103 protein-coding genes, 3 tRNA genes and 2 pseudogenes (2 of these 108 running past the window's edge) are annotated in these 114,410 nt (G+C 63.5%); 44 read left to right on the plus strand and 64 right to left on the minus strand.

Going from position 1 to position 114,410, the window contains the following annotated elements; genetic code table 11:
• Positions 1-21: the final stretch of a PEP-CTERM sorting domain-containing protein gene (locus NHH73_20330; GenBank protein ID USX24943.1), read on the plus strand. Its footprint begins 321 nt before the window's first position; 21 of the gene's 342 nt are visible here — the last part of the coding sequence; its start codon lies beyond the left edge, outside the window; it ends in the stop codon at positions 19-21.
• Here the strand turns inward: NHH73_20330 and NHH73_20335 are convergent.
• From NHH73_20335 to NHH73_20365, 7 genes are all read right to left on the minus strand, one after another.
• Entirely contained in the window at positions 2-745 is a 744-nt protein-coding gene (locus NHH73_20335) for a LytTR family DNA-binding domain-containing protein (protein ID USX24944.1), read from the minus strand. The two genes, NHH73_20330 and NHH73_20335, sit on opposite strands and share 20 nt — an antisense overlap.
• A 16-nt stretch (positions 746-761) precedes the next feature.
• Positions 762-1,856, minus strand: coding sequence for a histidine kinase (locus NHH73_20340; GenBank protein ID USX24945.1), 1,095 nt, complete (start codon positions 1,854-1,856; stop codon positions 762-764).
• Between the two features lie 13 nt (positions 1,857-1,869).
• On the minus strand, positions 1,870-2,589 hold the full coding sequence (locus NHH73_20345) for a cell wall-active antibiotics response protein (GenBank protein USX24946.1): 720 nt from the start codon (positions 2,587-2,589) through the stop codon (positions 1,870-1,872).
• Positions 2,586-2,963 (minus strand): DUF5668 domain-containing protein, encoded by a 378-nt coding sequence (locus tag NHH73_20350; protein USX24947.1) that lies wholly within the window; start codon positions 2,961-2,963, stop codon positions 2,586-2,588. The genes NHH73_20345 and NHH73_20350 overlap by 4 nt, the downstream gene beginning before the upstream one ends.
• A 134-nt stretch (positions 2,964-3,097) precedes the next feature.
• Positions 3,098-3,259 (minus strand): hypothetical protein, encoded by a 162-nt coding sequence (locus NHH73_20355; GenBank protein USX24948.1) that lies wholly within the window; start codon positions 3,257-3,259, stop codon positions 3,098-3,100.
• Positions 3,260-3,428: 169 nt separating this feature from the next.
• A complete protein-coding gene (locus tag NHH73_20360; protein USX24949.1) occupies positions 3,429-4,310 on the minus strand; it encodes a LysR family transcriptional regulator in 882 nt (293 codons plus the stop codon).
• Between the two features lie 32 nt (positions 4,311-4,342).
• Positions 4,343-4,960 (minus strand): hemolysin III family protein, encoded by a 618-nt coding sequence (locus NHH73_20365; GenBank protein USX24950.1) that lies wholly within the window; start codon positions 4,958-4,960, stop codon positions 4,343-4,345.
• A 305-nt stretch (positions 4,961-5,265) separates the two neighbouring features.
• On the opposite strand from NHH73_20365, the gene NHH73_20370 reads away from it, so the two are divergent.
• Positions 5,266-7,413, plus strand: coding sequence for a TonB-dependent receptor (locus NHH73_20370; protein USX24951.1), 2,148 nt, complete (start codon positions 5,266-5,268; stop codon positions 7,411-7,413).
• A gap of 90 nt (positions 7,414-7,503) precedes the next feature.
• A complete protein-coding gene (locus tag NHH73_20375) occupies positions 7,504-8,625 on the plus strand; it encodes a patatin-like phospholipase family protein (protein USX24952.1) in 1,122 nt (373 codons plus the stop codon).
• Between the two features lie 31 nt (positions 8,626-8,656).
• Here NHH73_20375 and NHH73_20380 read toward each other — a convergent pair whose 3' ends face one another.
• A complete protein-coding gene (locus NHH73_20380) occupies positions 8,657-9,016 on the minus strand; it encodes a hypothetical protein (protein USX24953.1) in 360 nt (119 codons plus the stop codon).
• 138 nt (positions 9,017-9,154) lie between these two features.
• Between NHH73_20380 and NHH73_20385 the strand changes: the two genes are divergently transcribed.
• Positions 9,155-10,237, plus strand: coding sequence for a type II asparaginase (locus NHH73_20385; protein USX24954.1), 1,083 nt, complete (start codon positions 9,155-9,157; stop codon positions 10,235-10,237).
• Between the two features lie 6 nt (positions 10,238-10,243).
• Here NHH73_20385 and NHH73_20390 read toward each other — a convergent pair whose 3' ends face one another.
• Both NHH73_20390 and NHH73_20395 read right to left on the minus strand, forming a co-directional pair.
• A complete protein-coding gene (locus tag NHH73_20390; protein USX24955.1) occupies positions 10,244-10,867 on the minus strand; it encodes a flavin reductase family protein in 624 nt (207 codons plus the stop codon).
• A 115-nt stretch (positions 10,868-10,982) separates the two neighbouring features.
• The gene (locus NHH73_20395; protein ID USX24956.1) at positions 10,983-11,840 is read right to left on the minus strand and encodes a type 1 glutamine amidotransferase domain-containing protein; all 858 of its coding nucleotides are present in this window, start codon (positions 11,838-11,840) and stop codon (positions 10,983-10,985) included.
• Positions 11,841-11,943: 103 nt separating this feature from the next.
• Between NHH73_20395 and NHH73_20400 the strand changes: the two genes are divergently transcribed.
• A complete protein-coding gene (locus NHH73_20400; GenBank protein ID USX24957.1) occupies positions 11,944-12,837 on the plus strand; it encodes a LysR family transcriptional regulator in 894 nt (297 codons plus the stop codon).
• A 54-nt stretch (positions 12,838-12,891) separates the two neighbouring features.
• On the opposite strand, the gene NHH73_20405 is transcribed toward NHH73_20400, so the two are convergent.
• Entirely contained in the window at positions 12,892-13,479 is a 588-nt protein-coding gene (locus NHH73_20405; GenBank protein ID USX24958.1) for a PEP-CTERM sorting domain-containing protein, read from the minus strand.
• A 319-nt stretch (positions 13,480-13,798) separates the two neighbouring features.
• Here NHH73_20405 and NHH73_20410 point away from each other — a divergent pair, with 319 nt between their 5' ends.
• From NHH73_20410 to NHH73_20425, 4 genes and pseudogenes are all read left to right on the plus strand, one after another.
• Entirely contained in the window at positions 13,799-15,751 is a 1,953-nt protein-coding gene (locus tag NHH73_20410; GenBank protein USX24959.1) for a CocE/NonD family hydrolase, read from the plus strand.
• Positions 15,752-15,876: 125 nt separating this feature from the next.
• Positions 15,877-17,976 (plus strand): annotated as a pseudogene (locus NHH73_20415) (TonB-dependent siderophore receptor).
• 160 nt (positions 17,977-18,136) lie between these two features.
• On the plus strand, positions 18,137-18,367 hold the full coding sequence (locus NHH73_20420; GenBank protein USX24960.1) for a hypothetical protein: 231 nt from the start codon (positions 18,137-18,139) through the stop codon (positions 18,365-18,367).
• A 22-nt stretch (positions 18,368-18,389) separates the two neighbouring features.
• Positions 18,390-18,599: a hypothetical protein gene (locus NHH73_20425; protein USX24961.1), complete on the plus strand. Its 210-nt coding sequence runs from the start codon at positions 18,390-18,392 to the stop codon at positions 18,597-18,599.
• 42 nt (positions 18,600-18,641) lie between these two features.
• On the opposite strand, the gene NHH73_20430 is transcribed toward NHH73_20425, so the two are convergent.
• The 6 genes from NHH73_20430 to NHH73_20455 all read right to left on the minus strand — a co-directional run bounded on the left by NHH73_20430 (position 18,642) and on the right by NHH73_20455 (position 24,060).
• Positions 18,642-18,718, minus strand: a tRNA-Arg gene (locus tag NHH73_20430).
• Between the two features lie 71 nt (positions 18,719-18,789).
• Positions 18,790-18,866: transfer RNA gene (locus NHH73_20435), tRNA-Pro, on the minus strand.
• Positions 18,867-18,948: 82 nt separating this feature from the next.
• A complete protein-coding gene (gene glmM, locus NHH73_20440) occupies positions 18,949-20,301 on the minus strand; it encodes a phosphoglucosamine mutase (protein USX24962.1) in 1,353 nt (450 codons plus the stop codon).
• Positions 20,302-20,350: 49 nt separating this feature from the next.
• Positions 20,351-21,190: a dihydropteroate synthase gene (gene folP, locus NHH73_20445; protein ID USX24963.1), complete on the minus strand. Its 840-nt coding sequence runs from the start codon at positions 21,188-21,190 to the stop codon at positions 20,351-20,353.
• Positions 21,191-21,272: 82 nt separating this feature from the next.
• Positions 21,273-23,147: an ATP-dependent zinc metalloprotease FtsH gene (gene ftsH, locus NHH73_20450; protein ID USX24964.1), complete on the minus strand. Its 1,875-nt coding sequence runs from the start codon at positions 23,145-23,147 to the stop codon at positions 21,273-21,275.
• A gap of 220 nt (positions 23,148-23,367) precedes the next feature.
• On the minus strand, positions 23,368-24,060 hold the full coding sequence (locus tag NHH73_20455; protein USX24965.1) for an RlmE family RNA methyltransferase: 693 nt from the start codon (positions 24,058-24,060) through the stop codon (positions 23,368-23,370).
• 43 nt (positions 24,061-24,103) lie between these two features.
• Between NHH73_20455 and NHH73_20460 the strand changes: the two genes are divergently transcribed.
• A complete protein-coding gene (locus NHH73_20460; GenBank protein ID USX24966.1) occupies positions 24,104-24,574 on the plus strand; it encodes a YhbY family RNA-binding protein in 471 nt (156 codons plus the stop codon).
• 48 nt (positions 24,575-24,622) lie between these two features.
• Here NHH73_20460 and NHH73_20465 read toward each other — a convergent pair whose 3' ends face one another.
• The 6 genes from NHH73_20465 to NHH73_20490 form a co-directional block, all read right to left on the minus strand.
• On the minus strand, positions 24,623-25,105 hold the full coding sequence (locus tag NHH73_20465) for a DUF4149 domain-containing protein (protein ID USX24967.1): 483 nt from the start codon (positions 25,103-25,105) through the stop codon (positions 24,623-24,625).
• The gene (gene greA / locus NHH73_20470; GenBank protein USX24968.1) at positions 25,105-25,581 is read right to left on the minus strand and encodes a transcription elongation factor GreA; all 477 of its coding nucleotides are present in this window, start codon (positions 25,579-25,581) and stop codon (positions 25,105-25,107) included. Before greA ends, NHH73_20465 begins: the two co-directional genes overlap by 1 nt.
• Before the next feature lie 91 nt (positions 25,582-25,672).
• Entirely contained in the window at positions 25,673-28,903 is a 3,231-nt protein-coding gene (gene carB / locus NHH73_20475) for a carbamoyl-phosphate synthase large subunit (GenBank protein ID USX24969.1), read from the minus strand.
• 1 nt (position 28,904) lies between these two features.
• Positions 28,905-30,068 carry a glutamine-hydrolyzing carbamoyl-phosphate synthase small subunit gene (gene carA, locus NHH73_20480; protein ID USX24970.1) on the minus strand — a complete coding sequence of 388 codons (1,164 nt, stop codon included), beginning with the start codon at positions 30,066-30,068 and terminating at the stop codon, positions 28,905-28,907.
• A gap of 390 nt (positions 30,069-30,458) precedes the next feature.
• Positions 30,459-30,869: a heme-binding protein gene (locus NHH73_20485; protein ID USX24971.1), complete on the minus strand. Its 411-nt coding sequence runs from the start codon at positions 30,867-30,869 to the stop codon at positions 30,459-30,461.
• A gap of 58 nt (positions 30,870-30,927) precedes the next feature.
• Positions 30,928-31,848: a patatin-like phospholipase family protein gene (locus NHH73_20490; GenBank protein ID USX24972.1), complete on the minus strand. Its 921-nt coding sequence runs from the start codon at positions 31,846-31,848 to the stop codon at positions 30,928-30,930.
• A gap of 147 nt (positions 31,849-31,995) precedes the next feature.
• Here NHH73_20490 and NHH73_20495 point away from each other — a divergent pair, with 147 nt between their 5' ends.
• A complete protein-coding gene (locus tag NHH73_20495; GenBank protein ID USX24973.1) occupies positions 31,996-35,289 on the plus strand; it encodes a discoidin domain-containing protein in 3,294 nt (1,097 codons plus the stop codon).
• Positions 35,290-35,369: 80 nt separating this feature from the next.
• Here the strand turns inward: NHH73_20495 and NHH73_20500 are convergent, their stop codons facing one another.
• Entirely contained in the window at positions 35,370-36,152 is a 783-nt protein-coding gene (locus NHH73_20500; protein USX24974.1) for an alpha/beta hydrolase, read from the minus strand.
• A 78-nt stretch (positions 36,153-36,230) separates the two neighbouring features.
• On the opposite strand from NHH73_20500, the gene NHH73_20505 reads away from it, so the two are divergent.
• On the plus strand, positions 36,231-37,550 hold the full coding sequence (locus NHH73_20505) for an aminopeptidase P family protein (GenBank protein USX24975.1): 1,320 nt from the start codon (positions 36,231-36,233) through the stop codon (positions 37,548-37,550).
• 158 nt (positions 37,551-37,708) lie between these two features.
• Entirely contained in the window at positions 37,709-38,239 is a 531-nt protein-coding gene (locus NHH73_20510; GenBank protein ID USX24976.1) for a phasin family protein, read from the plus strand.
• Positions 38,240-38,332: 93 nt separating this feature from the next.
• On the opposite strand, the gene NHH73_20515 is transcribed toward NHH73_20510, so the two are convergent.
• The gene (locus NHH73_20515) at positions 38,333-38,995 is read right to left on the minus strand and encodes a glutathione S-transferase family protein (GenBank protein USX24977.1); all 663 of its coding nucleotides are present in this window, start codon (positions 38,993-38,995) and stop codon (positions 38,333-38,335) included.
• 168 nt (positions 38,996-39,163) lie between these two features.
• Here NHH73_20515 and NHH73_20520 point away from each other — a divergent pair, with 168 nt between their 5' ends.
• From NHH73_20520 to NHH73_20555, 8 genes are all read left to right on the plus strand, one after another.
• Positions 39,164-39,952 (plus strand): MipA/OmpV family protein, encoded by a 789-nt coding sequence (locus NHH73_20520; GenBank protein USX24978.1) that lies wholly within the window; start codon positions 39,164-39,166, stop codon positions 39,950-39,952.
• Between the two features lie 49 nt (positions 39,953-40,001).
• Positions 40,002-40,877, plus strand: coding sequence for a CPBP family intramembrane metalloprotease (locus NHH73_20525; protein USX24979.1), 876 nt, complete (start codon positions 40,002-40,004; stop codon positions 40,875-40,877).
• A gap of 91 nt (positions 40,878-40,968) precedes the next feature.
• Positions 40,969-41,310 (plus strand): YkvA family protein, encoded by a 342-nt coding sequence (locus NHH73_20530; GenBank protein USX24980.1) that lies wholly within the window; start codon positions 40,969-40,971, stop codon positions 41,308-41,310.
• 129 nt (positions 41,311-41,439) lie between these two features.
• Positions 41,440-41,736 carry a hypothetical protein gene (locus NHH73_20535; protein ID USX24981.1) on the plus strand — a complete coding sequence of 99 codons (297 nt, stop codon included), beginning with the start codon at positions 41,440-41,442 and terminating at the stop codon, positions 41,734-41,736.
• 153 nt (positions 41,737-41,889) lie between these two features.
• Positions 41,890-43,773 (plus strand): AI-2E family transporter, encoded by a 1,884-nt coding sequence (locus tag NHH73_20540; GenBank protein USX24982.1) that lies wholly within the window; start codon positions 41,890-41,892, stop codon positions 43,771-43,773.
• 20 nt (positions 43,774-43,793) lie between these two features.
• Positions 43,794-44,195, plus strand: coding sequence for a VOC family protein (locus tag NHH73_20545; protein USX24983.1), 402 nt, complete (start codon positions 43,794-43,796; stop codon positions 44,193-44,195).
• A 44-nt stretch (positions 44,196-44,239) separates the two neighbouring features.
• Positions 44,240-44,593 carry a hypothetical protein gene (locus tag NHH73_20550; protein USX24984.1) on the plus strand — a complete coding sequence of 118 codons (354 nt, stop codon included), beginning with the start codon at positions 44,240-44,242 and terminating at the stop codon, positions 44,591-44,593.
• Positions 44,594-44,795: 202 nt separating this feature from the next.
• Positions 44,796-45,395: a hypothetical protein gene (locus tag NHH73_20555; GenBank protein USX24985.1), complete on the plus strand. Its 600-nt coding sequence runs from the start codon at positions 44,796-44,798 to the stop codon at positions 45,393-45,395.
• A 116-nt stretch (positions 45,396-45,511) separates the two neighbouring features.
• On the opposite strand, the gene phoR is transcribed toward NHH73_20555, so the two are convergent.
• The 7 genes from phoR to pstS form a co-directional block, all read right to left on the minus strand.
• Complete coding sequence (phoR, locus tag NHH73_20560) at positions 45,512-46,825, minus strand: phosphate regulon sensor histidine kinase PhoR (protein ID USX24986.1); 1,314 nt, start codon at positions 46,823-46,825, stop codon at positions 45,512-45,514.
• Positions 46,826-46,836: 11 nt separating this feature from the next.
• Positions 46,837-47,526, minus strand: coding sequence for a response regulator (locus NHH73_20565; protein ID USX24987.1), 690 nt, complete (start codon positions 47,524-47,526; stop codon positions 46,837-46,839).
• 9 nt (positions 47,527-47,535) lie between these two features.
• Positions 47,536-48,252 carry a phosphate signaling complex protein PhoU gene (gene phoU / locus NHH73_20570; GenBank protein USX24988.1) on the minus strand — a complete coding sequence of 239 codons (717 nt, stop codon included), beginning with the start codon at positions 48,250-48,252 and terminating at the stop codon, positions 47,536-47,538.
• Between the two features lie 36 nt (positions 48,253-48,288).
• Positions 48,289-49,092, minus strand: coding sequence for a phosphate ABC transporter ATP-binding protein PstB (pstB, locus tag NHH73_20575; GenBank protein ID USX24989.1), 804 nt, complete (start codon positions 49,090-49,092; stop codon positions 48,289-48,291).
• Positions 49,093-49,123: 31 nt separating this feature from the next.
• Positions 49,124-50,014 carry a phosphate ABC transporter permease PstA gene (pstA, locus tag NHH73_20580; GenBank protein USX24990.1) on the minus strand — a complete coding sequence of 297 codons (891 nt, stop codon included), beginning with the start codon at positions 50,012-50,014 and terminating at the stop codon, positions 49,124-49,126.
• Entirely contained in the window at positions 50,011-51,018 is a 1,008-nt protein-coding gene (gene pstC, locus NHH73_20585; GenBank protein ID USX24991.1) for a phosphate ABC transporter permease subunit PstC, read from the minus strand. The genes pstA and pstC overlap by 4 nt, the downstream gene beginning before the upstream one ends.
• 151 nt (positions 51,019-51,169) lie before the next feature.
• Positions 51,170-52,216 carry a phosphate ABC transporter substrate-binding protein PstS gene (pstS, locus tag NHH73_20590; protein USX24992.1) on the minus strand — a complete coding sequence of 349 codons (1,047 nt, stop codon included), beginning with the start codon at positions 52,214-52,216 and terminating at the stop codon, positions 51,170-51,172.
• A gap of 316 nt (positions 52,217-52,532) precedes the next feature.
• Between pstS and ppk1 the strand changes: the two genes are divergently transcribed.
• Both ppk1 and sixA read left to right on the plus strand, forming a co-directional pair.
• Complete coding sequence (gene ppk1 / locus NHH73_20595) at positions 52,533-54,632, plus strand: polyphosphate kinase 1 (GenBank protein ID USX24993.1); 2,100 nt, start codon at positions 52,533-52,535, stop codon at positions 54,630-54,632.
• Between the two features lie 67 nt (positions 54,633-54,699).
• Positions 54,700-55,167 (plus strand): phosphohistidine phosphatase SixA, encoded by a 468-nt coding sequence (gene sixA, locus NHH73_20600; protein ID USX24994.1) that lies wholly within the window; start codon positions 54,700-54,702, stop codon positions 55,165-55,167.
• Between the two features lie 264 nt (positions 55,168-55,431).
• Here sixA and NHH73_20605 read toward each other — a convergent pair whose 3' ends face one another.
• The 3 genes from NHH73_20605 to NHH73_20615 all read right to left on the minus strand — a co-directional run bounded on the left by NHH73_20605 (position 55,432) and on the right by NHH73_20615 (position 59,507).
• Positions 55,432-56,544, minus strand: coding sequence for a polyamine ABC transporter substrate-binding protein (locus tag NHH73_20605; GenBank protein ID USX24995.1), 1,113 nt, complete (start codon positions 56,542-56,544; stop codon positions 55,432-55,434).
• Positions 56,545-56,637: 93 nt separating this feature from the next.
• A complete protein-coding gene (gene fliD, locus NHH73_20610) occupies positions 56,638-58,023 on the minus strand; it encodes a flagellar filament capping protein FliD (GenBank protein ID USX24996.1) in 1,386 nt (461 codons plus the stop codon).
• A 110-nt stretch (positions 58,024-58,133) separates the two neighbouring features.
• A complete protein-coding gene (locus tag NHH73_20615) occupies positions 58,134-59,507 on the minus strand; it encodes a CoA transferase (GenBank protein USX29666.1) in 1,374 nt (457 codons plus the stop codon).
• A 132-nt stretch (positions 59,508-59,639) separates the two neighbouring features.
• Between NHH73_20615 and NHH73_20620 the strand changes: the two genes are divergently transcribed.
• The gene (locus NHH73_20620; GenBank protein ID USX24997.1) at positions 59,640-60,842 is read left to right on the plus strand and encodes a citrate synthase; all 1,203 of its coding nucleotides are present in this window, start codon (positions 59,640-59,642) and stop codon (positions 60,840-60,842) included.
• Here the strand turns inward: NHH73_20620 and NHH73_20625 are convergent.
• From NHH73_20625 to alr, 3 genes are all read right to left on the minus strand, one after another.
• Complete coding sequence (locus NHH73_20625) at positions 60,839-61,159, minus strand: PilZ domain-containing protein (protein USX24998.1); 321 nt, start codon at positions 61,157-61,159, stop codon at positions 60,839-60,841. The two genes, NHH73_20620 and NHH73_20625, sit on opposite strands and share 4 nt — an antisense overlap.
• Before the next feature lie 73 nt (positions 61,160-61,232).
• Positions 61,233-62,609: a DNA repair protein RadA gene (gene radA / locus NHH73_20630; protein USX24999.1), complete on the minus strand. Its 1,377-nt coding sequence runs from the start codon at positions 62,607-62,609 to the stop codon at positions 61,233-61,235.
• A 4-nt stretch (positions 62,610-62,613) separates the two neighbouring features.
• Positions 62,614-63,717: an alanine racemase gene (gene alr / locus NHH73_20635; protein USX25000.1), complete on the minus strand. Its 1,104-nt coding sequence runs from the start codon at positions 63,715-63,717 to the stop codon at positions 62,614-62,616.
• Between the two features lie 143 nt (positions 63,718-63,860).
• Between alr and lplT the strand changes: the two genes are divergently transcribed.
• Positions 63,861-65,123 (plus strand): lysophospholipid transporter LplT, encoded by a 1,263-nt coding sequence (gene lplT / locus NHH73_20640; protein USX25001.1) that lies wholly within the window; start codon positions 63,861-63,863, stop codon positions 65,121-65,123.
• Positions 65,124-65,132: 9 nt separating this feature from the next.
• On the opposite strand, the gene NHH73_20645 is transcribed toward lplT, so the two are convergent.
• From NHH73_20645 to tsaB, 4 genes are read right to left on the minus strand one after another with little or no spacing between them, the layout of a single operon-like run.
• On the minus strand, positions 65,133-66,113 hold the full coding sequence (locus NHH73_20645; GenBank protein USX25002.1) for a DUF1853 family protein: 981 nt from the start codon (positions 66,111-66,113) through the stop codon (positions 65,133-65,135).
• Complete coding sequence (locus tag NHH73_20650; protein USX25003.1) at positions 66,106-67,110, minus strand: uracil-DNA glycosylase; 1,005 nt, start codon at positions 67,108-67,110, stop codon at positions 66,106-66,108. Before NHH73_20650 ends, NHH73_20645 begins: the two co-directional genes overlap by 8 nt.
• Positions 67,107-67,577 carry a ribosomal protein S18-alanine N-acetyltransferase gene (gene rimI, locus NHH73_20655; protein USX25004.1) on the minus strand — a complete coding sequence of 157 codons (471 nt, stop codon included), beginning with the start codon at positions 67,575-67,577 and terminating at the stop codon, positions 67,107-67,109. Before rimI ends, NHH73_20650 begins: the two co-directional genes overlap by 4 nt.
• Positions 67,574-68,287, minus strand: coding sequence for a tRNA (adenosine(37)-N6)-threonylcarbamoyltransferase complex dimerization subunit type 1 TsaB (gene tsaB, locus NHH73_20660; protein ID USX25005.1), 714 nt, complete (start codon positions 68,285-68,287; stop codon positions 67,574-67,576). Before tsaB ends, rimI begins: the two co-directional genes overlap by 4 nt.
• A 96-nt stretch (positions 68,288-68,383) precedes the next feature.
• Between tsaB and NHH73_20665 the strand changes: the two genes are divergently transcribed.
• The gene (locus NHH73_20665; protein ID USX25006.1) at positions 68,384-68,812 is read left to right on the plus strand and encodes a thioredoxin family protein; all 429 of its coding nucleotides are present in this window, start codon (positions 68,384-68,386) and stop codon (positions 68,810-68,812) included.
• A 136-nt stretch (positions 68,813-68,948) separates the two neighbouring features.
• Here NHH73_20665 and NHH73_20670 read toward each other — a convergent pair whose 3' ends face one another.
• The 16 genes from NHH73_20670 to NHH73_20745 form a co-directional block, all read right to left on the minus strand.
• A complete protein-coding gene (locus tag NHH73_20670; protein USX25007.1) occupies positions 68,949-69,875 on the minus strand; it encodes a hypothetical protein in 927 nt (308 codons plus the stop codon).
• A 24-nt stretch (positions 69,876-69,899) separates the two neighbouring features.
• Positions 69,900-69,989, minus strand: a tRNA-OTHER gene (locus tag NHH73_20675).
• A gap of 137 nt (positions 69,990-70,126) precedes the next feature.
• Positions 70,127-71,191, minus strand: a complete 1,065-nt coding sequence (locus NHH73_20680; GenBank protein ID USX25008.1) for an alpha/beta hydrolase — start codon at positions 71,189-71,191, stop codon at positions 70,127-70,129.
• Positions 71,191-71,553, minus strand: a complete 363-nt coding sequence (locus NHH73_20685; protein ID USX25009.1) for a DUF6404 family protein — start codon at positions 71,551-71,553, stop codon at positions 71,191-71,193. The genes NHH73_20680 and NHH73_20685 overlap by 1 nt, the downstream gene beginning before the upstream one ends.
• 90 nt (positions 71,554-71,643) lie before the next feature.
• Positions 71,644-72,369: a ribonuclease activity regulator RraA gene (locus NHH73_20690; protein USX25010.1), complete on the minus strand. Its 726-nt coding sequence runs from the start codon at positions 72,367-72,369 to the stop codon at positions 71,644-71,646.
• The gene (locus NHH73_20695) at positions 72,366-73,136 is read right to left on the minus strand and encodes a polysaccharide lyase family 7 protein (protein ID USX25011.1); all 771 of its coding nucleotides are present in this window, start codon (positions 73,134-73,136) and stop codon (positions 72,366-72,368) included. The genes NHH73_20690 and NHH73_20695 overlap by 4 nt, the downstream gene beginning before the upstream one ends.
• Complete coding sequence (locus NHH73_20700) at positions 73,133-73,891, minus strand: GDSL-type esterase/lipase family protein (protein ID USX25012.1); 759 nt, start codon at positions 73,889-73,891, stop codon at positions 73,133-73,135. The genes NHH73_20695 and NHH73_20700 overlap by 4 nt, the downstream gene beginning before the upstream one ends.
• Before the next feature lie 13 nt (positions 73,892-73,904).
• Entirely contained in the window at positions 73,905-75,176 is a 1,272-nt protein-coding gene (locus NHH73_20705) for an MFS transporter (GenBank protein USX25013.1), read from the minus strand.
• Positions 75,177-75,211: 35 nt separating this feature from the next.
• Positions 75,212-76,156, minus strand: coding sequence for a sugar kinase (locus NHH73_20710; GenBank protein USX25014.1), 945 nt, complete (start codon positions 76,154-76,156; stop codon positions 75,212-75,214).
• Between the two features lie 12 nt (positions 76,157-76,168).
• Complete coding sequence (locus NHH73_20715; GenBank protein USX25015.1) at positions 76,169-78,163, minus strand: DUF4962 domain-containing protein; 1,995 nt, start codon at positions 78,161-78,163, stop codon at positions 76,169-76,171.
• Positions 78,164-78,181: 18 nt separating this feature from the next.
• On the minus strand, positions 78,182-78,937 hold the full coding sequence (locus NHH73_20720; GenBank protein USX25016.1) for an SDR family oxidoreductase: 756 nt from the start codon (positions 78,935-78,937) through the stop codon (positions 78,182-78,184).
• A gap of 36 nt (positions 78,938-78,973) precedes the next feature.
• Entirely contained in the window at positions 78,974-80,011 is a 1,038-nt protein-coding gene (locus NHH73_20725) for a LacI family transcriptional regulator (protein USX25017.1), read from the minus strand.
• Between the two features lie 25 nt (positions 80,012-80,036).
• Positions 80,037-82,475: a TonB-dependent receptor gene (locus NHH73_20730; protein USX25018.1), complete on the minus strand. Its 2,439-nt coding sequence runs from the start codon at positions 82,473-82,475 to the stop codon at positions 80,037-80,039.
• Between the two features lie 316 nt (positions 82,476-82,791).
• Positions 82,792-83,796: a prolyl oligopeptidase family serine peptidase gene (locus NHH73_20735; GenBank protein USX25019.1), complete on the minus strand. Its 1,005-nt coding sequence runs from the start codon at positions 83,794-83,796 to the stop codon at positions 82,792-82,794.
• Positions 83,797-83,805: 9 nt separating this feature from the next.
• Positions 83,806-86,079, minus strand: a complete 2,274-nt coding sequence (locus NHH73_20740) for a molybdopterin-dependent oxidoreductase (protein USX25020.1) — start codon at positions 86,077-86,079, stop codon at positions 83,806-83,808.
• Positions 86,080-86,094: 15 nt separating this feature from the next.
• Positions 86,095-89,223, minus strand: coding sequence for an EAL domain-containing protein (locus tag NHH73_20745; protein ID USX25021.1), 3,129 nt, complete (start codon positions 89,221-89,223; stop codon positions 86,095-86,097).
• Positions 89,224-89,429: 206 nt separating this feature from the next.
• Here NHH73_20745 and NHH73_20750 point away from each other — a divergent pair, with 206 nt between their 5' ends.
• A complete protein-coding gene (locus NHH73_20750; protein USX25022.1) occupies positions 89,430-89,939 on the plus strand; it encodes a DUF1993 domain-containing protein in 510 nt (169 codons plus the stop codon).
• Between the two features lie 75 nt (positions 89,940-90,014).
• Here NHH73_20750 and NHH73_20755 read toward each other — a convergent pair whose 3' ends face one another.
• Together NHH73_20755 and NHH73_20760 are read right to left on the minus strand one after the other, a co-directional pair.
• Positions 90,015-90,215: a DUF1289 domain-containing protein gene (locus NHH73_20755; protein USX25023.1), complete on the minus strand. Its 201-nt coding sequence runs from the start codon at positions 90,213-90,215 to the stop codon at positions 90,015-90,017.
• Positions 90,212-90,772 carry a DUF1415 domain-containing protein gene (locus tag NHH73_20760; protein ID USX25024.1) on the minus strand — a complete coding sequence of 187 codons (561 nt, stop codon included), beginning with the start codon at positions 90,770-90,772 and terminating at the stop codon, positions 90,212-90,214. Before NHH73_20760 ends, NHH73_20755 begins: the two co-directional genes overlap by 4 nt.
• Positions 90,773-90,999: 227 nt before the next feature.
• On the opposite strand from NHH73_20760, the gene NHH73_20765 reads away from it, so the two are divergent.
• The 9 genes from NHH73_20765 to NHH73_20805 all read left to right on the plus strand — a co-directional run bounded on the left by NHH73_20765 (position 91,000) and on the right by NHH73_20805 (position 101,442).
• Positions 91,000-92,406 (plus strand): transglycosylase SLT domain-containing protein, encoded by a 1,407-nt coding sequence (locus NHH73_20765; protein USX25025.1) that lies wholly within the window; start codon positions 91,000-91,002, stop codon positions 92,404-92,406.
• A gap of 254 nt (positions 92,407-92,660) precedes the next feature.
• A complete protein-coding gene (gene fabI, locus NHH73_20770; protein ID USX25026.1) occupies positions 92,661-93,452 on the plus strand; it encodes an enoyl-ACP reductase FabI in 792 nt (263 codons plus the stop codon).
• Positions 93,453-93,691: 239 nt separating this feature from the next.
• A complete protein-coding gene (locus NHH73_20775) occupies positions 93,692-95,338 on the plus strand; it encodes a methyl-accepting chemotaxis protein (GenBank protein USX25027.1) in 1,647 nt (548 codons plus the stop codon).
• Positions 95,339-95,750: 412 nt separating this feature from the next.
• Positions 95,751-97,151 (plus strand): DEAD/DEAH box helicase, encoded by a 1,401-nt coding sequence (locus tag NHH73_20780; protein ID USX25028.1) that lies wholly within the window; start codon positions 95,751-95,753, stop codon positions 97,149-97,151.
• 172 nt (positions 97,152-97,323) lie between these two features.
• On the plus strand, positions 97,324-98,937 hold the full coding sequence (locus NHH73_20785; protein USX25029.1) for a retropepsin-like domain-containing protein: 1,614 nt from the start codon (positions 97,324-97,326) through the stop codon (positions 98,935-98,937).
• A 70-nt stretch (positions 98,938-99,007) separates the two neighbouring features.
• Positions 99,008-99,565 (plus strand): sigma-70 family RNA polymerase sigma factor, encoded by a 558-nt coding sequence (locus NHH73_20790; GenBank protein ID USX25030.1) that lies wholly within the window; start codon positions 99,008-99,010, stop codon positions 99,563-99,565.
• A gap of 13 nt (positions 99,566-99,578) precedes the next feature.
• Positions 99,579-99,908: a hypothetical protein gene (locus tag NHH73_20795; GenBank protein USX25031.1), complete on the plus strand. Its 330-nt coding sequence runs from the start codon at positions 99,579-99,581 to the stop codon at positions 99,906-99,908.
• 2 nt (positions 99,909-99,910) lie between these two features.
• Positions 99,911-101,143 carry an MFS transporter gene (locus NHH73_20800; GenBank protein ID USX25032.1) on the plus strand — a complete coding sequence of 411 codons (1,233 nt, stop codon included), beginning with the start codon at positions 99,911-99,913 and terminating at the stop codon, positions 101,141-101,143.
• A gap of 107 nt (positions 101,144-101,250) precedes the next feature.
• Entirely contained in the window at positions 101,251-101,442 is a 192-nt protein-coding gene (locus tag NHH73_20805; protein USX25033.1) for a hypothetical protein, read from the plus strand.
• 60 nt (positions 101,443-101,502) lie between these two features.
• On the opposite strand, the gene NHH73_20810 is transcribed toward NHH73_20805, so the two are convergent.
• The gene (locus NHH73_20810; GenBank protein USX25034.1) at positions 101,503-101,751 is read right to left on the minus strand and encodes a DUF3297 family protein; all 249 of its coding nucleotides are present in this window, start codon (positions 101,749-101,751) and stop codon (positions 101,503-101,505) included.
• Positions 101,752-101,763: 12 nt separating this feature from the next.
• The gene (locus NHH73_20815) at positions 101,764-102,969 is read right to left on the minus strand and encodes a cation:proton antiporter (GenBank protein USX25035.1); all 1,206 of its coding nucleotides are present in this window, start codon (positions 102,967-102,969) and stop codon (positions 101,764-101,766) included.
• Between the two features lie 270 nt (positions 102,970-103,239).
• On the opposite strand from NHH73_20815, the gene NHH73_20820 reads away from it, so the two are divergent.
• The 5 genes and pseudogenes from NHH73_20820 to NHH73_20840 all read left to right on the plus strand — a co-directional run bounded on the left by NHH73_20820 (position 103,240) and on the right by NHH73_20840 (position 108,825).
• Positions 103,240-103,716, plus strand: a complete 477-nt coding sequence (locus tag NHH73_20820; GenBank protein ID USX25036.1) for a MarR family transcriptional regulator — start codon at positions 103,240-103,242, stop codon at positions 103,714-103,716.
• 9 nt (positions 103,717-103,725) lie between these two features.
• Positions 103,726-105,093, plus strand: coding sequence for an MFS transporter (locus tag NHH73_20825; protein USX25037.1), 1,368 nt, complete (start codon positions 103,726-103,728; stop codon positions 105,091-105,093).
• Positions 105,094-105,112: 19 nt separating this feature from the next.
• Positions 105,113-106,075: a LysR substrate-binding domain-containing protein gene (locus NHH73_20830; GenBank protein USX25038.1), complete on the plus strand. Its 963-nt coding sequence runs from the start codon at positions 105,113-105,115 to the stop codon at positions 106,073-106,075.
• 152 nt (positions 106,076-106,227) lie between these two features.
• Positions 106,228-107,523: a Glu/Leu/Phe/Val dehydrogenase gene (locus NHH73_20835; protein ID USX25039.1), complete on the plus strand. Its 1,296-nt coding sequence runs from the start codon at positions 106,228-106,230 to the stop codon at positions 107,521-107,523.
• A 90-nt stretch (positions 107,524-107,613) separates the two neighbouring features.
• A pseudogene (locus NHH73_20840) lies at positions 107,614-108,825 on the plus strand (malic enzyme).
• Between the two features lie 198 nt (positions 108,826-109,023).
• Here NHH73_20840 and NHH73_20845 read toward each other — a convergent pair.
• Together NHH73_20845 and NHH73_20850 are read right to left on the minus strand one after the other, a co-directional pair.
• Entirely contained in the window at positions 109,024-110,325 is a 1,302-nt protein-coding gene (locus NHH73_20845; GenBank protein ID USX25040.1) for an amidohydrolase family protein, read from the minus strand.
• A gap of 59 nt (positions 110,326-110,384) precedes the next feature.
• Positions 110,385-111,584 (minus strand): SUMF1/EgtB/PvdO family nonheme iron enzyme, encoded by a 1,200-nt coding sequence (locus NHH73_20850; GenBank protein ID USX25041.1) that lies wholly within the window; start codon positions 111,582-111,584, stop codon positions 110,385-110,387.
• Positions 111,585-111,618: 34 nt separating this feature from the next.
• On the opposite strand from NHH73_20850, the gene NHH73_20855 reads away from it, so the two are divergent.
• The 3 genes from NHH73_20855 to NHH73_20865 all read left to right on the plus strand — a co-directional run.
• Complete coding sequence (locus NHH73_20855) at positions 111,619-112,623, plus strand: TIGR04348 family glycosyltransferase (GenBank protein ID USX25042.1); 1,005 nt, start codon at positions 111,619-111,621, stop codon at positions 112,621-112,623.
• Positions 112,624-112,627: 4 nt separating this feature from the next.
• A complete protein-coding gene (gene selD, locus NHH73_20860) occupies positions 112,628-113,674 on the plus strand; it encodes a selenide, water dikinase SelD (protein USX25043.1) in 1,047 nt (348 codons plus the stop codon).
• A 229-nt stretch (positions 113,675-113,903) separates the two neighbouring features.
• A protein-coding gene (locus NHH73_20865) for a hydrolase (GenBank protein ID USX25044.1) crosses the window boundary here: on the plus strand, positions 113,904-114,410 show its 5' portion. The gene runs 147 nt beyond the window's last position; only the first 507 of its 654 coding nucleotides appear in the window; its start codon is at positions 113,904-113,906; its stop codon lies off the right edge, out of view.

The raw sequence follows: 114,410 nt of genomic DNA on the forward strand, positions 1-114,410 counted from the left end.
CCTACCGAACCGCATCCCTGATTTTCTGATAACCGCTGCGGCTGACCGGAAGCTTGCCGCCGTCGCGCAGGATCGCCACGTGGCTGTCCTTGGTGGCTTGTTCGATCCGCTCCACGCAGGCGATGTTGACGATGTACGAGCGGTGGATGCGCAGGAATTGTTCGCCGTCGAGTTGCCCCTCCAGTTCCGTCAGGCGCTGGTTCTTCAGGTAGCATTTGCCCTCCGCCCTGATCTGGACATAATCGTCCTGCGCTTCGATATAGTCGATCTTGTCGCTGCTGATGACATGCACCTTTGCGCCGTCGCGTATCAGCACGCGGCCCAGCGGCTTGTTGCGCCCTGCCGCCTCGCGCACCATGTTCTCCATCGCGGCATCCGCCGGGCCGCCTACCTTGCCCAGATTGGCGCGCGCATGCGCCAGCGCCTGGTCGAAACGCTGCTGGCTGAAGGGTTTGAGCAGATAGTCGAGCGCGTGGAATTCGAACGCCCTGATCGCATACTGGTCGAAGGCGGTGGCGAAGATGTAGCGCGTCTTCGCGCCCGCCAGCTCGGCCACTTCGAAGCCGTCCAGCTTGGGCATCTGGATATCGAGGATCACCACGTCCGGCGACAGCTCGGTGATCGCCTTGACGGCTTCGAAGCCGTTGGCGCATTCGGCCACGATCTTGGCGTCCGCGTGCTCCGACAGGTACTCGCGCACCACCGCGCGCGCCAGCATTTCGTCGTCGACGATTACGATACGCATGCTCTGATCTCCACCATCACACTTCACCCCCGGTCGTTTGCGCCGGCATCGCGATCTCCACGCCGAAGCCGTTCTCGTTGTAGCCCCAATGGATGCTGGCTTCATGCTTGTATGCGCCCGCCAGGCGCTGGCGCACGTTGGTCAGGCCGATGCCGTTGCCATTGCCTTTGCCCGTTGTGGATGCCGCCGGCGGCGACTCCGCGTCGACCGGATTGTCGACGCGGATATACAGCATCGATCCGGCGCGCCGCGCACCCACCCGGACGGTGCCGCCTTCCGGCATATTGCAGATGCCGTGCTTGACGGCGTTTTCCACCAGCGGCTGGATGATCATCGGCGGCACCAGGCATGCCAGCGCCGCGTCCTCCAGCGACTCCTCGACCAACAGCCGCTGGCCGAAGCGCACCTGCTCGATCCCCAGGAAGTGCCGTATCAGCACCATCTCTTCGCCCAGCGTGACTTTTTTGTGCGCCTCCATGCCCAGGCTTTGACGGAAGAAACTCGCCAGTTCCAGCGTCATGCGGCGCGCCGCCTTGGGGTCCTGCGAGGTCAGCGCGCTGATCGAATTGAGGCTGTTGAACAGGAAGTGCGGATCGATCTGCGTGCGCAGCATGCGCAACTCCGCCTCCTGCGCCATCAGCAGCGATTCGAGCTCGCGCTGCTCGGCGTGTTTGGCGCGCACGAATTCGATCACCATGTAATGCAGTGCCGCCGCGAAACCGTACAACAGGATGCCCAGTCCGACGATCAGCGCCGACAGCTGCCGGGTGATGACGATGCCGGCCCAGTCGGCGCCCAGCAACATGGTCACACCGTTCCAGACATGCCCCAGCAGCAGCCACAGTATGCCGCAGACCAGCGCTGCCGCCATCAGCACCAGCGCGATCGACAGCGGCCGGCGGCTGCCCAGCGGATAGGCGCGGCACATGTAGTAGGCCGAGTAGCCGGCCGCGAACGCGTACACCAGGTTGATCGGAATGGCGAACAGCATGGCGTTGGCCATCGGCGTGTCGCCCAGGAGCGCGATCACGGCGCCCAGCGCGACGCCGATGAACAGCCACACCACCATGTAGATGGCCGCGCCGCGTGGGCCGGGGGAGTTCTCCTGCATGCTCGGCTAGTTCTTAATTGCGTACTTCCAGCCCACCCATGATGGCGTAGCCGCGCACGTACAGCACTTTTCCCGGCGCGGCCGGAGGCACGGTCTTTTCCTCGAAGCCGCCCATGATCGGTGTGCCCTGCAACACCACCGTCCAGTCGACCGGCACCTTGATGATGACGCCGCCGAACAGCGAAAAGACGTTGAGCACCGCCTCGCCGTTGATCGAGCTTTGACGCAGATCGAGATCGCAGCCGCCCATCAGCGCGGTGATTTCGCCGCCGCGAAAATCGGCGGTGACGATGCGGCGCTTGAAGGCCCCCATGAAGGAGGTGATGTCGACGCCCATCTGATCGAACTCGCTGTCCGGGTCCGGCTTCGCCCCGCCGCCGGCCTGCTTGAAGACCGAGCGGCCGGTGCCCGACTTGAACACCACCGCGCAACCGAACACGATCAACAGGATGGGCCACAGCGAATGCCAGCTGATATACAAAATGCCGGAGCGGCTCAGGAAGATCAGCACGCCGGCCGCGATCAAGCCGCCGCCGGTCAACTTGCCGGAGGAGGTCCGGGTTTGCAGCAGTTTCAGGATGCCGAAGAAGATCAACGCCGTCGGCAGCAAGTGGCGCCGGAAATCGAGGTCGATCCAACCCAGGTTATCGACCAGGAACAGCAAGCCGACGACGATGACCGCGATGCCGATTGCCATCTGCGATTTTGGATCGGTTTTGGCGAAGGCGCTCATTTTTGCTCCTTTGCCGCGGCGAAGATGTTATCCAGCAGTGGGCGCAGCAACAGGCCGATGCCGAAGGCGACGATCAGCGCGGGCCATGTGTCGCCGAAGCCCCAGCCCCAGATGCGGTTGAAGGAAACGTACCACCAGCCGGCGAAGAAGATGTTCGCCAGGCCGCTCAATAAATACTGCGGCGTGGTGGGCGGAATGATTTGTATGATGCCGGTCATGACCACCAGCCATGGCCAGTAGCGCCACAGGCGCACAATGTCGACGTCGAAGTCGATGTAGCCGGCGCGCTCCAGCAGGAAGGCGCAGCCGACGGCGATCATCAGCAGCCCCCAGACCAGCTGTTTGCGCCATTGATATGCTATTTCTGCGTTCATATGAGTTCCCCTGTTCGGTATGGACATAACAATACCGGGGAACGGAAGGCGGGGGAACCGCTATTCGGCGAATAGCGGAAAAGAGCCGGTGAATGACGAAACGGGTGGCGAAACGCGGCAGCGCTCGCCTTGGTTCAGGAACGCCCGCCGTTGCCGAGCTTGGGCTCGAACATCAACATGCCCCACCCCAGCTGGCGGCGGATTTCCTCGGGCTTCGGCGGCGGCTTGACGTCGCGCGTGCGGCGCTCGAGGTAGGCCCGGACCAGATGCTTGGATGGATGCGTAGTGTGCGACATGATGTTCTCCCAGTCAGCAACCCTGTTGTTGGTGCCGGTACTTGAGGCTACCGGCTTACCTGCTGCTGAGCTTTCATCTGACGATGCGCTCCAAGCACGCAAGGCCAGTGTACGTCGCGACGCTATCAAAATCTGTACGCCGCCACACACTCGCGATATCGAGACCACCTCACAGCTTACGCTGCAGGAACTCCAGGAAACAGCTGATGCGCTGCGCCAGCTGGGTGTTGCGGTAATACACCGCGTGGATCTGCTGCCGGTAGCCGGTGTAGCTGTCTTCCAGCACCTTGACCAGGCGGCCGGCGTCGAGATCGGCGCGCGTCATGAAGTCGGCCAGGCAGACGATGCCCTGCCCGGCCAGCGCCAGCTGGCGCAAGGTCTCGCCGCTGGAGGCCGAGATCGACGGCGTGATCTGCAGGCTGTTGCCGGTGGCGTGGCGCAACGGCCAGCTGTTGCCCTGCTCGTACTGCGCGAAGCCGGCCAGCGAATGGCCCGCCAGGTCCTCCGGCTTTTGCGGCGTGCCATGCCGCGCCAGGTATTCGGGACTGGCCAGCACGTACAGCGGACTGGAACTGAGGGCGCGCGCGTGCAAGGTCGAATCGGTCAGCGCGCCGATGCGGATGGCGACGTCGGTGCGGTGCTCGATCAGGTCCGCGATCTGGTCGTTGCTGCTCAATTCGAGCTTGATGTCCGGGTACAGCGCGCGGAATTCGGCCAGGTGCGGCACCACGCAATGGAGCATGAACGGCGACGCCGCGTCCACGCACAAACGGCCGGCCGGCTTCTGGCGGCGGATGCGGATGGTCTCCTCGGCCTCCTCCATCGCGCCCAGGATCGCCCGCGCGCGTTCGAGGAACAGGTGGCCCTCCTCGGTCAGCTCCATGCGGCGCGTGGTGCGCGTCAGCAGCGAGGTGGCCAGCTTGTCCTCGAGCCGCGACAGCGCGCGGCTTACGCCGGACGTGGTCTGGCCCAGGTGGACCGACGCCGCGCTGAGCGTGCCGCTGTCGATCACGGTGATGAAGGTTTTCAGATCGTCGGAATTGATATCCACGTTTTCAGCTCAAAAAAATCGTTACGCGACGGTTATGCCACATACAGCAGCACCGCGCCGAAATGGCATGCGCTGCCGCCCAGTACAAACAAATGCCAGACGCCGTGACCGTAGCGCCATTTGTGGTCGGTGACGAAGAAGGCGATGCCCACCGTGTAGACCACGCCGCCGGCGGCCAGCCACATGAAGCCGTTCCAGCCCAGCGCGTCGATCAGCGGACTGGCGCCGATCACGCCGACCCAGCCCATGGCGACATAGATCACCAGGGACAGCACGCGCGCGCCCTTGGCGTACCAGATCTCCTGCAGGATGCCGACAATGGCCAGGCCCCAGACCACGCCGAACAACGACCAGCCCCACGGCCCGCGCAGGCTGACCAAGGTGAACGGCGTGTAGCTGCCGGCGATGAGCAGGTAGATGGCGCAATGGTCCATCCGCCGCAGCACGTCCTTGGCGCGGCCGCGCGTGCTGTGATACAGGGTCGAGGTCAGATACAGTCCGAGCAAAGTGGCCGCGTAGACGCTGAAGCTGACCACTTTCCAGATGTCGCCGCTGCGCGCCGCCAGCACGATCAGCAGCGTGCCGCCTATAGCGGCCAGCACCGCGCCGATAACGTGCGTGATACTGTTGAAGCGCTCTCCGTAATACATATGTGCTTTCAATGCAGATGTGGCCACGGCAGGGAGCGCTGCGGCCAGCTGCATTGTATAGCGCATCGTCACCGGCCGTGATCGCGCGCCTGACACGTTCACCGGCATTCGACCAAGTACCCGCGAGGCGATACCTTCGGTCCAACCTGCTTCGACCATACTTTATTTGCAATTAGCAAAAACTCAATCGTAGCATATTAGGAATTAATACGAAGCAATGTTACAAATTCATGGACGTCGGATTGACCCGCATGCGACATTTGTCGCATAATAACCCCACTCGTCACACAAGGGGCAAACCAGACATGCCGTTACACCGAATCGCCAGCAGCTTGCTGCTGATCACCGCCGCCGGCGCCAGCGCCGTCAATAGTCCCGAGCCGCTGCAAGTGCAGGTCACGGGCGCCCGCGCCGACCAGCGCCAGCGCGAAACCACCACCGCCATCGTCATCCAGCATGAGGAACTGGTGCGCCAGGGCGACCAGTCCCTGTCCGACGCGCTCAAGCGGCTGCCCGGCATCAGCATCTCCGGCACACCAGGCCAGGGCGGCGCGATCAGCATGCGCGGCCTGGGCAACGGCTACACACAGATCATGCTCAACGGAGAGCCGGTGGCGGCCGGATTCTCGCTCGATTCCATCGCGCCGGAGATGATCGAGCGGATAGAGATCATGCGCAGCGCAACGGCCGAATTCAGCAACCAGGCGGTGGCCGGCGCCATCAACGTCATTCTGAAAAAGGCGGTCAAGCGCGGCCAGCGTTCGCTCAGCGCCAGCGTCGCCCGCCAGGGCGGCGAGACCACGCCAACGCTGACGGCGCAGCTCTCCGACCAGGACAAAGGCTATTCATACAGCCTGGCGGCGACGATGCAGCGCAAGCACACGGACAAGCCTTTTACCGATTTTGAAGACCAGCGTGACCTGAATGGCGCCCTGCTCGTGCTGCGGCGCACGCCGCAAACCGATTCCGGCCGCACGGACTCGCTGACCTTGACGCCACGCCTGAACTGGACGCTGGCAAGTGGCGACACGGTGAGCTGGCAAAGCTTCGCCAATCTGCGCCGGGTCGACAATCGCAACCGCGCCGACGAGACGGCGCTGGTCGGCGGCAACAGCGAGTATCCGCGCAACTTCGCCGACTTCGTGGCGGACTTCGTCATGCTGCGCAGCGATGTCAATTGGACCCACCTGATGTCCAACGGCGCCAAACTGGAGACGAAACTGGGTGTGAACAGCAACCGTCGCAGCGGCACCTTCGACTTCTACGGCATGGATAACCAGGGCAATCCCAAGGCGCGGCACTTCGTCGATTCCGGGCCGTCGGAAACCAGCGTGACAGCCAGCGGCACGTATCGCCATCCGGTCGGCGAGCGCCACGCGCTGGCACTGGGCTGGGATGTCAGCCGCGCCGTGCGCGACGAGGACCGCAACGAAAGGACCTTCGATGCCGGCGGCGCGCAGACCGGCGCCAACAACGCCGACTACCGCGCCAACGTCAACCGCCTGGCCTTCTTCATACAGGACGAATGGGAGGCGACCAGGAACTACTCGCTGTATCTGGGCTTGCGCCACGAGCGGCTGGAGACCGCCAGCCGCGCCGACGCGGCCAACGCGCCCGATGCGCTGGACTCGCGCTCGGCGGTCTGGAGTCCGTCGCTGCAAACCCGTTACGCGCTGCCGAACAAGGACGTGCTGCGCCTGGCCGTCAGCCGCACCTACAAGGCGCCGCCGCTGGCCAAGCTGGTGCCGCGCCGCTACACCAACGACAACAACAATAATCCCACCAACCCCGATGAACAGGGTAATCCGAATCTGCGCCCGGAACTGGCGTGGGGGCTGGACGCGGCCTACGAACACTATCTGGGCGACGGTGCGCTGGTCAGCGTCAGCACTTATCTGCGGCGGATACGCGACGTCACGATCACGCGCCTGTTCGAGCAGGATGGCGAATGGGTCGAGGCGCCGTTCAACAACGGCAATGCCAGCGTGCGTGGCGTGGAGCTGGAGGCCAAGCTGCCGCTGCGCCGCCTTGTACGGGGCGCGCCGGCGATCGACCTGCGCGCCAACCTGGCGCGCAACTGGTCGCGCGTCGACAATGTGCCGGGACCCGACAACCGGCTGGAGACGCAGACGCCGCTCACCGCCAACCTCGGCGCGGATTATCGCCCGGATGGCTCGGCGCTGACCTTCGGCGGCAATCTGAATTACCAGGCCGGCGGCGCGGTGCGGCAGGCGCGTCAGGTCCGGCTGGGCAGCAGCGCCAAGCGGGAGCTGGATCTTTACGCGCTATGGAAAATCGACGCGAAGACGCAGTTGCGTATCGCCGGCAGCAACCTGCTGCGACAAACCGCGACCGAGTGGCACGATTACGCCGACGCCGAAGGCATGCGGCACCGGGTGACGGTCACGCCCAGCAGCGCCACGCTGCGCGTGATGCTGGAATATCAACTGTAGGATCAAGTGTGGCAAGGGCGGTGATTCAAATGTGGGACAAGCGTCGGTCCGGCGCTTGATTGAAGGCTGTGCTGTGGTAAGGTTTCATCCATGACGCACGCACAAATCGAACCTGTACAAAAAGTCTATAAACCGTATAAACGATGCATGGTGATGGGGGGTGGCGGCTTCCGGTTTGGCATCTACATCGGCATGTACGCGGCGCTGCGGCAAGCCGGCAAGGCGCCGGACATCCTGCTGGCCAGTTGCGGTGGCGCCATCGCCGCGACCATCATCCACAACCTGCCCGACCCGGGCGGGCAGCGCGCGTGGCTGGCCTCGCGCGCTATGTACGAGTTCTGGTGCGGCCTGAAATCGACCCGCCACGCGGCGCTGATCGGCACCCTGGCGCGCGCCGCCAAACGCAGGCTGTCGCCGGCGAGCGTGCCCGTCATCCCCGACCTGTTCGGCGACTACCTGTTCGACATTCCGCCGCAGCTGCCCTTCCCGGCCGCCAGCGGCGCGCCGGAAGTCGATGTCGCCATCATCGGCGGCAAGCTGCTGTTCGATCCTTCGGAAGTGGGCCAGCCGCGCGGCGAGCGCAAGCTGTTCGCGGAAACCGTGTTTTGCGGCGAGCGTGCCGCGACCGCGCTGCGCGGCATGTCCTCGCCCCTGGCCGACGCGCGATGGGGGCGGCACGCGGTGTCCGCCGATCTGCTGATCGACGGCGGCGTACCGATCGCCGAGGCGGCGCGCATCTCGATCGCCGACATGATCTACTTCCGCTGCCGCCAGTATGGCGGCGACGAATACATCGGCGGCGTGCTGGATCTGTTCCCGGTCGAAATCGCGCGACGGCTCGGCGACGAGGTGATCATGGAGTTCAAGGAGGCGTTCGACCAGGTGTTCTCGATACCGGCCTGGCGCGCGGTGCTGGGATTGAACGGCAACGCGCGCCTGCGGTATGCCAACACGTATCTGGCGGACCTGCGCATCGACTCGTCGGATGTGTCGCGGGTGCTGGCCAAGCAGCAGTTGCAGCAAAAGCTGCACTGGCGCCGCAACCGCATCGAGCTGGCGATGCCGTCGACGTACGACACTTTTGTGCAGCACATGAACGACCAGTGGCAGTATGGCTATGACCGGGCGACGGAGGCGCTGGCGCATCCGGCCGGACAGCATCCGCCGGTGCGCCGCGCAACCAGGTACAGCAAGCGGTTGCGCGAGGTGTAAGCTGTTGGGCGGCCCAACGGGGACGCGGCCGCTAGCGGCACAGTTCGCGCCACGACTCCTCGAACTCGGCCGGGGCGACATCCTGCGCCAGCAAGGTCAGTCCGCGGGCGACCGAGATGTAGCGCTGGAACCCGATGTAGGCGCCGAAGGCATCCTTGGCGTTGACTTCGCCGCAGGGCGCGCCGCCCTTGCCGATGAACTGGTTGCGAAATTGCGCCGAACCAGGGTCGCGGATCTTTTCCTTCACATATTTCTCGCCCAAACTGGTCTGTGTCAGAACCTCTTCCTGCTGCTTCTGCGCCTGGCTTTTGCCGCAGGCGGTCACACAAGCCAGCAGCGCCAAGGCCACCGACAGCACCGCACCCCGGCGAAGGGTGTTTGCTAAAGTCATAATGTTTTCTCTTTTGTAATTCCCTCAATCACCTCTAATATAGCAGGTCTGTCAACCGTAACGCCGCAACACCTTGCATTGTTGACAGACTGTGTATTTGTTACTATCCCAAGCTTTACAGTTTGATCAGGAGATCGCATGTTACATAACCATAATATTACTAACCGTGTTTACCAAGTTTTACTGGCCTGTACTTTGTTGCTTGGTAGCTATGCGGAGGCAGCGGACAAACTGGCCAATGTGACCATACTCGCCACCGGCGGCACCATCGCCGGCAGCGGCGCCAGCAGCACCACCACGGTCGGCTACACCGCCGCCACCGTCGGCGTCGATACCCTGATCAAGGCGGTGCCGGAACTGTCCAAGGTCGCCCAGGTCAAGGGCGAGCAGGTGTTCCAGATCGCCAGCGAAAACATGACCAACGAACATTGGCTGACCCTGGCCAAGCGCGTCAACGTGCTGCTGGCGCAGTCGGACGTGGACGGCATCGTCATCACCCACGGCACCGATACCCTGGAAGAAACCGCTTACTTCCTCGACCTGGTCGTGAAAAGTAAGAAGCCGGTCGTGCTGGTCGGCGCCATGCGCCCGGGCACCGCGCTGTCGGCCGACGGCCCGATCAACCTGTACAACGCCGTATTGCTGGCCGCCAGTCCCGACGCTGCCGGCAAAGGCGTGCTGGTGGCCATGGCCGACCAGATCCACAGCGCGCGCGACGTGAGCAAGACCAACACCTCGACCCCGGACAGCTTCAAGACCACCGAACTGGGCCTGCTGGGCTACATCCAGGGCAACAAGCCTTACTTCTATCGCGCCTCGACCCGCAAGCACACCGCTGACACCGAGTTCGACATCAGCAAACTGGACAAACTGCCGCAAGTGGACATCGTCTACGGCTACGCCAACGTCGGCCCGGTCGCGCTGAACGCGCTGGTCGCCGCCGGCGCCAAGGGCATCATCCACGCCGGCGTCGGCGACGGCAGCCTGGCCGCCTCGGTCAAGACGGCGCTGATCGCCGCCCGCAAACAGGGCGTGATGATCGTGCGTGGCAGCCGCGTCGGCCAGGGCATCCTGGCGCGCAACGGCGAGGCCAACGACGACGAGCTGGACTTCGTTGCCGCCGACACGCTCAATCCGCAAAAAGCGCGCATCCTGCTGATGCTGGCATTGACCAAAACCAATGACAGCAAGGCCGTGCAAAAGATGTTCTACACGTATTAATGTGCCTTACGGATAGTCTGGCCGCCGCATGCGGAACAGGCTGTCCGGTCCTATCTCGAAGTAATCGGCCGGGCCGCCGCCGCGCAAGATCGTGCGCGAGCCCGCCGTGTCATAGATGCCGTCGCGCAGCAGTTCGTTGGCGATGTGCACGCCCACCACCTCCCCCATGATCAGCCAGCCATTGGTCGGCTCGCCCGACGCGCTTTGCAGGCGGATGATCTGCGTGCATTGGCATTCGAACGCGACCGGACTTTCCGCCACGCGCGGCACCCCGACGATGCGCGACGGCGCCGGCGTCAGTCCCGCCAGCACGAACTCGTCCACTTCCGGCGGCGCCGGCGCGCAGCTGGCGTTCATCGCCTCGGCCAGCGGGCGCGTCGCCAGATTCCACACGAACTCGCCGGTCTGCTCGATATTGCGCAGCGTGTCCTTGCGTCCCTGGCTGGAAAAGCCGATCAGCGGCGGCGTGTAATTGAAGGCGTTGAAAAAACTGTAGGGCGCCAGGTTGAGGTTGCCCTGTTCGCCGCGCGAGGAAATCCAGCCGATCGGACGCGGTCCGACGATGGCATTGAAGGGGTCGTGCGGCAGGCCGTGGCCCTGTGATGGCTGATAAAAGTAGCGGTCGGTCATATGGTTCCGGTGAGTGCGGCGCGCCACGGCGCCATGGCCGGATTTTCGCACAGGGAGGTGAATTGTGCTCTCAAGCGGACTCGTCCGGCCTACGGATGACGCGGCCGCGCTTGCGTCAACGCTTCAGGCGCGCCAGCAGCTGGTCCGCCACGGCCGACGCCGAGGCTGGATTCTGGCCGGTGATCAGCTCCCGGTCCACCACCACTTTGCTTTGCCAGTTCGCGGCGCTACTGTAGACGCCGCCCGCGCGCTGCAAGGCCGTCTGCGGCAGGAATTTCATTGTGCCACCGTTCAACATGCCCTTGGCCGCCGCTTCCTCGCTATTGCTAATGACGGTCATCTGGTAGCCGGCATAAATCCATGCCGGCGCCGCCCCCACGGAGGCGGCCGGCGAGATCAGCTTGCGGGTGAACTGCTCGGGCCGCTCCAACGCCGACAACAAGGCGATCGGGCCATGGCACACCAGCGCGGTCGGCTTGGCGCGCGCGTGGAAGTCGCGCAGCAAGCGTCCCAGCGCGGCGCTGTGCGGCAAATCCTGCATCGGCGCGTGGCCGCCGGGAACATAGAGCGCGTCATAGCGGGCGTAACCGCCCTGCTCCACCCGTGCCAGGCTGACCACCGGCGATTGCTCCGCCGACGTGATGCGCAACTTTTCCAGCAACGCCAGATGCTGTTGCATGCTGGCCTCGTCATTGTCGAAGTACATCTTATCGACCGAATGGCGGTCCAGCGACGGCGCCTTGCCCAGTGGCGTGGCGAAGGTGATCGTGTGGCCGGCGTCCAGCAGCTTCTTGACTGGTTGCATCAGTTCGTTGGCGTAGAAGCCGGTGTCGAAGGTCCGGTTGTCACGCAGTTCCAGCTGCGACGCGTCCGACAGGACGACCAGTACGTTGGCGGCGTCGGCGCCCAAGGCCGAGAAACCCAATGCGACGGTGGCGGCGGTGGCGAAGGCGTTGCGGATGGCATTTGTCATGAAAGTACTCCTGTGAGGTGTTTTGCTATGGCGTTACTTTATTGATGACTGTAAAGTGTGTAAATAACCGAAAACTCAAATCATTTGTTCTTGAAAGGTGGGAATGGCGCGGCAATTCGATCATATGGGGGATGTGGAAGCGTTCGTGACCATCGTCGACAAGGGGACCATCAGCGCCGCGGCGGTGGCGCTGGGTACGACGCCCTCCGTGCTCAGCCGCGCCGTCGCCCGGCTCGAAGCACGGCTGGGCGTGCAACTCATGCGCCGCACGACGCGCCGCCTGAGCGTGACCGAGGCCGGCACCTTGTATCTGGAGCAGGCGCGCAGCGCGTTCGGACTGATCGCCGATGCCGAGCGCGCCATTCAGGGCCAGGGCGGCGAGCTGTCGGGCACGATACGCATCAGCGCGCCGACGACTTACGGCCACTATCGCCTGCCTCAATTGCTGCGGCCATTCATGGAGTTGCATCCGAAGGTCATGATCGAACTAAGCATTTCCAACCGCAATGTGGATCTGGTCGAAGAAGGCTACGACATGGCGATACGGCTGGGGGAATTGGCCGACAGCGGCCTGGCCGCCAAGCGCCTCGGCGAGGCCGGCATCTGCCTGGTCGCATCGCCAGACTATCTGCGGCGGGCGGGCACGCCGACGGGACTGGACGATCTGGCGCGCCACGCGTGCCTGCCGTTCACCATACCGAGCACGGGCCGGCTGTCGCCGTGGCTGCTGAGGGTGGACGGAAAGGATGTCGATTGGACGGCGCCCGCGCGCATGCGCGTGGCCGATGATGTGTTGGGGGTGGTGACCTTGGCGCAGCAAGGCTTGGGCATTTGCCAGACTTACCGCTTTGTCGCCGACGAACGGCTGCGGGCCGGCCAACTGGTCGAAGTGCTGCCGGCTTTAGGCGGCCGCAGCAAACCGTTTTCGCTGATTTATCCGCCGCATCGGCGCATGTCGGCCGCTTGCAGGGCGTTGATCGATAGCTTGCAGCCATAAAAAAACGCGTCCGAGTTCGTAGGCTCGGACGCGTCGTGCAACACCTACCCTAGGTTAAGCTTTTTTGGCTTGCTTGCGGCGTGCGACAAAGCCCAGCAGGCCCAGGCCGGCGGCCATCATGCCGTAGGTTGCTGGTTCCGGCACCGCCGACACGGCGATGGTCAGGTCGGAGCCGTAAGCGCCGCCGCCGGTGCCGGCAACCAGGCCGTCAACTTGAATGAAATAGCTGCCTGCCGACAGGCCGGTCGCGGTCAGTTCCCAACGGTCGGTCGGATGCGCGCCATTACCGGTGAAGTTGCTGCCGACGTAGGTGTCCAGCACGGCGCTGGTCATCGGATCATATTTCACCAGGTTGAACGAGGTGATCTGCAGATCCTTGACGGTCTTCGACGACAGGTAGCTCGACGTCAGCGAGGTCGACGAGTCGAAATTGGAGTTCAGGGCAAACATGAATTTGTCGGTGAACGTGTTGGTACGGTCAGCGCTGCCGTAGGTGTTGCCGAAATGCGCGTTGAAGCCGCCGGCGCCATCGTTTTCCAGGTTGATGCTGACGGTTTGTCCCACGTTCGCAGCAAAAGCGGCCGAGCCGAACAGGCTGGCGCCTGCGATCATCGATGCCAACAAGATATTTTTGATTTTCATTTTTATTTCCGCAATAGTGAATATTTGAGCAATTAGAGTTACCGAACACCCTTATTCGGTGATGCGGAGAATATAGTTTTGTCTCAGCATCAACTGTGCGGTAACCAACACAAGTGTCGAAAAGTACAGATTATTGCTTTTATGGCATCAGAGACGGTTGTTAACAAATTCTGTGGATAAGGCTGTTAACAAGCCTCACCCCCGTCCGGCAAGTTGATGTTTTTAAAGAGAAATGTGCCGGTGCGCAAATTTGTCGCAGCCAAAGTTATCCACTGGCATTACACTAATGCATCTTTGCCTTTCAGATTACAAGGAATCCATGACATCGCGCCTCACCGCCCTCGCCTTTGCCCTCAACGCGCTCGTGCTGGGAGCACTTTGCGTCTCCACTCCGGCAGCCGCGATCGACGCGCCGGCTAAATACAATCTGCGCGAGCACTACACCAAGTACGAATACCGCATTCCGATGCGCGACGGCGTGCGCCTGTTCACCGCCGTCTACGTGCCCAAGGATGCCAGCAAGCGCTATCCCTTCCTGATGGAACGTACGCCCTACAGCGCCGGCGTGGAGATCGACGACGAGCTGCACTACGGTGTCGATTTTTATCCGGACCATGTCGGGCCGTCGCCCGAATTCGAACAAAGCGGTTATATCTTCGTCCAGCAGGATGTGCGCGGCCGTTACATGTCTGAGGGCAAGTGGCAGGAGATGACGCCGCACGTCAACCCCAAGCGCGCCAAAGGCGAAGGCAACGAAAGCCAGGACATGCACGACACCGTCGAATGGCTGTTGAAAAACGTGCCCAACAACAACGGCAAGGTTGGCATCCTGGGCATCTCGTATCCGGGCTTTTACACTTCGGCCAGCATCATCGATTCGCATCCGGCCATCAAGGCGGCCTCGCCGCAGGCGCCGGTGACCAATCTGTACATGAACGACGATTCGTACCACGGCGGCGCCTTCATGCTGTCGGCAAACTTCGATTTCTACTCGGCCTTCGTGGACGTGCCGAACCCGACGCCGCTGCCGAAAAGCTGGACCCGCTTCGACTACGGCACCGCCGACGCCTACGAATTCTTCCTCTCGCACCTGACGCTGTCGAACATCACCAACACGATGACGGCAAACCAGCGCACGCTGCTGATGCCCACCATCGAACACGCGACCTACGACGAATTCTGGAAAACGCGCGACATCGCGCCGCACCTGAAAAACATCAAGGCGGCGGTGCTGACGGTGGGCGGCTGGTACGACGCCGAAGACCTGCAAGGCCCGCTGACCACCTACAGCACGATCAAGCGCAACAATCCCGGCATCTACAGCGGGCTGGTGATGGGTCCGTGGTCGCATGGCGGCTGGAGCCGCTACGACGGCAAGAGCCTGGGCCATGTCCAGTTCGACTCGAAGACCGGCGACTACTTCCGCAGCAAGATTGAATTCCCGTTCTTCGAGCAGCATCTCAAAGGCGTGCCGAACAAGGATGTGTCGGAGGTGTATGCGTTTGAAACAGGCAGCAATGTCTGGCGCAACTACGCTGCCTGGCCGCCGAAGCAGGCCCAGGCCCGCACCCTGTATCTGGGACCGAACGGCACGCTCGACTGGAAGCAGCCGGCCGCCGGCGCCGCCCAGGCCTTCGACGAATATGTGGCCGATCCGCGCAAGCCGGTGCCGTACACCGCGTATCCCGCGACCGGCGTGCCGAAGGAATACATGGTGGGCGACCAACGCTTCGCCTCGACCCGGCCGGACGTGCTGACCTACCGCAGCGAGGTGCTGGAAGAGGACGTGACCCTGAGCGGCCCGGTCAAGCCGCGGCTGTTCGTCTCCACCACCGGCACCGACGCCGACTGGGTCGTCAAACTGATCGACGTCTACCCGTCGAGCTATCCCAACGCCGGACAGAGCGACGAGCACCGCACCGACGTGCCCAAGCCGACCTTGACCATGGCCGGCTACCAGCAACTGGTGCGCGGAGATCCGCTGCGCGGCAAGTTCCGCAACGGCTTCGAGAACCCGCAACCCTTCACGCCGGGCAAGGTGGAGGCGGTTAACTACACGATGAGCGACGTCAACCACACCTTCCGGCGCGGACACCGCATCATGGTGCAGATCCAGAGCTCGTGGTTCCCGTTGGTGGACTTGAATCCCCAGACTTTTGTCGACATTCCGAAAGCCAAGCCCGAGGATTTCCAAAAGGCGACCCAGCGGATTTATCGGGCACCGTCGATGTACTCTGGCATTGAAGTGCAGCTCATGCCAGCGGCGCGCTGATTCAACGCGGATTCTTGCGTTACTAGCATCTTAGGAGGATAATCAAGATGATAATTATTCCTATTTAGCCAGCGAAGTGTCATGCGACCCAAGTAGCCAGCCAACAACTACTTCGAGGGACTCACATGACACTGACCAAGACCCCGCTGGCCCTGATGCTGGCCAGCCTTTCCTTTTCAAACGCCGCGCTAGCGCAGACCGGCGCGGCGCCCGAGCAGGCCATGCCGGTCGTCACCGTCAGCGGCGAAGCCGACGGCTACCGTCCCACCACCTCCACCACCGGCACCAAGATCGACGCCCCGCTGCGCGACATTCCCCAAACCATCAACGTCGTGCCGCAGGAACTGCTGCGCGATCAAGGCGCGCGCTCGATGCAGGATGTGCTTAAGGCGGTGCCGGGGATCGGCCTGTCGCACGGCGACGGCCAGCGCGATCAGGTCACCATTCGCGGGTTTAGCGCCATCAGTGATCAGTTTGTCGACGGCATGCGCGACGATGCGCTGTATTTCCGCGATTTATCCAATGTCGAACAGATCGAGGTCATCAAAGGGCCTGCTTCGGTGCTGTATGGCCGCGGCTCGTCCGGCGGCATGATCAACCGCATCACCAAAAAGCCGGGCATCGACCGCAGCGAAGTCAGCCTTCAAGTGGGCCGCTGGGGCCAAAAACGCGGCGAGTTCGATCTGGCGCGCAACCTGACCGACAACGGCGTCGCTTTCCGCGTGACAGGCGCGGCGGAGGATTCGGACAGCTATCGCGACCAGCAATTCCTCAAGCGCCAAGCGCTGGCGCCGTCGGTGCAGTTCAAGCTGGGCGCGGACACGCTGTTGCTGCTGCAGGCGGAGTATCTGAAAGACAAGCGCGTGACCGACTTCGGCATCCCTTCATATCAGGGACGCGCGGTCGATGTACCGGCGGGCACCTATTACGGCGCGGCCAACGCCGAAGACTTCGACTACAGCGAATCGGAAGTGAAAGCTTACGGTTTCACTCTGGACCACCGCTTCAATCCCCAACTGTCGATCCGCAACGCCTTCCGCCACTACGATTACTCGCTCGACCGCAACAATACGCTGGTGGGTTCGGTCAACGAGACGGCGCGTACCGCTTCCCTCACCCGTGGCAATGTCGCCCGCGATGAGGACGGCTACTCGAACCAGACTGAATTGACGCAACTGGCGGAACTGGGAAGCATGCAGCATCAGATACTGTACGGTGTCGAGTTCGGCAAACAGAACAAGAATCAGCTGGTGCGTTCGCAAGCCAACGTGGCGACCGTGTCGTTGTTTAACCCGGTCAATCCGGTGGTGCCATTCACCGCCGGCGGCGCGCCGACGTCGAATAACCTGGGCATCTTCAAAATCGCCAGCGCTTATTTGCAAGACATGGTGACCTTGGCGCCGCAATGGAAAGCGCTGGCAGGTATTCGCTACGACCGGTTTGAGCAGGAGAATGTCGAAAGGCGTGTGGGTGTTCCGAACGTCAGCCGCACCGACCGTAATTGGAGTCCGCGCGCGGGCCTGGTTTATCAGCCGAACGCGGTGCAATCGTATTACGCGTCGTTCAGCCGTTCGTTCCAGCCTTCGGGTGAAGGCTTCGCATTAACCACGGCGAATGCACAAATCGCGCCGGAGATTACTAAGAATAGAGAAATCGGCGCCAAATATGACTTGTTCAATGGCCGCGCCTCGGCGGGCGTATCCATATTCCAGTTGACGCGCACGAATATTAAAACCGCCGACCCACTGACGCTTCAGTTATTACCTCTGGGCTAGCAGCGGACCAAAGGCATAGAGCTGACGTTCAATGGTGATTTGGGTAATGGCTGGAAGACATGGGCGGGCTATTCCTACTTGGATGCAGCGATGATTGCCTCCATCGCGCGGGATGACGGCCAAGCCGTCCAAGGAAAACGTCCGACATTAACTCCCAAGCACGCCACTAATTTATGGGTGAGCAAAGCGCTTGGTGGTAGTTTCGGCGTTGGCGGTGGCGTCAATTATGTCGGCGACCGTTTCGCCAATCCGGGCAATACGGTAACGCTGCCTAGCTACGTTACTGCGGACGCGATGGCCTATTATCGTCACGCGGGTATCGATCTGACCTTGAACTTGACAAATCTTTTTGACCGCGCTTACATCGTAGCGGGTCACGGCAGCAGCAAGAATCTAAACCTGCCCGGCTCCCCCCGCTCGGTGCAGCTGACCGCCCGCTACCGCTTCTAATGGATCATGTGCCAGAAATCGGTGCGATCGCGCTAATTTTTGGCACACCCCCTCCAACTTCTGAGTTATTGCCCGGCGGCTGAACCTTCTCTCCAGGACGCTGTCTAAAGAATAGGTCGGGCTTGGTAGCGAAAAAAAGAACTGAGGGAGCAGCAATCCAATGGAAACGCGGACTTCGTCGCTTGAACTAATGGTTGAGAAAACTTTGGAACGGGTCACAGTTCTTGAAGTAGATTTGGCCGTAATCAAATCAAATTACGCGACAAGAGAGGACGTCGCAAAAGTAAAAGAAGACATAGCAAGATTAGAGGTCACTTTGCTCAAATGGTTCATCGGCACGGCAGTCACTATTGCAGGCTTAGCCTTTGCTGCAGCAAGATTTTTTAATTAGTTTTTGATCGAAGGATCCAGCTATGGAAAACCGAATAGCGAACCTCGAATCGATTAGCCAGAAGACCTTGGAACGCATGTCTGCGCTGGAGGTTGATTTAGCGGTGGTGAAGTCAAACTATGCAACGAAAGAGGATCTTGCAAAGATGGAAGGCACGCTGCTGAAATGGTTTATCGGAACAGCGGTTGCCATTTCAGGCATCGCATTCGCGGCAGCGAGATTCATTCACTGAACTGCGACGACCGGCTCTGAAATAACGAGATAGGGAATGTTTTGGCCTGCCCAGCAGGAATCGAACCTGCGACCCTCAGCTTAGAAGGCTGATGCTCTATCCAACTGAGCTATGGGCAGAGATAACGCGACGAGAACTCATCGCGGAAATGAAAAACGGGTTGTCAGAGACAACCCGTTTTAAAAGTTCTTGGTCGGAGTACAAGGATTCGAACCTTGGACCCCCTGGTCCCAAACCAGGTGCGCTACCGGGCTGCGCTACACTCCGAAGACAGTATTCTAACGCTTGGCGCCCTCGCCGTCAATGTGAGGGCCGGATTAATCTTTCATTGCTGAACCCAGTTGGCACCCTATGCCGCCAACTGCGTTTCCACTTTGTCGGCGATGCGCTGGGCCATCGAATCCGCGTCCTTGGCGTGACGTGCTTCGACCATCACGCGGATCAAAGGTTCCGTGCCCGAGGCGCGGATCAGCACGCGGCCGCTGCCTTCCAGTTCGCGCTCGACCTTTTCCTTTTCGGCCACCATGGCGGCGTTCTTGGTCCAGTCGAAACCCGGGGCAACGCGCACATTGACCAGCGTTTGCGGGAACAGCACCAGCTCCGCCGTGCACTCTTCCAGCGATTTGCCGGCGCGTTTGAGCGCGGAGAGCACTTGCAGCGCCGAGATGATGCCGTCGCCGGTAGTGTGCTTGTCCAGGCACAGCAGGTGGCCCGACCCTTCGCCGCCCAGCAGCCAGCCCTTCTCTTGCATCACTTCCAGCACGTAGCGGTCGCCGACCTTGGCGCGGGCGAAACCGACGCCCTTCTCTTTCAAGGCCACCTCGACCGCCATATTGGTCATCAGGGTGCCGACGGCGCCGGCCACCGGGCCGGTGGCCATCCGGTCCATGACCATCAGGTACAGCAACTCGTCGCCGTTGTAGAGGCGGCCATTGGCGTCGCACATGATCAGGCGGTCGGCGTCGCCGTCCAGCGCGATGCCGAGGTCGGCGCCATGGGCGCGCACCGCCGCCGCCATCGCTTCCGGCGCGGTGGCGCCGTGGGCAAGGTTGATGTTGAAGCCGTCCGGCTTGTTGCCGATGGCAATTACTTCCGCACCGAGCTCGTGGAACACATGCGGGGCGATGTTATAGGCGGCGCCGTGCGCGCAGTCGACCACCAGCTTCATGCCGCGCAGGTCCAGCTCGTTCGGGAAGGTGCTCTTGCAGAATTCGATGTAGCGGCCCTGGGCGTCGTCCAGGCGCTTGGCGCGGCCCAGTTTTTCCGATGGTACGCAGACCATCGGCAGGTCCAAGGCGGCTTCAATGTCGAGTTCGACCGAATCGGGCAGTTTGGTGCCCTGGTCGGAGAAGAATTTGATGCCGTTGTCCTGGAACGGGTTGTGCGACGCCGAGATCACCACGCCCGCCGACAGGCGCAGCGCGCGCGTCAGGTAGGCGATCGCCGGGGTCGGCATCGGACCGGCCAGCATGACGTCGACGCCGGCCGCCGCGAAGCCGGCCTCCAGCGCCGCTTCCAGCATGTAGCCAGAGATGCGCGTGTCCTTCCCGATCAGGACGGTCGGTCGCTTGCCGCCGGTGCGCGGAGCGCCCGCCAGGACCTTGCCGGCCGCGTAGCCGAGACGCATAACGAAGTCGGGCGTGATCGGCGATTCGCCGACCAGACCGCGGATACCATCGGTGCCAAAATATTTACGTGCCATGTCGTATGCTCTTTATCGTCGTGTTGTTATTATTTCATTATTGCTTATTTCAATGTGCCGCTTGCCATACCTTGAGGGCGTCGACCGTTTCGGCGACGTCGTGCACGCGGACGATCACCGCCCCGTGCGCCACCGCCGCCAGCGCGCCGCCGACGCTGCCGGCCATGCGCTGCTCGACCGGTTTGCCCGTCACCGCGCCGACCATCGATTTGCGCGACAAGCCCGCCAGCAACGGCATATCCAGTTCCGCAATCAACCGCCTTGTGGCCCTGAGTAAGGCGTAATTATGCTCCACCGTCTTCCCAAAGCCAAAGCCGGGATCGATGCACAATCGACGCGGATCAATTCCCGATGCGATCATGGCATCGATCCGTTCCCGCAAGAAAGCGATGACTTCGGCAACCACGTCGGTGTACGACGGCGCCAGCTGCATATGTTGCGGATCGGATTGCATGTGCATGATACACAGCGCGCAGTCGCTGTCGCGCACCGCCTCCAGCGCGCCCGGCGCGCGGAAGCCGTTGATGTCGTTGATCATGTCGACGCCGGCGATGATGGCTTCGCGCATCACCTGCGGCTTGTAGGTGTCGACCGAAATCGCCGGCCCCTGGTCGCGCAGCGCGTACAGCACCGGCATCACGCGGCGCAGCTCGTCTTCCAGCGGCAGCGGCGGCGCGCCAGGGCGGCTCGATTCGCCGCCGACGTCGATGATGTCGACACCGTCGATTATCATTTGCTCGGCGTGCGAGATGGCGAACTCCAGCGACTGGTAGTGGCCGCCGTCGGAAAACGAATCGGGGGTGACGTTAAGGATGCCCATCACGCGGGCGCGCGCGGCGTCGCCTTGCAAGGGGTAATTGAATCGGCCGAACTGTAATGTGGATCGCATGAAGAAAACGGGTGGGGGAATGAAAAAGGGCGAGGATTTCTCCTCACCCTTGTCTCTGCCAGCGGACCGTGCGGTCCACTGCTTAGGCTGGTGCCGTCACGCTGGGCGTCACGCCGGTGCCGCCGTCGCTAGGCGGCTGTTTGCGGATCGTCACACCAGGCTTCGGCGCGCGCGGCTCCAGGCCGGCCATGATGTCGTTGATCTGGTCCGCGTCGATGGTTTCCCATTCCAGCAGCGCCTTGGTCATGACCTCGACCTTGTCGCGGTTCGCTTCGAGCAGCGAGCGGGCCAGCTTGTACTGCTGGTCCAGGATGTTGCGGATCTCGGCGTCGACCATTTGCTGGGTCGCCTCGGAAATCGTCTTCGACGCGCCGCCGAAGAAGCCATCGTTCTGGCTGTCCTCGTAGACCATCACGCCCATCGCGTCGGACATGCCGAAGCGGGTCACCATCGAGCGGGCCACCTTGGTGGCGCGCGAGAAGTCGTTCGAAGCGCCGGTCGACATCTGGCCGACGAAGATTTCCTCGGCGATGCGGCCGCCGAACAGGATCGAAATCTCTTCGAGCATCTTGTCCTTGTAGCCCGAAATATTATCGTGCTCAGGCAGCTGCCAGGTCAGGCCCAACGCCCAGCCACGCGGCATGATCGTCACTTTGTGGACCGGATCGGCCTTCGGCAATAGCTTGGCGACAACCGCGTGGCCCGACTCGTGGTACGCGGTGTTGCGGCGCTCTTCCTCGCGGATGACCATCGACTTGCGCTCCGGACCCATGAAGATCTTGTCCTTGGCATCTTCGAAGTCGATCATGTCGACCAGGCGCTTGCTGCGGCGTGCCGCAAACAGTGCCGCTTCGTTGACCAGGTTGGCCAGGTCGGCGCCCGAGAAACCAGGGGTGCCACGGGCCAGGATGTCGGCCTTGACGTCGGTGCCGATCGGCACTTTGCGCATGTGCACGTTCAGGATCTGCTCGCGGCCGCGGATGTCCGGCAGGCCGACCGAGACTTGACGGTCGAAACGGCCCGGACGCAGCAGCGCTTTATCCAGCACGTCGGCGCGGTTGGTCGCGGCGACCACGATCACGCCGGACGACGCTTCAAAGCCGTCCATCTCGACCAGCAACTGGTTCAAGGTCTGTTCGCGTTCGTCGTTACCGCCGCCCATGCCGGCGCCACGGTGACGGCCGACCGCGTCGATCTCGTCGATGAAGATGATGCAAGGCGAATGCTTTTTGGCGTTCTCGAACATGTCGCGAACACGGCTGGCGCCGACGCCGACGAACATCTCGACGAAGTCCGAACCGGAGATCGAGAAGAACGGCACCTTGGCTTCGCCGGCGATGGCGCGCGCCAGCAGGGTTTTACCCGTGCCCGGTGGACCGACCATCAGCACGCCGCGTGGAATGCGGCCGCCCAGTTTCTGGAACTTGCTCGGATCCTTCAGGAAGTCGACGATCTCGTTGACTTCTTCCTTCGCTTCGTCGCAACCGGCGACGTCGGCGAAGGTGACCGTGTTGTTCGTCTCGTCCATCATGCGCGCCTTCGACTTGCCGAAGGAGAACGCGCCGCCCTTGCCGCCGCCCTGCATCTGCCGCATGAAGAAGATCCATACGCCGATCAACAACAGCATCGGGAACCACGACACGAACACTTGCTGCAGGAACGATGGCTCCTCGGGTGGTTTCACGTCGAAACGGATGCCGTTGTCGCGCAGGTCGCCGACCAGGCCGCGATCGAGGATCGTGGCGGTGGTGCGGACCTTGGTGTCATCGGTGCGGGTCGCGGTGATGTTGCCACCCTCGATCACGACATCCTTGATGCGCTTGGCTTTCACGTCATCCAGCAAATCGGAGTAAGCGATGGGTTTGGCGCCGCCTGCAACGCCATGGCTATCGAACTGCTTGTACAGCATGAGCAGGAGCAGTACGACGACTACCCAGATGGCTGATTTGGAAAACATGTTATTCACGAAAACTCCTTGGATGCGGGGCGCATCTTTTAACCTAGGGCTAGAAACCCGATTTTACTCGTAATAAGCAGGCGGTGCCAGAAGCCCACCCGTGCGCGGGGGTGTAAACCCAGCAGAAAGGCACATTATTTGATCAAATTCTGCTGCGGATCAAGACAAAAGTACGCTTCCTTGCTGGATGTGCGGCCCGTACGGTAAAAAACAAGAGCGATCAAGGACGGAATTGATCGGATTCGAGCGGTTGCGCCGACGCCATGCCGTCGGTGGGGTTTTTCAAACCACGGCCGAGCAGGAAAATCTCGGACGATTTGTCGCGGCTGGCTTTCGGTTTTTTCTGCACCACGGTTTTAAACTCTTGGCGAAACTTCAACACGATATCGTTAAAACCCATGTCCTTAAAACATTTGACCAGCAAGGAGCCACTAGGTTTCAAATGCGCCTGCGAGAATTCTATTGCCAGATCGATCAGATGTTCCATGCGCGCGGCGTCGGCGCTGGCGATGCCGGACAGGTTGGGCGCCATATCCGATAACACAACGTCAACTTTGCGACCCTTTACGAGATCTTCCAGTTGTTGCAACACCTCCGGCTCGCGGAAATCGCCCTGGATGAAATGGAAGTCGGCGATCGGCTCCATCGGCAGCATGTCGAGGCCGATCAGGGTGCCGTTGATGCCGCCGCCATCCTTGCCGGCCAGCTTGCGGCGCACGTATTGGCCCCAGCTGCCGGGAGTGCAGCCGAGGTCGACGATGACCTGGTCGGGCTTGATCAGGTGCTCGTCCTCGTCGATCTCCTTGAGCTTGAAAGCGGCGCGGGCGCGGTAGCCCTCTTTTTGCGCTAATTTCACGTAAGGGTCGTTAATGTGGTCGTGCAACCAGTTTTTGTTTAATTTCTTCTTCTTCATTCGCGTAGAATACTGCCTTTAAGGGAACCACTAAAAATATATTATGCAAAAACTTACACCCGTTGAGCGCAGCGCCCTGCGCGCCGAAGCTCACGCGCTGAAGCCCATCGTTCTGATCGGCGAAGCGGGATTGACCGCCAACGTCCTCAAGGAAATCGCCTTGGGCCTCGATTCGCACGGCCTGATCAAGGTTCGCGTGTTCGGCGACGACCGCGAAGCCCGCGCCGCCATGTACGACACCATCTGCGAGCAACTCGACGCCGCGCCGGTGCAACACATCGGCAAGCTGCTGGTCCTGTACCGCCCGAAAGTGGAAACCACGAAGGAACGCTCGACGTCCGGCAAGGGCCTGCGCGAAGTGACCATCGTCAAGCCCAGCCCGAGCGGCACCAAACGTCCGTCCGTGACCAAGGTGCTGTTGAAAGGGAATGAACGCGTGACCCAAGGCGGCAACATCAAGCGCGCCAAGCCACAGCAGAAATCCTCGAAGAAGAGCGCTCTGGGTTCGAAATAAACCCGGGCATCGTCCTTTCCCCGGCGGGGAAAGGACGAAAATCAGTAACTACTGCTTGATCACCAGCCACGCGGCCAGCAAACTCTGCACCAAAAACAGACCGCTGGAAATGCCGTGCAGGATGCCGAACTCGTTCTTGGCAGCCGACTCCATCACACCGCCCGGCCCGGCCGCGGCACGCAACGCGCCCATCATCGGCTGCAGGCCGAAGTGCGACACCAGCGTACACCCCAGCATCACCAGGATCACTGCCATCAACGTGCGGCGCGACTTGACCTCGGAGTTGCGGGCCGAACCGGCGAAGATTCCGGCCGTCTCGGTGCCCTTGCTCACCCACACCAGCACCAGCATGATCGCCGCGCAGGCCATGGACAGCCACGCGAGGTTGTTGAAGAGGCTGGCGGCAATCGTGCCTGCCAGCACGCGGTCGGCCAAGGTGGCGAACAAGGTCGGGGCGGCCAGATAGCCGATCGCCCACAAACTGCCCGCCCACAAGGTCGCGACCAGCAAACGGATACGCGCAAGTAGCATCAGATGTAACGCACTTCCAGAATTTCGTATTCGCGCGGGCCCGACGGCGCCTGCACTTCCACCACGTCGCCGGCGGACTTGCCGATCAGCGCGCGGGCGATCGGCGAGGTCACCGACACTTTGCTCAATTTCAAATCCGCCTCGTCCAGGCCGACGATCTGGTAGGTCACTTTCGCGCCCGATTCCAGGTCTTCCAGATCGACGGTCGATGCGAACACGACGCGGCCTTCGGCGTCCAGGGTGGTCGGATCGATGATCTGCGCGGCGCTCAGCTTACCTTCCAATTCCGCGATGCGGCCTTCGACGAACGCTTGGCGTTCCTTGGCGGCATCGTACTCGGCGTTTTCAGACAGGTCGCCATGGGAACGCGCTTCAGCAATCGCGTCGATCACGATACGGCGTTCTTTGGTCTTCAACTGGTGCAACTCTTCTTTCAAGAGCTCGGCGCCGTACTTGGTAAGTGGAACTGAAGTCATGTTGTTTATTTACTCTGGTTTTACAATGGAAAACCACAGAGGCCACGCCAACTGCAGCGCGAGCTCTGTGGTTCAAAAGTACTGCTAAGCCTTAGTGTAAGGTTTTATGCAGCCCTTGTAAATCGTACACTTGCAGTTCGTCCAAATGACGAATGCCCTCGACCGCCGCTTCGGCGCCGGCGATGGTGGTGTACGTCGTCACGCGCGAGGCCAGCGACGAGGTGCGGATCGCGCGCGAGTCGGTGATGGCGTTGCGCTTCTCTTCGACGGTGTTGATCACCAGGACGATCTCGTGGTTCTTGATCATGTCGACGATGTGCGGACGGCCCTCGACCACCTTGTTGACCGCGGTCACCGGAATGCCGGCGGCCGAGATCACGGCGGCGGTGCCCTTGGTGGCCACCAGCGAGAAGCCGATCTCCACCAGGTCGCGCGCCACTTTCACGGCGCGCGGCTTGTCGGACGATTTCACCGACAGGAACACCTTGCCCGACTTCGGCAGCTTGACGCCGGCGCCCATCTGCGATTTGACGAAGGCTTCGCCGAAGGTCTTGCCGACGCCCATGACTTCACCGGTCGACTTCATCTCGGGTCCGAGGATGGTGTCGACGCCGGGGAATTTCACGAACGGGAACACGGCTTCCTTGACGCTGTAGTAAGGCGGCACGACTTCGGTCGTGATGCCCTGCTGCGCCAGGGTCTGGCCGACCATGCAGCGCGCCGCAATCTTGGCCAGTTGCAGGCCGGTCGCCTTGGACACGAATGGCACCGTGCGCGAGGCGCGCGGATTCACTTCCAGCACGTAGACCACGTCCTTCGATTCGCCATCCACATCCTGCTTCTGGATGGCGAACTGCACGTTCATCAGGCCGACCACGTTCAGGCCCTTGGCCATCAGCGAGGTTTGACGCTTCAGTTCATCGATGGTTTCCTGCGCCAGCGAGTACGGTGGCAGCGAGCATGCCGAGTCGCCCGAGTGGACGCCGGCTTGTTCGATGTGTTCCATCACGCCGCCGATGAAGGTGGTCTCGCCGTCGGAGATGCAATCGACGTCGCACTCGATGGCGTCGTTCAGGAAGCGGTCCAGCAGCACCGGCGAATCGTGCGATACCTTGACCGCTTCGCGCATGTAGCGTTCCAGGTCGCGCTGCTCGTGAACGATTTCCATCGCGCGTCCGCCCAGCACGTACGAAGGACGCACCACCAGCGGGTAGCCGATTTCCTGCGCCAGCGCCAGGGCATCGGCCTCGGTGCGCGCGGTGCGGTTAGGCGGCTGGCGCAGGTCCAGCTTTTGCAGCATCTTCTGGAAACGCTCGCGGTCTTCGGCGGCGTCGATCATGTCCGGCGAGGTGCCGACGATCGGCACGCCGTTGGCTTCCAGGTCCAGCGCCAGTTTCAACGGAGTCTGACCGCCGTATTGGACGATCACGCCGACCGGCTTTTCCAGGTCGACGATTTCCAGCACATCTTCCAGGGTCAGCGACTCGAAGTACAGACGGTCGGAGGTATCGTAGTCGGTCGACACGGTCTCCGGATTGCAGTTGACCATGATGGTCTCGTAGCCGTCTTCGCGCATCGCCAGCGCCGCGTGTACGCAGCAGTAATCGAATTCGATACCCTGGCCGATACGGTTCGGGCCACCGCCCAGCACCATGATCTTCTTTTTGTCGGTCGGATTGGACTCGCACTCTTCATCGTAGGTCGAGTACATGTACGCGGTGTTGGTCGAGAACTCGGCCGCGCAGGTGTCGACGCGCTTGTACACCGGACGGATGTTGAGCTCATGGCGACGGGCGCGCACGGCCTTGGCATCGGTCTGCAGCAGGAAGGCCAGACGGCGGTCCGAGAATCCTTTTTGCTTCAGCTTGTACAGCACGGTCTTGTCCAGCTGTTCCAGCTTCTGCGTGTCCATCCACAGTTCCAGGTCGACGATCTCTTTAATCTGGATCAGGAACCATGGGTCGATCTTGGTCAGCTGGTGCACTTCTTCCAGCGTGAAGCCCTGGGCGAACGCGTCGCCCACGTACCAGATACGCTCCGGACCCGGCTCGCCCAGTTCCTCTTCGATCTTCTCGCGGTCCTTGGTTTTCTCGTTCAGGCCATCGACGCCCACTTCCAGGCCGCGCAAGGCTTTCTGGAACGATTCCTGGAAGGTGCGGCCGATCGCCATCACTTCGCCGACGGATTTCATCTGCGTGGTCAGGTGGTGGTCGGCGGTCGGGAACTTCTCGAACGTGAAGCGCGGGATCTTGGTGACGACGTAGTCGATCGAAGGCTCGAACGAGGCCGGGGTCGCGCCGCCGGTGATCTCGTTGCGCAGCTCATCCAGGGTGAAGCCCACGGCCAGCTTGGCCGCCACTTTGGCGATCGGGAAGCCGGTGGCCTTGGAGGCCAACGCCGACGAACGCGATACGCGCGGATTCATTTCGATGACGATCATGCGGCCGTCGGCAGGGTTGATCGAGAACTGCACGTTCGAACCGCCGGTGTCTACGCCGATCTCACGCAGCACCGCCAGCGAGGCGTTGCGCATGATCTGGTATTCCTTGTCGGTCAGGGTCTGCGCCGGCGCCACGGTGATCGAGTCGCCGGTGTGCACGCCCATCGGGTCCAGGTTTTCGATCGAGCAGATGATGATGCAGTTGTCCGCCTTGTCGCGCACCACTTCCATCTCGTACTCTTTCCAGCCCAGCAGCGATTCCTCGATCAGCAGCTCGTTGGTCGGCGATGCTTCCAGGCCGCGTTTGCAGATCGCTTCGAATTCTTCTTCGTTGTAGGCGATGCCGCCGCCGCTGCCGCCCATCGTGAACGATGGACGGATGATGGTCGGGAAGCCGACGTCGCGCTGCACGGCCCACGCCTCGTCCAGCGAGTGCGCAACACCCGAGCGTGCCGAACCCAGGCCGATCTTGGTCATCGCGTCCTTGAACTTGGAGCGGTCCTCGGCCTTGTCGATGGCTTCCGGCGTGGCGCCGATCAGCTCCACCTTGTACTTGTCCAGGATGCCGTGGCGATGCAGGTCCAGCGCGCAGTTCAGCGCCGTCTGGCCCCCCATGGTCGGCAGGATCGCGTCCGGCTTTTCCTTGGCAATGATTTTCTCGACGACTTGCCAGGTGATTGGCTCGATGTAGGTGACATCGGCCATTTCAGGGTCGGTCATGATGGTCGCCGGATTGCTGTTGACCAGGATGACTTTGTAGCCTTCTTCGCGCAGGGCCTTGCAGGCCTGTGCGCCGGAATAATCGAACTCGCAAGCCTGGCCGATAATGATCGGACCAGCGCCAATAATCAGAATACTTTTAATGTCTGTACGTTTAGGCATCTTATTTTTTCTCCGTTGCTTCCATCATGCCGATGAAGCGGTCAAACAGGTAAGCGACGTCAGTCGGGCCGGGCGAAGCTTCAGGGTGGCCCTGGAAGCAGAACGCCGGTTTGTCGGTGCGGGCAAAGCCCTGCAGCGAGCCGTCGAACAACGAGCTATGGGTTACGCGGGTGTTGGCCGGCAAGGTCGCGGCGTCCACGGCGAAACCGTGGTTCTGCGAGGTGATCATCACCTTCTTGCTGTCCAGGTCCTGCACCGGGTGGTTGGCGCCGTGGTGGCCGAACTTCATCTTCAGCGTTTTCGCGCCGGAGGCCAGTGCCATGATCTGGTGGCCCAGGCAAATGCCGAACACCGGGATGCCTTTGTCGATCAATTCCTTGGTGGCCTGGATCGCGTAGTCGCATGGCTCAGGATCGCCGGGACCGTTCGACAGGAACACGCCGTCCGGATTCAGGGCCAGGGCGTCGGCGGCGGTGGCTTGCGCCGGCAGCACGGTTACTTTGCAGCCGCGTTCCACCAGCATGCGCAGGATGTTGCGCTTGACGCCGTAGTCGTAGGCGACCACGTGGAACTTAGGCGCCGCGAGTTTGCCGTAGCCATCGCCCAGCTTCCATTCCGCTTCGGTGAACTCGTAGGCGGTCTTGGTCGAGACGACTTTGGCCAGGTCCATGCCGGCCAGGCCGGGGAAGGAACGGGCCAGTTCCAGCGCTTGCGCGGTGGACGGCTCGTTGCCCTGGGTGCCGACCAGGATGGCGCCGGATTGGGCGCCTTTTTCGCGCAGGATGCGGGTCAGTTTGCGGGTGTCGATACCGGCGATGGCGACGATGTTCTCGGCCTTCAGGTAATCGGCCAGCGACTGGGTGGAGCGGAAGTTCGACGCCATCAGCGGCAGGTCACGGATGATTAGGCCGGCCGCGTGGACTTTGGAGGACTCGACGTCTTCTGGATTGACGCCGGTGTTGCCGATGTGTGGATACGTCAGCGTGACGATCTGGCGGCAATAGCTGGGATCGGTCAGGATTTCCTGATAGCCGGTCATGGAGGTATTGAAAACGACTTCGCCGGTGGTGTGGCCGGCAGCGCCGATTGAAAAACCTTTAAAAATGGTTCCGTCGGCGAGGGCCAGTATGGCTGGAACGGCGGGGCCAGAAAAAAATGGCGGCAAGGGTAACTCCTGATAAAGTTACCGTAGCTGCGCCACGTCAGACGACCGTCGTGTACCCAAGGCCGTCGCAGGCCGGGGTGGAAGGTCAGATTGAATATGGAGTGAGTGGTGGTCGGCTACGGTAGGGTGAGATTGGCTAAACCTTTGAATTATAACCAAATCCACCCTGCTTGGCAATGGAGAGGCACCGAAATCCCGGCAAAAAAAATCGCCCTGAGCGGACGATTTCTTTTCCTTGCCAGATCAGCATGTAACACTCCGGGGTCAGGTCCACTATTTCTACACGGGCTGATCCGTGGGCCAGTTCACGCCATCCGCGAGCCGTCACAAAGCATGCATTTGCACCCCAGCGCCGAGCCCGTGTAGAAATGGTGGACCTGACCCCGGAGCTTAATTCAGCGCGGCGATGCCGGCCTTGGCGACTTGCGCGTCTTCCGCTGATTTGACACCTGAAACGCCGACAGCACCAATGATGTGGCCGTCAACGATGATCGGCACGCCGCCTTCGAGCATGCCGTCGGTCTGCGGCGCCGGCGCGCTCAGGAACGAGACGCGGCCATTGTTGATCATGTCTTCATAAATCTTCGATTCGCGGCGGCCCAGCGCCGACACGCGCGCCTTGGCCGGCGCGATGTGCGACGACAACGGCGCGGCGCCATCCTGGCGTTGCAGCCACAGCAGGTGGCCGCCGTCATCGACGATGGCGATCACGACCGCCCATTTGTTGGCGACAGCCTCGGCTTCAGCGGCGGCGGCGATTTTCTTGACGTCGGCAAGCGACAGATACGGTTTGGTTTGCATGGTTTTTCCTTGGTTATTGCTTATTGTCGTAACGGTAATATAGAGGATGCGCTAAAGCCTAAGGCTTGCGCCGCGCTTCGAGTTTCTGTTTGATCTGCGGCATCACCAGCGCGGCGGCCTGCTCGCCCGCCAGGATCGCCTGGTTGCGGCCGGCGAAGTCGTTGCCGGCCATCTTGCCCAGGCTCGGCGCGATGACGATGTCGGCGTCCTTCAATTCATACTGGTTGATGCGCTGGCCCATGATGCTGAAGGTCTGCATGATCACGTCGACCGAACTAACGGTCGCCTGCACGTCGGCCTGTGTGGAGATATTGACGGCGATAACAAAGTCCGCCCCCATGTCGCGCGCGAAACGCACCGGCACCGGCGCCACCAACCCGCCGTCGACATAGGAGCGGCCGCTAATCGTCACCGGCTGGAACACGCCCGGCACCGACGACGATGCCCGCACCGCCATGCCGGTATTCCCGCGCTGGAAAAGAATCGGCTGGCCGGTCTTCAAATCCGTCGCCACGGCGCCGAACGACACCTTCAGCTTCTCCATCGGCTGGTTGTTGACCGCCTTGTTGACGTAAGCCTGTAGCGCCTCCCCTTTCAACACACCGGTACTTTTGCCGAACAGCGGCATGGCCCAATCGGAGATCGCCGCTTCGTCCATGTCGAAGGCGAGTTTTTGCAGCTGGAAGCCGGTGTTCCCGGCCGCGTACAGCGCGCCGACCACGCTGCCGGCGCTGGTGCCGACCACGATATCCGGATAAATCCCCTGCGCCTCGAGCGCCTTGATCACGCCGATGTGGGCGAAGCCGCGCGCGGCGCCACCGCCCAGCGCCAGGCCGATTTTGATTTTGCGCGGCGGTAGCGGCTCCGGCACGGCGATCGGCTGGGCCGGCGTTTCAATCACTGGCGTGGTCTTGCAGCCGACGATGGCGGTGGCGGCAAAGATGGCTAGAGCGGCAAGGGTAAGACGGCGTAGTTGCATGTGTTGGTATAGTGGCTATAGTGGCTGATTTGGCGCAGCAGATTGTAACTGAATAGGCCCAAACGACGCCAAACGCGCACGCATTTGAGTGAAAGCCGCATGTGGATTGGTCGATAATCTCACTACCCTCGTTTTGCAAGGCACTCCATGTTCCGCCTCCTCGCCATCGCCCTCCTTTGCGTCTCCACCTGCGCCAGCGGCATCCTCAACGCGGCCGAATCGCGCGACCTTTCGGGCGAGTGGCGTTTCGCCTTGGACCGCAACGACGAAGGCGAGAGCCAGGCCTGGTTCGCGCGCGACCTGAAGGACGGCATCGCCCTCCCCGGCATCCTCCAGGCACAGGGTTACGGCGACGACATCACCGCCAAAACGCCTTGGGTGCTGTCGCTGTACGATAAGAACTGGGACCAGCGCGAAGACTACAAAACCCACACCGCCGCCGGCAACGTCAAGGTCCCCTTCCTGTCGCAGCCGCCCAAGCACTACCTCGGCGCCGCCTGGTACCAGCGCGACATCGACGTGCCGGCCGCCTGGCGCGGCAAGCGCGTCGCCCTGTTCCTGGAACGTCCGCGCTGGGGCTCCACCTTGTGGCTCGACGAGCGCAAGGTCGGCAGCAATCTGAGTCTGGTGGCCGAACACGAATACGATCTGGGCCTGCTGGCGCCGGGACCGCATCGGATCTCCATCCGCGTCGACAACCGCATGCTGATGGCCTACCGGCCCGACGCCCACAGCGTGTCCGATTCGCTCGGCATGAGCTGGAACGGCATCGTCGGCAAAATGGAGCTGCGCGCCACCTCGCCGGTATGGCTGGACGACGCCCAGGTCTATCCGGACGTGAAGAGCAAAACGGCACGCGTCAAAATCAGCATCGGCAATGCCGGCGGCCGCGCCGGCAGCGGCACCGTCACCGCCAACGGCGTCGCGCACAAGGTCAAATGGAGCGCGCAAGGCGGCAGCGCCGAGATCAAGGTGCGCTTCCCGGCGAACACCCAAACCTGGGATGAGTTCAACCCCGCGCTGCAGAACCTCCGACTCCAGCTCAAGGGTGCCGGCGCCGCCGACACGCGCGACGTCAGCTTCGGCTTCGCGCAGATCGCTGCCAAGGGCAATCAGTTCATGCTGAACGGCCGCACGCTGTTTTTGCGCGGCACGCATCACGGCGGCGACTTTCCGCTGACCGGCTATCCGCCAACCGACGTCGCCTACTGGCGCAAGATCATCCAGATCAACAAGGACTGGGGCATCAACCACATACGCTTCCACTCCTTCTGCCCACCGGAGGCGGCGTTCCAGGCCGCCGATGAACTGGGCGTTTACCTGCAACCGGAACCGGGCATGTGGAACGAGATATCGCCGGGCACCGCGATGGACAAGATGCTGTATGAAGAGACCGGGCGCATGATCAAAGCCTACGGCAATCATCCATCCTTCATTCTGCTCAGCCCCGCCAACGAGCCGAAAGGCCGCTGGAAAGAAGCCTTCGACGCCTGGATCGCCCACTACCGCAAGGCCGATCCGCGCCGGCTCTACTCCAACGGCACCGGCCACACTGAAAAGGAAGTTCCCGGCCTGGCCGACGGCACCGATTTCCTGTCGATGCAGCGCATCGGCCCCAAGCCACTGCGCGGAGAAAAAGGCTGGTTCGGCCGCGACTACGGCGCCTCGCTGGCCGGCGTCAACGTGCCGGTGGTGTCGCACGAAACGGGCCAGTGGGCGGCTTATCCCGACTACGACGTCATCCGCAAATTCAGGGGTTATCTGCGGCCGGGGAACTACGAGATTTTCCGTGACTCGCTGGCGCGCCACGGCATGGCGGCCCGCAACAAGGACTTCGCCTGGGCTTCTGGCAAATTCCAGGTCCAGGCCTACAAGGAGGAAATCGAAGCGAACCTGCGCACGCCCGGCTTGATGGGCTACCAACTGCTCGACCTGCACGACTATCTGGGCCAGGGCACGGCGCTGGTCGGCATTCTGGACACGTTCTGGGAGCCCAAAGGCTATGCGACCGCCGAGGAGTTCCGGCGCTTCAATGGCCAGACGGTGCCGCTGGCGCGCCTGCTCAAACGCACCTACGGCACCAACGAAACGCTGACGGCGGACGTGGAGATCGCCCACTTCGGCGCCGCCGCGCTGACCGATGCGCAGCCCTGGTGGAAGCTGATCGACGCCACCGGCCGCGTCGCCGCCGGCGGCGAATTCGCACGCCGGACGATCGACATCGGCAAGAACATCCCGCTCGGACAAATCCGGTTGCCCCTCAAGGATCTGGCGGCGCCGCAGGCGTACCGGCTGCAGGTCGGCGTCGGCGCCGGCATCGAACCGCTGGCTGAAAACGACTGGAACATCTGGCTCTATCCCGCCAACATCACCGCGCCGGAACCGGCCGACGTACTGGTTACGCACCACTGGGCGGCCGCCGAAGCCGCCCTTGCGGCCGGTGGCAAGGTGCTGTTCCTGCCGCTGGCGTCGGATCTGGACTGGAGCGGCCCGCCGCTCGACAGCGTGCCGGTATTCTGGAACCGTCTGATGAATCCCGCCTGGAGCCGCACGCTCGGTCTCTGGATCGACAACAAGCATCCGGCGCTGACGCAGTTCCCCACCGACCGCTTCAACGACTGGCAATGGTCGGAGCTGATCAAAGGCGCGCGCACGATCAACCTGGACAAGCTGCCACCGGCGCTGCAACCGATCGTGCAACCGGTCGATGACTGGAACCGCAACTTCAAACTGGGTTTGCTGCTGGAGGCGAAAGTCGGCAACGGCCGGCTGATGGTCGCCAGTCCGGACCTAGAGACCAACCTGGATCAGCGTATCGTCGCGCGCCAGTTGCGCAAATCGGTGCTCGACTACATGGCCAGCGACAGCTTCAATCCGCAAATGGCCATCAGCGCCGCCGACGTGCGCAAGGCGCTGTTCGATACGCTGGTGATGAAGAAGCTGGGCGCCAAGGCCAGCGGCGGAAACAACCCGGCCAACGCCATCGACGGCGATCCGAACACCTTCTGGACCGCCGGCACGCAGGCGGCTGTGCGCACGCCGCAGACCTTGACGCTGAGCTTTCCAGCCCCTGCATCCTTCTCCGGCTTGCTGCTGATGCCGCGCCAGAACCATCGAGACCACGAAGGCGATGTACGCGACTACCTGATCGAAGCCAGCGACGATGGCGACACCTGGAAGGAGATCAAACGCGGCGCGTTGGTTTCAACCTACGATCAGCAGCGCATCGAATTCGGCAAGAACGTCAGCGCGCGCCGGCTACGTTTCACCGCGCTCAGTGGCTTCGGCAGCGACAACACCGCCGCCATCGCCGAACTGGCGCTGCTCTACACCGGCCCGGCGCTGCCGGAAAACGGCGGTGCGGTAACGTATCAGCGCGTGCGGTCGGCGTCGAGCGACATCGATGAAAACATCGCGCCGGCGGCTAAAAAACCCGAATAATCGTACGAAAACGTAGGGCGGATTAGGCGGAACGCCGTAATCCGCCATCGATGCGCCGTCAAACCGTATCCCCCTTCCAATTAAGGGTTCAGACACGCCTCGATCGACAATTCCAGCAACGGGAAATGCCCCGTCGGCAGCGTATGCACGGCGGCCTGCGGGAACACTTCCTTCCAGATCGCACAATCGACCACCGGATCGATCATCGGATCGAACTCGCCGAAAATCACCGACACCGGCCCCTGATACGGGCTGCGCACCGGCTCCGGCGGGCTGGCGGCGAAATCGTCCGACGTCGCCACCGACGACGGGCCGTCGAACACGCCGGGCTGCTGCAGCAGATAGGCGAACACCTGCGGCTCATCCCCCGAGTTCGGACCGAAGTACAGCGACGTCACATTCGGCAGCAGCCACAACGCGCCCATCACGTCCCAGAAGCGCGCGCGGCCCGGCGCGGCCTCGTAGTCCGCCAGCGCCGCCACCAGATTGCCGGCGTTGGCGTCTTGCGCGTGCAGCGCCAGGCCGTGCCGCGCCAGGCGCAGCGCGGCCTCCTCCGGATTGAAGGTCGGCGCCAGCAGCACGATGCGGGCGATCGATTCCGGCATCTGGCGCGCCAGGTGCACCGCCAGATGGGCGCCAAAGGAGCTGGCCATGATCGTCATCGGCCCGCCCAGCATGTCGACGCTGAGCCGGAACTCGGCCAAGGTCGCGGCCAGCAAATCCTGGTACGGGCGCGTGGCGCAGGACACGGCCGACGGCTGCTGCCACCAGTGCACGTTGTCGGCGTCCGGATAGCGCTGGCGCTCGAACGCCGTGCCGAGACCCGGCCCGCCATGCAAATAGAATATCGTTGGTGGCTGCACTCGGTGATCCTCCAGGTTAGTGGGTTGGTTGGTATCCAAATCGTTGACTTCATTGTAATCTGCCGTCAACATCTGAGGATGAAAAAATATCTGCTGGCGCTCGCCCTCCCCTTGTTTATCTCCACCGCCTGCCAAGCCGCCGCGCTCTCGCCGCGCGGCCAGGCCGCCGTCGTCAACGAATTGCTGGCCGACCGGCTGGACAACCTGCTGCCGGGGATGATGGAGCAGACCGGCATCGACATGTGGGTGCTGGTCTCGCGCGAGTACAACGAGGACCCGGTGCTCAAAACCATGCTGCCGGCAGAATGGCTCAACGCCCGCCGTCGCACGATCATTGTGTTTTACCGCGATCCGGTCAAAAAGACGGTGGAAAAGCTGGCGGTGGCGCGCTACGCGGTCGGCAAAAGCATCGCCGCCGCCTGGGACATGAAGAAATTCCCCGACCAGTGGGAGGCGCTGGCCGACATCATCAAAACCCGCAATCCGGCCAAGATAGCACTGAACACCTCGCGCAATTTCGGCCACGCCGACGGCATCGACCATACCGACTACGTAGAACTGCTGCAGGCGCTGCCGGCCGAGGCCAGGCAAAAGGTCGTCTCGGCCGAGCCGTTGGCGATCCGCTGGCTCGAAACGCGCAGCGAGCGCGAAGTGCAGATCTACCCGCAACTGGTCAACGCCACCCACAGGATCATCGACGAAGGCTTTTCCGAGCGCGTCATCACGCCGGGCATCACCACCACCGACGACGTGGTGTGGTGGTTTCGCCAGAAGATCCGCGATCTCGGTTATGACACCTGGTTCCACCCGTCGGTGGAAATCCAGCGCGCCGGCAAAGGCCTGGCCGATCCGACCGTGATCATCCCCGGCGACCTGCTGCACGTCGATATCGGCATCACCTACCTGCGCCTGAACACCGACGTGCAGCAGCACGCATACGTCCTCAAACCGGGCGAGAACGCCGCGCCGGCGGCACTGACGCAGGCCTTCGGCCAAGCCAACCGGTTGCAGGACATCCTGCTGGCGCAATTCAAGGAGGGACGCACCGGCAACCAGATGCTGGCCGGGGCGCTGGCGCAGGCGCGCGCCGAGGGCATCAAACCGACCATTTACAGCCATCCGCTGGGGTACCACGGCCACGCCGCCGGCCCGGCCATCGGCATGTGGGACATGCAAAACGGCGTGCCGGGTAGCGGCGACGAGGCGTTGCGCCACCGCACCGCCTATTCGATCGAACTGAGCGCGGCGTCGGTTTTGCCGGGCTGGCCGGCGCCGGTGAATATCATGTTGGAAGAGGACGCGCTCTTCGACGAGTCGGGCATCCGATACCTGGACGGCCGGCAAAAATCCATGTATTTGATCCCGCGTGCCGCTGGCGGCGCGGCTCCCGTCAATTGAGCAACAGATAGCATGAGTTGACTCCGCAAAACGAATAATGCCGGCAGGCTCTGGTGTGTCAATTTTTCTGCACACCTGAGAGAATATCGCTTCCGGCGTCCGGCCAAAGCGCCAGGATCGTCTCACATTTCGGCCGCTATTTGAATGAGGAGATCAACATGAATTCGTTTGTGGAAACCATATCGCCAGCAGCAAAAAATCACATCGAGGCACGTATCGCTTACTTTAACGATGTGTCGCTTGCCATGGTGCAGACGATGCGCGAACTTGCAGAAGTGAACCTGCAGTTCAGCCGCAGCTGGATGCAGGATTCCACGCAAATGCTGCAAACGGCAATGCTGACGCCGCCCACCGAGCGCGCCGATGCCAGCCCGTCCGTCGAGGCGGTCGCGCAGAAACTGCAGACCTATCAACAGCAACTGGTGAAGATCACCAGCGACTTCCAGACCAACATCAACCAGGTCGCGCAGCAGCACGTGCCGCAGACGGCGCGTACGGCCACCGAGCTGGCCGACGTGGTGACCCAAAAGGCCGCGGCACAGACCGACCAGCAACTGCGCATGCAGAAAGCCGCCGGCAAGGAAATCCTCGACCAGGCCACCCAGTTCGCCCAGGTCGCGTCGCAGAACCGCGCGATGCAGCAGCCGGCATCGATGCAAAGCGACGAAAACAAAGGCAACAAGAGCTAAGCCGTAGGGCGGATTAGCGTAGCGTAATCCGCCAAGCTCCGTCGGCGGCTCATGGCGGATTACGCGCTGCGCGCTAATCCGCCCTACAAAATCTCACAAAAACCGGTCCGGAATATCCTGCACAAACGGATACATCGAGAAATACGGTTTCGCCTCCTCCAACACCTGCTTGAACGATGGCCGCATCACCAGCCGCTCGAAGTACGCCTGCAACTGGCTGTACTCCTCCGGGAACGGCAAGATCGTGCTGGCGTAGAACAGCGCCGGCGCCGCCGCGCAGTCGGCCATGCTGAAGTCGTCGCCGCACATCCATATCCTGCTCGTCATGCGTTTTTCGATCATCTTGTAGGCCGTCTTGAGCTTGGTGCGCTCCTTGGTCTGGTCGCACTGCAATCCGGTCAGGTGGCCGTTGACGATGGTTTGCATCGGCTCCTGCACATAGTTATCGAAGAAGCGGTCCCACAGGCGCACATCCAGCGCCGCGTCCCAGTCGGCCGGAATCAGCGGCTTCTCCCCGGGGAAGTAGCGGTCCAGATACTCGATGATGACCGAGGTCTCGGGCACGTCGCGGGTGCGCTCATGGTCGCGGATGACGGGAAACTTGCACGGCGGCCACATCGCCTGCAGTTCGGCGCGGTCGCTCTCCTCCCCCAGATTGATGATGCGCTTGTCGAACGGCGTGCCGTTCTCGTAGAGCGCGATCAGCACCTTGTGGCAGAACGAGGCCAGCGGATGGTAGTAAAGGGTCAAAGACATGTCAGCTCCTGGGTGCCGGCATCGCCACGCGATACCTGAGAATTCAGCAAATGATACTTCAGCCAAGCCGATAGCGGCGGACCGCAAATGTTGCCACACTTCAGCCCGTTCCGAGCCGGGCAATCACGCACCGGCGGACCTCGAACCACCACTGACAGGATAACCACCATGCGCCACGCCATCAAACTCAAGCTCGCCTTCGCCCTGACCACCTTGTGCGCCCTCGGCGCCAACAGCAGCGCCGCCGACGCGCCCGACGGCGACAGCCTGATGGTGGGCCTGGGCGCGGCCTGGGTGCCGGAATACGCCGGCAGCGACGACAGCCGCGTGGTGCCGGTGCCTTTCCTGGAACGCAGCTACGCCAACGGCTTCTTCATCAGCACCCGGCGCGGCCTGGGCTACCAAACCAACGTCGGCGCGGTCAACCTGAGCGGCGCGCTGACCTACGGCGGCGCGCGCGACGAGAAAAAACGCACCTTCGCCGCCGGTTCCGACGCGCTGCGGGGCATGGGCGACATCGACGGCGGCTTGCAGGCCGTGCTGACGGCCAGCTACCAGCTCGGCAAGGTCGGCCTGAGCGTCGGCACCACGCAAGCCGTCGGCAAGCGCGAGAACGGCTCCACCTACACGCTCGGCGCCTCGGTGCCGCTGTACAGCGGCACCGACGACCAGGTCAGCCTGGGCGGCTCGGCAGTCTACGGCGACAACAAGCACATGCAAACCTACTTCGGCGTCACCGGCGCGCAAAGCGCGCGCTCAGGTTACAAGGCCTACCAGGCCAAGTCCGGCTTCGAGGCCGTCAGCGCCGCCGTCAGCTGGGACCACGTGATCGACAAACGCTGGTCGGCCCATACCGCCGTCGGCTTCACGCGACTGCTGGGTGACGCCGCCGACAGCCCGCTGACCAAGCGCAAGACCACGCCGATGGTGATGACGGGTATCAGCTACAAGTTTTGATCGGGGTTGCCCAGGTGATATTATTGCGCGAAGTTAAATACCTCTCGCCATGATCTCCGACACCACCATCGCCACTTATATCCTGCTTGCCGCCGCGATTTGCGCCGCGTGGGCCAAACCGGTCACCCTCGGACGCGTGAGCGTCGCGCCGTGGATGGCGTTCTTTGCCGCCGCGCTCGTGTTGGGCATGGCGGCCGGGGTGCTGCGGTCGCCGGCCATCGTCGCGCTGGTGGCGCTGACCGGCACGGCCTATATGACGGCACGCGCGCCGCAGCGCTCTGTGCGCGTGATTTTCGGTGTGGTCACGGCGGTGTTGGCACTGGCGCTGGCGATCCACAAACTGCCCGGCTTTAACAACGCGGTCGTGATCGACGCCGTCACGATCTCACCCGGCGCGGCGCCGTTCACGCAGTATGCCAACTTCGACAAAGGCGCGGTCGGTCTGATTTTGCTGGCCTTCCTGTGCAGCCGGGCCCGTTCGTGGAAAGAGTTCGGGGGTGTGCTCAAGCAGTCGTTGCCGGTGCTGCTGGCCACTTTGGTGGCGGTGCTCGGCCTGGCCACGGCCGTCGGCGCGGTGCGTCCAGACCTCAAGCTGTCGCAGCTGACAATGCAGTTTATCGCCGTCAATCTGTTCTTCACCGTGGTGGCGGAGGAAGCCTTTTTCCGCGGCTTCCTCCAGCACCGCCTGGCCGCGTCGCTGGCGCGCTGGCGCTGCGGCAAGTGGATCGCGCTGGCCTGCTCGGCGCTGCTGTTCGGCCTGGTCCACCTGCCGGGCGGCGCGCCGTACGCGCTGCTGGCCACCATCGCCGGTTTCGGCTACGCCTACGCCTATCATGTGACGCAGCGCATTGAGGCGCCGATCTTCCTGCACATTGCGCTCAACGCCGCCCACTTCATCGCCTTCAGCTACCCCGCCCTGCGCTGAGATCGATTCTCCCTGTTGTTTTGAGCTTTACGTCGTGGCAAGCTACACTGGCTGTCTCGCACGTCAATGTTGGGCTTCAGGGAGAGCAGATATGGCCAAGACCGAATACGCATCGCACTATTCCGATGCCGGCTTCTGGAACAAGGTAAAGACCCACGCGAAAAGCGCCGGACAAAAAGTGCTCGAACAGGCGCTGAAGATGTATTACTCCGCCACCGACCCGGACACGCCGCTGTGGGCGAAGACGACCATCTACGGCGCGCTCGGCTATTTCATTTCGCCGATCGACGCGATACCGGACCTGCTGCCGGCCTTGGGCTATACCGACGATATCGGCGTGCTGATCGCTGCCGCCACCGCCGTGGCCGCGCACATCAAGGACGAGCATGTGCAGAAAGCACGGGACACGCTGAAACAATGGTTCGGCGACTAGTAAGCGACTAGTTTGAGTGACGCGGAAATCGTCGTGATGGATGGTGTTGCGGGGCCGCCAGTTAGGCTACAATTGGGCTCATTCAAATTTCTTCCGATCTTTTTTCATCCCCGTTGCAAGGAGCACGACATGAGTCCAGAGCACGACAGACGTCAGAGCCGCCCGCCGGAGACGTCGGAAACGGCCGGTTGGCATTCGTTGGAATTCATCGTCCGGCAAGCGCTGGAAGTCCAACGCGATATCGGCACGCCCAGCGCGGTCGAGTTTTTGCAAAGCATTAATATCAACCCGCAAGTCATCGCGCGCGTCCTCGCCCCCGACGCCAAGTTGCGCGAAGCGGACCAGTTGGCCCTGGCCAGCTCGGTCACCGTCTCCGACCTGCCGATTTCCACACCGGCCAACTACCTGCGTCGCAGCACGACCTGAAACCCATCCGCCAAACATGCCCGCCGGCGCCCCAAAATCGCCCGGCGGCATGCATCAAAGTAGGTAAGAAGCATTGACACACGATAGCCCTTAATTTAGGCTCGGAAAGCAGGCGCGTGCAGCCTGCCTCCGCAGACTACCCACAAGGAACACGTGTCAGACTCACTCCCCGCCCGCGCATTGCCCAACGCCGTCGTCGGCCTGGTCGGTACGGCCACAGTGCTGGGCCTGCTGTACTTCGGCCGCGACGTGCTCATCCCCATCACGCTGGCCTTCATCTTCAGCTTTTTGATCGCGCCGTTCGTGCGCTCGCTGCGCCGCATCGGCCTGGGCCAGACCGCCTCCGTGCTCACCGGCGTGCTGCTCGTCACCGCCGCGCTGCTGATGATAGGCGCGGTGATCATTTCGCAAGTGAGCCGCCTCGGTGCCAGCCTGCCGTTGTACCAGGACACCATCGCCGCCAAGGTCGAAGCGCTCGACAGCCTCACGCGCGGCACCATCGGCAGCCTCGGCGGCCCGGCCGGCCAGTTGATCGAACACTTCACGCAAGATGTGCCGGGCACGCCGCTTGAAGCGCGTCCTGGCTTGCCTGCATCGAGCCGCATGCCGGTGCCGGTTGAAATCCACGAACCCGCGCTCAAACCTTTGCAGTTGCTGGGCAAGATCATCGCCTCGGTCTGGCCGCCGCTGGAGATGGCCGGCATCGTCTTCATCGTGCTGATCTTCGTGCTGCTGGAACATGAGGCGCTGCGCGACCGCTTCATCCGCCTGGCCGGCGGCGCCGACTTGCGCGCCACGACCATTGCCGTCAACGACGCCGGCGAGCGGCTATCGCGCTTCTTCATCTCGCAATTCGCCGTCAACGCCTGCACCGGCATCGCCATCTGGATCGGCCTGAGCGTGATCGGCCTGTCGCAGGCGCTGCTGTGGGGCACGATGACCGCCGTACTGCGCTTCATCCCTTACGTCGGCTTCTGGATGTCCGCGTTCTGCGCCACCTTGCTGGCGGCTGCCATCGATCCCGGCTGGTCGCTGGCGTTGATGACGTTCGGCTGGTTCCTGGTGGTCGACATCATCGTCGCCCAGACCATCGAGCCCAAACTGTACGGCCACACCACGGGACTGTCGCCGCTGTCGGTGGTGGTGGCGGCGATCTTCTGGAGCGCGATCTGGGGCCCGGTCGGGCTGGTGCTGTCGACGCCGCTAACCTTGTGCTTGGTCGTGGCGGGCCGCTACATCCGCGCGCTCAAGGTGCTGGAGATCATGTTTGGCGAATTGCCGGCGCTGACGATGCCGCAGAATTTTTATCAACGCATCCTGTCCGGCGACGCCCACGAGATCGTCGCCAGCGCCAAGCGCTACATGCAGCACAAGTCGCTGGCGGCCTATTGCGACGGCGTGCTGGTGCCGGCGCTGCACCTGGCCCACTTCGACCTGAAGGACAACGCCATCACGCCGGAGGAAGAGGTCAAGGTCAGCACGGCCGTGATCGCCGTCATCGAGGCGCTGAGCGGCAATCCGAAGTGGTGGAAGCGCCGGAAAAGCGTCTCGGCGCTGGCCGGCGTCGGCATCGGCCGTCAGTTGCGCGACAGCCGCATCTCGGCCACCGGCGAGTGGCAGGGATCGTTCGATGTGCCGCCCGGCAGCCTGGTGCTGACCGTGGGGCTCAGCGGCCAGTTCGACGAGCTGGCCACGGAGATCCTGGTGCGCGTGCTGCGCGAGCAAAAGATCGACGCCCGCAGCATGAGCATGGAAGATTTGGATGATGAACCGCCGCCGGAAGCGTCGCCGGAACTGGTGTCGATTGTGTGCCTGGTCAGCATCGATCCGCTGAACGACCGCCAGAAGATGGATCAGGCGATCCAGAAATTCCGCGAGAGCCTGCCGCATTGCAAGCAGTTCGCGGTGCTGTTGCCGAGCCCGTTCGAGAATCCCGATCTGCGCGATTGTACGTTCGATCAAGCCGATCACGTATCCTATTCGTTCGAGGACGCGCTGCAAAGTTGCGTGAAAGCGTTGCAAAGCAAAGCGACCTAACCTTTTGAGGACGTCTCCAAATGAGCTTGTCATTTCATATCGACTACAACGGACAATGTGAGGAGGCGTTCAACTTCTACGCCGAACACCTTGGTGGAAAGATCGGCACGATGCTTCGGCTTAAAGACGCCCCTATGCCTGCGTCACCGGCGTCGCCTGGAGATAAAATCGTCCACGCGAATATCAGTATCGATGGTGTCGAGTTGGCGGGTGCCGACGTCGACCCGATCAGCTACGAGAAGCCGAAGGGTTTTTATGTGCTGCTCGGTGTCGACTCCGAGGCGAAGGTCAGGTCCTTCTTCGACGCCTTGCAAACCGACGGGCACGTCGTGCTCTCGCCGCAGAGAACATTTTGGTCGCCCTGCTATGCAATTGTGGTCGACCGTTTCGGCGTTCCGTGGAAAATTAACCAGGGTACCTGACATCTGCGGTCAGTTGCGGAGAAGCTGATTACTACAGGAGATACATGCGCGACTCAATCAAAGCGTTTGTCCTTGCGGCGCTGTTTGCCCTAATTTGCGGATTCGCGGCACTACTCCACGCAGCGCCCTGGACCGGCGGGTCATGGCAGTCGTTACTCCGCTGGTTTGCGTCGGCTTGCTGCTTTGGATTTTTGCTGGGTGGCATATTGGCATTTGACCCGGAAAGCGACATCAAGATCAAGGCCAGCTTTATCGGTAGAGTCTCTTTCGGCGCTGCAGCGCTGATGATGCTAGCCGTACTGTGGCACTCGCCGCTCGAAGGTATCGCGCTCGCAGGCCTTTTAGGCGCTGTGCTCGGCTACTTCGGAATGTTATGGGCCAAGTATGTGGATTTCTAACTCAACAAGGCAACGCTGAATTGAGCGACTGATTAGTTCGGCAGGCCGCAACCGATCCACCCGCAAGTAATAGCCGGATCTAGCCGTGCTTAAGCCAGCATCAACGCCAGTAGGCGCTGCAAGATGGCACTCGTCGGCAAGCAAACGATAAAGCTGCCGCCTGTCATCACACAATCGCGGCCCATTCCGCAGAGGCCTCAATATGCCTTCTACCGCTATTAAGAGAATCGCCACTACGGCTCTATTTGCAATCAGCACGGCAGCGTCTGCAACCGGGAGTGATAAGCCGCCGCAATTCCTGACGGTCCCGGTATTGGGCCTGCGTGTGCCGCTCGAACACATAAACGTCGAGCCACTTCCAGAGCATATACGGGAAAAGTGTCCGCAGCTTTATGATGAGCAACGATACACGGCCCATATGTGGATATTTGGCCGGGCAAAAGACGCGGCAAGTTCGTATTATGTTCTGGCAGGTTATTACAAGCGGAGTAGTCCTGGCCCTGACAGACAAAAATACGAATTTTCCGAGCAAGGCACAGTGTTCACCGTAACGGGCGACAAGTGCGGTGGTGATGGTGCAGATGAGACTTTTGAGTCACATGACCCGAACGCCGACAATAACGGGAACGTGCCTGATCGAGTGTTAAAAATGCTTGCAGTCGATCTCGCGGCACGAACGGTGAAAGCACTCGGCGGTCGTGACAGGCTCATCGCGGAACTCAAGGCTCAGCGTGTAGATTTCGAAGCCTTGCCTCCCGAGTTACGAGAGGCATTCAGACCGTACTTCGACACAAAAAAGTAGGCATGGTATCTTTTCATCGCGCCAGTGCTCGGGCGCCGCCGGTGACGCATGCATGGCGGATTATGCTGCGCTAATCCGCCCTACGTGTCTCTGTGGGCATTTGTTCGGCCCCGGGTTTAGTTGAGCATCAACTCCGGCTGGCGCTGCACAATCGCCGTCTTCGGCAGGCACACGATGAAGCTGCTGCCCTTGCCCGCTTCCGATTTGATCTGCAAGGTGCTGCCGTGGCGCAGCAGCACGTGCTTGACGATCGCCAGGCCCAGCCCGGTGCCCTGCGTTTCGCGCGAGCGGCTCTTGTCGACGCGATAGAAACGCTCCGTCAGCCGCGAGATATGCTCCGGACTGATGCCGATGCCAGTATCCTCGACCTTGAATTTGACGCCGCTGTCGAACTCGCGCCAGACCAGATTGATCCTGCCGCCGGCCGGCGTGTAGCGCACCGCGTTCGAAGCGAGGTTGCCGAAGGCGCTGTGCAATTCCTCGTAGCTGCCCATGATGTCCGGGCCGTCGAACTCCATCGTGATCTCATGCTTGCCTGCCGACAGCGCGCGGGCGTCGCGCAGCACTTGCTCCATCAGCTTGCGCACGTCGATCTGCTCGGGCCGCATCGGGTAATCCACCGATTCCAGCCGCGACAAGGTCAGCATGTCCTCGATCAAGTGTTGCATGCGGTGGCCCTGCTCCGTCATCAGCTTCAAGTGCGCCGAGCGCGTGGCCACGTCCAGCCCTTCCGACGCGGCGATCTCCAGGAAGCCGACGATCACCGTGAGCGGCGTGCGCAGCTCGTGCGAGGCGTTGGCGATGAAGTCGCGGCGCATCTCTTCGATGCGCTCGGTCTCGGTGGCGTCGTGCGTGACCAAGATCTGGCGGCGGTTCTCGAACGGAATGATGTGCACGATCAGCTTGCGCTCGCGGAAGCTGATCGTCAACGGCTGCTCGTAGCGGCCGAGGATGATGTAATCCATGAAGTCGGGATTGCGCACCAGGTTGGTCACGCGCATGCCCTTGTCGCGCTCGTGCGTCAGGCCCAGGTGTTTTTCGGCGGCCGGATTGCACCACTCAAGGAACAGCACGTCGTCCATGATGACCACGCCGTCCGGCAGCAGGTGCATGGCCTGGCGGAAGCGCGCCAGCCATTCGGTCAGCTCAGCCTGGTTCTTTTCGTCGTCGCGGCGCATGCGGTACAGGCGCGAGAAGATGTTGGTCCAGGCGCCCCAGCCGTCGGGCAGCTTGGCGCTTTGCGGGTCGTCCATCCAATTGCTCAGCTGGTACAGGTAGGACAGCTGCACGAACACCATCACCAGCATCGCCACCAGGGCGACCACCAGGCCGGTCATCCATCCGAACATCCAGCCCAGCAAGGCGCACACCGCCAAAATAAGAGCGGTGCGCAATGCTGCCGGCACCCAGAACACCAGTTTTGGATTCATGTTTTTAAGACTTATTTTTCCGAAAGCATGTAGCCTACACTACGAACGGTCTTAATCAAATGTTCCGCTTCCTTCAGGGCCTTGCGCAGGCGCAGGACATGCACGTCGACGGTGCGTTCTTCGATGACGACGTGGTCGCCCCAGACTTTGTCGAGCAGCTGGCTGCGCGAGAACACGCGCTCCGGATGCGCCAGCAGGAACTTGAGCAATTTGTACTCGGCGTGGCCGATGTCGATCTTCTGCTCGTCCATGGAGACGGTGCAGCTGACCGGGTCCAGCATGACGTTGGCGGCGCGCATCGTCGCTTGCGCATGCTCCGGGCTCTTGCGGCGCAACAGCGCTTTGGCGCGCGCCAGCAGCTCGCGCGGCGAGAACGGCTTGGTGACGTAGTCGTCGGCGCCGCTGTTCAGGCCGGCCAGCTTGTCTTCTTCCATGCTCTTGGCCGTCAACATGATCACCGGAATCTCGTTGAACTGGCGGTCCGAGCGGATGCGCGCCAGCAGGCGCAAGCCGGTCTGGTCAGGCAGCATCCAGTCGAGCAAAATCAATTGCGGGGTGCGGGTCTGGATGAAGTCCCAGGCCTCGCCCACGCTTTGCACCGCGCAGCAGTTCCAGCCAGCTTCACGCAGGGAGAACGTCACCAGTTCGACAATCGCCGGTTCATCTTCAACGATCAGTACAGTGGTTTTATCAGATGCCATTTTCTTGTTTTACTCGCTTTGCGCCGGGACGTCGTCAGGGATCGGCTGCACGGTTTTGGTGTGACGGATATCCTTGCCTTCGACGACGTAGATAACGTATTCGGCGATGTTCTTGGCGTGATCGCCGATGCGCTCGATCGCCTTGGCGACCCACAGCGTGTCCAGCGCGGCCGAGATGGTGCGCGGATCTTCCATCATGAAGGTGATCAGGTTGCGCATGATCGAACGGAATTCGTGGTCGATCACGGCGTCCTGGGCGATCAGCTGCAAGGCCTGCTTGCCGTCGTTGCGGGCGAACGCGTCGAGCGCGTCGTGCAGCATGTCGCTGGTGTTGTTGGCGATGCCGCGCACCATTTCGTAATGGTTGACGGTGACCGCGCCGCGCGCATGCAGCGCCTTGGCGGTGCGGGCGATCTTGGTCGCTTCGTCGCCGATGCGCTCGAGGTCGGTGATGACCTTGATCGTCGCCATGATGGTGCGCAGGTCGTTGGCGGCCGGCTGGCGACGCACGATCAGGTGGCTGCAGGCGTCGTCCAGCGACACTTCCAGCTGGTTGACGGTGTCGTCCTCGCGCATCACGCGGTCGGCGCGCTCCGGGTTGCCGATGCGGAAGCAGGTCATGGCGTCGAGGAATTGCGTCTCGACGATGCCGCCCATCAGCAACACCTTGGAGCGGATGGCTTCTAATTCATTGTCGTACTGTTTGGATGAGTGCTCACCGATCATGTTCTTCTCCGTATCCGGTTGATATTATAAGTGCGATCAGCCGAAGCGGCCGGTGATGTAATCCTGGGTTTCCTTGCGGGCCGGATTCATGAAGATCTGATCGGTTTCGCCGAATTCAACCAGCTCGCCCAGGTACATATAGGCGGTGTAGTCCGAGCAACGCGCGGCCTGCTGCATGTTGTGGGTGACGATGGCGATCGTGTAATCCTGCTTCAGTTCGCTGATCAGCTCTTCCACTTTCGAGGTCGAGATCGGGTCCAGCGCCGAGGTCGGCTCGTCCAGCAGCAGCACGTCCGGTTTGACGGCGACGCCGCGCGCGATGCACAGGCGCTGTTGCTGGCCGCCCGACAGCGACAGGCCGCTCTTGGTCAGCTTGTCCTTGACCTCGCCCCACAGCGCGGCTTTTTTCAGCGCCCATTCGACGCGCTCGTCCATCTCGCCCTTCGACAGGTCTTCGTACAGGCGCACGCCGAAGGCGATGTTGTCGTAGATCGACATCGGGAACGGCGTCGGCTTCTGGAACACCATGCCAACCTTGGCGCGCAGCATGTTGACGTCCTGGCCTTCTTCGAGGATGTTACGGCCGCGGTACATGATCGAACCTTCGGCGCGCTGGCCCGGGTACAGGTCGTACATGCGGTTCAGGGTGCGCAGCAGGGTCGACTTGCCGCAGCCGGACGGGCCGATGAAGGCCGTCACCTGGCGCTCGTGGATGTCGAGGTTGACGTTGGTCAGGCTCTGGGTCTTACCGTAAAAGAAATTCAGGCCGCTGATTTCGATGGTCTTGCGTTTGTTGCCAGTCATGACGGCGGTGTTTTCCGGGCTCAGTTGCGTATTCATTTTCGATCGCTTTTCTAGTGGTCGATGAGATTTAATTCGGGATTTTTTGGCTGAACAGGGTGCGCGAGATGATATTCAGCGCCAACACACTGAAGGTCACCAGCAGCGCGCCGCCCCAGGCCAGGTCGCGCCAGTTATCGTAAGGGCTCATCGCGAAGCCGTAGATCACCACCGGCAGGTTGGCCATCGGGCCATTCATGTCCTTGCTGAAGAACTGGTTGTTCAAGGCGGTGAACAGCAGCGGCGCGGTTTCGCCGGAGATGCGGGCCACGGCCAGCAGCACGCCGGTGATGACACCGGCCTTGACGGCGCGCAGGCGCACCAGCATGGCCACTTTCCAGCGCGGCGCGCCGAGGGCGAAGGCCGCTTCGAGCAGGCTGTTCGGCACCAGGCGCAGCATGTTGTCGGTGGTGCGCACCACGACCGGGATGGCGATCAGCGCCAGCGCGATCGAGCCGGCGTAACCGGAGTAATGCTTGGTGGTGGCCACGTACATGGCCCAGACGAACATACCGATCACGATCGATGGCGCCGACAGCATGATGTCGGTGACGAAACGGGTGATCGACGCGATCTTGTTCTCTTCGCCGTATTCGGCCAGGTAAATGCCGGCCAGGATGCCGATCGGCGTGCTCAACAACGTCGACAGGCCGACGATCATGAAGCTGCCGAAGATGGCGTTGGCCAGACCGCCGCCCTCGCTGCCAGGGGCCGGTGTGGTTTCGGTGAACATGTTCACGCTCAGCGCGCCGAAGCCCTTGATGATCAGGGTGACCAGGATCCAGGCCAGCACGGCCAGGCCGATGGTCATGGCGAACACCGACAACGCGATGCCGATGCGGTGTTGCAGCAGGCGCTTGCGGTAGACCTTGTTGACCGGCGCGGGGATGCTTGCGGCGGAGTTGATGACGGCTTGGTTCATTTGACGCCTTCCTTGCGGGACATGCCGGCCAACATCAATTTGGCGGCGGACAGAACAATAAACGTGATAACAAACAGGATCAGTGCCAGCGCGAACAGTGACGACGTGTGCAGCACGGTGTCGGACTCGGCAAATTCGTTGGCCAAGGTCGAGGCGATCGAGTTACCGGCAGCGAACAAGGAGAACGACAGCTTGTTGGCGTTACCGATGACGAAGGTGACGGCCATCGTCTCGCCAAGCGCGCGGCCCAGGCCGAGCATGACGCCGCCGACCACGCCGGTCTTGGTGTAAGGCAGCACGATCTTGCGAACCACTTCCCAGCGGGTGCAGCCGAGGCCGTATGCGGATTCCTTCAGCACGGCCGGCACGATCTCGAACACGTCGCGCATCACCGACGAGATGAACGGGATGATCATCACGGCCAGGATCAGCGCGGCGGTCAGGATGCCGATACCCATGGTCGGGCCGCTGAAGAACGGTCCGATGATCGGCAGCGGGCCCAGTACGGCTTTGAGCAATGGCTGCACGTGGTCGCCGAACAGCGGCGCGAACACGAACAGGCCCCACATGCCGTAGATAATCGACGGCACGCCGGCCAGCAGCTCGACGGCAGTGCCCAGCGGGCGGCGCAGCGAGGCCGGGCAGATTTCGGTGAGGAACAAGGCGATGCCGAAGCTGACCGGGAAGGCGATCAGCAACGCGATGCCGGACGTGGCCAGGGTGCCGACGATAGCGATCAAGGCACCATATTTATCGTTGACCGGATCCCATTCGACAGTGGTGATGAAGGCCGGGCCGAACTCCTTGAAGGCCGGCCAGGCGCCGACCATCAGCGAGATGATGATGCCAAGCAGCACCGCCAGCACGGACAGCGCGAACGTCATCGTCACTTTATGGAAGAAGAAATCCTGGATGCGCTGGTTGCGCATGGTGCGGTGCATCGCCTGCATGGCAGCTTGCTCGGCAGCGGTCGTCTGGTTCGACTGGGCTGTGCTGGTGTGCATCGACTGCTCCGGTTTTGGAAGTGGCGTGGAAGTGATATCAGCGCTCATATTGTTATCTCGTTGATGTAGGCTAGCCTGCGGCGTCCGGTTGGGCGCCGCAGGCTAACCCCCTCGCCGCCTTGAACTTGCCGGGCGGCGAAGGGAGTCAGGATTAGTAGATGGCCTTGCCCGAAGCGTCTTTCAGGTTGGCTTTCCAGGAATCCTGCACCAGTTTGATCACCGAAGCCGGCAGTGGAACGTAGTCCAGTTCGACGGCAGCGTTGCCGCCCGATTTGAAGGCCCAGTCGAAGAACTTGACGACTTCCTTGCCTTTGGCCGCGTCAGCCTGCACCTTGTGCATCAGGATGAACGACACGCCGGTGATCGGCCACGAGTTTTTACCAGCCTGGTCGGTCAGCACGACGCCGAAGCCCGGGGTCTTGGTCCACTCGGCATTGGCGGCGGCGGCCTTGAAGAACTCGTCGTCAGGCTGCATGAAGTTGCCGTCCTTGTTCTTCAGCTGGGTGTGCGACATCTTGTTCTTTTTAGCGTAAGCCCACTCGACGTAGCCGATCGAACCCTTGATACGCTGAACGTTGGCGGCGACGCCTTCGTTGCCCTTGCCGCCCACGCCGACGACCCACTTCACAGCGGTGCCCGAACCGATTTTGGTCTTGAATTCGGCGTTGGTTTTCGACAGGAAGTCGGTGAACAGGAACGAGGTGCCCGAACCGTCGGCGCGGTGCACAACGGTGATGTCTTCCGCTGGCAGCTTGACGCCCGGGTTGACGGCGGCGATTTCAGGCGCGTTCCACTTGGTGATCTTGCCCAGGTAGATGTCGCCGACGATCTGGCCGGTCATCTTCAGCTGGCCAGGGGTGATGCCGTCGAGGTTGACGATGGTGACCACGCCGCCCATGATGGCCGGGAACTGCATCAGGCCTTCGGCGTCCAGGTCTTCCGCTTTCAGTGGCATGTCCGACGCGCCGAAGTCGACGGTCTTGGCTTTGATCTGCTTGATGCCAGCGCCCGAACCGACGGACTGATAGTTCAGGCCGTTGCCGGTGGCGGCTTTGTACTGCTCGGCCCACTTGGCGTAGATCGGGTACGGGAAGGTGGCGCCGGCGCCGGTCATATCGGCGGCGGTGGCGGCCGACGAGAATGCCATGACGGCAGACACGCCCACTACCAGGGAAGAGATCAATTGTTTGATTCGCATTTCAAGTCCTTTGTTATGACAGGTTAGGATGCTGCGCAGTCTACCGGGGCAATATGACAGGTTTATGACATGCCAAAAAAATCTCGGAAATAACCATGTGTCCATGTTTTTTACGCCCTTCTCCCTATGAGAACGCCTAATATGTCATAAACGGACTGGTCAATGTTACGCCCTCTTGTCACAATTGTGACAAGCGTCGACGTCATTTATGACAGGCCTTGTCACAGAGTTGTCATATTTTGTATTTACACTGTTGCAATCATTATTCTGTCGATACAGGCTAGAATTACACCATCTGCAAAGTGATTAAAAAGACATGAAGCCTGACTTGCATGCTGAAGTAAACAAGAACTCTGCGTTTCTGGACCGGGAACTGTCGCAACTGATGTTCAACCGGCGGGTTCTGGCGCAAGCCGAAGACAAAAACATTCCTTTATTAGAGCGCCTGCGTTATCTGTGCATCGCCAGCAGCAACCTGGACGAGTTTTTCGAGGTGCGCGTAGCCAGCCTGCTGGCCGCCGGCAGCGTCGACGGCTCGCTGGCCAACCACCCCGCCCTGGTCGCCACGCTGTCGCGCATCTGCGAGGAATGCCATGTACTGGTCGAACACCAATATGAAATCCTCAACCAGGAAGTGCTGCCCGAATTAGCCGCCAACGGCGTCCACCTGGTGCGCCACAACGAGCGCAACGAAGCCCAGCGCGCCTGGGTCAAGGAATACTTCGATACCGAGGTGCGCCCGCTGCTGACGCCGATCGGCCTCGATCCGGCCCACCCCTTCCCCCAGGTCGTCAATAAAAGTCTCAATTTCATCGTCTCGCTGAACGGCAAGGACGCCTTCGGCCGCGGCACGGCGATCGCCATCGTCAAGGCGCCGCGCGTGCTGCCGCGCGTGATCCGCTTGCCCGACGAGCTATCCGACAGCGGCGGCGTGTCGTTCTGCCTGTTGTCGTCGATCATCCACGCGCACATTTCCGACCTGTTCGCCGGACGCGAAGTGATCGCCTATTCGCAATTCCGCGTCACCCGCGACAGCGACCTGTGGGTCGACGAGGACGAGGTCAAGAACCTGCGCCAGGCGCTCAAGGGCGAGCTGCAGGGCCGCCAGTTCGGCACCTCGGTGCGGCTGGAAGTGGCCAAGAACTGCCCGCCGGAACTGTCACAGTTCCTGCTCGACCAGTTCGGCCTGCATCAAAGCCGCCTGTACGCGGTCAACGGCCCGGTCAACCTGGTGCGCCTGACCGAAATCATGGACCACGTCGACAATCCCGCGCTGCGCTTCCCGCCGTTCTTCCCGGGCATCGCGCAAAAACCGGGCAGCGCCGACATCTTCGCCGCGCTGCGCAAGGGCGACATCCTGCTGCACCACCCGTTCCAATCATTCCAGACGGTGATCGACTTCATCCGCAGCGCCGCGCTCGACCCGGCCGTGGTGGCGATCAAGCAAACCATTTACCGCACCGGCATGAACTCGGATTTGATGGAGTCGCTGATCACCGCCGCGCGCATGGGCAAGGAAGTGACCGTCATCGTCGAGTTGAAGGCGCGCTTCGACGAGGAAGCCAACATCAACTGGGCGGATAAACTCGAACAGGCCGGCGCCCAGGTGGTGTACGGCGTGGTCGGCCTGAAAACCCACGCCAAGGTGGCGCTGGTGATCCGCCGCGAGGAAGGCAAGCTGCGCTTCTACGCCCACCTCGGCACCGGCAACTATCACCCGACAACGACCAAGTTCTATACCGATTTCGGCCTGCTGACCTGCCATCCGGGCATCAGCCAGGAGGTCAACGAGGTGTTCATCCACCTGACCAGCCTGACCAAGCCGCACCGCCTGACACATTTGTGGCTGGCGCCGTTCGCGCTGCAAAACGAGATCATCAAGGCCATCCGCAACGAGGCGCGTATCGCGCGCGCCGGCCGCCCGGGACGTATTATTGTTAAGATGAACGCGCTGGTGGACGAATCGGTGATCCGCGCGCTGTACGCGGCGTCCAAGGACGGCGTCAAGATCGATCTGATCGTGCGCGGCGCGTGCACCTTGAAGCCTGGTGTGCCGGGACTGTCGGAAAACATCCGCGTGCGCTCGATCATCGGCCGCTTCCTCGAGCACAGCCGTATTTACTACTTCCGCAACGATCTGGCGCACGACGTGATGCTGTCGAGCGCGGACTGGATGAGCCGCAATCTGTTCCGCCGCATCGAGGTGGCCTTCCCGATCCTGGACAAAACCCTCAAGCGGCGCGTGCTGGCCGAGGGCTTGAATCCGTATCTGAAGGACAACGTCAACGCGTGGGAGCTGGAAGCGGACGGTCATTACACACGGCGCAAGACGCGCGCCAAGCAGGTTGGTTTCAGCGCGCAGCAGCATTTGATGGACACGCTGGGCACGCCGGGGACCAGCCTCGGCGACAGTTAATAAAAATAATGCACGGCGGGCCGGAAGGTTCGCCGCTGGGATCTTTTTCTAATATCAGGAGAAAAGCATGGATCTCATTTTATGGCGGCATGCGGAAGCCGAAGATGCGGCGCCGGGCATGTCCGATCTGGAACGCGCGCTGACGACCAAGGGCGTCAAGCAGGCGCGCCGCATGGGGCAATGGCTCAATTCCCAGTTGCCCGACAGCTGCCGCATCCTGGCCAGCCCTTCCGTACGCACCTTGCAGACGGTCGAGGCGCTGGGACGCAAATTCAAAATCCATACCGATCTGGCGCCCGGCGCCGATCCGTCCGATATCCTGAAGGCGGCTAACTGGCCGGGCGGCAAGGATTCGGTGCTGGTGGTCGGCCATCAGCCGACCCTGGGCCAAGTCGCCTCGATGCTGTTGACGGGCGACGATCTGGAGTGGGATATCCGCAAGGCCAGCGCCTGGTGGTTCGCGCAGCGCGATCCGGGCAATGCCATGAGCGTGTATCTGAAGGCGGTGATGGCGGCCGACCTGGTGGTGAAATAACGACGGCGCGATCACGGTCGAGCTTGCAAAGCGGCAATGATCTGCTAAAGTGAAATCGTACCAACCAGAGGGGGATACGATGTTTGCCTTGCTCACGATGGGGATCTTCGGAGGAATGATCGCCCTTGTTGTCTACGAAATAGTGCAGGAAACCGCAGGCAGCAAACAGAAACTGACCGACCGCTATCACGAATAGCATCTCGCTTCGTACGAAGCCCGCTCGGCGCCGATTGGCGCCGATGTTCGTTTACGGCCGGCCCGGTCTTACCGACCGGTTTTGAACTTGGTGTAGGTGCGGGTGATCACGCGGCGGATATCCGCCGGCACCGCTTCCGGCGCCGCCATGCGCTGCTTGTCCGCCTCGGACAGGAAAATCGTCTTGTTGGCGGCGATGTCCTTGCGCACGAACTTCAAACTGGCCGTGTTCGGGTTGGCGTAGAACACCTTGTTGGTCAGGCTGGCGTGCACTTCGGGACGCATGATGTAGTTGATCCACAAATGCGCGTTGTTCGGATGCGGCGCGTCGGCCGGAATCGCCATCGTGTCGAACATCAACGCGGCCGGCGTCTTAGGAATCAGCGCCTCGATCACATTGCCGTTCTTGGCGTCCACCGCGCGCTGGCGGGCGATGTTGATGTCGCCGGACCAGCCCAGCGAGACGCAGACCGCGCCGTTGGCCAAGTCGTTGATATAGCCCGACGAGCTGAACAACGTTACGCTGGGACGAATCGCCGTCAGCAGCTTGCCCGCCTCGGCGTAGTCGCCGGCGTTTTTCGAGTACGCCGGCTTGCCGAGGTACATCAGCGCGGCAGGCAACACCTCCGATGGCGAATCCAGGAACGACACCCCGCACGATTTCAGCTTGGACACATACTCAGGCTTGAACAGCAGGTCCCAGGCGTTCTCCGGCATCGGCAGGTTGCCCAGCGCGGCCTTGACCTTGTTGACGTTGATACCGACCGTGGTATAGCCCCACAGCCAGTCGACCAGATATTCGTTGGCCGGGTCGATGCTGGCCAGCTTGGCCTGGATCGCCGGATCGAGGTTCTTCAGGTTCGGCAGCTTGGACTTGTCCAGCTTGCGCAGCAACTTGCCTTCGATTTGCAGGCGCGCCCATGGCGCCGTCGGCACCACGATATCGTAACCGGACTTGCCGGCCACCAGCTTGGAATTGAGAATCTCGTTGTTGTCGAAAACATCATAACGGACCTTGATGCCCGTTTCTTTTTCGAAGTTTTTAACCGTGTCTTCCGCGATGTAATCGGACCAGTTATAGATGTTGAGGACTTTTTCCTCGGGCGCCTGGGCGGCGACCTGCCCCACGGCGGCCATCAAACCTGCGGCGACCAGCGCCGCGCCAACGAACTTCCCTGCCATAGCACCTCCGAAAAGTGGATTCATACACAACCCGTGATGATCGGGCATCCACCGTTTCCACGCAAGGAGTTCGTTAGAAATAGACCGCGATCGTCAGCCCAGCATATCGAACAAGGTGCCGGTGCCGCCGCCGGAACCGTTGATCGCGCTGCCGGCGCCGGTCTGGGCCTGGGCCGAGTACAGCGCCACCAGGGCGTTGGCCTGCGCCGTCAGCGCCTTCGTCAGCACGGCGCGCTTGCCGTTGATGCTGGCGATTTCGGTGTTCATTTGCTTGGCTTCCTTGCTGATCACGCTGGTCGAGGCGGTGAACGTCGATGCCTTGGCCGACATCAAATCGGCAATACCTTTGCCGTCGTTGGTGAACAGCTTGGCCACCGACGACGAATCGGCCGTCAACGCCGCCTGCAGCTTCTTGTCGTCGACCACCATATTGCCCTTGGCGTCCTGGCTGACACCGGCCGCGCCGAGCGCCGCGATCGACACGCTGCCGCCGCCGGTCTTCAGGAGCATGCTCATCTGGCTGACCACCTGGCCGATGGCGGTGTCGCCCTTCAGCGCGCCCTGCTGCAGCGTCTGCAACTTCTTGTTCAGGTCGTTGTAGGCGGCCACGAAGGACTTCAGGTTGACGCCGATCTGGCTCGAATCCTGTGTGATCGTCACGTCGGATTTGCCGGTGCCGGTCAACGTCAGGGTGGCACCGACGATGCCGTTATCCTTGGCCAGCGTGTTGGTCGGGCTGGTGACGTCCTTGCCGTCGACGGTCAGGATGGCGTTTTGCGCCGCCGTGGTTTGCTTGAGACCCTTTGGTCCGCCGTCAGGGTCGAACGCCAGCAGGCTTTTCAACGCGGCGTCGCCGCTCACGCTGATGCGCATGCCGTTGGCCTCGCCGCTCTGGCCGGCGATGCCCAGCGAAAACTTGCCGTCGTCGCCCTTGACCACCTTGACGTCCACGCCGGCCGCCTTGAACGCGGCGGCCATGCCCTCGAGCGTGTTGTTGCTGCTGTCGATGGTGATCGTCTTGCTGCTGGCCATGCCGTTGGTGACGAAGCCCTTGGCGCCGCCGGCGGTGCCGAAGTCGATCTTGACGGTGGTGGTGGGGCCGGCGCCGATCTTGGTGGTGGCGGAGGTGAATTCCTCGCTGGTCAGGAACTGGCCCTGCGCCAGCTGCTTGACGTCGATCGCATACGTGCCGGCCTTGGCCGCGCCGGTCGACGTCGCCGTCAAGACAGTTTTGGCCGAGCTGGCGGCGCTGGTGCTCAAGCCGCTACCGGTCAGGCCGGCGGCGAGCGTCTGGAAGTCGGCCAGCAAGCTTTGCAGCTGGCCCAGGCCGGACAGCTTGGTCTGGTCGCGCACCAGCGTTGCGTTGAGCTTGGTCGCGGCGCCGTTCTGCGCCGTCATGGTCTGCTCGACGCGTTTGTAGATGTCGCTCGAGACCGCCGTGCTGGCGGCGCTGGTCGCGGAATTGATGGAGGTCGCCATGATGTGTTCCTGCCTGGATGATTACATAGTATGCAACATGGTCAGCATAACCGATCGGGCGAACAGAACAGGATTTACCGCCCAATCTATATTGCAACAGTTTGAAACATTCAACGATTCAAAAATCCCGGCGTCGACGAACCGAGCGAGGACGCCGGCCGCTCCCACGCCATTGACGCGCCGGCAATAACCACCGGCGGCAACAAGCGTCGCGCCTGGCCCCACTCCGTCTGTTCGATGTCCGGCGACAGATCGGCCTGGCCGGCGGCGGCCAAGGGCGGCACGCCGGCCACGCTCGCGTAATCGGTCAGCAATTTGGCGGTGCGCGCCAGCGACAGGCGAGCGCTCATTGCGCGGTTGTCGGCCAAGCGGTAAAGCAAGCCCCGCAGCACGGCAGCCGCCGTCAGGTAGCCGGTGGCGTGGTCCAGCGCCTGCACTGGCAGCGGCACCGGTTTGCCAGCGGCCTGCATCCGCATGCCATGCTCGGCGATGCCCGCGCTCATTTGCACCAGGCTATCGAACCCGCGCCGGCCGGCCAGCGGACCGGTCCAGCCGTACGCGTCCAGGCAAACGTCGATCAATCGGGGGTTGAGTGCGCGGCGGAATTGCTCGCCGTAACCCAACCGCTCCAGCGCGGCCGGACGATAGCCGTGCACCAGCACATCGGCCTCGGCCAGCAAGGCCTCGAAGACGGCGCGGTCGGACGGCTGGCGCAGGTCCAGCCGCGCGCAGCGCTTGCCCGGCGTCACCTCGGGAATCACGCCGGGCTCATTCCAATCGGGCGGATCGATGCGCAGCACGTCGGCGCCATAGCCGGCCAGGAAACGGGTGGCGACCGGACCGGCGAGCACACGCGTCAGGTCCAGCACTTTCAATCCGGCCAGCGGACGCAAGGGCGTGGCGGCGCCGGGCCAGCCATGCACGGCGGCGACACCGTCGAGCGGCCGCGTTTCGAACGCAACCAGCGACTCGGCGGCGACGGCGACGCCCTGCGGATGCGCCGCCCATTCCGCCGCCGAGCGCATCAACGCCGCGCAACCGCCGTTGCCGACCACCGCCGCTTCCAGTTCTTCGCCGCGCCAGCCCTCCACCGCGCGCGTCACGGCGTCGCGATCGACCGCGCAGCCCAGCACCGCAAGCGCCGCGTCGCGGTGGTGGATGGCATTGGTGTGCAGGCGTATCCAGCCGTCGGCGGTGGCGTAGTCGCCGGCCACCGCGTCCCACAGCGGCGGACGCTCCCAGCCGATCGGATGGATCGACCAGCCGAACCAAAGTGAAGCCAGCCGGCGGTCCACCTGCACCGGCGCCGCGTCGCCACCGAGCGCGCCGATCACCTCGCGCAGCGCCAGCGCCGCCGCGCCGACCGACGCCGCCGCCAGATCGGTGACGGCGTACCAGGACGGCAGCGCGCCCTCGCCCTCAAAGCGCAGCGCCTCCGGCGCGTTGTCCGGCAGCGCCAGCGCCGACGCCGCCGCTTGCAGCATGTGCCGAGAAATCGCAAACATATGAGCAGACATGAAAGCTCCATAACTTGATATGCTGGCAAGCTTGAACCCGTACGCATCACGCGTCAATCTTGACTTGAACCGTCAACATAGGAAGCGACCATGGTCTGGATGACCGCAACCGAAGCCCTGAACATCCTGAACGTGCGCCCGCAAACGCTGTACGCCAACGTCAGCCGCGGCAAAATCCGCGCCAAGGCCGACGAAGCCGACCCGCGCCGCAGCCTGTACCACCGCGATGACATTCTGCGCATGGCAAGGCGGGCCAACGGCCGCCGCAAGATCGACGCAGTCTCGGCGCAAGCCATGCAGTGGGGCGATCCGGTGCTGCCATCATCGATCTCGACGGCGGCGGCCGACGGCAAGCTGCTCTATCGGGGACAGGACGCCGCCATGCTGGCCAACTCGGCGACACTGGAAGATATCGCCGTTTTACTGTGGCAATGCGCGCCATCGACCATTCATTCCGCCCGGCCCGCCAATGCCGCGACAATGGCTGCGCGCCGAGCCTCTGCCAACGCGACGGCCGAACCCGGCGCCCTCGCCATCGGCCTGCTCACCCTGGCCACGCTTGCCGGCAACGCCCCACCCTCGCTGGCACGATCGCCGGAAGATCTGCATGCCGACGCGGCCGCCATCCTGTCCACGCTCACCGCCGCCATCACCGGCCCGCTACCGGACAGCACTGCCGGCCTGACCATCAGCGCCCGCCTGGCCCACGCCTGGCACTGCCCGCAACGAGAAGACCCGATCCGCCGCGCGCTCGTGCTGATGGCCGACCACGAGCTCAACGCGTCCACCTTCGCCACCCGCGTCGCAGTCTCGACCGGCGCCTCGCTGGCGGCCGGCGTGCTGGCCGGCTTCGCCACGCTCAGCGGTCCGTTGCACGGCGGCGCCCCGGCGCAGTTCGCCCGGCTGCTCGCCCTCGCGACACAGGCCGGCGCCCACGACGCCATCGCGCAATGGCTGGCAAGCGGACGGCCACTGCCCGGCTTCGGCCACCAGCTCTATCCCGAAGGCGACCCGCGCGCCCGGGCCATGCTGAATATGCTGCCGGAATTGCAACGCTACGCGGATCTGGCCGCCGAGGCCGAGGCGCAGGCGGGCGAGCTGCCCACGGTCGACTTCGCGCTGCCGGCGCTGGCGGCGGCATGCGGCCTGCCGGACGAGGCGCCGTTTGTCTTGTTTGCGTTGGGAAGATGTGTCGGCTGGCTTGCTCATGCGTTGGAGCAGGCGCAAGCAAACCGGCCGATCAGGCCGCGCGCCCGGTACGTCGGAGCGGGCCTGTCGGAGGAACCAAGTCGAACGACTTAGCGGATGAACTTGCTCACGACGCTGGTGGTGGCGGCGTCCGGATTGACGAACTGGTAGCCGATCTTGAAATGGTCGCCGCTGAAGATGCAATACGTGACCTTGGCGCGGGAGCTGACGAGCTGGCCCTTGCCGTCCAGGAAAAGCTCAAACGTCACCTGCCCCATGTGCCCGACCGCCAGTTTGTGGTCGAACGTGAGCGACAAACCGGTGGCGCACAAGTCGATGGTACGTCCCTGCTGAGGCGGCATACCATCCATCACCACGACTGCTTTGGCGCGTACGATCTTGCGCGCGACTGACCGTTGATCGACTAACAATTTTTCCATCCTTTAGTTACATAATGTTACGTGTTAAGCACTATTGCTGATTCCAACACATAACAATACATCCTTATTGGATTTCGCGCAGCTTATTGAAGGCATCATCGATGCGATCGACGGCAATAATCGTCATGCCCTCGATCGGTTGCTTGGGCGCGTTGGAGGTCGGGATCATCGCCATCGAGAAACCCAGCTTGGCCGCCTCGCGCAGACGCTCCTGGCCGCGCGGCGCCGGACGGATCTCGCCCGCCAGGCCGACCTCGCCGAACACCACGAAGCCGCGCGGCAAGGGCTTGTTGCGCATCGACGAATTAATTGCCAGCAGCACCGCCAGGTCGGCTGCCGGCTCGGTGATCTTGACGCCGCCGACGGCGTTGATGAACACGTCCTGGTCAAAGGCGGCGATGCCGGCGTGGCGATGCAAGACCGCCAACAACATCGCCAGCCGGTTCTGCTCCAGGCCGACAGACAAACGGCGCGCGTTGGGCAGGTGGCTGGCATCGACCAGCGCCTGGATCTCCACCAGCAGCGGCCGCGTGCCCTCCTGCGTCACCATCACGCAGGAACCGGGCACCTGATTGTCATGCTGGGACAGGAACAGCGCCGACGGGTTCGACACGCCCTTGAGCCCCTTCTCCGTCATGGCGAACACGCCCAGCTCGTTGACGGCGCCAAAGCGGTTCTTGATCGCCCGCACCAGACGGAAGCTCGAATGGTTGTCGCCTTCGAAATACAGCACGGTATCGACGATATGCTCGAGCACGCGCGGACCGGCCAGCGCGCCCTCCTTCGTCACATGGCCCACCAGAATGATGGTGATGCCGGTCTGCTTGGCCACGCGGGTCAGCTGCGCCGCGCATTCGCGTACCTGCGCCACTGAACCAGGCGCCGAACTCAGCGCGTCGGAATAAACGGTCTGGATCGAGTCGATGACCGCCACGTCCGGCTTCAGGTCGGCCAGCGTGCCGAGGATTTTTTCCAGCTGGATCTCCGCCTGGAGTTTCAGATCGCGGGCGTCGACCTGCAAGCGCTTGGCGCGCAGCGCGATCTGGGCGCCGGATTCCTCGCCGCTGACATATAAAACCTTCTTTAAATGCGACAGATTGGCCAGCGCCTGCAGCAGCAAGGTCGATTTGCCGATGCCGGGATCGCCGCCGATCAGCACGACGCCGCCGGCCACCAGGCCCCCGCCGAGCACGCGGTCGAACTCCTCGATGCCGGTGCCGAAGCGCGGCACGTCGATGGCGTCGATGTCGGACAGTGACAGCACCGGCGCGGTCTGCGCGAGCGCCATGTGCTGTGGCTGCGAATACCGGTTATTGCCGCCGGTTTCGATCAGCGTTTCCACCATCGTGTTCCACTGCTGGCACGAGGAACATTGCCCGGTCCACTTGGTGGAGGTGGCGCCGCACTCGGTGCAGGTGTAATTGGTTTTCGCCTTGGCCATCCGCTCAGTCCTCGACCACGGCAACACGCTGCCCCAGCGCACACATCAGCTCATAGCCGATGGTGCCGGCCGCGTTGGCGACCTCGTCGATCGGCATCCCCTTGCCCCACAACGTCACCTTGCTGCCGATTTTTACGTCGGGCAAATCGGTCAGGTCGACCGTCAGCAAGTCCATCGACACGCGTCCGACCAGGCGGGTGCGCACGCCGTCGACCAGCACCGGCGTATCGACCGGCGCGTGGCGCGGATAGCCGTCGGCATAGCCGCACGCGACCACGCCGACGCGCATCGCCCCCTCGGCCTGGAAGCGGCTGCCGTAGCCGACCACGTCGCCGGCGGCGATCTGCTGCACGCCGATGATCTCGCTCGTCAGCGTCATGGCCGGCAGCAGGCCGTATTCCTCGGCCGACTTGCCGCCCGGCGTGCCGCCGTACAGCATGATGCCGGGACGCACCCAGTCGTTGCGCAGAATATCGACCAGCTCGTCCGAGCGCAGCACGCCGGCCGAATTCGACAGGCTGCGCATGCCCGGCAGACCCGCTGCCGCCGCCTCGAAACGGCGGATCTGCTCGCCGATCGGCAACAGCAGATGCTTGGCGTCGTCGGCGTTGGCGAAGTGGGTCATCAGGGTGATGCTGCCGGCGCAGGAAATGGCCACCAGGCGCGCATGGGCGGCGGCGAACGCATCGGGCATGAAACCGAGCCGGTTCATGCCGCTATTCATTTTCAGATGCAGATTGAGCTTGATGCCGCGGGCGGTCAACGCCTCCTGGGCCGCCTCCAGCCACGCGAGCTGCTCGTTGCAATGAACAGCCGCCTCCAGGTTGTAGCCGGCCATGGTGTTCAGGTCGTCGGGACCGAAGAAACCCTCTAGTAATAGAATCGGTTTCTTCCAGCCCATCTCGCGCAGCCGCACGGCATTGTCGACCTCGACCAGCGCCAGGCCGTCGGCGTCGGCGAAGCCGCGCATCGCGCGCTCCAGCCCGTGCCCGTAGCCATTGGCCTTGAGCACGCCCCACACCTTGGCGCCGGGCGAGCCGGCCTTGGCGCGCGCCAAATTATGCTGCAGTGATGCAATGTGGATGGTCGCGACAATTGGCCTTGGCATAGTGCTATCTTTATTATAAATACGGGAGCCGTATTTTACCGTGTGCCCGCAGTTAGCGCGTGGAGTAGCACTGCTCAATTCTTGGGGGTTCCGATCAAAGCGTGGTATAAAGCAAGCCAATACAAGCTTTCAGGCATCCCAGAATGAATCGTGGTTTCTATACCATCATGGCAGCGCAATTCTTTTCGTCGCTGGCGGATAATGCGTTGCTCTTTGTTGCGATTGACCTGCTGATCAATATGAACTCGCCGGGGTGGATCACGCCCCTGTTGAAGCTTTCATTTACGCTCTTTTACGTACTGTTGGCCGCATTTGTCGGCGCCTTCGCCGATTCGATGCCAAAAGGCAAAGTCATGTTCATCTCTAACCTGATCAAGGTTGGCGGTTGCATGCTGATTTTCGCCAATGTCCACCCCTTGCTCGCGTACGCCATCGTCGGCTTCGGCGCCGCTGTCTATTCGCCGGCCAAATACGGCATCCTGACCGAACTGCTGCCGGCCGAGAAACTCGTCGCCGCCAACGGCTGGGTGGAAGGTTTGACCGTCATGTCGATCATCTTCGGCACCGTCATGGGCGGCGCGCTGGTCGGCGACCGGGTTTCGTCCTACCTGCTCGGCTTCGACATGCCGATGATCGACACCGGCATCACCACGCCGACCCAATCGGCGCTGTGCGTGGTGGTCGGCATCTATGTCATCGCCGCGATATTCAATACCCGCATCCCCGACACCGGTTGCCGCTATGGCCACCAGGAACGCAACCCGATCAAACTGGTTACCGATTTCGCCAACTGCTACAACCTGCTGTGGAAAGACAAGCTGGGCCAGATCTCGCTGGCCGTCACCACCTTGTTCTGGGGCGCCGCGCAGACCTTGCAGTTCATTGTGCTGGAGTGGGCCAACCGCACGCTCAAGCTGACCTACGAGCAATCGACCAGTCTGGTGGGCGTGGTCGCGATCGGCGTTGCGGCGGGCGCCGTCATCTCGGCCCGCTCGATCACCCTGCGCAAGTCTTTGACGGTGATCCCGGTCGGCATCGCAATGGGTGTTATCGTCATGGGCATGACCCTGGTCAATTCGGTAATGCTGGCGTATCCGCTGCTGGTGCTGGTCGGCTTGTTGGGCGGCTTCTTCCTGGTGCCGATGAACGCGCTGCTGCAGCACCGCGGCCATGTGCTGATGAGCGCCGGCCACTCGATCGCCGTGCAGAACTTCAATGAGAATCTGTCGATCCTGGTGATGCTGGCGGCCTACTCGCTGATGCTGCGCGGCCACCTGAACCTGAACATCATCATTCTGATCTTCGGCCTGTTCCTGGCCGGCACCATGTTCTTCATCATGCGCAGGCACCACGCCAACCAGCGCGAGTTCGATTCGGTCAGCCTGATCGGCGAAGCCAAACATTAATAGTTTGAATTACGCCGGCAGGATGCCATCCTGCCGGCGTTGGGCGGCCTGCGCCTGCCAATCGTCGGGCACGACAAATCCGCGCCGCTCCTCCACCAGCCAACCGCCCTCTTCCCGCATCACCGCCACCATCACCGGCGCGCTGACCTTGGCCATTTGCTCGTCGAGCGCGGCCAGCAATCCGTTCCGATCCAGCGCGCCGTCGGCCGCCTTCAACGGCGCCAGCCACAGCAGGCGATGCATGATGATGAAACGCTCCCCCGGCAAGCTTTGCGCCTGCGCCATCGACATCCAGAAACCGTTGCAGTGGGGTTGGGAGATTCCGGCCATGCCGCGCCCGGCCTCGTCGCCGGGATAGAACAGCCAGCCTTTGACCAGCGCCAGCGCCCGCGCCACCGGTTGCGGCAACAGCGGCTGCGCGGCCGGATGCCGCGCCAGCGATAGCTGCTTGTCAAAAATCTTGCGCATCTTCGCGCCCAGCGTATCGGCCAGATTGGGGCCGACCAAGCCGTTGAAGCCTTCGCCGGCGCTGTTGGCGTCGAGCAGGTAGAACTTGGTGGCGAATTCCAGGTGGACCAGGTCGTCGCCGTCGCGCAGCAGGAAATCGAACTCGCCGACGGTGTCGTTGCGGTTGGCGCGCACCTGCAAGCCATGCGCGACCAGCTTGCCGTGCTCGGCGAAGTAGAACGCCATCAGCTTTTCCGCGTACAAACCCAGGCGGGAGTAATGCCGGGCGCCAAGCGCCGCATCCAGCGGGATCGGGTCCTGCTCCAGCGCGGCCAGCCAATCGGCGGTGTCCTGCGTCATCGCGCCCACGCTGGCGATGCGGCCCTGCCAGTGCGGCGAAGCGGGATCGAGCAAGTCGGGCGCGTCCAGCAGCCAGGCCAGAGCGCGCACGTGGGGACGGGTCAGGTGCCCCCAACGCCGCTCGAACCGCGCCTGATAGCTCTCGGGCGCGGTGTCGGACGGCGTGGGCGGCTGCCTAGTCACGGGCCGCCTTCGCCAGACACAAATCGCCCCAGGCCTTGGCCTTGTCTTCCGGGCGGCGCAGCAGGTCGTCCGGATGGTAGGTCGCCACCACCGGCAGCTCGGCGGCGCCGTAGCGCATCACCTTGCCGCGCGCGGCCGGACCCATCATCAGGCCCTTGGCGGCGTGCTGGCCGAACGTCATCGCCATGCTCGCGCCGGTCAGTTGCAGCTCGCGGTGCAGGTAGGGACGACAGGCGGTCAGCTCGTCGATGGTCGGCGGGCGGTCGGCGCCGTCCTCGGCGGCCGGGCGACATTTGACCAGATTGGTCACATACACGTCCGTATCGGGCTTGAGCGCGATGGCTTTGAGCATGTTGTCGAGCAGTTGGCCGGCCTCGCCCGCGACGGGCTGGTTGTCTTTCTCATCCAGGCGCGACGGGCCGGCGGCCAACGCGATCCAGGAGGCATCGGTCGCGCCACGGCCGTTGACGGCGTTGCGGCGCGTCGCGCACAGCTGGCAGCGGGTGCAGGTGGCCACGGCGGTGCGCAATTGCGCCCAGTCCATCGCGGCGATCGCCTCGTCGCTGACCGGCGCGGCGCGGGTTGGCACCGGCGCCTCGTCGAACCAGGCGGTCGAGTCGTCGCTGGACATGTCGTCGCGCTGGGCGGAGGGGGCCGCAACCGGAGCAGCGCGCGGAGCGCTGGCAGGAGAAGCTTCCGACATCGGCGCGCGGGCTGGCACCGGAGCCGGCTGCTCGTGGACCGGTTGCACGCGGACAGGCTGTTCGTTGACTGGCTGTGCGCGAACCGGTTGTTCGACCACCGGAGGTTCCATCACCGCCTGCATCACCGCCCGCGTGAACGCGGACTGCTCAGCCTCGGCATCCACTGACGGCTCGTCGGCCGCCTCGGCGGCATCGACCGGCGCCGGGGCGGTCGGACGGTTGCGCAAAGACCAATGCGCGCCGACGCCCATCTCCTCAAGGAAAATCGCGCTGCGGGCAGCTGTCTGACTCATATTCCGAACCGCATAACGATGGCGTCCTCGCGTTGCTGGTCGGCCGCCGGGTAATATCCCTTGCGCCGTCCGATCTGTTTAAATCCATAGCGCTCGTAAATCTTCAAAGCGCGCTCGTTCGATGGCCGCACCTCCAGCAGCACCGACGTCATGCCCAGCCCGCGCGCGCAGGCCACCGCCTGGTTCAGCAGCAAGCGTCCCAGACCCTGCCCCTGGCGCTCGGCCGACACCGCCACGTTCAGCAAATGCGCCTCGTCGACAATCGCCATCAGCAGGAAGTAGCCCAGCAACACGCCGGCCTGGTCGCGCAAGACCCACGCCTCGTAATTGCTGCTCAGCGAATCGGCGAAATTGCCCATGCTCCAGGGATGTGGATAGACACTCTCCTCCAGCGCCAGCACCTCGGCCAGATCGGTCTTCTGCATCGGCTCGTAATTCAAGCGCGCCAGATCCCACAGCGGCTTCATGCCACGCCTTCCGCCGCCTTGGCGAGCGCCATATCGCGGCGCTCGGCCTGGGTGTAGGCGATCTTGTTACGCAGATACAGCGGTTGCGCCTCGGCCGCCGTCACCGTCTTGCCGGCGGCGAAAGCAATGCTCGCCAATTGCGCGATTTGCTCCGCGTGCGGCATCACCTCGGCGTGGCCGCCGGCGGGGAACGCTTCGGCATAGGCCGACAAGCCGTTGCCGCAAGCGGCCGGGGCGCCCTGCGGGATCACTCCATCGGGCGCCGACAAGGCCGGCGGCAGCACGGCGGCCGGCTCGGCGATATTGGCCGCATCGGCCTCGAACCGGTATTGCGCCCAATACACTTCGCCCATGCGCGCGTCCAGCACGGCCAGCACGTCGGCGGCGCCGTGGCGCTGGCGGCAGGCGAGCGCCATCGCGTCGAGCGTCACGACCGGCACCACCGGCAGGCTGGCGCCGAAAGCGAGCCCCTGGGCGATGCCGCAGGCGGTGCGCACGCCGGTGAACGAGCCGGGACCGGAGCCGAAGGCGATCGCGTCGCAATCCTTCAGCGCGATGCCGGCTTCGGCCAGCAGTTCCTGGATCATCGGCAAGATAGATTGGGAATGGGTACGCACGCCGGACGACACGCGGCTGATCACGGTTTCGCCCCGCAGCAGCGCGCAGGAGGCCAGTTCGGACGAGGTTTCAATGGCAAGAATAATAGGCATCCCGTATTTTAACCCGGCCCGGTGGCAGGCGCGACCCCGCGCGGGCATGTAGAATGTCTCCTTTGGGCGCTGAGAACGCTGTCATTCGACGATCCTATGCATAGTTTGACCTTAAATTCCGCCAATCGCCAACAAGTCGCCGCCGCCCTGTCCGGCGACCGCTGGATCGTCGCGTGCCTGTGCGCGGCGTGGTGCGGCACGTGCGAATCCTACCGCGACACGTTCGAGGAACTGGCCGCGCGCCATCCGGACAAGTTCTTCGTCTGGATCGACATCGAGGACCACGCGGATGTGGTGGGCGACTTGGACGTCGAGAACTTCCCGACGCTGTTGATTCAGCATCACGAATTGGTCACTTTCTTCGGCACCATGCTGCCGGACGGCGGGCTGGCGCACCGGCTGGTGCTGTCGCAGACCCAGCAGAGCGACGAGGAACTGAAGGCGCTGGCGCTCAACAGCGAAGAGCGGGCGCGCTGGCAGAATGATTGTAATTTAAGGACGTTGATGCGGAATGCGTTGGGGTAGCGCCTTGGTCGCGAAGGTTCAATGGTTGCTTTTTCCCAGAGCATACTTTCAAACCTCGCGCTTCATAACACTTGTGTTAAAAGGGGCTATTCGGTTCGGTTGCGTGTCCAAGCGGTTGCGATTTCGTTCACATTTCCTAAGTTAAATTGATAACTGCTTTAGGAACGAATTTCTCGTACCATGGTTTCAGATAAGGAGCATGAGTTTGCAGCATTCGAAGAATTGAGTCGTGCTGCTTTTCAGGTTTAGTTTCTCGTTGGATTTTTTTGATTCGTTCGTTGAGCTTGTAGTGATCTAGCCATGCCTGCACGTCCGCCAACTTCAGACACTCGTACACAGCCACATCCATCGCCCGGACCTCTTGAATAGTCATTGCTATTAGCGTTGTTGCTTCCTTCAAAGTTGGGCGGTTGATCTGGAAGTCCGCAAACAGCCGGTCAACATCTAATCCTGCGTAGGCAATACGGATACGTTCCTCGCGAGTTCGCACTAGCTGCTTTTCTTGATGCGTCAGCTCTGCATTAGAGTCGGTGTGCACGTGTCGGTTACGCCAATGGATTAGCAGCATCACGCAGCAGGTTCTGAAACGGGTATCAGACTCTGACGGTTCTGCCAGCGGCTCTGCCAGCAGATCTATTGGTACACGCATGACTGTTGCTAGCTCGGAGAATTTTTCTGCCGCAGTAGGCTTTGGCTTTCTCAAGTTCCATTCCGTCGTTAGTTCCTTAAATCGCGGCAGATTCGTAATGGCTCGTATATATTGGGCCAGCGCTTCGACCGTTACGACCATTGCTCCATGTAGCGCTGCCTTGCGGGCCTTGCGAGCTGCAACCATTGGATCCTTTGGGCCCCAGCTTACATTCAGTCCTTCAGGTTTCTCATGGTCCTGACCGATTGCCGCCAATCCTACTGCGATAGTGTTTAAGTCGGCCACACAGTTTCCTACGACTTGCAAGAAGTCTGCTAAAGCTTTCGTCCCTAAGGCGACCGCAGGTTTTGTCGTTTCTTGCGCGACCTGCGCGCTATCGATCGCGGCCGCTTGTGCGTTACTCTTTTCTGACATTGTATTTTGATCGCCTGTTAGGTGTGACAACGCTGGGAGTCGAACCCATAATTCCCGCTTTCAAGATGGTTGGCCTTTAATCGGCGGGCGTGATGCCGCTTTCACCACGTTGTCGTTCTCACTATATCGCATATTCTGATGAGAACCAAGTTCTGGCCATTGGACAGCCGGGTTGGGCCGGCTATTGGAGTCACGAAACCAATTCTGAAGTCGTCAAGACCGGTACAAATAAAAGACCAAAGTACCCGCCCTCACAGACAATCGCCAAGCCGCTCCCTAAGCACCCTGTACTGCGCATCCAGCATCAGCTGGTTCGGATCATGTCCCGCGCGCGGCACCAGGACGAACTCCTTGCGCGGCGCCTCGATGAAGTCGAAGTAGCGCTTGCTCGGCTCCGGCATCGTCAGGAGATCCTCCTGGCCCTGCAACATGTAGAAGGGCACGCCGAATTTCGGTCCCAGCTTGTAAAGGTCGATCTTCGAGGCGATTCCGTCGCCCTTCATGCCGACGTATTGCAGCCAGGAGTAGTCCTCGCCCGCCGTGTAGTCGGCCTCCGCCTTGGCGGTCGTGTACTCCGGCGAGAAAACCCACCACGCTTTTAGCGCCGGCTCGGTGCGCAGCGCTTCCTGCTTGCGCATCACGCGGCGCAGGATGCCGAGGTTGCGGGGATTGGTCCATGGCGGCGGACCCAGCGCTTCCAGCTCGGCCACCGAGTCGGCGTCGCTGGCAGCGCGCGCCAGCGCCAGCGTAGCTTGGTAGCTGGCGCGCTCGCCGGACCGATTCACCAACTGTCCGGTGCTGACGTAGGCACAGAACACCTCTGGATTGGACTTGGCCATGTACGTCCCGATCACCGAGCCCCACGATCCTCCCATCAGGATCACCTTTTGCTTGCCGAAGCGCTTGGCCGCATACCGCGCGACCTCGACGCCATCGTCGCGCAGACGCTCCGGCACCAGCGGCTCGTCGTCCGTCACGGGATTGCGGCCGAAGGTCATGCCGGCGCCACGCTGGTCCCATTGGACCACGGTGTAGTCTTTTTCCCAGGCTTTGAAGAGGTTGTCGGCGAAAGGGGTGTTAGGGTTGCCGGGACCGCCGTGGACGACCACGATGACGGGCTTGGCGCAACTGGCGCCCTTGACCCGCACCCATTGCTCGATGCCGCCAATGCGAACAAAACCTTTTTCATCGACGGCTTTGTCGGCTGCTGTGCAGACGTTGTCAGGAAAAAGGCCGCTGGTAGCGGCCGCGTGTCCAGTCGTCTGGCCCAGAACGAGCAAGAGTAAGGCCGTTAGCAGCGTCGAACGAGCTGGCATCAATTCTCCATTTGATCGAGCAACGACCATGCCGGCAAGCCGTGCTTGCGCCGGCCATAGGCGTAGTAGAGCGAGATACTCACGCCGAAGCATAGCCCTGCCACAGCGGAGATACACAGCGCGGCGATCAAGGCGACGCCTTGCCGCGACCACACCGTCAGCCACATGACGACACCCCAGGCGCCGCCGAACCAAAGGGAAGCGAACAGGGTGGTCTTCCAAAACGGGACAAAGTGCGGTGGCGGAATCTTGAAGCCAAGCTTCCACAAGGCCCGCAACATCGGCGGCTCGTAGTTGCTGGGCCACATAGCGGTTGCTTTCAACAGTTCCAGCGCTTTCGCGCGGCGGGATTCAAAGCTCATTTAGAAAGCAATCTTGTTCAGATGAAAAACTATACCCGATCAGATCGCCCCCAATATACGCACTTTGTAACAACTACCGATTGCAGACACCTACTCCTCTGCGCTCTGGCGCTCTAGCCATGCCTCGAACAGCGCGCGGTTCTCCGGCTGCGTGAGCGGGTACAGCCCGGTGATGCAGGCGCCGCCGCGCACCCGCTCCAGCACGAAGTCCTCGTACCGCTCCATCGGCACGGCGTCGCGCGCAATCTCCTCCGCCAGATGCGACGGGATGCACACCACGCCGTCGTCGTCGCCGACCATGATGTCGCCAGGGTAGACCGCCACCCCACCACAGCCGATGGGGGCGTTCAGGTCGAGCGCGTGGTGCCGGATCAGGTTGGTCGGCGCCGACGGCCCCGAGCACCAGGCCGGAATCTCCAGTTTTGCGATGCCGGTGGCGTCGCGCAGGCCGCCGTCGGCGACGATGCCGGCCACGCCGCGCACCTGCATGCGCGTGGCCAGAATGCTGCCGGCCGCCGCCACCGAGACGTCGCCCCGGCAATCCATCACCAGCACCGCACCGGCCGGGATCTCCTCGACCGCCACCCGCTGCGGATGGCGCGGGTCGAGAAAGGCGTCGAGTCCATCGAGATCCTCGCGCGCCGGAATGTAGCGCAAGGTAAACGCCGGACCGGCCAGGCGCTGCCCCGGCTTCAACGGCCGCGCGCCCTGGATGAACACGTTACGGAATCCGCGCTTGTACAGCAGCGTCGTGATGGTGGAGGTGGCGATGGTTTTCAACGTCGCCAGCGTTTGTGGGGAGACAGTGGTGGTCATGGCTGCACTCCCTGGCGTTCGAAGATGGTTTGGCTGAAGCGGATATGGCTGCTGTCGATGTGATTCTGGCGGTAGTATTCGTCCCATTTTTCCGGGCTGCTGGTGTGCTCGCCGGTGACCGGGTCGCGCGCCTGCAGATAGTCACCGAACTTGAAGTAGATCTTGCGCGTGTCGGGCCTGATGCGTGTGAGCGGGGTCTTCAGGGTGCCGCTGTTGGCCGTGCGGGCGATGACTTGCGTCTCGCCGGCATTGAGCACGATATCGAGGTCGAAGCTCTCGCCCGAGCGCACCGTGCCCAGCGCGGTCGTCGCCTCCTTGCCGTCGACGCCGAGAATGCGCACCAGGATGTCGAACACGCCGTTGCCGCTCTTGCCATCGAGTCCCTGCTTGTCGGCGGTGTCCTGCACGTAGACCTTCAGTATCGTGTCCAGTCCCTCCACGTGGTACTGCGCGACGATGGTCTTGGCGACGTTCGGCAAAGTGGCCGTGATGCGGGCCGCGAAGTGTTCGCGCGTGTCGGCTAAACTCAGGCGCTCGCGATCGGTGACCTTCAATTCGTTGCGATAGCCATGGCCGTTGGGCGAGGCGTATTTCGACTTGAGGGCGCTGAAGTTCAGCGTGCCGGCATACGGCGCAGCATAAGGCGAATTGCCCTCGAGCGCGAACAGCCGTTGCAACGCGGCTTGCGGCGTGAACCCTTGCGCGCCGGCCGGCGACAGCGCGGCTGCGAGCAAGGCTACTGCGGTGTATCGGATGGCGGCGATCATTTCAACATCTCCTTGAGCATAGGTTGCATGGCGTCGGCCCACAATTGGTAACCGGCAGGTCCGGGGTGCAGCTGGTCGGGCATGATGGCCGACGGAATGCGGCCGTCCTTGTCCGTAAAGACGGAATTAATATTCAGGAAGCGGATCGTCTTGCCATCGTCCAGCGCGGCCAGATCACGGTTGACGGCGTCGATGGTTTGCATCCGCTTGGCCGCCTCGGCAACGCTCTTTTCAGTCACCGGCGAGCCGTCGCGCTCGCGCGGGCCGCGCGGGAAGATACCCAGCACCAGTATCTTCGTTTCTGGCAGCTTGGCGCGTATCATGCCGATGATCTTGCGGTCGGCGGAGGCGATTTCCTCGGCCGTGTAATCGAGGCTGTTATTGGTACCGATCATCAACACGGTGACCTTGGGCGACGAGCCATCGAGCTCGCCGTGCTCGATGCGCCAGATGACGTGCTGCGTGCGATCGCCGCCGATGCCGAAGTTAGCCGGTTGAAAAGCGCCGTAATACTTGTCCCAGATTTCCGGCGCAATGCGCCAGCGCTCGGTGATGGAGTCGCCCAGGAACAGCAGACCGACCGGCCCGCTTTTGCCGCGCGCGAGGATGGCTTCGTGCTTCTTGAGGAACACGCCATTGTCCTGTTTCTCAACGGCTTCCGAGGCGCTGCCCTTGGCGCCGGCGGCGTGCGCGCCGACCTGCCCTACCGTCAACAGTGCGGCCAGCAGCAATCTGATGTAAATCGATTTTTTCATGCGTGTCTCCGGGTTAGTGTTTCGGCTGTACGCGGACCACGGGACCGCCCAGCCAGATCGAGAGGAAAACCAGCGGCAGCAGCATCGCGCCAAGGATGAAGAACGGGGTGTAGTCGCCGCCGGTGGTCAACACCGGCACCAGCTGCATGCAGATGATCACGCCCAGCACCGCCGAGGTTCCGCTCAGGCCGGCCAGGGAGCCGACCGTTTTGCCCGAGAAAAAATCGCTCGGCAAGGTCTGGATGTTGGTGATGGCGGCCTGGAAGCCGAACAGGATCACGCCGATCGACAGCACCGCCAGCAGCGGCGTCTCGGCGGCGGCGCTGAACAGCAACGCCGGCAGCATAATCACCAGCCCCAGGCCGATGACGAACTTGCGCGCGCGGTTGACGCTCCAGCCGCGCGTCAGCAGGTGGCCGCAGAACCAGCCGCCGGACAAGGCGCCGACCGCCGCGCCCACATACGGCACCCAGGCGAACATGCCGATTTCCTTGACGTCGAAGTGGAAACGCTCGTTCAGGTACAGCGGCAGCCAGCTGACGAACAGCCACCACACCGGGTCGATGAAAAAGCGCGCGGCGATCACGCTCCAGCTCTGGCGATGGCGCAGCAGCTGGCGCAGGGTCGGCACATAGTCGTCCTGCGCGGCCGCTGTGCCGGGGCGCTGGCCGGTGAGGATGTACTCGCGCTCCTCGGCGCTGACCCACGGATGCGTGCCGGGACCGGACTTGTAGACGATCAGCCACGGTACGATCCACAGGAAGCCCAGTGAACCGATCAGCAGAAAGGTGGTTTTCCAGCCTACATAAGCGTACAGGAAGGCCACCAGCGGCGGCGCGATGACCGATCCCAGCGAGGCGCCGGCGCCGAAGATGCCCTGCCCCAGCGCGCGTTCGCGCACCGGAAACCATTCGGCGATGGCCTTGGTGGCGCCGGGCCAGTTGCCCGCCTCGCCCACTCCCAGCAGCACGCGGAACAGGCCGAACGACATCGCCGAGCGGGCCACGAAGTGCAGCGCGATCGCGCCGGACCATACGAGGATCGACAGCAGGAAACCGATCCGGGTGCCCAGCGCGTCGAACAGTTTACCGAACAGCGACTGGCCGATGGCGTAGCCGATCAGGAACACCGTGACGATGTTGGCGTAGTCGCGCTTGTCCATGCCCAGCTCGGACGCGATGCCGGGCCACATCACCGCCAGCGCCGAGCGGTCGATGTAGTTGATGATGGTGGCGATGGCGACCAGGGTAATGACCAGCCAACGCAAACCTTTGATTGTTGTCATGCGATTGTCTCCATTATTTTTTATGTCAGCGCCTGTCAGGCTGCCGCGAGTTGGACGCGCGTCGGCAAGCCTTCACAGTCGCCGCGAAACTGCACCACCCGGGCGCCGATGGCGTTGCCGCGGGCGGCCGCCTGGTGCAGCGGCAAACCGTCGAGCAGTGCGCTGATGACGCCGACCGCGAAGCCGTCGCCTGCGCCGACCGTATCGACCACCGTGCGCACCGGGCAGCCGGGAACGGTGTCGGCGCGCCCGTTCGCGTCGGCGGCGTAGGCGCCCTCCGGCCCGAGCTTGACCACCACCTGCCGTGCGCCCCGTTCCAGGTAGTAGGCGGCGATTTCGACGGCGTCCTGCCGACCCGTGAGCAGGCGGCCCTCGGCCAGGCCCGGCATCACCACGTCGGCCTGGCTGGCGAGCGCGTTGACCGTGGCGATCATCTCCGCCTGCGAGCGCCACAGGCGCGGCCGCAGGTTGGGATCGAAGCAGACCAGGCGCCCGTCGGCCCTCGCCTGCCTTGCCATGGCCAGCACCAGCTCGCGGCAGCCGGCCGACAGCGCCGGCGATATCCCGGTAAGGTGCAGCACGCGAGCCTGCTGGAAGTCGTCGCCCTGCTCCGGCATGTCCAAAGTCGACAGGCGGCTGGCGGCCGACCCGCGCCGGAAGTACTCGACCTGCGGATCGGCGCCGTCCTCCGCCATCTGCTTGAGCATGAAGCCGGTCGGGCTGTCTTCATCCATGCGCAGGTGGCGCAGATCCAGCCCCTCGGCCTCCATGAACGCGCGCAAGTGGCGTCCCAGGCTGTCCCGCCCAAGCCGGCTCAGATACCCCACCTTGAAGCCCAGCCGGCTCAGCCCCACCGCCACATTCAACTCGGCGCCGGCGGTGGCGCGTTCGAACTCCCGCACCGCCTCCAGCGGGCCGGGCTCGCGGGCGATCATCAGAGCCATCGCCTCTCCCACCGTTACGACATCAGGGATTCCCATGCGTGAGCCTCTTCAGAACGTCAAGGTGGTGGTCAGGGTGGCGTCTTTGGCGGCCGGCAGCGACAGCTTCAGCACCGTGCCGCGTTCCTCCCTCGGCCCCTTGTCGACATTGCCCGGCGGCCCCGCCGCCACCAGCACGCCAGGCGCGATCTCGGCGCGCGCCGTGGTCGTCGCCACGGCGACCTTCAGCGACTTGGGCTTGCCCGCCACGACGAAGCTGCGCGCGCCGGTCTTGCTGATGTCGCGGTCGCCGTGCACCAGCGCCGTCAGCACCACCGGCTTGTTGGCGCGCAGCGTGTCGGTCACGGTCCAGACGCCGCCCATGTAGCTGAAGCGGCGCTCCAGTTTTTCGACGCCGAGTTCCGGCCGGTAGGCGCCCGCCAACTGGGCGACGATATCGGCGCGGCCCTTCTCCAGCTTCACGCTGTCGATGCTGATGGTGTCAAGGCGCGCGTACGGGTAGCCCCGGAAGGCGTCGTGGCCGCCGCCTTCGTTGGCCTGGCCCTGGCCGTCGATCAGCAAGGTGTTGCTCAGGTCGCTCTTGGGGATGCCCGCGTAGCCCATTGGGCCGGTCAGGTAGGTGCCGCCGCCGTACAGGATGAAGCTACCCGCGTCGGGATGCGCGTGGCCCATTTCCAGATGCCAGTCCGGCAGCTTGTCGAGGATGGCGGCGACGTGGTGGCCTTCCGGCGGTCCGGCGCGGAAGGCGAAGGCGGTGGCCTTCGGCGTCCAGTCGCTGCGCCAGTAGACCGTGCCCAGGTCGTCGAAGTGATGATGCGGCGCGAGCGACGAGATTGGCGCCGACTTCAGCGCCGGGTCGCGCCACAGCAAGGTCCAGAAGTCTTCGGCGCAGACGTGGCCCAGCGAGGCCATCCAGTCCGCCACGCCTTGCGCCTCGGGGCTCTTGAAGCGCGCGGCCAGCCGGTACAGCAGGTTGTAGTTGGAATTGAGCTTGCCGCCCGGGTGCGTGCGGGCCGGCTCCTCGCCTACGCGCGAGCGGGTGATGGCGCCTTCGAAGGCGTCGCCGAAGTCGTAGATGTCCTGGCCGTTGGGCGTGATCGAGTGGGCCATGTACAGGTACGCCTTGCTCAGGGCCGGCGTGTCGTACATGTCGTCGCCGGCGGCGTGGGCGAAGGCGTCGAGCGCGTGGATAATCCACGGCATCGAGAAGATCCAGTATTCCACGCCCTCGTAGAAATAGCCGTCCGGCGACGCCACTTCCAGCACGCGGCTGAAGATGGCGCGCGATAGCGCCGCCCAGTTGGCCGCTTCCGGCGTATCGTCCCAGACCGCGTAGGCGGCCACCGCCAGCCCGGCGATCGGGATGAAGCAGTGATTCTGGCTATATGAATACGATTTTCCCGGCTTGGGGGTGAAGTGCTTGGCCAGTATCGTCGCCTGGCGTATGAGTTTGTCGCGATAGCGTTTGCGTTCCTCCTCCGTCAGCGCGTCGTACAGCAAGTCGTAACCGGCGCCCAGGCCGTACAGCAGGTGGCCGGCGGCGAGATCGATATCCGGCTTGCTGTAGGTGTAGCCCCACACCTCATAGCTGACCGCCGCGTCCATGTAACGCTTGGCCGCCTCGAGGTATTTGGCGTCACCTTCGATCTGGTAGGCCAGCGCCGCGCCGATGATGCCGATGGCGGTGTTGTTCTGCGCGCGGCGCTTTTGCGCGGGCGCGGCGGCCGGCGCGGTGCGCAGCGCGGTCAGGCCGGCCAGCGCCTTTTGCCACGTGGCGCGCCACTCGCCTTGCGCGCGCTTGCGCAACGCGTCCAGGCCGGCCTTGGTGGTGTACACGCGCGGATGAACGCCGCGCAGTTCGGCGCGCAACGCCGCCGGATGCGCCTTCATCAGCGTTTCCAGCGGATGCGGACCGGCGCCCGCCTTGCCCTGCATGGTGCCCAGCGATTCGAGCGCGTCCTGCGCCAGCGCGTCCGTCAACGAAAACGCGGGCAAAGAGAGGGCCGCGGCGCCGAGGAAACGGCGCCGTGAAAGGGTTTGGTTCATCGATTGCTCCGAAAGGAATCAGTAGAGGCCCAGGCCACCGTTGACCTGGACGATTTCGCCAGCCAGGAAGGCGGCGCGCTCGGACGCCAGGAACACGACCACGTTGGCCACGTCCTCGGGCGCGCCTTCGCGGCGGGCCGGCGTGCGCTCGGCGATGGCCTGACGGTTGGCCGGAGTGTTAAAGGTGTCGTGGAAGCGCGTGGCGATCAACCCCGGCGAGACGCCGTTGACGCGCACGCCCGCCGGGCCGACCTCCTTGGCCAGCGCGCGCGTGAAGGTGGCGACGGCCGCCTTGGACGCGGCGTAGTGCGCCGAACCGGGACCGCCGCCGTCGAACGCAGCCAGCGACGACATGGTGATGATCGCGCCGCGCCCGCGCGGCTCCATACGCTTGACCGCCGCCTGGCAGATCAGGAAGGTGCTGGTGAGGTTGAGGTTCATGGCCTCGTTCCACAAGGTCAGCGGCATCTCCGCCACGCGGCAGCGCTGGATCAAGCCGCCGATGTTGGCGAACAGGATGTCGATCTCGCCGATGGCGCCTTCGGCTTCGGCGAACACCCGTTCGGCGATGGCGCCGTCGGTCAGGTCGGCCTTGATGGCCTGGGCCTGGCGGCCGAGGGCGCGGATTTGCGCGACGACTTCCTGTGCTTCGTCGGCGCTGCTCCAATAGGTCAGCACGACGTCGGCGCCGGCCTGCGCCAGCGCCAGCGAGCTGGCTTTACCAATGCCCGAGGCGCCGCCCATGACGAGGGCGCGTTTTCCGATAAGTTCCATGGCGATGTTCTTTCTAATGAGTGGTTGGGGAATGAATTATTTGGGTGGCGCCGCCGTCGACGCCCGGACGATCAGCTCCGGCGCGAACAATTCGCCGCCGACGCCGGCCGCGCCCGGCGCCAGGATGCGCTGGACGGCCGCGTCGGCCATGGCTTGTATCGGCTGGCGCAACGTCGTCAATGGCGGATCGTTGGCGGCGGAGAAGAAAATATCGTCGATGCCGATCAGCGAAAAATCCTGCGGCAGCCGCTTGCCCAGCTGTTTGAGGCCGATGCCGATACCGATCGCCATCATGTCGTTGATGGCGATGGCCGCCGTCGGCTTGCTGCGCGCGGCCAGCAACAGCGACGCCGCGCTGCGTCCCAGCTCGAACAGCCGGGTGTCGCCGTGCAGGTCGGCCGGGGCGTCGGTGGCGTCGGCGATTACCAGCTCGCCGCTGATGCCGGCCGCCGCCACCGCCTGCTCGAAGCCCTTGACACGGTCCTGGCGATTCAGGGTGTACGGCGGAGGCGTCACCAGCGCGATCGCGCGGTGGCCCAGCGCCACCAGATGCTCGACCGCCATGGTGGTGGCGGCGACGTTGTCGACCGAGATCGTGGTGATGCGCTCATGGCTGTCGTCGGAGCGCTTGATGTCGAACGCCACCACCGGGCAGCGCGCCGTCATGCCGACCAGGTGGCCGGTGTCGTTGAGCGCGGAGCCGGTGATGATGCCCTGTGCGCCGTAGGCCAGCAGATCGGCCATGACGGCGCGCTCGCGCTCCGGATCGCGGAAGGTGCTGAAGGTCATCACGTGGCACTGGTGGCGCGCGGCGGCCGTCTCCACCGCGCAGGCCAGCGAACCGAAGAACTGATTGGCCAGCGACGGCACCAGCAGCCCGACCATGGAGGCGACCCCGGTCTTCAACTGGCGCGCGGCGTTGTTGGGCCGGTAGCCCAGCTGCTCGATCGCCTGCTGGATCTTGCGCTGGGTATCGGGCCGCATCTGCCCCATACGGTTGTTCAGGAAATTCGAGACGCTGGTGGTCGATACGCCGGCCAGTCTCGCTACGTCCTGAATCTTGGATTCGCTCATGATGTCCTTGTGAAGTGTTATGCGTTCAGAACGCCACATCCAGACGGATGGTGGCGTAGCGGAACGCGTCGCGGGCCGGCTTCCAGCCATAGGACCGGATGTCGGGGCCGCCGCCGGCCCGCTTGAAGTTGAGGAAGGAACCGCTGCTGCCCGATTCGTAATGGTGGTCGAACAGGTTTTTCACGCCGATCGACAGTTTATAGAGGCCTTTGACGTCCTTGAACGAGGCGCCGAGGTCGAAAATACCATAACCGGGCCGCACCAGCGACGGGTCCTGGCTGATCGCGCCCTGCACCGTCGACTGCGTGCGCCACTGGGCGTTGATCGCGGCCACCACCGGCAAGCCGGCCAGGCGCGGCAGCGTGTATTCGCCGCCCAGGTTCAATTTCCATTTGGGCGCGTTCGGCATCATGCCGCCGCTGGCGTCGCGCAGGAATGAGCCGGGCACCAGCTCATTGGGCACGGTGCAGTCAGTGGCGCCGCTGTAGCACGGACCCTGGTTCCAGTCACGCACCACGGCGCGCGTGTAGGCCATGCTGGCGTTGAGCAGCAGCGAGCGCGTCGCCAGCACCGTGGCGTCGGCCTCGAAGCCGCGCGTTTGCAGCGATGGAATGCTGTACAACACGCTGGCCTGGCTGCCGTCGGTGAAGCGCTCGGTGGCCGAGGTCTGGTAGTCGCGGAAGCGGGTCTGGAAGATGGCCGCGTTGAAGGTGGCGCGGTTGTTCCACAGGTTGGCCTTGAAGCCGGCCTCAAAACTGGTGGCCTTCTCCGGCGCCAGCGGCAGGCGGGAAAACACGTTGACGTTGTTGGCGCCGCTGGTCATGTCGTAGGCCACGCCCTTGTGGCCGGTGGAGGTGGTGCCGTACACCATCATCTCGTCGTTCAGATGGTAGGTGTAGCCGAGTTTTCCGGTGACGGCGTTTTCCTTGTTTTGCGGCGCGATGTACAGGTGCTCGCCGGTGTGCACGTTGTCCGGCGCGCTCGACGACAGGCTGTCGACGGTGTGGAACAGATAGTCGTTGGCCTCGCGGTTGAAGCGCAGGCCGGCGCTCAGGCTCTGCTTCGGCGCGAAATCCCAATTGGTGTTGGCGTAGATCGCGTGCGTCAGGCTGCCCGAGTTGGTGTCGTAGTTGGTGTAGTTGGTTTCCTTGACGAAGGCATTGCCGCGCAGGTAGGTGCGGTACAGCGAGTTACGCGCGATCCATACGCCGACCAGGTAGCGGAAGTCGCCGCCGTCCGGCGACGTCAGGCGGAACTCCTGGGTCGATGTCTTGCTGGCGATGGTGCCGTTGATCATCGGCGGCTCGGCGATGCCGGACGGCTTGCCGCTGGCGTCGACCTGGTAGAAGGTGGAGATCAGGTCGATGTTGTCGTTGTCGCGGAAGTCGTTGGACAGGTTGTTGTCGACCGACGTGATCGACGTCAGCGCGTGGCCGGCCAGCGGCGAGCTGTCCGGGAAGGCGTAGTTGACGCGCACGCCGATGGCGCGGTCGGTGGCGTCCAGGCCAGTCGGCGAGTCGTTGCGGATCTGGCGGTTCCAGCGGCTGACGTTGATGCCGCGCAGAATTTCCGTGTTCGACAGCGCGGTGTATTTGCGGTTGTACAGGTAACCGACGCCCTCGCCTATCGACGTGATGGCTTCCGTGTTGCCGGTGGCGCGGGAGTGATCGTAACGCGGCGTGATCAATACGTCGAGGTCCGGCGAGATCTTCCACTGCAGCTTGGCCATGAAGGTCTTGCCGCCGGAACCGTTTTGCATCGAATCGTCGGTCAGGTTGTGCAGCAAGCCGGGGAAATTGGTCTTGCTGGCGTAGAGGCGCAGGCCAACCGTGTCCGACAGGCGGCCGCTGAGCGAGGCGGAGGCGCGGTATTCCTGGTCGCTGGTGTGGTAGAGACTTACCTTGGTCTGCATCGGGCCTGCGCCGATCGGCTTGGTCGTCATCACCACCGCGCCGGCGATCGCGCTCTTGCCGAACAGCGTGCTTTGCGGGCCCTTGAGCACTTCGACGCGGGCCATGTCGGACATGTCGCGGAACGCTTGCTGGGTTTGGGCATAGGGGATGTCGTCGACCATGATGGCGACGTCGCCCTCGATACCCAGATTGTTCGAGGTGGTGCCGATGCCGCGCATGTTGATGCTGTTGGTGCCGACCTGGGTGCCGACCGACATCGACAGCGCCGGCGACAGGTTGATGATGTCGACCAGTTCGCGCACATTGTTGCGTTGCATGTATTCCTCGCCCAGCACCGAGATCGAGGCGGGTACGTCTTCGAGTTTTTCGACGCGGCGGTTGGCGGTCACGACCACCGATTCCAGTTTGGGCTGGGCGGCGGTGTCCGCGCTGGCCTGGCCGGCGGCTTGTTGCGCCTGCGCGGGCAAGGCGCCGATCCATAGCAGCGCCACGGCGGCGGCGATCGGGGTGGGCCGGCAGCGCGTCGCGCCGGGCAGGGTTGTTCCAGTCATCATTGTCTCCGTATCTTATATTTATCTTCTTGGTACTGCAACGGTTTACTGTAACGTTACAGTAAACCGCTAAAAATAATGGGGCGAACCCCGTTGCATGCTTGCTGCCGATATTTCTAAACCACGTAGGGCGGATTAGGCGAAGCCGTAATCCGCCATGAGCCGTCGATGGCGCATGCATGGCGGATTACGCTGCGCTAATCCGCCCTACGTGTCTTCAGCGAGTACTGTATCGATTTACTGTAACGATGCAGTAAGAATAAACGAACGGGCGGCGATGTCAACATTTTTTTGCCGAGCGTGTGCTCGGCGCTCGTTATCGTGACCCGACCGGCTTGGACAAATCGCGTCCGTACCATTCGACAATGCGCTGGTACTCGGGCCACATGTTGCCGGCGGCCGCGCCGGCGGGCAGCAGGTTGTGGCCGGCGTTGGGAATGCGCCGCAAGGTGACGTCGTGGCCGGCGCCCAGCAGTTCGGCGGCCATCGCCTCGCCCGACAGGATCGGCACGCTGGTGTCCTTCATGCCGCCGACGATGTAGACCCGCGCCTGCGATTTCAACAGCGATTGCGTCGACGACGCGCGGAAGAAACTGCTCCAACGCTTGTACGGGTGGCCCCAGGCCAGCATTTTGGCGTTATCCGGGTCGGCGGCGATTTTCTGGCGCGTCGCCTCCAGTTCATCGAGGCGCAGCTTGATCTGCTCGTCCCCGCCACCGGCGGCATAGGCGCCGGCGACGAAGTCGTAGTACTGCGACGGGCCGCTGCCGGAGACGATGGCGACGTCGGTCACGCGGCCCTCTTTTTCGGCCAGGCCGGCGGCGGCGGTGGCGCCTTCCGACACGCCCAGCACCAGCGACGAACCGGCGCGCACCCACGGCTGCTGCGCGGCGTGGTCGTAGGCGCGTCCCAGGTCGCGCACCCAGTTCTCCAGGGTGAAGTAGTCATTGAATTCGGTCGGACAGGCGATGATGCCGCCGCCGTTCGGCGCATCCTTCGGCGCGTACGGCTTGTTGACCACCATGACCGCGTATTTGCCCTGCTGCGCCAGATCGATGTAGCCGAACACGTTGGACGAGCGGCGCGAGGTATCCAGGCCGCTGAACACCGGCGCGCAGCCGGAGCCCTGGATCAGCAGCACCAGCGGCGCCGGTTCCTTGGTCTTGGAGATGAAGTACTCGACATCGGGCGCGCCCTCCTGGCTCAAACGGTAGCCCACCACCTCGGTCGTGCCGACCGTGAAGCTGCCGGTTTCCGTCACCTCGGCGGCGCCGGCCACCGCCGATACCAACCATGCTCCCAACAATAACGCTGTCCTCATCCAACTCTCCTATAACGTCAGCGGCAAGCTGCGCAAGCGCTTGCCGGTTAATTTGAATACGGCGTTGGCCACCGCCGGCGCGATCGGCGGCGTGGCCGGCTCGCCCATGCCTTCGGGGTGCTCCGCACTCGGCATGATAATCGTTTCGACGAGCGGGGCCTGGTTCATTCGTGCGACCGGGTAATCATGGAAGTTGGTTTGTTCGACCTTGCCGTCGTTGATCGTGACCGCGCCGTACAGCGCCGCCGACAGGCCGAACACCACGCCCGATTCGGCCTGCTGGGCGATGATGTTGGGGTTGACGGCGATGCCGCAGTCGATCGCGCACACCACGCGGTGCACGCGGATCTCCGTGCCCTCGACCGACACCTCGGCCACCTGCGCGACGATGGTGCCGAACGACTGGTGCAGCGCCACGCCGTGCGCGCGGCCCTCGGGCGCGGTGCCGGCCCGGGCCACGGCGGCGTCGAGCACCGCCAGGTGGCGCGGGTGGCGCTTCAACAGGCCGCGCCGGAACGCGACGCCGTCCTTGCCGGCGGCGTGCGCCAGTTCGTCGATGAAGCTCTCTTTGAAAAAGGCGTTGTGCGAGTGGCCGACCGAGCGCCAGTACCCCAGCGGCACCGGGCTGTCGACGATTACGTGGCGGATGCGCTGATTGGCAAACTCGTACTGCATATCGAATTCGCCTTCGGCGGTGGTTTTGTCCGGCCCACCGGCCGGCAGGCCCAGGTTGCGCTTGAAGAACTGGTGCGACACCGAGCCGCTGGCCGATTTGTTATCGTAGCCGAGCACATTGCCAGCCGCGTCGAGCGTGGCGACAAAACGCGCCAGCGCCGCCGGCCGATAGACGTCGTGCGTGGTATCGTCCTCGCGCGACCAGATCATCTGCACCGGCGCGCCGCCGCACTGGCGCGCCACCGCCACGCACTGCGCGACCATGTCGACGTCGAGCCGGCGTCCGAAGCCGCCGCCCAGCATCGTCACTTGCAGCACCACGTCCTCCACTTCCACGCCGCCGGCGGTGGCCGCCGCCCGCACCGCGAAGCCCGGCGACTGCGTCGGCGCCCACACGTACACCTTGCCGTCCTTGATCTGCGCGGTGCAGTTGACCGGCTCCATGGCGGCATGCGCCAGGTACGGGGCGCGGTACTCGGCGCTGATGGTCCTGGCGATGCCGGCAACCTGCCCTTGGACGGCGTCCATGTCGCCGCTCTGGTGGTAGGCGTAGCCGGATTCCTTGTCCAGCAGGGCCGCGAATTGGGCGTAGACGCCGGCGCTGGACAGGCCCGCGTTCTGGCCGCCGGCCCAGCGCACCGGCAAGGCTTGTGCCGCCGTTCTGGCTTGCCACCAGGTCTTGGCGACGACCGCCACGCCGGCGCCGGCGCCCGCGTGCGGTCCGAGCGCGCCGGAAAAATCGACCACGCGCAGCACGCCGGGCATCGTCAGCACGGCGTTCGTATCGACACCGGCGATCGTGCCGCCGATCACCGGCGACATGCGCACGGCGGCGTACAACAGGCCTTCGGGGCGCACGTCGATGCCGAACACCGCGCGCCCGTTGACCTTCGCAGGGGTGTCGCGGCGCGGTTGCGGGCGGCCGATCAGGCGGAATTCCTGTGGCGTCTTGAGGCGCACCTCGCCAGGCCGCGAGGTGGCTGCGGCGGCGGCCAGCGTGCCGTAGGCCACGCGCCGGCTGTCGGCGTGCACCACGTGGCCGTCCTCGGTGCGGCAGTCGGCCGCGCGCGCCTTCCATAGGTCGGCGGCGGCGGCCACCAGCATCGCGCGCGCGGTGGCGCCGGCCTCGCGCATCGGTCCCCAGGCGTCCTTGACGCTTGACGAACCGCCGGTGATGATGAGGCCAAGCTCGCGCGCGACTTTGCCGACGGTCCATTGCGCGACCGCCTTCAGGCGGCCGTCGTCGTCGGGGTGGAACGGCAGGCCGTCGCGCAGCATGGCGACGTTGCCGAAGATTTTATCCATCGGCGCCTGCACCAGACGAATGGCCGACAGCGGCACGTCCATCTCCTCGGCCACCAGCATCGGCAGCGCCGTGTGCACGCCCTGCCCCATCTCGCTGCGCGGCATGGCGACGGTCACCGTGCCGTCCGGCGCCAGCCCCACCCAGCCGTTGAGCGCCAGCGCGCCGCCCGTCAGCGGCAGCGGGTGCGCGCTGTCGAGGCGCTGGCGCGCCGGCAGCACGCCCCAGCCGACCACCAGCGCGCCGGCGGCGGCCACGCCGCCGAACAGGAAGCGGCGGCGCGAACTTTTTCTCTCTCCATGCATTGGAGGTCTCCGATTTTATGGGCGCCAGCGCGCCAGCATGTCGGCGGCGGCCAGCGGCTTGCTGTAGAAGTAGCCCTGCGCCAGGTGGCAGCCGTGGCGCAGCAGGAAGGCGGCCTGCTCCTCGGTCTCCACGCCCTCGGCGATGACCGACAAATTCATGCTCTTGCCCAGCTGGATGATGGCGATGGCGATCGCCTCGTCGTTGGCGTCGGTCGAGATGTCCTTGATGAAGGAGCGGTCGATCTTGAGCGTCTGCACCGGCAGCTGCTTCAGGTAGGCCAGCGACGAGTAGCCGGTGCCGAAATCGTCGATCGCCAGACCAACGCCGATCGAGTGCAGGTCGTTGATGAAGACCATGGCGTCGCCGGTGTTCATGATCACCGATTCGGTCACTTCCAGTTGCAGCCGCTGGGGCTCGAGCCCCGTCTCGCGCAGAATGTCGGCCACCATGTTGACGATGCTGCCGCGCTCGAACTGCTTGGCCGACAGGTTGACGGCGATCTTGGGCACGTGCAGCCCGGCCGCCTGCCAGCGCACCATCTGGCGGCAGGCCTCCTCCAGCACCCACTTGCCCAGCTGGTTGATGAAGCCCGTGTCCTCGGCCAGCGGGATGAAGCGGATCGGCGGAATCAGGCCCAGCTCCGGATGGTTCCAGCGCACCAGCGCCTCGACCCCGATCAGGCGCCCGCTGTCGATCTCCACCTGCGGCTGATAATTGAGGAAGACCTCGTCCTTTTCGATCGAGCGGCGCAGGAAGGTCTCCAGGCGCAGGCGCTCGACGCCCTCGCCCGTCATCGACGGCGCGTAGAAGCTGTAGCCGTTGCGCCCGCGCGCCTTGGCCTGGTACATCGCCACGTCGGCGTTGCGGATCAGCATATTGAGGTCGGTGGCGTCGTCCGGGAACAGGCTGATGCCCACGCTGCAGGTGACGAACAGTTCGTGGCCGGCCACCATGAACGGCTGGTCGAACATCTGCACCAGCTTTTCGGCCACCTGGCTGGCGCCGAACTGGTTGTCGATATCCTCGAGCAGCACGATGAATTCGTCGCCGCCCAGGCGCGCCAGGGTGTCGCCCTCGCGCAGGCGCTCGAGCAGCGCGTTGGCGACCTGCTTGAGCAGCTCGTCGCCGATGTGGTGGCCGAGGGTGTCGTTGACGTTCTTGAAGCGATCGAGGTCGATGAACAATAGCGCCAGCTGCTCGCCGTCGCGCGCCGCGCGCAGCAGCGCGTGCTGCAGGCGGTCGTGGAACAGCAGCCGGTTCGGCAGCGCCGTCAGCGGGTCGTGGTGGGCCAGGTGGTCGAGCTTTTCCTGCGATTCCTTGGCCTTCGTGATGTCGCTGAAGACGCCAACGTAGTGCGTGCCCACGCCACGGCTGTCGCGCACCGCGCTCACCGTCAGCCATTCCAGGTACATCTCGCCGTTCTTGCGCCGGCTCCACAACTCGCCGCGCCAGAAGCCGGTGTCGACCTGCTCCTGCCACATGGCGTCGTAGAACTGCTGCTCGTGGCGGCCCGAGCGCGTCAAGGTGTAGTGCCGGCCCAGCGCCTCGGCCTCGGAATAGCCGGTGATCTGGCTGAAGGCCGGGTTGATGGCGACGATCGTGCCGTCCCTGTCGAGCACCACCACGCCGTCGGCGATGTGCTCGATGACGGTGGCCGACAGGCGTAGCTTTTCCTCGGCCTCCTTGCGGGCGCTGATGTCGGCGTAGACCCAGATGCTGCCCTCGTTGGCGCGGTGCTTGTCGAGCGCGTAGCCACTGACCATGCACCAGAAGGTGGAGCCGTCCGGGCGCCGGTAGTTGCGCTCCTCGTTGAAGTAGTCGCCCTCGGCCAGCGACGGGTACTGGCGCGCGCCGGCCGCCTCGTACTCGAACGGGTCGGGGAACAGGATGGCCGTCGAGGCGCCCGTCATCGCGCCCGGCTCATAGCCGAACAGCTCCTCGCAGCGGCGGTTGACCGAGACGATGTGCCGGTTGCGCACGAACATGACGCCGAACATGACGTTGTCGAGGATGGCGCTCTGCTCGGCCAGCAGGCCCTCAATGCGCATCTCGTTGTGCTTGCGCTGGCTGATGTCGGCGATGATGCCGTCGACCCACGGCGAGCTGCCGTCGGCGCCGCGCGGCTGCGGCTGGCCGTTCTCGGCCAGCCAGCGCTCGGTGCCGGCGGCGTCGACGATGCGGTATTCGATCTCGTACGGCAGGCCGTCGCCGAGCGCCTGGGCGACCGCGCGGCGGTGGCGCTTGCGGTCCTGCGGCGCGATCAGGTTGGTCCAGGCGTCGGTGTTGCCCAGCATGAACTGGGCGGCCGGATAGCCGGAGATGTCCTCGATGGCGTCCGAGACGAAATCGATCGGCCCGTCCGGACGGAAGCGGAACACCGCGCCGGGCACCTGCGTGACGATGGTGCGGAAGCGCTCCTCGCGCTGGCCGACGTCCTCGAACAGGCGCTTGATGGCCACGCGCATCTGCTCAAGCTGCTGGGCCAGGCGGCCCAGCTCGTCGCTGCCGGCCAGGTCGAGCCGGGTCTCGAAGTCGCCGCGCGAGAGGCGGTCGGAAAAGCGCATCAGCTTGCGCAGCGGCTTGATCAGGCGGGAATTGAGGAACAGTACGATCAGCAGCAGCGACACGGTCAGCTGCGCGGCCAGCACGAACACATAGGACCATTGTTTTTCGCGCAGCTCCTGCTGGCTGCGGGCGTCGTCCATTTCGACCGTGATGCGGCCGATCTTTTCGCCGCGCACCAGGATCTCGCGTTCGGCGCGGTAGACGTTGCCGCTCGCCTGGCGCGGCGAGCGCACGTGCATGAACTGGGCGTCGGCCTGGCCGACCACCTGAACCTGGAGCACCGAGCGGTCGCGCATGACCGATTCGACCAGCGAATGGGCCGATTCCGAATTCATGTTCCACAACGATTCCTGCATGCCCAGCGCCAGGATGTCGGCGTTACGCTGGAGCGACTCGTCGAGCGCCACGCGGGCCGACTGCTGCTCGTGCACGCCGATGAGCAAATAACTGCCGATGATGGCCGGGATCACCAGGCCGCCGAACACGACCAGCAGCAGGGCGCCGTAGATCGACAGCCCGTACAGCGCCCCCAGCCTGGTTCGCAGACGGTGAATCACGCTAGTCCTCACGCTAGTCATCGAGGGGCGAACAAAATCGCGGCAGGGGGAAAGGTCGCATCGTCGTCGGGGTCATGTTACAAAATTACTTAGTGGAATTATGCACGGAAAATTGCCCTGCAAGTCACACGCCAAGCAAAAAACCTCGGGGCGGGCTATTATCGCGGCTCAATTTCCACATAGACTTCACCCAGACCTCCAAATAGATCGCCAAATAGGACAACGCCATGACCACTTTTTCCATGTATTCCGCCTCGATTCCTGTGTTCAAGCAGATTCTCAACAGCCTGCTGGCCATCCTGGACAAGGCCGAAGCCCACGCCACCGAGAAAAAGATCGAGCCGGCCGCGCTGCTGCAGTTCCGTCTGTTCCCGGACATGCTGCCGTTCACGCGCCAGATCCAGATCGCCTGCGACTTCGCCAAGGGCGCCGCCGCGCGCCTGGGCGGCCTGGACGTGCCGTCGTACGAGGACACCGAAGTGAGCTTCGCCGACCTGAAGGCGCGCATCGTCAAGACGCTCGCTTACATCGATAGCGTGCCGCAGGCCTCGATCGAGGGCAGCGAGGAGCGCGCCATCACCACCGGCAGCGGCGAGAAGACCAAGCATTTCACCGGCCAGACGTATTTGTTCCACTACGCGCTGCCGCACTTCTTCTTCCACGCCACCACCGCCTACGACATCCTGCGCCACAACGGCCTGGACATCGGCAAGAAGAATTTCATCGGCACGTATTGATCGGTTGGCCGGCGCTTAACCCGCACGGCCAAGCGGGGTCGCCGGCGTATCGCCAAGCGCACGCCGGGTTTGACGTTATTTATTCCGGCGCGGGTAGCCCTGCGCCAGGATGCGCTGCCAGACCACTTCCTTCTGCTCGGCGCTCATCGACACCCAGTGCGCCACCTCCACCACGCTGCGTCCGCAGCCGCGGCAAATCTCGTCGAAGGTGGTCGAGCACACGGCCACGCACGGCGTGTCCGGCCTGACTGGCGGCTCGCCCTTGCCTTCGCTCATCCCTTCACCTGCAGCAACTTGTCCCAGGCGTCGTGCCCGAGCGCGCGCAAGGTGGCGATGTTCTTTTCGAAAATGTCAGATGCCTCGGGGAACGCTTCGACCGCGCGCTCGACGCTCTCCTCGCGCAGCAGGTGCAAGGTGGGGTACGGCGAGCGGTTGGTGTAGTTCTCGATGTCGTTCTTGTGCGTGTCGGCGAACTGGTAGTCCGGGTGGAAGCTGGCCACCTGCAGCTCGCCGTCGAGCTGCATATCCTCCAGCGCGGCGTCGGCGACGTCGAGGAACTCGTTATAGTCCTCGAAGTCGGCCAGCACGTGCGGGTGGATCAGCAAGGTCGTGTCGACTTTTTCCGGGTCGGCTTCGGCCAGGTATTCCAGCTCTTCCATCAGCTTTTCCAGCAATGCCTCCGGCGTGTCGGCGTCCGACACCACGTAACGGATCTGGCCCTTGACGTGGACGGCCTTGGCGAACGGGCACAGGTTCAGGCCGATGACGGCCTTTTCCAGCCAGTCGACGGTCTTGGCGACGACGGCGTCGTGATCGGTGGCGCTAATACTCATGATGCGATTCCTTGAAGACGCTCTTAAAGGCGGAATTGTACGCATTCTTTGCGCCATCTCATACTCCGCGCATTTTGCGGCCATCTTCTGCTTATCTGCCGGGAACTATTGCACAAAATAAAGGTCACATGCCTGACATAATCCTTGACTCATCAAGTTGAGCTTCGTACACTCCACGTTTATTCATGGTCGGTTCGATGTTTCACAGTCGACAACAATGGAAAACTATGCATCCTCGAATTCTTAAACGCGCCGCGCTGTCGGCGCCCCTGATGGCCTCGCTGGCCGCCACCGTCGCGCTGCTGGCGCCGGGCGCCAGCCACGCCTACGACGAGACGGCCAGCCTGCCGCCGTCCGCGCCAGTCCCGCTTGCCGCCCTGCCGAAGTCCCCCGCCCTCGACCTGTCCTCCCTGAAAATCAACAAGCCGGCCAAAGCGGCCGACGATGATGCGTTCCGCGAGAAGGACGTTTGGGGCCGCATCCGCAGCGGCTACGCCATTCCGGACATTAACAACGAGCTGGTGGCCAAGCACACCAAGTGGTACACGGCCCGTCCCGACCACATGGCCATCACCACCGGGCGCGCCTCGCGCTACCTGTTCCACGTGGTCACCGAGCTGGAAAAGCGCGGCATGCCGACCGAGCTGGCGCTGCTGCCGTTCATCGAGTCGGCCTTCAACCCGGAGGCGCTGTCGCATGCCAACGCCGCCGGCATGTGGCAGTTCGTGCCCGGCACCGGCCGCGACTTCAACCTCAAGCAGGACGCCTTCAAGGACGAGCGCCGCGGCATCCTGGCCTCGACCGACGCCGCGCTGACCTACCTGCAGCGCCTGTACGACATGTTCGGCGACTGGCAACTGGCGCTGGCCGCCTATAACTGGGGCGAAGGTTCGGTGCAGCGCGCCATCGCCAAAAACCAGGCCGCCGGCAAACCGACCGACTTCCAGAGCCTGTCGGAGCTGATGCCGACCGAGACGCGCGAGTACGTGCCGAAATTGCAAGCGGTCAAAAACATCATCGGCAACCCGACCCAGTTCGGCGTGAGCCTGCCGCCGGTCGACAACACGCCGTATTTCACCGCCGTCGACAAGACCAGCGACATCGATCTGACCATCGCCGCCCACCTGGCCGAGCTGTCAGTGGCCGAGTTCAAGGCGCTCAACCCGCAGTTCAAGCGCCCGGTCATCACCGGCGACGAGCAGACCAAGATACTGTTGCCCAAGGAAAACGCCGCCAAGTTCCAGCTGAACCTGGCGCAATGGGGCAAGGACCTGTCGACCTGGACCACGCACAAGATCACCAGCGCGCGCGAAAGCATCGGGGCGCTGGCGTCGCGCTTCCACACCACGCCGGACGTGATCCGCCAGGCCAACAACATCCCGCAGCGCTCCATGCTCAAGGCCGGTTCGACCATCCTGGTGCCCAAGGTGTCGACCTCGGCCTACCTGGACATCGCGCCCGAGGTGGCCGACAACGCCACCATGGCCTTCGAGGCCGAGCGCGCCGTCTCCAAGTCGGGCTACAAGCGCGCCGGCGCCACCAAGGCCAGCAAGGGCGGTCCCGTCTCGCTGGTCAAGGCGCGCGTGCCGCGCGACGCCGCCAAGGGCAAATCGGTCCGCAAGAACAGCAATTAAGGACCAACCCCGGCTAGCCTTCACCGCGATGCCAGCTCCGCTGCTTAGGGGTCGTACCCTTTGGGGCACGACCCAGCATGGCCCTGTGGGTTTCGAGCGGCGGCGATCAAAGGTTGCAGTCGCGGCGCACTCGTCCTACAATCTCGCACTTGCGTGGCAGGCGAACGGCCTCACACCCTAAAAACAACCCCCACTGACGTCGTCCCGCCCGCTGTCCGAGCCGGGGCCGGCGCGCAGTCGCAATCGGAGTCAACATGGCGTTCTTGCAAGGCAAAAAAATCCTCATCACCGGTTTGCTGTCGAACCGTTCCATCGCCTACGGCATCGCCAAGGCTTGCCACCGCGAGGGCGCCGAACTGGCGTTCACCTACGTCGGCGAACGTTTTAAAGACCGCATCACCGAGTTCGCCGCCGAATTCGACAGCACCCTGGTGTTCGACTGCGACGTCTCGAGCGACGAGCAGATCGCCGCCGTGTTCGCCGACCTGGGCCAGCACTGGCCGCAGCTCGACGGCCTGGTGCACGCAATCGGCTTCGCCCCGCGCGAGGCGATCGCCGGCGATTTCCTCGACGGCTTGACGCGCGAGAACTTCCGCATCGCCCACGACATCTCGGCCTACAGCTTCCCGGCCATGGCCAAGGCGGCGCTGCCGCTGCTCAAGGAAGGCTCGTCGCTGCTGACCTTGTCGTACCTGGGCGCCGTGCGCGCCATTCCTTACTACAACACCATGGGCCTGGCCAAGGCGTCGCTGGAGGCGTCGGTGCGCTACCTGGCCGAGAACCTGGGCAAGCACGGCATCCGCGCCAACGGCATTTCGGCCGGCCCGATCAAGACCCTGGCCGCGTCCGGCATCAAGGACTTCGGCAAGCTGCTCGGCTTCGCCTCGTCGCACGCGCCGCTGCGCCGCAACGTCACCATCGAGGAAGTGGGCAACACGGCCGCCTTCATGCTGTCGGACCTGGCCTCGGGCATCACCGGCGAGATCACCTACGTCGACGGCGGCTTCTCGCACGTGATGGGCCTGAACGCGGAAGACTACCTGTAACCCTTCCCGCAGCCCCCGCCACCGAACGCCCCGCATGCGGGGCGTTTTCACGTCCGCAGCCCGCCGCCGTTAACGTTTCCGACAACATTTAGATGTCATCGCGCAACAATTGATGCAATCAGGATGCAAGCTGCTATGGTTCGCGGCCGTTTGTTGCTATTGTCTTTCCCACCAGAACAATTCATCCATTTTCACAGAACCGGCGCGGCCACAAGCGGCCCGGGATCACGGGGAATACCATGCTCGACCAGGTCAACGTCAGGACGCGTTTTCTCATCCTCATCGGCTGCTTCGTGGCCGGCTTCGCCGTCTACGGCGCGTGGTCGTTCAAGGCCCTCAACGAGATCCAGGTCAACGGCCCGATCTACCAGCGCATCGTGCAGAGCAAGGATTTGATCGCCGACATCCTGCCGCCGCCCGAATACATCATCGAATCCTACCTGGTGTGCCTGCAGATGGCCAACCTCGGCCAGGCTGATGGCGCCCCGGCGGCGCGCGAGGCGCTGGCCCAGCGCCTGCGCGCGCTCAAGGCCGACTACGATACCCGCCACACCTATTGGCAAGCCCAGACACTGCCCGGGCGGATGGGACCGCTGATGCTGGAGCAGGCCCACGCGCCGGCGCTGGCCTTTTACGCCACCGCCTTCGACACTTTCGTCCCGGCGCTGGCCAGGGGCGACCAGGACGGCGCGGCGGCCGCGCTCAAGCGCCTGGCCGGCCTGTACGAGACGCACCGCAAGGTCATCGACCAGGTGGTCCAGCTGGCCACCGCCCAGTCCACCCTCGACGAGGCGGCCGCGCGCGAACGCATCGCCGCCGCGCAGTGGCAGTGCGCGCTGATCCTGGCCGCCGCGCTGGCCGCCAGCGTGGCCGCCGCCAACCTGATCATGCGCGGCTTGCGGCGCCAGCTCGGCGGCGAGCCGGCGCTGGCGGCCGGCATCGCCCGCCGCATCGCCGCCGGCGACCTGGCCGTCGACGTCCAGCTGGCCGCCGGCGACCAGGCCAGCCTGTTGCACGCGATGCGCGACATGCGCGACCAGCTCGGCAGCATCGTCACCCAGGTGCGCACCGGCACCGACGCGGTGGCCTCGGCATCCGGCCAGATCGCCGCCGGCAACGAGGACCTGTCGACCCGCACGGCGCAGCAAAGCAGCTCGCTCGAAGCCACCACCGAGGCCATCGGCGCGCTCAACGGCGCGGTCCAGCGCAACGCCGACAACGCCCGCCGCGCCAACGCGTTGGCGCTGTCGGCCTCGGACGTGGCGGCCCAGGGCGGGGCCGTCGTCACCCAGGTGGTCGACACGATGGGCGCGATCAACCGCGCCTCGCGGCGCATCGCCGACATCATCGGCGTGATCGACGGCATCGCCTTCCAGACCAACATCCTGGCCCTGAACGCGGCGGTGGAGGCCGCGCGCGCCGGCGAGCAGGGGCGCGGCTTCGCCGTGGTCGCCGGCGAGGTGCGCAACCTGGCCCAGCGCAGCGCGGCGGCCGCGCGCGAAATCAAGGGCTTGATCGAGGAATCGGTCGAGCAGGTCGACACCGGCGCCGCGCTGGTCGACCGGGCCGGCGCGACGATGACCGAGATCGTCGCCAGCGTGGCGCGGGTGACCGACATCATGGGCCAGATCGCCACCGCCAGCGGCGAGCAGACCGACGGCATCGCCCGCATCGGCGCGGCCGTCGGCGGCATGGACCAGGCCACGCAGCAAAACGCCGCGCTGGTCGAACAAGCCGGCGCGGCCGCTGCCCTGCTGCACGAGCAGGCCAGCCACCTGGCGCGCGTGGTTGGCGTATTCTCGCTTACCCCGTCGCTGGCGCCGTCCGGCAACGCCGGCGACAACTCCGGGGTCAGGTCCACTTTTTCTACACAAGCTCTGCACTAAAACGCCGCCGGCGCCGCCTACGGCCGGGTCCGTGTAGAAATGGTGGACCTGACCCCGGAGCGCTGACCCCGGAGCGGTTTTGCTGCGGCGCACACGCAAACGGGCAATTAACTGTACAGGCGGGGCGAAACTACTGTATAGTGTCGCCTGTGCGCTGCAGTGAGCGCGCCGCGATAACCAGCGGCGCCGATTGATCAGCCAGGTATTACTAGCAGCTACGCAAGCCTTAGCGCATCTCCCTGATGTCGCTTATGAAGCCCTCCCGCCTTTGGTGTCGCACCTGACACCGTCCCGGCGCAAAGCTTTTGTGCCGAAATTTCTTTCGATTTTGATTGAGTCATTTCGTTTTGGTAGGCGTTGCTATTTCGCGTTCGGCGTTTGCACGGGCGCAGGTTTTTTACGAAAGAACAGCATGACATTTGAAGCACTAGGTCTCAACACGTCCATCATCAAAGCCCTGACCGACGCCGGCTACACCGCGCCGACCCCGGTTCAGCAGCAGGCCATTCCTGCCGCCATCGCAGGCAAGGACTTGTTGGTTTCCTCGCAAACCGGTTCCGGCAAGACCGCCGCATTTATGCTGCCGTCGCTGCACCGTTTGTCCGAGATCGACCCGGCCGCCGCCGGCAAGACTCCAAATCAAGAAATGCAGGCCGCCCGCGCCCGTGGCGAGCGTCCGCGCTTCAAAGCCGCACAGCCAAAAATGCTGGTGTTGACCCCAACCCGCGAACTGGCCCTGCAAGTGACCTCCAATACCGACAAGTACAGTGTCAACCTGCGCCGTTTGAAGGCCGTGTCGATCCTGGGCGGTATGCCTTACCCGAAACAGATGCAATTGCTGGCCAAGAATCCCGAGATCCTGGTCGCCACCCCCGGCCGTCTGATCGACCATATGGAATCGGGCAAGATCGACTTCTCGCAACTGGAAATCCTGGTGCTCGACGAAGCCGACCGCATGCTGGACATGGGTTTCATCGACGACATCGAAAAAATCGTCGACGCGACGCCTTCGACCCGTCAAACCATGCTGTTCTCGGCCACGCTCGACGGCGTCGTCGGCAACATGGCGCGCCGCATCACCAAGGATCCGCAAGTGATTCAGGTGCTCAGCGCCGCCAACAAGCACGAAAACATCACCCAGCGCGTGCACTTCGTCGACGACCTGTCGCACAAGAACCGCCTGCTGGACCACCTGCTGCGCGACGATTCGCTCGACCAGGCCGTGGTGTTTACCGCCACCAAGCGCGACGCCGACACCATCGCCGACCGCCTGAACATCGCCGGCTTCTCGGCCGCCGCGCTGCATGGCGACATGCACCAGGGCGCCCGCAACCGCACCCTGGACAGCCTGCGCCGCGGCCAGGTCAAGATCCTGATCGCCACCGACGTCGCCGCCCGCGGCATCGACGTGCCGACGATCACGCACGTGTTCAACTACGACCTGCCGAAGTTCCCTGAGGACTACGTCCATCGCATCGGCCGCACCGGCCGCGCCGGCCGCAACGGTCTGGCGATCTCGCTGGTGAACCACGCCGAAGGCATGAACGTCAAGCGCATCGAGCGTTTCACCAAGCAGCTGATCCCGGTCAACGTCATCGAAGGCTACGAGCCGAAGAAGACCGCCTCGGCGGCCCGTTCGACCTCGCGTCCAGGTGGCTGGAAGCCGGGCGACAACCGCACCGCGGCCAAGCCGGGCCAGCGCACGTTCAGCAAGCCGAGCGCTCCGCGCAAGGAAGGCAGCACCGGCGGCGGCTACAAGGGCAGCAACCCGCGCAGCACCGACGGCGCCCGCCGCAGCTACGGCGACCGTTAATCGTCATCGTTAGCACAGCGTAAGCGACCAATAAAGGCGGCCACCAGAGCGATCTGGTGGCCGCCTTTGCGTCCGGGCGCCGGATGGCTGGCGCGGCGCATGGCTTTTCAGCTAACATGGCTGTTTGCAGCGGCGCGCTTGGCGCCGGTGACGCCAAACCAAGGATTCATTTTTGCTAGTTCGCCAGCTTTTCAGCACGATCTCCGCCATCCGTGTGATCCACACCATCGGCATCCTCCGCTTCGCCGCCGGCCTCTGCCTGGCCATCGCCAGCGTCCAGGCCGTCGCGGCCGAGGGCGCGGCGGCGTTGCTCGCCCAGGCGCGCGAGGCGGTCGGCGGCAACGCCTGGCGGCAGGTCAAGACGCAGCATACGCAGTTCGTGCGCACCTACCTCGACCACGACGAGGCCGGCAGCAGCGACATCGATTTCGCCAGCGGCCGCTATGCGCAGCGCATCCCCACGTCGGCGGTGGCGCGCCTGATGTCGCGCTCGGACGGCCAGAACTTCTGGCGCCAGCGCATGGGCAAGCTGGAAAAACAGGAAGGCGCGGCGCGCGATCCCGAGCTGCATCTGGGACGCCAGTCGTACGCCTGGTGGTTCGCGCGCGGCGCCAAGGCGCGCCGGCTGGAACTGAAAGCGCCGCGCCGCCACGCCGGCGTCGACTACGCGGTTGTGCGCGTCGAGCTCGCGTCGGGCATCGCCTTCGATTACTGGATCAACGACGAGACCCACCGCATCGAGCGCCGCCAGGAGGTGGTCGACGGCAAAACCTTCACCATCGACTACCGCGATTTCCGCCGTGTGGGGGCGGTCACCCTGCCCTTCGAGGAAAGCATCCGCGACGCCAAGGATGCCGCCGACGAGGAAACGCTGCGCGTGTCCACCATCGTGCTCAACCGCCCCGCCGCGCAAATGGACTTCTCCTTGCCGCAGCCGGCCGTCATGCAGGGTTTCTCGGCCCAGCGGCCGGCGGTGACGGTGCCGTTCGAGCCGTGCGAAGCGCACATTTGCGTGATGCTGACCTTGAATGGACAGGGTCCGTTCAAATTCATCCTCGACACCGGCGCCCGCAACGTCATCAGCGACAAACTGTACCGGCGCCTGCGCCTGCCCGCCCAGGGCGTGGCCGTGCTGTCGGGCCTCGGCCAGCAGACCGAGCGCGGTGTGCTGACCACGGTGCAGCAAATCGGCATGGCCGGCCTGACCGTGGACCGGCAGGCCTTCTTCACCAGTCCCACGCTCGACAACCTGCCGATCGACGGCACCATCGGCTACGAGTGGCTGTGGCTGACCCCGACGTTGATCGACTACGCCGCGCGCCAGCTGACCTTCCACGACCCGAACAGCTTTGTCTATCGCGGCGCGGCCGCCGCCACGCCGCTGTCGTTCCACGACAAGACGCCGCAGATCGAAGCCGTGCTCGACGGCCTGCCGGGCAAGTTCACCATCGACACCGGCAGTGATTTTTCGCTGACGATGAGCAAGCCGTTCGTCGAGCGCTACGGCTTGGTGGAAAAATACCGCGCGGGCGACACGGTGCAGACCGCGCAAGTCATCGGCGGCACCACCCAGGTGCTGAAGACGCGCGGCAAGCTGTTCGAGATGGGCGGCGTGCAAATCGCCGACCCGACCCTGGAACTGTCGACCCGGGGCGGCGGCACGCTGAACAGCCCCACCCTTGCCGGCAACATCAGCAACGGCATTTTGCGGCAGCTGAACATCCTGTTCGACTATCAGGGCGGCAAGGTGTATATCGAACCGAATAAGGCGCTGTCGGCCGAGTAGTTCGCAGCCCAGCAGGCATCAATTTGTATCGTTCACACAATATCCGCGACGGCGGGCCGTCTACACTACCATGCAGCCGCCATCCCCCACCACCGCCGACCAGGACCAGGCCATCACCGCGACGGTGTTGCGCGAGCGCTCCAAGCTGGGCAGCTTCATCCGTCGCCGGGTGGCCGACCAGACCGACGCCGAAGACATCCTGCAAGACGTCTTTTACGAATTCACCCAGGCCCACCGCCTGCCCGAGCCGATCGAGCAGGTCAGCGCTTGGCTGTACCGCGTCGCCCGCAACCGCATCATCGACCGCTTCCGCAAGAAAAAGGAAGTGCCGCTGGACGACATGGTCGACGAGGATGGCGAAGCCTACCGGCTCGACCTGCTGCTGCCGTCGGCCGACGCCGGCCCCGAACACGCCTACCACCGCGCCATGCTGCTGGAACAACTGCAGGCGGCGCTGGAAGAACTGCCGCCCAACCAACGCGACGTCTTCATCGCCCACGAGCTTGACGGGCTGAGCTTCAAGGACATGGCGCTGCAAAGCGGCGTGTCCGTCAACACCCTGCTGGCGCGCAAACGCTACGCCGTGCTGCACCTGCGCGCGCGGCTGCAGGACCTGTACAACGAATGAAAGGAGAGTTGAAATGATCAAATACAAACTGCTGCTCATCCCCAAGATGCTGGTGATCCTGGCGCTGCTGGGCTGGATCGTCATGCTGCTGTGGAACTGGATCGTCCCCCATCTGTTCGCCGGCAGTACGCCGCTGGACTATTGGCGCGCGCTCGGACTGCTGGTACTGTGCCGTATCCTGGTCGGCGGCTTCGGCGGCCGCCACCATCACGACGGCGGCGCGCAACGCTGGCAGCGCTGGCAGGCGATGACGCCTGAGGAACGCGAACAGTTCCGTGCCGCCCATAAAGGCCGCTTCTGGGGCCCCGGCCGGGAGTGGACGAAAGAAAACATCAAGGAATAAACATGACGAAAACCAACGCCGCCGTCGCGGCGAATTTCACCCCGTACCAAAAAATCGTCGTCGCGATGCTTGCCTTCCTGCAGTTCGCGGTGATCCTCGACTTCATGCTGATGTCGCCGCTGGGCGCGGTCATCATGCCGGCCCTGAATATCGGGCCGATGGAGTTCGGCCTGGTGGTGTCGGCCTACGCCTTCAGCGCCGGCGCCTCCGGCCTGCTGACGGCCGGTTTCGCCGACCGCTACGACCGCAAGAAACTGCTGCTGTTCTTCTACACCGGCTTCATCCTCGGCACCGTCTGGTGCGGGCTGGCGCAAAGCTTCGAGAGCCTGCTGGCCGCGCGCGTGGTCACCGGCCTGTTCGGCGGCGTCATCGGCTCCATCGTGCTGGCCATCTCGACCGACCTGTTCCCGCCGCAGATGCGCGGCCGCGTCATGGGCCTGATCCAGACCGCCTTCGCCGCCAGCCAGGTGCTCGGGATCCCGATCGGCATTTATTTGTCGAACCAATGGAACTGGCACGTCCCCTTCCTCGCCATGGCCGTGTTCGGCCTGGCCGGCGGCCTGCTGGTCGCGTGGAAAATGCAGCCGGTCAACGCCCACCTCGACCAGCCGCAGCAGCACAGCCCGTGGGTCCACCTGTACCGCACGGTGACGGTGCCGCGCCACCTGCTGGCCTTTTCCATCACCGCCCTCTTGACCACCGGCGGCTTCATGCTGATGCCCTTCAGCAGCGCCTACATCGTCAACAACCTCGGCATCGACATGCACCACCTGCCCACCGTCTACCTGATCACCGGCGTGTGCACCATCTTCGCCGGTCCGTTGATCGGCCGGGCCGCAGACAAACGCGGCAAGTTCCCCGTGTTCGTGTTCGGCACCGCGCTGTCGATGCTGATGGTGGTGGTCTACACCCACCTGGGCACCATTCCCATGTGGGCGCTGGTGGCGGTCAACGCCCTGATGTTCGTCGGCATCTTCTCGCGCATGATCCCGTTCCAGGCGATGGCCGCCTCCGTGCCGCCGGCAACGCAACGGGGCTCCTTCAATGCCATCAGCGCCTCGCTGCAGCAACTGTCGGGCGGCATCGCCTCGGTCGTGGCCGGCCACATCGTGACCCAGGCGCCGAACGGCAAGCTGCAGCACTTCGACGTGGTCGGCTACGTGGTCGTGGCCACCTCGCTGGTGGCGCTGGGGCTGGTGTGGCAGTTGCAGCGTCAAATGTTGGCGCGTCCCTAATATTGACCAAACTCCAGCTCATTAAGAATATCCAACATAGTTGCCACAAGGCACTATTTTCACACTATAATGGCTGGAGTGATAATCATCTCGAAGGGAGCAATTGCATGAACGCCAGAAATATGGACGCGGCCTGTTTGCGGGCGCTGCGCCGCCGCGGACACTCCGACAACAGCATCAACGCGATGAGCCCCGAAGAGGCATTTTGCGAGTACTGCGCCTACCACGGCATCATGAACCTGGTGCCGGCGACGCTGCAGATGCTCGACAAGCTGCGCAGCGAACACCGCCCGCAATAAACAAAGGCCGCCGGGAGCACCCAGGCGGCCTTGCTGTTTTCAGAGCGGTGGAATTAACGATTAACGGTAAAACGCTTCGACCTTGCCTTTGAGCTTGATCAGCATCGGATTGCCCTTGCGGTCCAGGCTTTTGCCGGCCGGAACCTTGATCCAGCCTTCGCTGATGCAATATTCGTCGACGTCCAGACGCTCTTTGTCGTTGAAACGGATGCCGACGTCGTGTTCGAACACGGCGGCGACATGGTGCGGGCTGCGCGGATCGATCGACAGGCGATCAGGCAGCGGAGGGAGTTGAGTAGTATCGTTCATGGCGCCATTATATCAGCTGATTTTGAAGATCAGCTGCGCCACGCGCTGCAATTTCGGGTACACCACCGGCACCGTCAGCATGGTGCTGCCGATGGCCATCAACAGCAGCGCCGTGAAGGTGCCGTTGGTGATGATGCCCTTGTCGAGCAGGATGTTGACGAAGATGATCATGATCAAGGCCTTGGTCTGCAGCAGCCAGCCGATGATCGACGCCTCGCCCGGCCCCCACTTGAGGATTTTCCCGGCCAGATGGACCCCGGCCAGCTTGCCGCTGACCGACGCCGCCAGCAGCACCGCCGCCGCCACGAACACGGCCGAGCCGCCCACCTCCCAGTTGGTGCGCAGGCCGGTGCTGAGGAAGAACACCGGCATCACGGCCATCAGCACGTTGGCGCGCAGGAAGTCCATTTTCTCCTGGTTGAACCAGTCCGTATCCATGACCGCGCCGGCCAGGAAGGCGCCGACCATGTAGTGCAGGCCGGCCCAGTCGGCCGCGAAGGCGCACACGGCCAGCCAGATGAACGCGATATACCAGCGGTCGCGCTCCTCGAGCCGCACCATCATCGCCCGGAACAGCTTGGTCGTGAGCGCGAACACCAGCAGGAAGCCGGCCTGGCGCCCCACCCGGTCCCAGTCGAGCAGGATCACGGCCAGCACGCCCCAGATGGCGATGTCGTCCAGGCTGGCGTAGCGCAGGATGCGCTGGCCGATCGGCTGACGCAGGATTTCCAGCTTTTCCATCAGCAGGATCAGGATCGGCAACGCGGTGACGGCGCACGCCATGCCCACGCCAAGCACGAACTGCCAGTCCTGCGCCTTCGGTCCGACCCAGCCGGCGTAGCCGAGCATGCCGAGCGCGGCCACGCAGCCGAACACCAGCGGCATGCCCAGCGCCAGGCCGGCCGTGATGGTGCTCTCGCGCCGGTGCTCCCAGGCTTTCCTCAAATCGAGTTCGATGCCGGCGATCATCACGAAAATCATCACCGCCCACCAGGCGATGCCGTTGAGCGACTGCACCACCTGCGGATTAAAGACGAAACTGTAGTATTCCGGATAGGCGCGGCCCATGATGCCCGGGCCGAGCAAGATGCCGGTGATGATCTGCACCACCACCAGCGGCGCGTAGTAGTCGGTGCGGCCGAAGCGCCAGATCAGATACGGCACGCTAAAGATAATTAACATCGCGATCAAAAAGATCTCGGTGGTCCCCATATGCATAAATGTCCCCTGCTTATTGTAGTTTGAGTAAAAGCCATGCCGCCGTGCCCAGCCATAACTTTAGGCAATATTGTATGGCCAAAGCGGCGATGGAAGCGCTGCCAAGTTAATCTTTTCATCATCCGGGCGCCGCGTGCCCGTGTAGTTCGGAACAACTCCGTGGGCAGCGTGTCGTAAACGCCACAACGGCGCTTGCTTTCCATCGGCAGACGTATATACTTGCGCAATCAACTATCAGTCAAGCATAAATCAACAATGAAAGGATGTATTATGGATAATCTCGATAACGACCTGCCCGCCCCGGCCGCCGTCAGCCCCAGCCTGGAGTTCGCGCTGCGCCTGGCGCGCGCCCAGGCCACCCTGGTGCGCCGCCTCGACCAGGTGCTGGGCGGCTACCACGGCATCAGCTTCGGCGACTTCATGCTGCTGCACTACCTGAACCGCGCGCCCGGCGGCCGCCTGCGCCGGGTCGACCTGGCCGAACGCCAGGGACTGACCGCGTCCGGCGTCACCCGCACCCTGCTGCCGCTGGAAAAAATCGGCCTGGTCGAACGCCAGCAAGACCCGCGCGACGCCCGCGTCGCCTACGCCGCCATCACCGCCACCGGCCGCGAACTGCTCAACAACGCCGTCGTCGTCGCCGAGCAGATCAGCAAAGACTTGCTGCGCAACTGCCCGCGCGAACAATTCGACGCCCTCAGCGAGGCGCTCGGCCTGATCGCCGGCATGAACGCCTCCAACTCTTAAGAGCTCACCATGTCCGAACCGATCCCGCCGCGCGCCGCGCTGATGCGCGACCCCAACTTCCAATGGCTGCTGCGCGGCGGCGTGATCTCCATGCTGGGCGACCAGTTGACGATGATCGCGCTGCCCTGGCTGGTGTTCAGGCTGACCGGCGACACCGTGGCGCTGGGCCTCGTCATCGCGCTGATGAGCATTCCGCGCGCGGTCTTCATCCTCGTCGGCGGCGCGCTGGTCGACCGCCACTCGCCCAAGCGCGTGCTCATGCTCAGCAAGTACGCCAACGCCGCGCTGCTCGCCGTCCTCACCTTGCTGGTGCTCGACCACCAGCCAGCGCACACCTTGGACGTGGGCGCGGCGGTCTCGCTCACCGTCGTCATGACGCCGCATCTGACCTTGATGGCCATCTACGCACTGGCCTTCGGCATCGGCCTGGCGCAGGCGTTCGGCATCCCGTCGGGCACTTCGATCATGCCGCTGGCGATCGCGCCGGAGCAGCTGCAGGCGGCCAACGGCATGCTGATGGGATTGCGCCAGCTGTCGATGCTGATCGGCCCCCTGATCGCGGCGGGCCTGCTGGCGATTGGCGCGGACCAAAGCCAGGGCCAGGGCCACGTCCAAGGCCACGGCGCCGGCCCGATGGTGGCCGACGCGCGCGGCCTGGCGCTGGCGTTCGGCCTCGATTGCCTCAGCTTCCTGGTATCGGCATGGACCTTGTCCAAAGTGCGCCTGCTGGACGCGCCGCCATCGGCGCAGGCGCCGGCCTCGGTGCTGCGCGCCGTCGGCGCCGGCCTGGCGATGGTGTGGCGCGACGTCCCGCTGCGCACCTGCTTCATCTACTGGGGCGCCGTCTCGCTGTTCATCGGCGGCACCATGCAGGTGGCGCTGCCGGTGCTGTCGTCCGCGCTGCACGGCGCCGCCACCCTTGGCCTGCTCATGGGCGTGCACGGCGCCGGCACCCTGCTCGGCATGGGCGCGGCGGCCATGGGCGGCGCGCGCCTGCGCTTCGCCACCTTCGGCACCCTGATCCTGCTGATCGACGGCGCCGTCGGCCTGCTCGTGATGCCGCTCGGCGCGGTTGACGCGGTATGGCAGGCGGCGCTGCTGATGCTGGCCATCGGCGTGCTGGCCGGCTTCATGCAGATCAACGTCTTCACGTGGATCCAGCGCCGCGTGCCGGCGCACATGATGGGCCGCGCCATGAGCATCTTCATGTTCATCTTCATGGGCCTCGCGCCGCTGTCGGCCGGCGCCACCGGCTGGCTGCTGACGATGATCCCGCTGTCGCAATTGTTCGCCGGCGGTGGCATGATACTGGTGCTGTGCGCGGCGCTGGCGTATGTGTGCACGCCGATGCGCCGCATCACGTCGACTCCGCAGTAAGCAATAAGGGATACCCCGCATGGAAACCAAATGGCTGGAAGACTTCATCTCCCTGGTCGAGACCAATAACTTCAGCCGCTCGGCGGCGCTGCGCCACGTCACGCAGCCGGCCTTCTCGCGCCGCATTCAGTCGCTGGAGAACTGGCTCGGCACCGACCTGGTCGACCGCACCTCCTACCCCACCCGCCTGACGCCGGCCGGCACCGTGTTCTACGAGCAGGCGCTCGAGATGCTCGCGCAGATCAACGGCGCGCGCGACATGCTGCGCTCCAAGCGCGCCGCCGCCCAGACCAGCATCGACCTGGCCGTGCCGCACACCTTGTCGCTGACGTTCGTGCCCAAATGGCTCACGGCGCTGGGCCGCGACTTCGCGCCGATCAGCAGCCGCCTGATGGCGCTCAACGTGCACAACGCCGTGCTGCAGCTGGTCGAAGGCGGCTGCGACCTGCTGCTGTGCTACCACCATCCGCGCCAGCCGGTGCAGCTCGACCCGGGCCGCTACGACATGCTGGTGCTGGGCCGCGAATCGCTGCGCCCCTACGCGCGCTGCGACAAGAACAAGGTGCCCGCCTTCACCTTGCCGGGCACGAAAAAAGCCCCGCTGCCGTTTTTATCGTACACGAACAACGCCTACCTTGGCCGCATGGTGGAGCTGATCCTGGGAGACGCCAAGACCCCGCTCCACCTCGTGCCGCACTACGAAACCGACATGGCCGAAGGCCTAAAAATGATGGCGCTCGAAGGCAGCGGCATCGCCTTCCTGCCCGAATCGGCCGTCACGCGCGAGCTCAAACAAAAGCTGCTCGCGCGCGCCGACAACGACAGCGCGGAGTGGGAAATCGAAATGGAGATCCGCCTGTATCGCGAGCGGCCCTCGCCGCAGCGGCGCGGCAAGGCCATCGTCGAACGGCTATGGGATTTCCTCGAACGGCAGCACAATGACAGCGGCCGCAAGCGCCGCATCGCCGTCTCGGAGCGTTGAGGTTTTAATTATTTTTTAATAACTATGCATGAAACGCATAGTCGAATGCGCATACAGCATTGGCCCGTTCGAACGGCTCCGTCCTATGATTCGTCGCACTGATCGCCGCCAAAAGCAGCGCTCATCAAAACAAAATCCAACGGAGCCCGAGCATGACCACCGCACACCAACAGCACGCACTGCCTTCCTACCTCAACCCGGAAGATCTGGGTCCATGGGGCGTCTACCTGCAGCAGATCGACCGCGTCACGCCCCACCTGGGCAGCCTGTCGCGCTGGGTCGAAACGCTCAAGCGCCCGAAGCGCATCCTCACCGTCGACGTGCCGATCGAGCGCGATGACGGCTCGATCGCCCACTACGAAGGCTACCGCGTGCAGCACAACATGTCGCGAGGTCCGGGCAAGGGCGGCGTGCGCTTCCACCAGGACGTGACCTTGTCGGAAGTGATGGCCCTGTCGGCGTGGATGACGGTCAAAAACGCGGCGGTCAACGTGCCGTACGGCGGCGCCAAAGGCGGCATCCGGGTCGACCCGAAGACCCTCTCGCGCGGCGAGCTGCAACGCCTGACGCGCCGCTACACAAGCGAAATCAGCCTGATCATCGGACCGAACAAGGACATCCCGGCGCCCGACGTCAACACCAACGAACAGGTGATGGCATGGATGATGGACTCCTACGCCATGATCGAAGGTAACCTGTCGACCGGCGTCGTCACCGGCAAACCGATCTCGCTGGGCGGCTCGCTGGGCCGGCGCGAAGCGACGGGCCGCGGCGTGTTCGTGGTCGGCCGGGAAGCGGCCATCAAGCGCGGCGTCGCCATCGAAGGCGCCCGCGTCGCCATCCAGGGCTTCGGCAACGTCGGTGGCGTGGCCGCCACCATGTTCGCCGACGCCGGCGCCAAAGTCGTCGCCGTGCAGGACCACACCGGCACCGTGGTGCACCAGGGCGGCCTCGATATCGCCCGCCTGCACCACCACGTGGCCGAATGCGGCAGCGTCACCGGTTTCGCCGGCGCCGAAGCCTTCCTCGACCGCGACGCCTTCTGGGACATCGAAACCGAGATCCTGATTCCGGCCGCGCTGGAACAGCAGATCACGGCCGACAACGCGCAGCGCATCCGCACCAAAATCATCCTGGAAGGCGCCAACGGCCCGACCACGCCGGAAGCGGACGACATCCTGACCGACAAGGACGTGCTGATCGTGCCCGACGTGCTGGCGAACGCCGGCGGCGTAACTGTGTCATACTTTGAATGGGTGCAGGATTTTTCCAGCTTCTTCTGGAGCGAGGACGAAATCAATGCCCGCCTGACGCGCATCATGCAGGAGGCGTTCAACGCCGTGTGGTCCGTGTCACAAGAGAAGAAGGTTACGCTGCGCACCGCCACCTTCATTTTGGCGTGCACGCGCGTGCTGCAAGCCCGCGAGGTCCGCGGCCTGTACCCATGATGTAACGAATCCCCGCAATTTGCGCCTGCACCGGCCTTGGCCCGTGCGGGCGTTTTTCGCATATAGAGCTTCACCAAAAATAAGGACAACATGAGCACCATCGAACAGAAAGCACTGGCCTACCACCGCGCAGGCAAGGCCGGCAAGATCGCCATCGAAGTGACCAAGAGCGTCGGCACCCAGGAAGACCTGGCGCTGGCGTATTCGCCCGGCGTCGCCGCCCCCTGCGTGGAAATCCAGCGCGAGCCGGCCAAGGCCTACGAGTACACCGCAAAGGGCAACCTGGTGGGCGTCATCACCAACGGCACCGCGGTGCTCGGCCTGGGCAACATCGGCGCGCTCGCCGGCAAGCCGGTGATGGAAGGTAAAGTGGTTCTGTTCAAAAAATTCGCCGGCATCGACGCCTTCGACATCGAGATCGACGAGACCGACCCGGACAAGCTGGTCGAGATCATCGCCGCGCTGCACCCGACCTTCGGCGGCATCAACCTCGAAGACATCAAGGCGCCGGAATGCTTCTACATCGAGCGCAAGCTGCGCGAGCGCCTCTCGATCCCGGTATTCCATGACGACCAGCACGGCACGGCCATCGTCGTCGGCGCCGGCATGCTCAACGCGATCGAAATGACGGGCCGCGACATCGCCACCGTCAAAATCGTCTGTTCCGGCGCCGGCGCGGCGGCCATCGCCTGCCTCGACCTGCTGGTCGACCTGGGCGCGCAAAAGCACAACATCTTCGTCTGCGACAGCAAGGGCGTGCTGACCACCGTGCGCGCGCTGGACGGCGAAAAAGCGGCGTGGGCGCAGGACACCACCGCCACCAGACTGTCGGACGTGATGGAAGGCGCCGACGTCTTTCTGGGCGTCTCCGGCCCGGGCGTGCTATCGCAAGCCGACATCACGCGCATGAACGCGCACCCGATCGTCTTCACACTGGCCAATCCGGAGCCGGAACTGCGTCCGGAGCTGGTGCGCGAAGTGGCGCCCGACGCCATCATCGCCACCGGCCGCTCGGACTACCCGAACCAGATCAACAACGCGCTGTGCTTCCCGTATCTGTTCCGCGCGGCGCTCGACTGCGGCGCCTCGACCATCAACCAGGAAATGAAGCGCGCCTGCGTGGTGGCGCTGGCCGACATGGCGCGCGCCGACGCGCGCTTCGGCAAGGACTACGTGGTCCCCGGCCTGCTGGACCCGCGCCTGCTGCGCGGCGTCACGCCGAAGATCGCCACCGCCGCCTACCGCAGCGGCGTGGCGCGTAAAGAGCTGATCGAAATCGACTACGCCAACGACCTGGCCGACCTGGCCGAATCGCTGATCTAGGGCGGCGCATAGATGGCGGATTACGCCGTTCCGGCTAATCCGCCCTACGTATCTCTGAGGTCACGCGAACGTCGGCTGGCGCATCACAAGGCCACGCCCCGCCCCCCGCAACACGAGGAACCACGTAGGGCGGATTAGCGCAGCGTAATCCGCCAAGCTCCGCCCCCGTCCCCGCCATCACCGCCGAATCACCTCTCCGCCCTTCATCACGAAGGACACCTTGGTCAACTCCGCCGCATTCTCGGCCGGATCGCCCTTGACCGCGATGATGTCGGCGTATTTACCCGCGCTGATCGATCCCACCCTGTCCTTCCACCCCAACAAATCCGCCGCGTTGATGGTCGCCGCCTGAATCGCCTGCATCGACGTCATGCCGTACTTGATCATGTACGCGAACTGTTTGGCGTTGTCGCCATGCGGATAAACCCCGGAATCGCTGCCGAACGCCATCTTCGCGCCCCCAGTGAACGCCTTACGGAAGTTATCGCGCTGCAGCTGGCCGATCACCTTCTCCTTGGCGATCGACTCCGGCAGCATGCCGGCCTTCTCGCCCTCCTGCAGAATGAAGTCGTCGTTATAAATATCCATCACCAGATACGTGCCCTTCTCCCGCGCCAGCTTGATGCCCTCGTCGTCGATCAAACTCGCATGCTCTACCGAATCCACCCCGGCCAGGATCGCGTCGCGGATGCTGCTGGCGCCGTGCGCGTGCGCGGCCACCTTGCGGCCAAGCTTGTGCGCCTCGCCGACGATGGCCTGCATCTCTTCCAGCGTGTACTGCTGCGCGCCCGGCTCGTCGCCCTTGGACAGCACGCCGCCCGAGGCGCAGATCTTGATCACGTCGGCGCCATACTTGGCCATCTCGCGCACCTTGGCGCGCGCCTCCCACGGACCATCCGCCACACCGCGGCCGGTGATCTTCATATCCGGCGGCAGCAGGTTCTCGTCGCAATGGCCGCCCTGTATACCGATCGCGTAGCCGGCGGTGCGCATGCGCGGTCCGATGAAATCGCCCTCGTCGATGGCGTCGCGCAGCGCCACGTCGCCGAAGCCGCCCGCGCCCACATTGCGCACGCTGGTAAAGCCCGCCTCCAAGGTCTTGCGCGCCGAGCGCACGCCATACAACGCCGCGCGCGTGTCGGACACGCCCAGCGCGTTGTAGCCGCCCAGGTAGGCGTTGGCGGTCAAATGGGTGTGCATGTCGATCAAGCCTGGCAACACCGTTTGCGACGACAGGTCGATCACCTGCGCGCCAATCGGCACCTTGGCCGACGCGCTCGGCCCGACCGACGTGATACGCTCGCCGGTGATGACGATGGTCTGGTCCTCGAGCACCGTGCCAGCCACCACGTCGACCAGTTTGCCGGCGCGGATGACGACGACCTTGGCTTCCACCTTGGCGTCGGCGGCAAAAGACGATACCGCCGCGCCGAGGGCGCCCAGTACGCCGGCGGTGATCAGGAGATGCTTGAACTTCATGGCGTGCGCCCTTTTCAAAAAAGAGAAAAGGATAGCAGAGCAACCATGGAAACGCGTAGTTACTTTTGCCAGGCGCAGGTGCGCAGGCCGACGAACATGTCGTCCCGCTCGGGCATGTAGAAATTGCGGTATTTGGCCGAGACCATACGCGGTTGCGTCGCGAACGAGGCGCCACGCAGCGCCTGGTGAGTGGTGAACCACGGCTGCGAATATTCGCGGTAGCGGTCCGGCGCGAAATCCGGATACGGCTCGAACGGCGTCGACGTCCACTCCCACAGCTGCCCCCAGCGGAAAGCCGGATGGCCCGACTGTGCGGCGTACTCCCACTCCGCCTCGGTCGGCAGGCGGCGTCCGGCCCAGGCGCAATAAGCCTGCGCCTCGTACAAGGTCAGATGGCGCACCGGCTCCGCGCCGCCCAAGGTGGTCAGCTCGCCGAAGCGCATCGTGCGCCATACGCCGCCGTCGCGCTGCCAGTGGCGTGGCGCCGAGCGCTCCTGGCGCATCAGCCATTCCGCACCGGCGTTGCTCCAGAACTGGCGGTTGTCGTAACCGCCGTCGGCGACGAAATCGGCATACTGGGTGTTGGTCACCAGGCTGCTGTCGATGGTGAACGGCGCCACCCGCACGGCATGCGCGGCGCGCTCGTTGTCGAACACGAAGCCGCCGCCCGCGCTGCCCATCTCGATGGTCCCGCCGGGGAAGCCGATCTCGGACGGCGCGAACAGCGCCTGCGCTGGCGCGTCGCCCTTTGCCGGCGCCGCCAACCCGAGCGTCTGCAAGGTGTAAAGCAGCGCCTCGCCGTGCATGTCCTCATGCGCCAGCGCCAGCCGATAGGGATACAGCGCCTCGTCGGTGTTGGGCTCGCGCGACAGTTTGTCGAGCACCCGGTCCAGCACCTCGTGGCAGTAGGTCTTCAGCGCACCGGTGGCCGGAAGGTCCAGCGTCCAGCGGCTGCGGTGCGGCACCAGCGCCGAATCGAACCAGTCGTCGCCCCGGCTCAGCAGGCAGTTGCCGTTGCCGTCGGCCGGATGGCTCGATGTCGCCTCGCGCAGGATGAACCATTCGGCGAACCAGGCGAGGTGGCCCAGCTCCCACAGCGGCGGATTGAGGATGCGCAGTTGGGGCACGCGGGACGGCACGTCCATGCCGGCGGCGGCGAAGCAATCGAACAGCAGCAGCGTATAATCCCGCGCATGCCGCAGCGACTGCGCCAATTGCTGCGGACTGGCGTTCCGGAACGAGGTTGGGCTGGAATTCATGGGGCGATTGTAACGACTTTTAAGCAAAACACCAGTGACACGACAGCATATCTGGATCGTCAGCCCGGCGTCGGCCCGCGCCAACAATGGCAACTGGCAAAGCGCCAGCCGCTGGGCGCGTTTTCTGCGCACGCGCTACCGGGTCACAATCAGCCTGCACTGGCCCGACGCCGAGGCGCCCTCGCCCGATGGCGAACCACCCGACCTGTTGATCGCCCTGCACGCGCGCCGTTCGGCGGCGTCGCTGGACGCGTGGACCCAAGCGTGGCCGGACCGCCCCTCCATCCTGCTGTTGACCGGCACCGACCTGTATCGCGACATCGACAGCGACGCCAGCGCGCGGCGCTCGCTGGAACAGGCAGGCGCGCTGGTGCTGCTGCAAGCGGCAGGCCTGCAAGTGCTGCCCGCGCCATTGCACGCCAAGACCCACGTCATCTACCAGTCGGCCGCCACGCTGCGGCCGGCGCCTGCGGCGACCAGGCGGCATGCGGACATCTGCATGATCGGCCACCTGCGCGCCGAAAAAGACCCGGACACCTTCATGCGCGCCGCCGCGCTGGTGACGTCGCCGGCCGCGCGCCTGATCCACATTGGCGGCGCGCTGGAGCCGGCGCTGGCCACCGCCGCCCAGCTCACCGCAAACAAGGAGCCGCGCTACCGCTGGCTCGGCGCCATGCCGCACGGCGCCACGCGCCAGCGCCTCAAGCGCAGCCACGCGATGGCGCTGACGTCGCACATGGAGGGCGGCGCCAACGTCATCATCGAAGCGGTGAGCGCCGGCGTGCCGGTGCTGGCGAGCGACATCAATGGCAATCGCGGGATGCTGGGCGACGATTACGCCGGCTACTTCCCGCCCAGCGACGCCGCCGCGCTGGCGCGCCTGATCGACCGCTCCATCGACGACCCGTCCTTCCACGCGCTGCTGCGCGCCCAGTGCGACGCCCGCGCGCCGCTGTTCGCGCCGGACGCCGAGCGGGCGGCATTGCTCGAGTTAGTGGATAATCTGCTGCATAACCGAACCAGCCCAAACAAGGAATGAACAAATGAGCAACGACGCTATCAAACTGACCTCCTTCTCCCACGGCGGCGGCTGCGGCTGCAAAATCGCGCCCGGCGTCCTGTCGGAGATCCTGAAGAATTCGACCGGCTTCCCGGTGCCGAAGGAACTGATGGTCGGCATCGAGACGGCCGACGACGCCGCTGTCTACAAGCTCAATGACGAACAGGCGCTGATCGCCACCACCGACTTCTTCATGCCGATTGTCGACGACCCGTTCGACTTCGGCCGCATCGCCGCCACCAATGCCATTTCCGACGTCTACGCCATGGGCGGCACGCCGATCATGGCCCTGGCCCTGGTGGGCATGCCGATCAACAAACTGCCGATCGAGACCATCGGCCAGATCATCAAGGGCGGCGAATCGATCTGCGCCGAAGCGGGCATTCCGATCGCCGGCGGCCACACCATCGACTCGGTCGAGCCGATCTACGGCCTGGTGGTGCTGGGCCTCGTGCACCCGTCCAAAGTCAAACGCAACGCCGACGCCAAGGCCGGCGACGTGCTGGTGCTGGGCAAACCGCTGGGCGTAGGCGTGCTGTCGGCCGCGCTGAAAAAGGACAAGCTGGACGCCGAGGGCTACAAGGCCATGATCGCCAACACCACCAAGCTGAATAAGCCCGGCAAGGCGCTGTCCGAGATGGCCGGCGTGCACGCGCTGACCGACGTCACCGGTTTCGGCCTGCTGGGCCACCTGCTGGAATTGGCGCGCGGCGCCAAGCTGGAAGCGCATCTGGAGATGGCCAAGATCCCGCTGCTGCCCGGTGTCGAGCAGCTGGCGCACGACGGCTACTTCACCGGCGCCTCGGGCCGCAACTGGGACGCGTACGGCAAGGACGTGGAGCTGGGCACCGGCGTATCGCAGGCGCAGCACATGCTGCTGACCGACCCGCAGACCTCGGGCGGGCTGCTGGTCTCCTGTGACGCTGGCAGCGTCGAGGAAGTACTGGCACTGTTCCGCCGCGAAGGCTTCGGCGAGGCCGCCGTCATCGGCCGCATGGCCGAAGGCGCGGCGCGCGTGCGCGTCGAGTAGCCACGCCTGAAACCGGCCGGGGCGCCCGCCTTGGCCGCGTGTTTCACCATTACGATCCCGCTCCAGAAGTCATTGTCGATATTTTCGAACGTAGACCCGTAATTTTTCCGCTTTTACTTTTCCCCGTCGTCGCGGATACTTCATTCCAGCAGCGAGCAACGCGAAATAAAAGCCGCGAAAAACGCAAACCACTCTATCGAAATTATTCAACATAACTTAGGAGCTTACCATGCCAACCGCCATCGCCAAACCAGGCAACACCCTGCTGAACCCAACCAACCACACGCTGATCATGATCGATCACCAGTCGCAGATGTCGTTCGCCACCAAGTCGATCGACCCGGTCCAGCTGCGCAACAACGTCGCGCTGGTCGCCAAGGCGGCCAAAGGCTTCGCCGTTCCGACCATCCTGACCACGGTCGCCGAAAAGTCGTTCTCCGGTCCGATCTTCGACGAAATCAAATCGGTCTTCCCGGACGAAGTGGCGATCGACCGCACCACCATGAACACTTGGGAAGATCCACGCATCGCCGACCGCGTCAACGCCATCGGCAAGGACAAGATCGTGCTGGCCGGCCTGTGGACGTCGGTGTGCATCGTCGGCCCGGCCCTCTCGGCGCTCGACCAGGGCTTCGAAGTCTACGTCATCACCGACGCCAGCGGCGACGTCTCCGACGAAGCGCACGAACGCGCCGTCGAACGCATGGTGCAATTGGGCGCCCGCCCAATGACCTCG

It is taken from the genome of Oxalobacteraceae bacterium OTU3CINTB1, from assembly GCA_024123955.1.
GTDB lineage: Bacteria > Pseudomonadota > Gammaproteobacteria > Burkholderiales > Burkholderiaceae_D > Rugamonas.

What these genes read in the sequence shown, in the direction of transcription:
- NHH73_20335 (USX24944.1), bottom strand. Translation starts at nt 745, where the DNA reads ATGCGTATCGTAATCGTCGACGACGAAATGCTGGCGCGCGCGGTGGTG.
- NHH73_20340 (USX24945.1), bottom strand. Translation starts at nt 1,856, where the DNA reads ATGCAGGAGAACTCCCCCGGCCCACGCGGCGCGGCCATCTACATGGTG.
- NHH73_20345 (USX24946.1), bottom strand. Translation starts at nt 2,589, where the DNA reads ATGAGCGCCTTCGCCAAAACCGATCCAAAATCGCAGATGGCAATCGGC.
- NHH73_20350 (USX24947.1), bottom strand. Translation starts at nt 2,963, where the DNA reads ATGAACGCAGAAATAGCATATCAATGGCGCAAACAGCTGGTCTGGGGG.
- NHH73_20355 (USX24948.1), bottom strand. Translation starts at nt 3,259, where the DNA reads ATGTCGCACACTACGCATCCATCCAAGCATCTGGTCCGGGCCTACCTC.
- NHH73_20365 (USX24950.1), bottom strand. Translation starts at nt 4,960, where the DNA reads ATGTATTACGGAGAGCGCTTCAACAGTATCACGCACGTTATCGGCGCG.
- NHH73_20370 (USX24951.1), top strand. Translation starts at nt 5,266, where the DNA reads ATGCCGTTACACCGAATCGCCAGCAGCTTGCTGCTGATCACCGCCGCC.
- NHH73_20375 (USX24952.1), top strand. Translation starts at nt 7,504, where the DNA reads ATGACGCACGCACAAATCGAACCTGTACAAAAAGTCTATAAACCGTAT.
- NHH73_20380 (USX24953.1), bottom strand. Translation starts at nt 9,016, where the DNA reads ATGACTTTAGCAAACACCCTTCGCCGGGGTGCGGTGCTGTCGGTGGCC.
- NHH73_20385 (USX24954.1), top strand. Translation starts at nt 9,155, where the DNA reads ATGTTACATAACCATAATATTACTAACCGTGTTTACCAAGTTTTACTG.
- NHH73_20390 (USX24955.1), bottom strand. Translation starts at nt 10,867, where the DNA reads ATGACCGACCGCTACTTTTATCAGCCATCACAGGGCCACGGCCTGCCG.
- NHH73_20395 (USX24956.1), bottom strand. Translation starts at nt 11,840, where the DNA reads ATGACAAATGCCATCCGCAACGCCTTCGCCACCGCCGCCACCGTCGCA.
- NHH73_20400 (USX24957.1), top strand. Translation starts at nt 11,944, where the DNA reads ATGGCGCGGCAATTCGATCATATGGGGGATGTGGAAGCGTTCGTGACC.
- NHH73_20405 (USX24958.1), bottom strand. Translation starts at nt 13,479, where the DNA reads ATGAAAATCAAAAATATCTTGTTGGCATCGATGATCGCAGGCGCCAGC.
- NHH73_20410 (USX24959.1), top strand. Translation starts at nt 13,799, where the DNA reads ATGACATCGCGCCTCACCGCCCTCGCCTTTGCCCTCAACGCGCTCGTG.
- NHH73_20420 (USX24960.1), top strand. Translation starts at nt 18,137, where the DNA reads ATGGAAACGCGGACTTCGTCGCTTGAACTAATGGTTGAGAAAACTTTG.
- NHH73_20425 (USX24961.1), top strand. Translation starts at nt 18,390, where the DNA reads ATGGAAAACCGAATAGCGAACCTCGAATCGATTAGCCAGAAGACCTTG.
- glmM (USX24962.1), bottom strand. Translation starts at nt 20,301, where the DNA reads ATGGCACGTAAATATTTTGGCACCGATGGTATCCGCGGTCTGGTCGGC.
- folP (USX24963.1), bottom strand. Translation starts at nt 21,190, where the DNA reads ATGCGATCCACATTACAGTTCGGCCGATTCAATTACCCCTTGCAAGGC.
- ftsH (USX24964.1), bottom strand. Translation starts at nt 23,147, where the DNA reads ATGTTTTCCAAATCAGCCATCTGGGTAGTCGTCGTACTGCTCCTGCTC.
- NHH73_20455 (USX24965.1), bottom strand. Translation starts at nt 24,060, where the DNA reads ATGAAGAAGAAGAAATTAAACAAAAACTGGTTGCACGACCACATTAAC.
- NHH73_20460 (USX24966.1), top strand. Translation starts at nt 24,104, where the DNA reads ATGCAAAAACTTACACCCGTTGAGCGCAGCGCCCTGCGCGCCGAAGCT.
- NHH73_20465 (USX24967.1), bottom strand. Translation starts at nt 25,105, where the DNA reads ATGCTACTTGCGCGTATCCGTTTGCTGGTCGCGACCTTGTGGGCGGGC.
- greA (USX24968.1), bottom strand. Translation starts at nt 25,581, where the DNA reads ATGACTTCAGTTCCACTTACCAAGTACGGCGCCGAGCTCTTGAAAGAA.
- carB (USX24969.1), bottom strand. Translation starts at nt 28,903, where the DNA reads ATGCCTAAACGTACAGACATTAAAAGTATTCTGATTATTGGCGCTGGT.
- NHH73_20485 (USX24971.1), bottom strand. Translation starts at nt 30,869, where the DNA reads ATGCAAACCAAACCGTATCTGTCGCTTGCCGACGTCAAGAAAATCGCC.
- NHH73_20490 (USX24972.1), bottom strand. Translation starts at nt 31,848, where the DNA reads ATGCAACTACGCCGTCTTACCCTTGCCGCTCTAGCCATCTTTGCCGCC.
- NHH73_20495 (USX24973.1), top strand. Translation starts at nt 31,996, where the DNA reads ATGTTCCGCCTCCTCGCCATCGCCCTCCTTTGCGTCTCCACCTGCGCC.
- NHH73_20505 (USX24975.1), top strand. Translation starts at nt 36,231, where the DNA reads ATGAAAAAATATCTGCTGGCGCTCGCCCTCCCCTTGTTTATCTCCACC.
- NHH73_20510 (USX24976.1), top strand. Translation starts at nt 37,709, where the DNA reads ATGAATTCGTTTGTGGAAACCATATCGCCAGCAGCAAAAAATCACATC.
- NHH73_20515 (USX24977.1), bottom strand. Translation starts at nt 38,995, where the DNA reads ATGTCTTTGACCCTTTACTACCATCCGCTGGCCTCGTTCTGCCACAAG.
- NHH73_20520 (USX24978.1), top strand. Translation starts at nt 39,164, where the DNA reads ATGCGCCACGCCATCAAACTCAAGCTCGCCTTCGCCCTGACCACCTTG.
- NHH73_20525 (USX24979.1), top strand. Translation starts at nt 40,002, where the DNA reads ATGATCTCCGACACCACCATCGCCACTTATATCCTGCTTGCCGCCGCG.
- NHH73_20530 (USX24980.1), top strand. Translation starts at nt 40,969, where the DNA reads ATGGCCAAGACCGAATACGCATCGCACTATTCCGATGCCGGCTTCTGG.
- NHH73_20535 (USX24981.1), top strand. Translation starts at nt 41,440, where the DNA reads ATGAGTCCAGAGCACGACAGACGTCAGAGCCGCCCGCCGGAGACGTCG.
- NHH73_20545 (USX24983.1), top strand. Translation starts at nt 43,794, where the DNA reads ATGAGCTTGTCATTTCATATCGACTACAACGGACAATGTGAGGAGGCG.
- NHH73_20550 (USX24984.1), top strand. Translation starts at nt 44,240, where the DNA reads ATGCGCGACTCAATCAAAGCGTTTGTCCTTGCGGCGCTGTTTGCCCTA.
- NHH73_20555 (USX24985.1), top strand. Translation starts at nt 44,796, where the DNA reads ATGCCTTCTACCGCTATTAAGAGAATCGCCACTACGGCTCTATTTGCA.
- phoR (USX24986.1), bottom strand. Translation starts at nt 46,825, where the DNA reads ATGAATCCAAAACTGGTGTTCTGGGTGCCGGCAGCATTGCGCACCGCT.
- NHH73_20565 (USX24987.1), bottom strand. Translation starts at nt 47,526, where the DNA reads ATGGCATCTGATAAAACCACTGTACTGATCGTTGAAGATGAACCGGCG.
- phoU (USX24988.1), bottom strand. Translation starts at nt 48,252, where the DNA reads ATGATCGGTGAGCACTCATCCAAACAGTACGACAATGAATTAGAAGCC.
- pstB (USX24989.1), bottom strand. Translation starts at nt 49,092, where the DNA reads ATGAATACGCAACTGAGCCCGGAAAACACCGCCGTCATGACTGGCAAC.
- pstA (USX24990.1), bottom strand. Translation starts at nt 50,014, where the DNA reads ATGAACCAAGCCGTCATCAACTCCGCCGCAAGCATCCCCGCGCCGGTC.
- pstC (USX24991.1), bottom strand. Translation starts at nt 51,018, where the DNA reads ATGCACACCAGCACAGCCCAGTCGAACCAGACGACCGCTGCCGAGCAA.
- pstS (USX24992.1), bottom strand. Translation starts at nt 52,216, where the DNA reads ATGCGAATCAAACAATTGATCTCTTCCCTGGTAGTGGGCGTGTCTGCC.
- ppk1 (USX24993.1), top strand. Translation starts at nt 52,533, where the DNA reads ATGAAGCCTGACTTGCATGCTGAAGTAAACAAGAACTCTGCGTTTCTG.
- sixA (USX24994.1), top strand. Translation starts at nt 54,700, where the DNA reads ATGGATCTCATTTTATGGCGGCATGCGGAAGCCGAAGATGCGGCGCCG.
- NHH73_20605 (USX24995.1), bottom strand. Translation starts at nt 56,544, where the DNA reads ATGGCAGGGAAGTTCGTTGGCGCGGCGCTGGTCGCCGCAGGTTTGATG.
- fliD (USX24996.1), bottom strand. Translation starts at nt 58,023, where the DNA reads ATGGCGACCTCCATCAATTCCGCGACCAGCGCCGCCAGCACGGCGGTC.
- NHH73_20615 (USX29666.1), bottom strand. Translation starts at nt 59,507, where the DNA reads ATGCTGCAAGCGGCGGCGTCGGCGCTGGCGCTGCCGGACAACGCGCCG.
- NHH73_20620 (USX24997.1), top strand. Translation starts at nt 59,640, where the DNA reads ATGACCGCAACCGAAGCCCTGAACATCCTGAACGTGCGCCCGCAAACG.
- radA (USX24999.1), bottom strand. Translation starts at nt 62,609, where the DNA reads ATGGCCAAGGCGAAAACCAATTACACCTGCACCGAGTGCGGCGCCACC.
- alr (USX25000.1), bottom strand. Translation starts at nt 63,717, where the DNA reads ATGCCAAGGCCAATTGTCGCGACCATCCACATTGCATCACTGCAGCAT.
- lplT (USX25001.1), top strand. Translation starts at nt 63,861, where the DNA reads ATGAATCGTGGTTTCTATACCATCATGGCAGCGCAATTCTTTTCGTCG.
- NHH73_20650 (USX25003.1), bottom strand. Translation starts at nt 67,110, where the DNA reads ATGAGTCAGACAGCTGCCCGCAGCGCGATTTTCCTTGAGGAGATGGGC.
- rimI (USX25004.1), bottom strand. Translation starts at nt 67,577, where the DNA reads ATGAAGCCGCTGTGGGATCTGGCGCGCTTGAATTACGAGCCGATGCAG.
- tsaB (USX25005.1), bottom strand. Translation starts at nt 68,287, where the DNA reads ATGCCTATTATTCTTGCCATTGAAACCTCGTCCGAACTGGCCTCCTGC.
- NHH73_20665 (USX25006.1), top strand. Translation starts at nt 68,384, where the DNA reads ATGCATAGTTTGACCTTAAATTCCGCCAATCGCCAACAAGTCGCCGCC.
- NHH73_20670 (USX25007.1), bottom strand. Translation starts at nt 69,875, where the DNA reads ATGTCAGAAAAGAGTAACGCACAAGCGGCCGCGATCGATAGCGCGCAG.
- NHH73_20680 (USX25008.1), bottom strand. Translation starts at nt 71,191, where the DNA reads ATGCCAGCTCGTTCGACGCTGCTAACGGCCTTACTCTTGCTCGTTCTG.
- NHH73_20685 (USX25009.1), bottom strand. Translation starts at nt 71,553, where the DNA reads ATGAGCTTTGAATCCCGCCGCGCGAAAGCGCTGGAACTGTTGAAAGCA.
- NHH73_20690 (USX25010.1), bottom strand. Translation starts at nt 72,369, where the DNA reads ATGACCACCACTGTCTCCCCACAAACGCTGGCGACGTTGAAAACCATC.
- NHH73_20695 (USX25011.1), bottom strand. Translation starts at nt 73,136, where the DNA reads ATGATCGCCGCCATCCGATACACCGCAGTAGCCTTGCTCGCAGCCGCG.
- NHH73_20700 (USX25012.1), bottom strand. Translation starts at nt 73,891, where the DNA reads ATGAAAAAATCGATTTACATCAGATTGCTGCTGGCCGCACTGTTGACG.
- NHH73_20705 (USX25013.1), bottom strand. Translation starts at nt 75,176, where the DNA reads ATGACAACAATCAAAGGTTTGCGTTGGCTGGTCATTACCCTGGTCGCC.
- NHH73_20710 (USX25014.1), bottom strand. Translation starts at nt 76,156, where the DNA reads ATGGGAATCCCTGATGTCGTAACGGTGGGAGAGGCGATGGCTCTGATG.
- NHH73_20715 (USX25015.1), bottom strand. Translation starts at nt 78,163, where the DNA reads ATGAACCAAACCCTTTCACGGCGCCGTTTCCTCGGCGCCGCGGCCCTC.
- NHH73_20720 (USX25016.1), bottom strand. Translation starts at nt 78,937, where the DNA reads ATGGAACTTATCGGAAAACGCGCCCTCGTCATGGGCGGCGCCTCGGGC.
- NHH73_20725 (USX25017.1), bottom strand. Translation starts at nt 80,011, where the DNA reads ATGAGCGAATCCAAGATTCAGGACGTAGCGAGACTGGCCGGCGTATCG.
- NHH73_20730 (USX25018.1), bottom strand. Translation starts at nt 82,475, where the DNA reads ATGACTGGAACAACCCTGCCCGGCGCGACGCGCTGCCGGCCCACCCCG.
- NHH73_20735 (USX25019.1), bottom strand. Translation starts at nt 83,796, where the DNA reads ATGAGGACAGCGTTATTGTTGGGAGCATGGTTGGTATCGGCGGTGGCC.
- NHH73_20740 (USX25020.1), bottom strand. Translation starts at nt 86,079, where the DNA reads ATGCATGGAGAGAGAAAAAGTTCGCGCCGCCGCTTCCTGTTCGGCGGC.
- NHH73_20745 (USX25021.1), bottom strand. Translation starts at nt 89,223, where the DNA reads ATGACTAGCGTGAGGACTAGCGTGATTCACCGTCTGCGAACCAGGCTG.
- NHH73_20750 (USX25022.1), top strand. Translation starts at nt 89,430, where the DNA reads ATGACCACTTTTTCCATGTATTCCGCCTCGATTCCTGTGTTCAAGCAG.
- NHH73_20755 (USX25023.1), bottom strand. Translation starts at nt 90,215, where the DNA reads ATGAGCGAAGGCAAGGGCGAGCCGCCAGTCAGGCCGGACACGCCGTGC.
- NHH73_20760 (USX25024.1), bottom strand. Translation starts at nt 90,772, where the DNA reads ATGAGTATTAGCGCCACCGATCACGACGCCGTCGTCGCCAAGACCGTC.
- NHH73_20765 (USX25025.1), top strand. Translation starts at nt 91,000, where the DNA reads ATGCATCCTCGAATTCTTAAACGCGCCGCGCTGTCGGCGCCCCTGATG.
- fabI (USX25026.1), top strand. Translation starts at nt 92,661, where the DNA reads ATGGCGTTCTTGCAAGGCAAAAAAATCCTCATCACCGGTTTGCTGTCG.
- NHH73_20775 (USX25027.1), top strand. Translation starts at nt 93,692, where the DNA reads ATGCTCGACCAGGTCAACGTCAGGACGCGTTTTCTCATCCTCATCGGC.
- NHH73_20780 (USX25028.1), top strand. Translation starts at nt 95,751, where the DNA reads ATGACATTTGAAGCACTAGGTCTCAACACGTCCATCATCAAAGCCCTG.
- NHH73_20790 (USX25030.1), top strand. Translation starts at nt 99,008, where the DNA reads ATGCAGCCGCCATCCCCCACCACCGCCGACCAGGACCAGGCCATCACC.
- NHH73_20795 (USX25031.1), top strand. Translation starts at nt 99,579, where the DNA reads ATGATCAAATACAAACTGCTGCTCATCCCCAAGATGCTGGTGATCCTG.
- NHH73_20800 (USX25032.1), top strand. Translation starts at nt 99,911, where the DNA reads ATGACGAAAACCAACGCCGCCGTCGCGGCGAATTTCACCCCGTACCAA.
- NHH73_20805 (USX25033.1), top strand. Translation starts at nt 101,251, where the DNA reads ATGAACGCCAGAAATATGGACGCGGCCTGTTTGCGGGCGCTGCGCCGC.
- NHH73_20810 (USX25034.1), bottom strand. Translation starts at nt 101,751, where the DNA reads ATGAACGATACTACTCAACTCCCTCCGCTGCCTGATCGCCTGTCGATC.
- NHH73_20815 (USX25035.1), bottom strand. Translation starts at nt 102,969, where the DNA reads ATGCATATGGGGACCACCGAGATCTTTTTGATCGCGATGTTAATTATC.
- NHH73_20820 (USX25036.1), top strand. Translation starts at nt 103,240, where the DNA reads ATGGATAATCTCGATAACGACCTGCCCGCCCCGGCCGCCGTCAGCCCC.
- NHH73_20825 (USX25037.1), top strand. Translation starts at nt 103,726, where the DNA reads ATGTCCGAACCGATCCCGCCGCGCGCCGCGCTGATGCGCGACCCCAAC.
- NHH73_20830 (USX25038.1), top strand. Translation starts at nt 105,113, where the DNA reads ATGGAAACCAAATGGCTGGAAGACTTCATCTCCCTGGTCGAGACCAAT.
- NHH73_20835 (USX25039.1), top strand. Translation starts at nt 106,228, where the DNA reads ATGACCACCGCACACCAACAGCACGCACTGCCTTCCTACCTCAACCCG.
- NHH73_20845 (USX25040.1), bottom strand. Translation starts at nt 110,325, where the DNA reads ATGAAGTTCAAGCATCTCCTGATCACCGCCGGCGTACTGGGCGCCCTC.
- NHH73_20850 (USX25041.1), bottom strand. Translation starts at nt 111,584, where the DNA reads ATGAATTCCAGCCCAACCTCGTTCCGGAACGCCAGTCCGCAGCAATTG.
- selD (USX25043.1), top strand. Translation starts at nt 112,628, where the DNA reads ATGAGCAACGACGCTATCAAACTGACCTCCTTCTCCCACGGCGGCGGC.